This window comes from Streptomyces laurentii (genome assembly GCF_040635425.1).
GTDB classification, from domain to species: Bacteria; Actinomycetota; Actinomycetes; order Streptomycetales; family Streptomycetaceae; genus Streptomyces; species Streptomyces laurentii.
The window spans coordinates 1-115005 of sequence record NZ_JBEYHT010000002.1; the positions used below are offsets into that span (position 1 = coordinate 1).

The 115005-nt window shown below is 72.4% G+C and carries 89 protein-coding genes, 1 tRNA gene and 4 pseudogenes (1 of these 94 only partly in view); 23 read left to right on the top strand and 71 right to left on the bottom strand.

The window, feature by feature from the left end; all coding sequences use genetic code 11:
• Positions 1 to 242: 242 nt before the first annotated feature.
• From dxs to acnA, 9 genes are all read right to left on the bottom strand, one after another.
• Positions 243 to 2162, bottom strand: a complete 1920-nt coding sequence (gene dxs / locus ABZ693_RS01550) for a 1-deoxy-D-xylulose-5-phosphate synthase (RefSeq protein WP_359872143.1) — start codon at positions 2160 to 2162, stop codon at positions 243 to 245.
• 255 nt (positions 2163 to 2417) lie between these two features.
• Positions 2418 to 3779 (bottom strand): sugar ABC transporter permease, encoded by a 1362-nt coding sequence (locus ABZ693_RS01555; RefSeq protein ID WP_359872145.1) that lies wholly within the window; start codon positions 3777 to 3779, stop codon positions 2418 to 2420.
• On the bottom strand, positions 3776 to 4576 hold the full coding sequence (locus ABZ693_RS01560) for an ATP-binding cassette domain-containing protein (protein WP_359872147.1): 801 nt from the start codon (positions 4574 to 4576) through the stop codon (positions 3776 to 3778). Before ABZ693_RS01560 ends, ABZ693_RS01555 begins: the two co-directional genes overlap by 4 nt.
• A 254-nt stretch (positions 4577 to 4830) precedes the next feature.
• Positions 4831 to 5928 (bottom strand): sugar ABC transporter substrate-binding protein, encoded by a 1098-nt coding sequence (locus ABZ693_RS01565; protein ID WP_359872149.1) that lies wholly within the window; start codon positions 5926 to 5928, stop codon positions 4831 to 4833.
• 118 nt (positions 5929 to 6046) lie between these two features.
• Positions 6047 to 7270 carry an ROK family transcriptional regulator gene (locus ABZ693_RS01570; RefSeq protein WP_359872151.1) on the bottom strand — a complete coding sequence of 408 codons (1224 nt, stop codon included), beginning with the start codon at positions 7268 to 7270 and terminating at the stop codon, positions 6047 to 6049.
• Between the two features lie 214 nt (positions 7271 to 7484).
• Complete coding sequence (locus ABZ693_RS01575) at positions 7485 to 8450, bottom strand: carbohydrate ABC transporter permease (protein WP_435842319.1); 966 nt, start codon at positions 8448 to 8450, stop codon at positions 7485 to 7487.
• A 15-nt stretch (positions 8451 to 8465) separates the two neighbouring features.
• A complete protein-coding gene (locus ABZ693_RS01580; RefSeq protein WP_359872153.1) occupies positions 8466 to 9401 on the bottom strand; it encodes a carbohydrate ABC transporter permease in 936 nt (311 codons plus the stop codon).
• A 45-nt stretch (positions 9402 to 9446) separates the two neighbouring features.
• On the bottom strand, positions 9447 to 10898 hold the full coding sequence (ngcE, locus tag ABZ693_RS01585; RefSeq protein WP_359872155.1) for an N-acetylglucosamine/diacetylchitobiose ABC transporter substrate-binding protein: 1452 nt from the start codon (positions 10896 to 10898) through the stop codon (positions 9447 to 9449).
• Between the two features lie 452 nt (positions 10899 to 11350).
• Complete coding sequence (gene acnA, locus ABZ693_RS01590) at positions 11351 to 14065, bottom strand: aconitate hydratase AcnA (RefSeq protein WP_359872157.1); 2715 nt, start codon at positions 14063 to 14065, stop codon at positions 11351 to 11353.
• Positions 14066 to 14393: 328 nt separating this feature from the next.
• On the opposite strand from acnA, the gene ABZ693_RS01595 reads away from it, so the two are divergent.
• Positions 14394 to 15656 (top strand): WD40 repeat domain-containing protein, encoded by a 1263-nt coding sequence (locus tag ABZ693_RS01595; RefSeq protein WP_359872159.1) that lies wholly within the window; start codon positions 14394 to 14396, stop codon positions 15654 to 15656.
• Positions 15657 to 15915: 259 nt separating this feature from the next.
• Here ABZ693_RS01595 and ABZ693_RS01600 read toward each other — a convergent pair whose 3' ends face one another.
• On the bottom strand, positions 15916 to 16590 hold the full coding sequence (locus ABZ693_RS01600; protein ID WP_494485943.1) for a lytic polysaccharide monooxygenase auxiliary activity family 9 protein: 675 nt from the start codon (positions 16588 to 16590) through the stop codon (positions 15916 to 15918).
• Positions 16591 to 16743: 153 nt separating this feature from the next.
• The gene (locus tag ABZ693_RS01605; RefSeq protein ID WP_359872161.1) at positions 16744 to 17241 is read right to left on the bottom strand and encodes a rhodanese-like domain-containing protein; all 498 of its coding nucleotides are present in this window, start codon (positions 17239 to 17241) and stop codon (positions 16744 to 16746) included.
• Positions 17242 to 17410: 169 nt separating this feature from the next.
• Here ABZ693_RS01605 and ABZ693_RS01610 point away from each other — a divergent pair, with 169 nt between their 5' ends.
• Positions 17411 to 17857, top strand: coding sequence for an Lrp/AsnC family transcriptional regulator (locus tag ABZ693_RS01610; RefSeq protein ID WP_359872163.1), 447 nt, complete (start codon positions 17411 to 17413; stop codon positions 17855 to 17857).
• Here the strand turns inward: ABZ693_RS01610 and arr are convergent.
• The 7 genes and pseudogenes from arr to ABZ693_RS01640 form a co-directional block, all read right to left on the bottom strand.
• Entirely contained in the window at positions 17847 to 18275 is a 429-nt protein-coding gene (gene arr / locus ABZ693_RS01615) for an NAD(+)--rifampin ADP-ribosyltransferase (protein WP_359872165.1), read from the bottom strand. The genes ABZ693_RS01610 and arr overlap by 11 nt on opposite strands.
• 241 nt (positions 18276 to 18516) lie before the next feature.
• Positions 18517 to 18798, bottom strand: coding sequence for a DUF7507 domain-containing protein (locus ABZ693_RS01620; RefSeq protein ID WP_359872167.1), 282 nt, complete (start codon positions 18796 to 18798; stop codon positions 18517 to 18519).
• A gap of 66 nt (positions 18799 to 18864) precedes the next feature.
• Positions 18865 to 18954: pseudogene (locus ABZ693_RS36255) on the bottom strand (hypothetical protein); the annotation flags it as partial.
• The gene (locus tag ABZ693_RS01625; protein ID WP_359872169.1) at positions 18951 to 19091 is read right to left on the bottom strand and encodes a hypothetical protein; all 141 of its coding nucleotides are present in this window, start codon (positions 19089 to 19091) and stop codon (positions 18951 to 18953) included. The gene ABZ693_RS01625 and the pseudogene ABZ693_RS36255, both read right to left, overlap by 4 nt.
• Positions 19088 to 20680, bottom strand: a complete 1593-nt coding sequence (locus tag ABZ693_RS01630; protein ID WP_359872171.1) for a DUF6923 family protein — start codon at positions 20678 to 20680, stop codon at positions 19088 to 19090. Before ABZ693_RS01630 ends, ABZ693_RS01625 begins: the two co-directional genes overlap by 4 nt.
• Before the next feature lie 238 nt (positions 20681 to 20918).
• Positions 20919 to 22046 carry a hypothetical protein gene (locus ABZ693_RS01635; protein ID WP_359872173.1) on the bottom strand — a complete coding sequence of 376 codons (1128 nt, stop codon included), beginning with the start codon at positions 22044 to 22046 and terminating at the stop codon, positions 20919 to 20921.
• Positions 22047 to 22120: 74 nt separating this feature from the next.
• Positions 22121 to 23017, bottom strand: coding sequence for an alpha/beta fold hydrolase (locus ABZ693_RS01640; RefSeq protein WP_359872492.1), 897 nt, complete (start codon positions 23015 to 23017; stop codon positions 22121 to 22123).
• Positions 23018 to 23082: 65 nt separating this feature from the next.
• On the opposite strand from ABZ693_RS01640, the gene ABZ693_RS01645 reads away from it, so the two are divergent.
• The 3 genes from ABZ693_RS01645 to ABZ693_RS01655 all read left to right on the top strand — a co-directional run bounded on the left by ABZ693_RS01645 (position 23083) and on the right by ABZ693_RS01655 (position 25880).
• On the top strand, positions 23083 to 23829 hold the full coding sequence (locus tag ABZ693_RS01645) for a sigma-70 family RNA polymerase sigma factor (RefSeq protein ID WP_359872175.1): 747 nt from the start codon (positions 23083 to 23085) through the stop codon (positions 23827 to 23829).
• Positions 23830 to 23943: 114 nt separating this feature from the next.
• On the top strand, positions 23944 to 24300 hold the full coding sequence (locus ABZ693_RS01650) for a VOC family protein (RefSeq protein WP_359872177.1): 357 nt from the start codon (positions 23944 to 23946) through the stop codon (positions 24298 to 24300).
• Positions 24301 to 24350: 50 nt separating this feature from the next.
• Positions 24351 to 25880 (top strand): helix-turn-helix domain-containing protein, encoded by a 1530-nt coding sequence (locus tag ABZ693_RS01655; RefSeq protein ID WP_359872179.1) that lies wholly within the window; start codon positions 24351 to 24353, stop codon positions 25878 to 25880.
• Between the two features lie 113 nt (positions 25881 to 25993).
• Here ABZ693_RS01655 and ABZ693_RS01660 read toward each other — a convergent pair whose 3' ends face one another.
• The 6 genes from ABZ693_RS01660 to ABZ693_RS01685 all read right to left on the bottom strand — a co-directional run bounded on the left by ABZ693_RS01660 (position 25994) and on the right by ABZ693_RS01685 (position 31727).
• Positions 25994 to 26656 carry a deoxynucleoside kinase gene (locus ABZ693_RS01660; RefSeq protein WP_359872181.1) on the bottom strand — a complete coding sequence of 221 codons (663 nt, stop codon included), beginning with the start codon at positions 26654 to 26656 and terminating at the stop codon, positions 25994 to 25996.
• A 406-nt stretch (positions 26657 to 27062) separates the two neighbouring features.
• The gene (locus ABZ693_RS01665) at positions 27063 to 27737 is read right to left on the bottom strand and encodes a response regulator (protein WP_359872183.1); all 675 of its coding nucleotides are present in this window, start codon (positions 27735 to 27737) and stop codon (positions 27063 to 27065) included.
• A 106-nt stretch (positions 27738 to 27843) separates the two neighbouring features.
• The gene (locus tag ABZ693_RS01670) at positions 27844 to 28596 is read right to left on the bottom strand and encodes an ABC-2 transporter permease (RefSeq protein WP_359872185.1); all 753 of its coding nucleotides are present in this window, start codon (positions 28594 to 28596) and stop codon (positions 27844 to 27846) included.
• Positions 28589 to 29491 carry an ABC transporter ATP-binding protein gene (locus ABZ693_RS01675; protein WP_359872186.1) on the bottom strand — a complete coding sequence of 301 codons (903 nt, stop codon included), beginning with the start codon at positions 29489 to 29491 and terminating at the stop codon, positions 28589 to 28591. Before ABZ693_RS01675 ends, ABZ693_RS01670 begins: the two co-directional genes overlap by 8 nt.
• A 102-nt stretch (positions 29492 to 29593) precedes the next feature.
• The gene (locus ABZ693_RS01680; protein WP_359872188.1) at positions 29594 to 30727 is read right to left on the bottom strand and encodes a sensor histidine kinase; all 1134 of its coding nucleotides are present in this window, start codon (positions 30725 to 30727) and stop codon (positions 29594 to 29596) included.
• Positions 30720 to 31727 (bottom strand): helix-turn-helix domain-containing protein, encoded by a 1008-nt coding sequence (locus ABZ693_RS01685; RefSeq protein ID WP_359872190.1) that lies wholly within the window; start codon positions 31725 to 31727, stop codon positions 30720 to 30722. Before ABZ693_RS01685 ends, ABZ693_RS01680 begins: the two co-directional genes overlap by 8 nt.
• A gap of 137 nt (positions 31728 to 31864) precedes the next feature.
• On the opposite strand from ABZ693_RS01685, the gene ABZ693_RS01690 reads away from it, so the two are divergent.
• Positions 31865 to 32905 carry a saccharopine dehydrogenase family protein gene (locus ABZ693_RS01690; protein ID WP_359872192.1) on the top strand — a complete coding sequence of 347 codons (1041 nt, stop codon included), beginning with the start codon at positions 31865 to 31867 and terminating at the stop codon, positions 32903 to 32905.
• Positions 32906 to 32976: 71 nt separating this feature from the next.
• Here ABZ693_RS01690 and ABZ693_RS01695 read toward each other — a convergent pair whose 3' ends face one another.
• Together ABZ693_RS01695 and ABZ693_RS01700 are read right to left on the bottom strand one after the other, a co-directional pair.
• Positions 32977 to 33723 (bottom strand): SAM-dependent methyltransferase, encoded by a 747-nt coding sequence (locus ABZ693_RS01695; protein WP_359872194.1) that lies wholly within the window; start codon positions 33721 to 33723, stop codon positions 32977 to 32979.
• A 198-nt stretch (positions 33724 to 33921) separates the two neighbouring features.
• The gene (locus tag ABZ693_RS01700) at positions 33922 to 34503 is read right to left on the bottom strand and encodes a helix-turn-helix domain-containing protein (RefSeq protein WP_359872197.1); all 582 of its coding nucleotides are present in this window, start codon (positions 34501 to 34503) and stop codon (positions 33922 to 33924) included.
• A 264-nt stretch (positions 34504 to 34767) separates the two neighbouring features.
• Here ABZ693_RS01700 and ABZ693_RS01705 point away from each other — a divergent pair, with 264 nt between their 5' ends.
• Complete coding sequence (locus ABZ693_RS01705; RefSeq protein WP_359872199.1) at positions 34768 to 35565, top strand: aldolase; 798 nt, start codon at positions 34768 to 34770, stop codon at positions 35563 to 35565.
• Positions 35565 to 36482 carry a dihydrodipicolinate synthase family protein gene (locus tag ABZ693_RS01710; protein ID WP_359872201.1) on the top strand — a complete coding sequence of 306 codons (918 nt, stop codon included), beginning with the start codon at positions 35565 to 35567 and terminating at the stop codon, positions 36480 to 36482. Before ABZ693_RS01705 ends, ABZ693_RS01710 begins: the two co-directional genes overlap by 1 nt.
• Before the next feature lie 47 nt (positions 36483 to 36529).
• Here the strand turns inward: ABZ693_RS01710 and ABZ693_RS01715 are convergent, their stop codons facing one another.
• The 4 genes from ABZ693_RS01715 to ABZ693_RS01730 all read right to left on the bottom strand — a co-directional run bounded on the left by ABZ693_RS01715 (position 36530) and on the right by ABZ693_RS01730 (position 40800).
• The gene (locus tag ABZ693_RS01715) at positions 36530 to 38104 is read right to left on the bottom strand and encodes an MFS transporter (RefSeq protein ID WP_359872203.1); all 1575 of its coding nucleotides are present in this window, start codon (positions 38102 to 38104) and stop codon (positions 36530 to 36532) included.
• Positions 38105 to 38228: 124 nt separating this feature from the next.
• Positions 38229 to 39059, bottom strand: a complete 831-nt coding sequence (locus ABZ693_RS01720) for an alpha/beta fold hydrolase (RefSeq protein WP_359872205.1) — start codon at positions 39057 to 39059, stop codon at positions 38229 to 38231.
• Between the two features lie 26 nt (positions 39060 to 39085).
• Positions 39086 to 39487, bottom strand: a complete 402-nt coding sequence (locus tag ABZ693_RS01725; protein ID WP_359872207.1) for a RidA family protein — start codon at positions 39485 to 39487, stop codon at positions 39086 to 39088.
• Complete coding sequence (locus tag ABZ693_RS01730) at positions 39484 to 40800, bottom strand: acyl-CoA dehydrogenase family protein (protein ID WP_359872209.1); 1317 nt, start codon at positions 40798 to 40800, stop codon at positions 39484 to 39486. Before ABZ693_RS01730 ends, ABZ693_RS01725 begins: the two co-directional genes overlap by 4 nt.
• A gap of 384 nt (positions 40801 to 41184) precedes the next feature.
• Here ABZ693_RS01730 and ABZ693_RS01735 point away from each other — a divergent pair, with 384 nt between their 5' ends.
• Positions 41185 to 42987, top strand: coding sequence for an AMP-binding protein (locus ABZ693_RS01735; protein ID WP_359872211.1), 1803 nt, complete (start codon positions 41185 to 41187; stop codon positions 42985 to 42987).
• A gap of 9 nt (positions 42988 to 42996) precedes the next feature.
• Positions 42997 to 43803, top strand: a complete 807-nt coding sequence (locus tag ABZ693_RS01740) for a PaaX family transcriptional regulator (RefSeq protein ID WP_359872213.1) — start codon at positions 42997 to 42999, stop codon at positions 43801 to 43803.
• A 7-nt stretch (positions 43804 to 43810) separates the two neighbouring features.
• Here ABZ693_RS01740 and ABZ693_RS01745 read toward each other — a convergent pair whose 3' ends face one another.
• From ABZ693_RS01745 to ABZ693_RS01760, 4 genes are all read right to left on the bottom strand, one after another.
• Complete coding sequence (locus tag ABZ693_RS01745) at positions 43811 to 44386, bottom strand: GNAT family N-acetyltransferase (RefSeq protein WP_359872215.1); 576 nt, start codon at positions 44384 to 44386, stop codon at positions 43811 to 43813.
• 53 nt (positions 44387 to 44439) lie between these two features.
• Positions 44440 to 44829 (bottom strand): VOC family protein, encoded by a 390-nt coding sequence (locus ABZ693_RS01750; RefSeq protein ID WP_359872218.1) that lies wholly within the window; start codon positions 44827 to 44829, stop codon positions 44440 to 44442.
• Positions 44830 to 44968: 139 nt separating this feature from the next.
• On the bottom strand, positions 44969 to 47497 hold the full coding sequence (locus ABZ693_RS01755) for a bifunctional salicylyl-CoA 5-hydroxylase/oxidoreductase (RefSeq protein ID WP_359872220.1): 2529 nt from the start codon (positions 47495 to 47497) through the stop codon (positions 44969 to 44971).
• Positions 47482 to 48309, bottom strand: a complete 828-nt coding sequence (locus ABZ693_RS01760; protein WP_359872222.1) for an enoyl-CoA hydratase family protein — start codon at positions 48307 to 48309, stop codon at positions 47482 to 47484. The genes ABZ693_RS01755 and ABZ693_RS01760 overlap by 16 nt, the downstream gene beginning before the upstream one ends.
• Positions 48310 to 48501: 192 nt before the next feature.
• On the opposite strand from ABZ693_RS01760, the gene ABZ693_RS01765 reads away from it, so the two are divergent.
• Entirely contained in the window at positions 48502 to 49011 is a 510-nt protein-coding gene (locus ABZ693_RS01765) for an ATP-binding protein (protein WP_359872223.1), read from the top strand.
• A 27-nt stretch (positions 49012 to 49038) separates the two neighbouring features.
• Here ABZ693_RS01765 and ABZ693_RS01770 read toward each other — a convergent pair whose 3' ends face one another.
• On the bottom strand, positions 49039 to 50460 hold the full coding sequence (locus tag ABZ693_RS01770; protein WP_359872225.1) for an amino acid permease: 1422 nt from the start codon (positions 50458 to 50460) through the stop codon (positions 49039 to 49041).
• Between the two features lie 782 nt (positions 50461 to 51242).
• On the opposite strand from ABZ693_RS01770, the gene ABZ693_RS01775 reads away from it, so the two are divergent.
• The gene (locus ABZ693_RS01775) at positions 51243 to 51563 is read left to right on the top strand and encodes a hypothetical protein (protein WP_359872227.1); all 321 of its coding nucleotides are present in this window, start codon (positions 51243 to 51245) and stop codon (positions 51561 to 51563) included.
• Positions 51564 to 51638: 75 nt separating this feature from the next.
• Here the strand turns inward: ABZ693_RS01775 and ABZ693_RS01780 are convergent, their stop codons facing one another.
• The 15 genes from ABZ693_RS01780 to ABZ693_RS01850 all read right to left on the bottom strand — a co-directional run bounded on the left by ABZ693_RS01780 (position 51639) and on the right by ABZ693_RS01850 (position 78723).
• The gene (locus tag ABZ693_RS01780) at positions 51639 to 51980 is read right to left on the bottom strand and encodes a hypothetical protein (protein WP_359872229.1); all 342 of its coding nucleotides are present in this window, start codon (positions 51978 to 51980) and stop codon (positions 51639 to 51641) included.
• Positions 51981 to 52201: 221 nt separating this feature from the next.
• Complete coding sequence (gene argF, locus ABZ693_RS01785; protein ID WP_359872231.1) at positions 52202 to 53203, bottom strand: ornithine carbamoyltransferase; 1002 nt, start codon at positions 53201 to 53203, stop codon at positions 52202 to 52204.
• Positions 53204 to 53413: 210 nt separating this feature from the next.
• Positions 53414 to 54646, bottom strand: coding sequence for an arginine deiminase (locus tag ABZ693_RS01790; RefSeq protein ID WP_359872234.1), 1233 nt, complete (start codon positions 54644 to 54646; stop codon positions 53414 to 53416).
• Between the two features lie 79 nt (positions 54647 to 54725).
• Positions 54726 to 57419, bottom strand: a complete 2694-nt coding sequence (locus ABZ693_RS01795) for a hypothetical protein (protein ID WP_359872236.1) — start codon at positions 57417 to 57419, stop codon at positions 54726 to 54728.
• A complete protein-coding gene (locus tag ABZ693_RS01800; RefSeq protein ID WP_359872238.1) occupies positions 57416 to 59545 on the bottom strand; it encodes a hypothetical protein in 2130 nt (709 codons plus the stop codon). Before ABZ693_RS01800 ends, ABZ693_RS01795 begins: the two co-directional genes overlap by 4 nt.
• Positions 59542 to 62124: a hypothetical protein gene (locus ABZ693_RS01805; protein ID WP_359872240.1), complete on the bottom strand. Its 2583-nt coding sequence runs from the start codon at positions 62122 to 62124 to the stop codon at positions 59542 to 59544. The genes ABZ693_RS01800 and ABZ693_RS01805 overlap by 4 nt, the downstream gene beginning before the upstream one ends.
• A complete protein-coding gene (locus ABZ693_RS01810; RefSeq protein WP_359872242.1) occupies positions 62121 to 65477 on the bottom strand; it encodes a tubulin-like doman-containing protein in 3357 nt (1118 codons plus the stop codon). Before ABZ693_RS01810 ends, ABZ693_RS01805 begins: the two co-directional genes overlap by 4 nt.
• Before the next feature lie 106 nt (positions 65478 to 65583).
• Entirely contained in the window at positions 65584 to 68052 is a 2469-nt protein-coding gene (locus ABZ693_RS01815) for a vWA domain-containing protein (RefSeq protein WP_359872244.1), read from the bottom strand.
• Positions 68053 to 68058: 6 nt separating this feature from the next.
• Positions 68059 to 68616 carry a Pycsar system effector family protein gene (locus ABZ693_RS01820; protein ID WP_359872246.1) on the bottom strand — a complete coding sequence of 186 codons (558 nt, stop codon included), beginning with the start codon at positions 68614 to 68616 and terminating at the stop codon, positions 68059 to 68061.
• The gene (locus ABZ693_RS01825) at positions 68613 to 70148 is read right to left on the bottom strand and encodes a hypothetical protein (protein ID WP_359872248.1); all 1536 of its coding nucleotides are present in this window, start codon (positions 70146 to 70148) and stop codon (positions 68613 to 68615) included. The genes ABZ693_RS01820 and ABZ693_RS01825 overlap by 4 nt, the downstream gene beginning before the upstream one ends.
• A complete protein-coding gene (locus ABZ693_RS01830; RefSeq protein WP_359872250.1) occupies positions 70145 to 72508 on the bottom strand; it encodes an nSTAND3 domain-containing NTPase in 2364 nt (787 codons plus the stop codon). The genes ABZ693_RS01825 and ABZ693_RS01830 overlap by 4 nt, the downstream gene beginning before the upstream one ends.
• Positions 72505 to 73443 (bottom strand): hypothetical protein, encoded by a 939-nt coding sequence (locus ABZ693_RS01835; RefSeq protein ID WP_359872252.1) that lies wholly within the window; start codon positions 73441 to 73443, stop codon positions 72505 to 72507. Before ABZ693_RS01835 ends, ABZ693_RS01830 begins: the two co-directional genes overlap by 4 nt.
• 145 nt (positions 73444 to 73588) lie before the next feature.
• Entirely contained in the window at positions 73589 to 74368 is a 780-nt protein-coding gene (locus ABZ693_RS01840) for a Crp/Fnr family transcriptional regulator (protein WP_359872254.1), read from the bottom strand.
• A gap of 234 nt (positions 74369 to 74602) precedes the next feature.
• Positions 74603 to 77197 carry a polynucleotide kinase-phosphatase gene (locus tag ABZ693_RS01845; RefSeq protein WP_359872256.1) on the bottom strand — a complete coding sequence of 865 codons (2595 nt, stop codon included), beginning with the start codon at positions 77195 to 77197 and terminating at the stop codon, positions 74603 to 74605.
• Positions 77194 to 78723, bottom strand: a complete 1530-nt coding sequence (locus ABZ693_RS01850) for a 3' terminal RNA ribose 2'-O-methyltransferase Hen1 (RefSeq protein ID WP_359872258.1) — start codon at positions 78721 to 78723, stop codon at positions 77194 to 77196. The genes ABZ693_RS01845 and ABZ693_RS01850 overlap by 4 nt, the downstream gene beginning before the upstream one ends.
• Before the next feature lie 74 nt (positions 78724 to 78797).
• On the opposite strand from ABZ693_RS01850, the gene ABZ693_RS01855 reads away from it, so the two are divergent.
• Positions 78798 to 78926 carry a hypothetical protein gene (locus tag ABZ693_RS01855; protein ID WP_359872260.1) on the top strand — a complete coding sequence of 43 codons (129 nt, stop codon included), beginning with the start codon at positions 78798 to 78800 and terminating at the stop codon, positions 78924 to 78926.
• 29 nt (positions 78927 to 78955) lie between these two features.
• On the opposite strand, the gene mmuM is transcribed toward ABZ693_RS01855, so the two are convergent.
• Positions 78956 to 79873, bottom strand: a complete 918-nt coding sequence (gene mmuM / locus ABZ693_RS01860) for a homocysteine S-methyltransferase (protein WP_359872262.1) — start codon at positions 79871 to 79873, stop codon at positions 78956 to 78958.
• Between the two features lie 4 nt (positions 79874 to 79877).
• Positions 79878 to 80705: pseudogene (locus tag ABZ693_RS01865) on the bottom strand (LLM class F420-dependent oxidoreductase); the annotation flags it as partial.
• A 1112-nt stretch (positions 80706 to 81817) separates the two neighbouring features.
• Here ABZ693_RS01865 and ABZ693_RS01870 point away from each other — a divergent pair.
• On the top strand, positions 81818 to 81985 hold the full coding sequence (locus tag ABZ693_RS01870; protein ID WP_359872264.1) for a hypothetical protein: 168 nt from the start codon (positions 81818 to 81820) through the stop codon (positions 81983 to 81985).
• A 34-nt stretch (positions 81986 to 82019) separates the two neighbouring features.
• Here ABZ693_RS01870 and ABZ693_RS01875 read toward each other — a convergent pair.
• A tRNA-Pro gene (locus ABZ693_RS01875) sits at positions 82020 to 82092 on the bottom strand.
• A 242-nt stretch (positions 82093 to 82334) separates the two neighbouring features.
• On the opposite strand from ABZ693_RS01875, the gene ABZ693_RS01880 reads away from it, so the two are divergent.
• The gene (locus tag ABZ693_RS01880) at positions 82335 to 82550 is read left to right on the top strand and encodes a hypothetical protein (protein ID WP_359872266.1); all 216 of its coding nucleotides are present in this window, start codon (positions 82335 to 82337) and stop codon (positions 82548 to 82550) included.
• A 655-nt stretch (positions 82551 to 83205) separates the two neighbouring features.
• On the opposite strand, the gene ABZ693_RS01885 is transcribed toward ABZ693_RS01880, so the two are convergent.
• Both ABZ693_RS01885 and ABZ693_RS01890 read right to left on the bottom strand, forming a co-directional pair.
• Complete coding sequence (locus tag ABZ693_RS01885; RefSeq protein WP_359872268.1) at positions 83206 to 84963, bottom strand: recombinase family protein; 1758 nt, start codon at positions 84961 to 84963, stop codon at positions 83206 to 83208.
• Between the two features lie 38 nt (positions 84964 to 85001).
• Positions 85002 to 85109 (bottom strand): annotated as a pseudogene (locus ABZ693_RS01890) (LLM class F420-dependent oxidoreductase); the annotation flags it as partial.
• 244 nt (positions 85110 to 85353) lie between these two features.
• Between ABZ693_RS01890 and ABZ693_RS01895 the strand changes: the two are divergent.
• Positions 85354 to 85644, top strand: a complete 291-nt coding sequence (locus ABZ693_RS01895) for a hypothetical protein (protein WP_359872270.1) — start codon at positions 85354 to 85356, stop codon at positions 85642 to 85644.
• 171 nt (positions 85645 to 85815) lie between these two features.
• On the opposite strand, the gene ABZ693_RS01900 is transcribed toward ABZ693_RS01895, so the two are convergent.
• From ABZ693_RS01900 to ABZ693_RS01920, 5 genes are all read right to left on the bottom strand, one after another.
• The gene (locus ABZ693_RS01900; RefSeq protein ID WP_359872272.1) at positions 85816 to 86301 is read right to left on the bottom strand and encodes a DUF6099 family protein; all 486 of its coding nucleotides are present in this window, start codon (positions 86299 to 86301) and stop codon (positions 85816 to 85818) included.
• A 126-nt stretch (positions 86302 to 86427) separates the two neighbouring features.
• Positions 86428 to 86835, bottom strand: coding sequence for a nucleotide pyrophosphohydrolase (locus ABZ693_RS01905; RefSeq protein WP_359872274.1), 408 nt, complete (start codon positions 86833 to 86835; stop codon positions 86428 to 86430).
• Positions 86832 to 88109, bottom strand: a complete 1278-nt coding sequence (locus ABZ693_RS01910; RefSeq protein ID WP_435842320.1) for an AAA family ATPase — start codon at positions 88107 to 88109, stop codon at positions 86832 to 86834. The genes ABZ693_RS01905 and ABZ693_RS01910 overlap by 4 nt, the downstream gene beginning before the upstream one ends.
• Before the next feature lie 196 nt (positions 88110 to 88305).
• Positions 88306 to 88707: a cell division protein SepF gene (locus tag ABZ693_RS01915; RefSeq protein ID WP_359872276.1), complete on the bottom strand. Its 402-nt coding sequence runs from the start codon at positions 88705 to 88707 to the stop codon at positions 88306 to 88308.
• Between the two features lie 121 nt (positions 88708 to 88828).
• On the bottom strand, positions 88829 to 89773 hold the full coding sequence (locus tag ABZ693_RS01920; protein ID WP_359872278.1) for an SMP-30/gluconolactonase/LRE family protein: 945 nt from the start codon (positions 89771 to 89773) through the stop codon (positions 88829 to 88831).
• A 483-nt stretch (positions 89774 to 90256) separates the two neighbouring features.
• Between ABZ693_RS01920 and ABZ693_RS01925 the strand changes: the two genes are divergently transcribed.
• Positions 90257 to 91867: a glycosyltransferase family 39 protein gene (locus tag ABZ693_RS01925; protein WP_359872280.1), complete on the top strand. Its 1611-nt coding sequence runs from the start codon at positions 90257 to 90259 to the stop codon at positions 91865 to 91867.
• 127 nt (positions 91868 to 91994) lie between these two features.
• On the opposite strand, the gene ABZ693_RS01930 is transcribed toward ABZ693_RS01925, so the two are convergent.
• A complete protein-coding gene (locus ABZ693_RS01930; RefSeq protein ID WP_359872281.1) occupies positions 91995 to 92432 on the bottom strand; it encodes a MarR family winged helix-turn-helix transcriptional regulator in 438 nt (145 codons plus the stop codon).
• A 144-nt stretch (positions 92433 to 92576) separates the two neighbouring features.
• On the opposite strand from ABZ693_RS01930, the gene ABZ693_RS01935 reads away from it, so the two are divergent.
• A complete protein-coding gene (locus ABZ693_RS01935; protein ID WP_359872283.1) occupies positions 92577 to 94028 on the top strand; it encodes an MFS transporter in 1452 nt (483 codons plus the stop codon).
• A 193-nt stretch (positions 94029 to 94221) separates the two neighbouring features.
• On the top strand, positions 94222 to 95061 hold the full coding sequence (locus ABZ693_RS01940) for a PhzF family phenazine biosynthesis isomerase (protein ID WP_359872285.1): 840 nt from the start codon (positions 94222 to 94224) through the stop codon (positions 95059 to 95061).
• Positions 95062 to 95133: 72 nt separating this feature from the next.
• Here the strand turns inward: ABZ693_RS01940 and ABZ693_RS01945 are convergent, their stop codons facing one another.
• Entirely contained in the window at positions 95134 to 95904 is a 771-nt protein-coding gene (locus ABZ693_RS01945) for a methyltransferase domain-containing protein (RefSeq protein WP_359872287.1), read from the bottom strand.
• Positions 95905 to 95932: 28 nt separating this feature from the next.
• Between ABZ693_RS01945 and ABZ693_RS01950 the strand changes: the two genes are divergently transcribed.
• From ABZ693_RS01950 to ABZ693_RS01960, 3 genes are all read left to right on the top strand, one after another.
• On the top strand, positions 95933 to 96439 hold the full coding sequence (locus ABZ693_RS01950) for a MerR family transcriptional regulator (protein ID WP_359872289.1): 507 nt from the start codon (positions 95933 to 95935) through the stop codon (positions 96437 to 96439).
• 261 nt (positions 96440 to 96700) lie between these two features.
• Positions 96701 to 98572 (top strand): DNA/RNA helicase domain-containing protein, encoded by a 1872-nt coding sequence (locus ABZ693_RS01955; RefSeq protein ID WP_359872496.1) that lies wholly within the window; start codon positions 96701 to 96703, stop codon positions 98570 to 98572.
• 196 nt (positions 98573 to 98768) lie between these two features.
• Positions 98769 to 98897 (top strand): DUF6408 family protein, encoded by a 129-nt coding sequence (locus tag ABZ693_RS01960; protein ID WP_359872290.1) that lies wholly within the window; start codon positions 98769 to 98771, stop codon positions 98895 to 98897.
• A gap of 70 nt (positions 98898 to 98967) precedes the next feature.
• On the opposite strand, the gene ABZ693_RS01965 is transcribed toward ABZ693_RS01960, so the two are convergent.
• The 6 genes and pseudogenes from ABZ693_RS01965 to ABZ693_RS01990 all read right to left on the bottom strand — a co-directional run bounded on the left by ABZ693_RS01965 (position 98968) and on the right by ABZ693_RS01990 (position 107440).
• Positions 98968 to 101079, bottom strand: a complete 2112-nt coding sequence (locus ABZ693_RS01965; RefSeq protein WP_359872292.1) for a DUF2075 domain-containing protein — start codon at positions 101077 to 101079, stop codon at positions 98968 to 98970.
• Positions 101080 to 101388: 309 nt separating this feature from the next.
• On the bottom strand, positions 101389 to 102411 hold the full coding sequence (locus tag ABZ693_RS01970; protein ID WP_359872294.1) for an NAD-dependent epimerase/dehydratase family protein: 1023 nt from the start codon (positions 102409 to 102411) through the stop codon (positions 101389 to 101391).
• 75 nt (positions 102412 to 102486) lie between these two features.
• Positions 102487 to 103608, bottom strand: a complete 1122-nt coding sequence (locus ABZ693_RS01975; RefSeq protein WP_359872297.1) for an MFS transporter — start codon at positions 103606 to 103608, stop codon at positions 102487 to 102489.
• An 82-nt stretch (positions 103609 to 103690) separates the two neighbouring features.
• Positions 103691 to 104017: pseudogene (locus ABZ693_RS01980) on the bottom strand (MFS transporter); the annotation flags it as partial.
• 79 nt (positions 104018 to 104096) lie between these two features.
• Positions 104097 to 105593, bottom strand: a complete 1497-nt coding sequence (locus tag ABZ693_RS01985) for a SulP family inorganic anion transporter (protein WP_359872299.1) — start codon at positions 105591 to 105593, stop codon at positions 104097 to 104099.
• An 872-nt stretch (positions 105594 to 106465) separates the two neighbouring features.
• Positions 106466 to 107440 carry an AraC family transcriptional regulator gene (locus ABZ693_RS01990; protein WP_359872301.1) on the bottom strand — a complete coding sequence of 325 codons (975 nt, stop codon included), beginning with the start codon at positions 107438 to 107440 and terminating at the stop codon, positions 106466 to 106468.
• A gap of 322 nt (positions 107441 to 107762) precedes the next feature.
• On the opposite strand from ABZ693_RS01990, the gene ABZ693_RS01995 reads away from it, so the two are divergent.
• On the top strand, positions 107763 to 108680 hold the full coding sequence (locus ABZ693_RS01995) for an SDR family oxidoreductase (RefSeq protein ID WP_359872303.1): 918 nt from the start codon (positions 107763 to 107765) through the stop codon (positions 108678 to 108680).
• Positions 108681 to 108977: 297 nt separating this feature from the next.
• Here the strand turns inward: ABZ693_RS01995 and ABZ693_RS02000 are convergent, their stop codons facing one another.
• From ABZ693_RS02000 to ABZ693_RS02010, 3 genes are all read right to left on the bottom strand, one after another.
• The gene (locus ABZ693_RS02000; protein ID WP_359872305.1) at positions 108978 to 110252 is read right to left on the bottom strand and encodes a TIGR02679 family protein; all 1275 of its coding nucleotides are present in this window, start codon (positions 110250 to 110252) and stop codon (positions 108978 to 108980) included.
• The gene (locus tag ABZ693_RS02005) at positions 110249 to 114307 is read right to left on the bottom strand and encodes a TIGR02680 family protein (RefSeq protein ID WP_359872307.1); all 4059 of its coding nucleotides are present in this window, start codon (positions 114305 to 114307) and stop codon (positions 110249 to 110251) included. Before ABZ693_RS02005 ends, ABZ693_RS02000 begins: the two co-directional genes overlap by 4 nt.
• A gap of 83 nt (positions 114308 to 114390) precedes the next feature.
• On the bottom strand, positions 114391 to 115005 hold the 3' end of the coding sequence (locus ABZ693_RS02010; RefSeq protein WP_359872309.1) for a TIGR02678 family protein. Its footprint extends 633 nt past the window's final position; 615 of the gene's 1248 nt are visible here — the last part of the coding sequence; its start codon lies beyond the right edge, outside the window; its stop codon occupies positions 114391 to 114393.

The window sequence follows — 115005 nt, forward strand, 5'->3', positions numbered from 1 at the left end:
GATGGCGGAGCTCACGATCCGGCCGGAGGAGATCCGGGACGCACTGGAGAACTTCGTCCAGTCGTACCAGCCGGACGCGGCCTCGCGCGAGGAAGGTGACGCGGGGTGGACTCGCCAGGATGGATTCCGGGTCGGAGACCCGGGATCCAGGGCCCGGGGTCTCCGGCCCGGAGCCGGGTCAGGGCCCGGGACTGCAGGAACCGGGGACCGCGGGGGGCCACAGGTCCCGCAGGGGGCGACCGTCAGTCCCGGGCCGGCTCCACCGCCTTGCTGCTCGTCTCGAAACGGCCGTCCAGACGCGAGACCAGGCCGGTGACCTGGCGGGCGATGTCCGGGGCGGTCAGACCGATCTCCGCCATCACCTCACCGCGCGAGGCGTGGTCGAGGAAGCGCGGCGGGATGCCGAAGTCACGCAGCGGGACGTCCACGCCCGCGTCGCGCAGTGCCTGGGCGACGGCCGAGCCGACGCCGCCGACCCTGCTGTTGTCCTCGACGGTGACAACCACCCGGTGCTGCTCGGCGAGCGGCGCGAGGGCCTCGTCGACGGGCTTGACCCAGCGCGGGTCGACCACCGTGGTGGAGATGCCCTGCTGGTCGAGGAGACCGGCGATGTCCAGGCACATCGGGGCGAGCGCGCCGACTGACACGAGCAGCACGTCCGGCCGGTCGGTGCCGGCCTCGCGCAGCACGTCCATGCCGCCGACCCGGCGCAGCGCGGGGACGGCCGGGCCGACCGCGCCCTTGGAGAAGCGGACCACGGTGGGCGCGTCGGTGACCTCGACGGCCTCGCGCAGCTGGGCGCGGACCTGGTCGGCGTCGCGCGGCGCGGCGAGCCGCAGGCCGGGCACGACCTGGAGGATCGACATGTCCCACATGCCGTTGTGGGAGGCGCCGTCCGTACCGGTGACACCGGCCCGGTCCAGGACGAAGGTGACACCGCACTTGTGCAGGGCCACGTCCATCAGGACCTGGTCGAAGGCGCGGTTGAGGAAGGTCGCGTAGACGGCGAAGACCGGGTGCAGTCCGCCGGTGGCGAGGCCGGCCGCGGAGACCGCGGCGTGCTGCTCGGCGATGCCGACATCGAACACGCGCTCGGGGAAGTCCTTGGCGAACTTGTCGAGGCCGACCGGCTGGAGCATGGCCGCCGTGATGGCGACGACATCCTCGCGCTCCTTGCCGAGCGCGACCATCTCCTCGCCGAAGACACTGGTCCAGTCGGCGCCGGAGGAGCTGATCGGCAGACCGGTGTCCGGGTGGATCTTGCCGACGGCGTGGAAGCGGTCGGCCTCGTCCTGGAGCGCGGGCTGGTAGCCGCGGCCCTTCTCGGTGAGGCAGTGCACGATGACCGGGCCGCCGAAGCGCTTGGCGCGGGTCAGCGCCGACTCCAGGGCCTCCATGTCGTGGCCGTCGATCGGGCCGACGTACTTCAGGCCGAGGTCCTCGAACATGCCCTGCGGGGCGATGAAGTCCTTCAGCCCCTTCTTCGCGCCGTGCAGGGTCTCGTAGAGCGGCTTCCCGACGACCGGGGTGCGCTCCAGGAGGTCCTTGCCGCGGGCGAGGAACCGCTCGTAGCCGTCGGTGGTGCGCAGGGTGGCCAGGTGGTTGGCGAGGCCGCCGATGGTGGGCGCGTAGGAACGCTCGTTGTCGTTGACGACGATGACGACCTGGCGGTCCTTGGCGTCGGCGATGTTGTTGAGCGCCTCCCAGGCCATGCCGCCGGTGAGGGCGCCGTCACCGATGACGGCGACGACGTGGTCGTCCTTCTTCAGGATCTTGTTGGCCTTGGCGAGGCCGTCCGCCCAGCCGAGGACCGTCGAGGCGTGCGAGTTCTCGATGACGTCGTGCTCGGACTCCGCCTGCGAGGGGTAGCCGGACAGGCCGCCCCTCATCTTGAGCTTGGAGAAGTCCTGGCGGCCGGTGAGCAGCTTGTGCACATAGCTCTGGTGTCCGGTGTCCCACAGGACGCGGTCCCGGGGCGAGTCGAAGACGCGGTGCAGGGCGATGGTCAGCTCGACCACGCCGAGGTTGGGACCGAGGTGCCCGCCGGTCTTGGAGACGGCGTCCACGAGGAAAGTCCTGATCTCCCCGGCCAGCTGCTCCAGCTGTTCGGAGGAGAGCCGGTCCAGATCTCGCGGTCCCCTGATACGGGTCAGCAGAGCCACCCGTGCCTCCTTGCGTTTGAACTGGTCGAGCTTGCCGATTTGTCGAGTCTAATGTTCCGTCTTGGTCCGCGGGCATCGGGTTGGTGGATCGCCACCACCCGGATGGCCGACAGGACACTGGTCCGGCCGGTCCCCGCACTCATCCGGAGGCAGCAGCGCCCGGCGCCGGTTCGAGCGCCGGGCGCGATGTGGCGAGAGTTACGCCACGAGACTGCACGGATATTGCGGACAGAACCGGGCGGAACGGTACGCGGTCTAGGCGCGGCCGGCGGTCTTCTGGGTCCGCCGGGAGACCGAGTCGATCACGACGGCGGCAAGAAGCACCGCGCCGGTGATCATGTTCTGGATCGAGTTGGACATTCCGATCATGTTCAAGCCTTGCTGAATCGACTGGATCACGATCATGCCGAGCAGCGCGGACCAGACCTTGCCGCGGCCGCCGAAGAGGCTCGTGCCGCCGATCACGGCCGCCGCGATGACCAGCATCAGGGTGTTGCCGCCGCCGAGGCTCTTGGTGGCGCCGCCGGACAGGCTCGCCACGAACAGCCCGCCGAAGGCGGCCAGGGTGCCGGAGACCGCGAAGACGGCGATCCGGACGCCGTCGACGTTGATGCCCGCGCGGCGGGCCGCCTCGGCGTTGCCGCCGACCGCGAAGACCTTGCGTCCGAAGACGGTACGGCGGGCGACGAAGTCCGCGCACACCAGGACGGCCAGGAAGAGGACCAGGGCGAGCGGCAGGCCGCGGGCGCCGGCGGGCTCGTTCATGACGTACGCCACGACCAGCACCAGGACCGCGAAGACGCCGGTGCGCAGCAGGATCTCGCCGACCGGACGGGCGGGCAGCCGGGCGGTGTGGCGGCGGGCGCGCTCGCGCAGCTGGAAGAAGACGTACACGGCGATGGCGGCCAGCGCGAGGCCGTAGGCGGCGATCCTGTCGGCGAAGAAGTAGCTGGTGAGGCTCTCCACCACGCTGCCGGACGGCGTGTTGATGGAGCCCTCGCCGCCCATCAGCCATTCCTGCATGCCCATCCAGCCGAGGAAGCCGGCCAGGGTGACGACGAAGGCCGGCACGCCGATCTTGGCGAAGAAGAAGCCGTGCAGGGCGCCGATGGCGGTGCCGGTGAGCACGGCGGCCAGCAGGGACACCCACTCGTTCACGCCGTTGCTGACCTGGAGGCCGGCCCAGACGGCGGCGCCGACGCCGGCCACCGAGCCCATGGAGAGGTCGATCTCGCCGAGGACGAGGACGAAGACGATGCCGACGGCCATGATGCCGAGGCCGGAGGCGTAGACGGCGATGTTGGCGACGGAGCCGGCGGACAGGAAGTTGTCGTTCTGGAGCTGGAAGACGATCGCGATGACGATCAGGCCGAGGATCACCGGGAGCGAGCCGAGTTCGCCGCCTCGTATCTTGCGGCCGAACTCGGTCCAGTACCCCATGAAGCCTTCCTCGCGGACGAGGAGGCGGGGGTCGACGGCGGGGGTGCGCTGCTCCGGGACGGTCGCGGTCGCCGGTGCGGTCGACCCGGTCGGCGCGGTCTCCGGCGTACCGTCGGCCGGAGTCTCGGGCGCGGTCTCCGGCGTACCGTCGGCGGGGGTCTTGGCGAGGTCGCTCATCGGGCGTCCTCCTTCACGGCCGCGGCCGTACGAGCCTGCCTGCGGGTCACGGCGTTGTCCGTGGCGCCCGTGATGGCGGCGATGATCTCTTCGTGGCTGGTGCCGGCGACCGGGAAGACGCCGTTGTTGCGGCCGAGGCGGAGCACCGCGACCCGGTCCGCGACGGCGCGGACGTCGGCCATGTTGTGGCTGATGAGGATGACGCCGTGGCCGCGCTCGCGCAGCCGCTCGACGAGGTCGAGCACCTGGGCGGTCTGCTCGACGCCGAGGGCGGCGGTCGGCTCGTCCAGGATGACGATCTTCGGGTTGCCGATCAGGGCGCGGGCGATGGCCACGACCTGGCGCTGGCCGCCGGAGAGCGCGGCGACCGGGATGCGTACCGACGGAATGCGGATGGACAGGGTGTCGAGCAGTTCCCGGGCCCGCTGTTCCATGGCGATCTCGTCGAGGACGGGGCCGGTGCCCAGCTCGCTGCCGAGGAAGAGGTTGGCGACGACGTCGAGGTTGTCGCAGAGCGCGAGGTCCTGGTAGACGGTCGCGACGCCGAGGTGCTGGGCGTCGTGGGGTTTGGTGATCTGGACGGGGCGGCCGTCCCATTCGATGGCGCCCTCGTCGATCGGGTGGACGCCCGAGATCGTCTTGACGAGGGTGGACTTTCCGGCGCCGTTGTCGCCCACCAGGGCGACGACCTCTCCGGCGTGGATCTCCAGGTCGACTTCGGTGAGCACCTGTACGGCGCCGAACCGCTTGGAGACCCCGCGCAACGCCAGCACGGGCGCAGCGGACACGTGAATCATCTCCTTCGCCCGCCGGAGGGGCGGGGCGTGGGGGCAGGGAGAGCGAGGGAAGACAGAGGGACAGCGGGGGAACGGCGGAAATGCGCCGCGGCGGGCGGGGGAAGTCCGGCGCCCCGCCCCCGCTTGCGGGGCGTGGATTCGGGGCGGGTGCGCCGGACCGTTCTCGCGCGGCGGCGGCCGGGACCGGCGGGTCCCGGCGGCCGCCCGGCCGCCTGGCCGCCTGGCCGCCTGGCCGCCTGGCCGCCTGGCCGGGGCTACTTGATGCCCGCCGCCTCGCAGGCCGCCTTGTACTCGGCGGTGCAGATGTCGGTCGCCTTGTAGACGTTGTCGGCGATGATCGTGGAGGCGATGTTCTCCTTGGTCACGATCTGCGCGTCGTACAGCTTGGCCGGGATGTCCTTGAACTCGCCGCTGAGGCTGGTGACCTTGAGCGGGGCGACGTCGTCGAACTTCTCACCCTTGAGGATCTTGACCGCGATCTCCGCGGTGGTCTCGGCCTCGGGCTTGATCTGCTTGTAGATGGTGAAGGACTGGTCGCCCTTCAGGATCCGCTGCAGACCGGCGAGTTCGGCGTCCTGGCCGCCGACCGGGACCTTGATGCCCTGCTTGGAGAGGGAGGTGATGGCGCCGCCCGCCATGCCGTCGTTGGCGGAGTAGACGCCCTGGAAGCCGCCCTTGCCCAGGGAGTCGATGGCGGCACCCATCTTCTTGGCCGCCTCGTCCGGGGACCAGTCCGGGATGTCCTGCTCGTAGACGACCTTCTTCACGGCGGTGTCGAGGACGCTGTGGGCGCCCTTCTTGAACAGCGGGGCGTTGGGGTCGAGCGGCGAGCCGTTGATCATGACAACGTTGGCATCCTCGGCCTTGTCGCCCAGCGCCTTCACCAGGCCCTCGCCCTGGAGGCGCCCGATCTTCTCGTTGTCGTACGAGACGTAGGCGGCGATCGGGCCCTCGGTGAGGCGGTCGTACGCGACGACCTTCACGCCCTTCTTCTCGGCGTCCGCGATCCAGGGCTTGGTCGCCTTGTAGTCGACGGCGTCCAGGATGATCACCTTGATGCCCTGGGTGACGAGCGCGTCGAACTGCTTCTTCTGCGTCTGGGTGTCCCCCGCCGCGTTGTTGTACTTGACCGTGCAGTCGGAGCACAGCGACTCGATCTTGGTCTCGATGATCGGCCGGTCGAAGGTCTCGTAGCGCGTGGTCTTGTTCTCCGGCAGGAGCAGACCGATGGTCTTGCCGTCGCCGCCCGCGTCGTCGGAGCCGCTGTCGCCGGCCTTGCCGCAGGCGGCGAGGGAGAGGGCCATGGACAGCGCGGCCGTGCCGATGACGACGCGGCGCGTCATTGCGTTCATGTGGGGTTGCCTCCCTGACGGGGCCGCGACGTCGCGGCCGAGGTGGCTGGCAGTCAACTCGGCCCCAGAGTCGGCGTCAAGGAGTAAATCCTTAACGAGATGACAACGGTGCCATCCGTTATCTAAGTGAAGGCATGACGGAGCTCTCCGGCCCGGCCGGCGGAGCGTCCAGGGCGTTCTCCAGGAGCGTCGAGTCGCCCGTCTCGCTCAGGACGAGCGCGAGCGCGCCGAGCACCTCGGCCCGGCTGCCCAGGGCCCCCGGGGCCAGGACCAGGCGGCGGGCGGCGCTGGGGATGGCGTACCGGGCGACGGAATCCCGGATCGGCGCGAGGACGATCTCGCCGGCCTCCGCGAGATCGCCGCCGAGGATCACCCGGCTCGGGTTCAGCAGATTGCAGAGACTGGCGACGGCGCTGCCGATGTGCCGGCCGACGTCGGCGATCACCCGGCGGCAGCCGGGGTCGCCCTCGCGGGCCAGCTGGACCACCCGCTCCATGGTCAGATCGGCCCCGTGGGTCGGCTGGAGCAGCGGCAGGACGTAGCGGGCGGACGCGAAGGTCTCCAGGCAGCCCCGGTTGCCGCAGCGGCAGACCGGGCCGGACTCGTCGAGGGTGATGTGCCCGATCTCGCCGGCCGTGCCGCCCGGGCCCCGGTAGACCCGGCCGTCGATGACCAGACCGGCGCCCACCCCGCCGGCGACCTTGATGTACGCGAGGTCGCTCACGCCCCGGCCGCTGCCCCAGACCAGCTCGCCGAGCGCGCCCAGGTTGGCGTCGTTGTCGACGTGCACGGGCACGCCGAGCCGGTCGGCGAGCTCGTCGGCGGGGCTGATCCCGCTCCAGCCCGGCAGGATGGACGTCGAGCCCAGGGTTCCCGAGGAGACGTCGATGGGGCCCGGTACGCCGAGGCCGACGCCGACGAGCTTCTCCCGGCGGATGCCGGATTCCTCGATCAGCCGCTTGACCAGCTCTTCCGCCCGGTCGAAGCCCTCCTCGGCGGAGCCGTCCACGTCCAGTGGCTCGGCCGTCTCGGCGAGCACCTGGTGGGCCAGGTTGCCGATCGCGACGCGCAGGTGCGTATGGCCGAAATCGACTCCCACGACCGCGCCCGCGTCACCGCTGAGCGAGACGCTGCGGGCCCGGCGGCCCCCGGCGGAGGTCGGGGTGACCTCGACGGTCCCGCCGTCCTTCAGTTCTCGCACGATGTTGGAGACCGTGGCGGCGGACAGCCCGGTCGCCCGGGCGATCTCCGCCTGGGTGAGCGACCCGGCCGTACGTACGGCCCGGACGACCCGCTCCAGATTGGCCCGGTGCAGCGAGGACTGCGAACCCGGAGTCTCCATCGACTCAACTCCACCCTACGTCGCGTACAAGTTGTGAACTCCAAGCTCCGCCGTCGGGCTTGTCGTCGTCAAGTCCTCGACGGTAGTCGAATCCGGAAGCGAAAGGTCCGGCCCCGGGGCTTCGAGCCCCGGGGCCGGACCGTGTACGCGCTGGTCGCGCCGCCTTCGGGCCGCTGACGGCCGTACGGCGGAGGCGGGTTGCGGACTGCTCGGCCTACTTGAGGGTGGCCGAGGTCAGGCCCGCCTGCACCTGCCGCTGGAAGGAGAGGTAGACCACCAGCATCGGGATCATGGCGATGGTCACACCGGCGAAGAGCACCGGCAGGTCCGTCTCGTAGCCCTGCTGCTGCTGGAGCTGGATGAGTCCCTGCGTGAGCACGTACCGTTCCGGGTCACCGCCCTGCTGCGGCTGCATGAGCACGGTCGGCAGCAGGAACTGGTTCCACTGCCCCAGCGTGTTGAAGATGCCCACGCTGATCAGGCCGGGTTTGGCCATCGGCAGCATCACCTGGAAGAAGGCCCGGGTGTGCGAGGCCCCGTCCAGGATCGCGGCCTCGAAGACGGCCGTCGGCAGCGTCCGGAAGAACGCGTGCATGAAGAAGACGGTGAACGGCAGCGAGTACGCGACGTACACCAGGATCAGGCCCTGGTAGGTGTTGAGCATCCCGAGCATCTTCACCATGAAGAAGAGCGGGACGAGGGCCAGGAACACCGGGAACATCGCGCCGGCGACGAAGAAGTAGTAGATGAGCCGGTTGCCCACGAACCGGTAGCGCGCGAGCACGTACGCGGCCATGGAGCCGAACAGCATCGTCAGCGGCACCGAGAACACCAGGACGATCAGGGTGTTCAGGAAGTAGTCGCCGATGCCCTTGTCCCAGGCGCGGCCGAAGACGTCGAAGGACCAGTTCGACGGCCAGCCGAAGGCCGAGCCGGCGATCTGCGCGTCGGTCTTGAAGGAGCTGAGCACCAGCCAGATCAGCGGCAGCACGATCAGCAGCGCCCACAGGGCGAGGAAGCCGTGCGAGAAGACGTTGAGGACGGTGCCCTCGCGGGCCGGGCCCGTGGCGGGCCCGCTCCCCCGGCCTCCCGCGCGCTGCCGGGGGACGGACGCGCCGCCGCCCGGGGAGCCCGCCGCGGCGGCCGGAATCTGGTCGGTCTTCTGGATGCGGTCGTTCATCGTCGGTTCTCCCGCTCAGAACTCGAGGCGCTCGCGGCGGGTGGCGCGCAGCGTGACGACGGAAAGGATCAGGGTGAGCAGGAGCATGACGACGCCCATGGCGCAGGCGTAGCCGCTCTTGCCGAAGATGAGGAAGTTCCGCATCATCACGGTCGACATGACCTCGCTGTGGTGGTCCGGGCCGCCGCCGAACTCGCCGCCGGGGGCGGTCATCGTCGACACCAGGATGAACATGTCCATCGCGACGATGCCGAGGTAGACCCAGGCGGTCTGGACGGAGTCCCACAGCAGCGGCAGCGTGATGCGGAAGAAGGACTGGGCGCGGCCGGCGCCGTCGATCAGCGCGGCCTCGTAGATGTCCCTCGGGATGGACTGCATGGCGGCGGAGAACAGCACCAGGTAGAAGCCGACGCCGTGCCAGACGACGACGGCGAGCAGCGCCCAGAGCACGTAGTTCGGCTCGTTCAGCCACTCGACGGGCTGGGCCTGGTCGACCAGGCCGATCTTCATGAGCAGGCCGTTGAGCATGCCGCCGGAGTCGCTGCGGTACACGGCGCCGAAGAGCACCGCGAGGATCGCGAGCGAGAGGACCTGCGGGAAGAAGTAGACGATCTTGTAGAACTTCGACCCCGCGACGCCCGCGACCCCGCCGGCCTTGCTACGCCCGCCCGCGTTCAGCATGAACGCGAAGAAGAGCGCGAGCAGGATGGTGACCACCGGGACGAACACCAGGTACAGGATGTTGTGCCAGACCGCTCCCAGGAAGACGTCGTCCTTCGCGAGCGCGACGTAGTTGTCGAGGCCGACGAAGGAGAAGTCCTGTGACTGTCCCTGCCAGTCGGTCAGCGAGTAGCCGAACGTCTGGATGTACGGCCAGATGACGAAGACCAGATAGAGGGCCACGGGGAGGATGAGGAATCCCGTGACGAACGTGTACTGCCCTTTGCGCATGGCGTTCCTGTCCCTGGTGTCCCGAGTGGGGGGGGTGTCCGCGCGTCAGCTGCGGTGGTTCTTCTGGGCCGCCGGGGTCTTGGCGGCCTTGTCGACCGCCGCCTGGGCCCGCTTCAGCCATTCCGCGGGCTGGATGCGCTTGGCCATCAGCTCGTTGGAGGCGTTCTGGATCTCGGTGTCCATCTCGCTGTACCACTCGGTGTACAGGAAGCGGAACGTGTTGGTGCCCGCCTTCTTGGACGCCTCGACGGTGGACTGGGTACCCGGGCGGAGCTTGACGTTCGGGTCCACGCCGTCGGCCAGGATGGTGAGGGAGTTCGCCTCCTTGGCGAAGAGCGACGACCACTCCTTGGAGAGCATCATCCGCATGAACTCCTGCGCCTCGGCCAGGTTCGCGGCCTTGGACGGGATGATGAACGGCTCGCCGGAGCCGGCCCGGATCGCCTCGTACGGCATCGCGCTGCCGGGCAGCAGCGGCATCGGCATGAACTTCATGTCGAAGTCGTCCGGGGTCTGCTTCAGCTGCTCGTTCTCCAGCCAGGAACCGCTGGTGATGAAGGCGGCCTTGTACTGGTTCCAGCGGGTCTGCGACTCGGTGTGGGTCAGGCCGTTGGTGCCGGGCATCAGGTAGCCCTTCTCGACCACCTCGTACACCGCCTCGACGGCCTCCTTGGCGGCGTCGGAGCCGACGAACGCCTTGGGGTCGAGGTTGTCGATCGCCTTCATGGCGTCCAGACCGCCCTTCTTGGCGATCAGGTCCATGATGGCGACGTTGATGTAGTACGGGAACTTGCCCTGGTGGGCGAGGCCGCCGATGCCCTGCTTGGTGGCGTCCTTGCAGATGGCCAGGAACTCGTCCCAGGTCTTCGGCTCGGTCCAGCCCTTGTCCTTGAAGAGCTTGCCGGAGTACCACAGGCCCCACACCGTGTAGATGTAGTTGAGGGCGACGGTCTTGCCCTCCAGGATGCCCGCGTCGAGGGTGCCAGGGATCAGGGTGTCCCGGACCTTCTTGCTCGGGTCGTCGATCGACGGCGCGTCGAAGACCGCGGCGAGGTCGAGCAGCTGGCCGTTCTTGTTCAGGACGTCGATCTTGATCTTCTGGGCGCCGGAGTCGTCGATGATGTCCGGCGGGTTGCCGGCGTTGAAGCGCGGCTGGAGCTTGCCGGTGATCTCCTGGGTGCCGGTGTGGGCGGCGGTGACGCCCCACTTCTTCTCGAAGCTGGCTTCCCACGCCTTGGCGTAGTCGTCGCCGTAGCCGCCCTTGAAGACGACGACGTCGAGCTTGCCGCCCTTGGCGACGCCGAACGGATTGTCCTTCGTCTTCTCGCCCTTGGGCTTGTCCGACTTGTCGTCGTCGCCGCCACCGGAGGCGCACGCGGACAGGAAGCCCATGGCGGGTACGGAGATCAGACCGAGGGCGGCGGACCGCTTGATCAGATTACGGCGGCCGACGCCCCCCTGCTCGGGGGTGCCGTTCTGGGCGGAGGTGGATCCCATGCTCAAGTCCTCGCCTTCATTCAGGACTCAGGCGGTGTACTGGTCGCCCGTACCGAGTTCGCCTCAGGCGAAGGGCCCCGCCACCGCGGTCAATTGCAGCTGGGTCGTGCAGGCGTCGGGCCGTCGCCGACTGCTCGGGACGACGGGCGGGACGCCGACAGGTATAGTCCACTCTCCTTCGCCTGAGCAAGATCGATGCGAGGTTTACCCGGCAGTCTTCTCCGAGTTGAGACCTCCGTTCGCGAACTGCCCGGTATCCGTGGCGAATCCGCCGGAAGATCCGCGTGGCGGGTCGCCAACACCCTTGACATTCCCGGATACTTGCCTGTTTTCCCCTCGCCCGCCCCGCCGCTCCGGACCTTTTCCGGGCATGCGAAAGGGCCCTCTCCCCGGTGGGGAGAGGGCCCTTGGGCTACGGGCCGGTCAGCCGGCCGTCACCGATCCCGGTCGATTCAGCCGCGGATCAGGTTGCGCAGCACGTACTGCATGATGCCGCCGTTGCGGTAGTAGTCCGCCTCGCCGGGGGTGTCGATGCGGACGACCGCGTCGAACTCGACACCGGTGTCGGTGGTGACCTTGACCGTGCTCGGCGTGGAGCCGTCGTTGAGCGCGGTGACGCCGGTGATGGAGAAGGTCTCCTCGCCGGTCAGGCCGAGCGAGTCGGCCGACTGGCCGGCCGGGAACTGCAGCGGCAGGACGCCCATGCCGATGAGGTTCGAGCGGTGGATGCGCTCGTACGACTCGGTGATGACGGCCTTGACGCCGAGGAGGGCCGTGCCCTTGGCCGCCCAGTCACGGGACGAACCGGAGCCGTACTCCTTGCCGCCCAGGATGACCAGCGGGGTGCCGGCGGCCTGGTAGTTCTGCGAGGCGTCGTAGATGAACGACACCGGGGCGCCGTCCTTCGTGAAGTCGCGGGTGAAGCCGCCCTCGGTGCCCGGCGCGATCTGGTTGCGCAGGCGGATGTTGGCGAACGTACCGCGGATCATGACCTCGTGGTTGCCTCGGCGCGAGCCGTAGGAGTTGAAGTCACGACGCTCCACACCGTGCTCGGTGAGGTACTGGCCGGCCGGGGTGTCGGCCTTGATGGCACCGGCCGGGGAGATGTGGTCGGTGGTGACCGAGTCGCCCAGCTTGGCCAGGACGCGGGCACCGGCGATGTCGGTGACCGGGGTGGTCTCCATCGTCATGCCCTCGAAGTACGGGGGCTTGCGGACGTAGGTCGACTCGGCGTCCCACTCGAAGGTGTTGCCGGTCGGGATGGAGAGCGCCTGCCACTGGGCGTCGCCCGCGAACACGTCCTGGTAGGACTTGTTGAACATGTCCTCGCCGATGGCGTTGGCGACGACGTCGTTGACCTCGGCCTCGGTCGGCCAGATGTCGGTCAGGTAGACCGGCTTGCCGTCCTGGTCGACGCCCAGGGCGTCCTTGGTGATGTCCACCCTCATGGAACCCGCGAGGGCGTACGCGACGACCAGCGGCGGGGACGCCAGGTAGTTCATCTTGACGTCGGGGTTGATCCGGCCCTCGAAGTTGCGGTTGCCGGAGAGGACCGAGGTGACCGCGAGGTCGTGGTCGTTGACGGCCTTGGAGACCTCCTCCGGCAGCGGGCCGGAGTTGCCGATGCAGGTGGTGCAGCCGTAGCCGACGAGGTTGAAGCCGACCTTGTCGAGGTACGGGGTCAAGCCCGCCTTGTCGAAGTAGTCGGTGACGACCTTCGAGCCCGGGGCGAGGGTGGTCTTGACCCACGGCTTGCGGGTCAGGCCCTTCTCCACGGCCTTCTTCGCGACGAGGGCCGCGGCGACCATGACGTACGGGTTCGAGGTGTTGGTGCACGAGGTGATCGCGGCGACGGTGACGGCGCCGTGGTCGATCGTGTACGTGGTGCCGTCGGGGGCGGTCACGGTGACCGGGTTCGACGGGACGCCGTTGGAGGCGGCCGGGGCGTCGGAGGCCGGGAAGGACTCCTCGCCGGCCTCGTCGGCGGTCGAGACGTAGTTCAGGACGTCGGTCTTGAACTGCTCGGAGGCGTTGGCGAGGACGATACGGTCCTGCGGACGCTTCGGGCCGGCGATCGACGGGACGACCGTGGAGAGGTCGAGCTCGAGCTTCTCGGAGAAGTCCGGCTCGGCCTTCGGGTCCAGCCAGAGGCCCTGCGCCTTGGCGTATGCCTCGACCAGCGCGACCTGCTGGGCGCTGCGGCCCGTCAGGCGCAGGTAGTTCAGGGTCTCGTCGTCGATCGGGAAGATCGCGGCGGTGGAACCGAACTCCGGCGACATGTTGCCGATGGTGGCGCGGTTGGCGAGGCTCGTGGCCGCCACACCCTCGCCGTAGAACTCGACGAACTTGCCGACGACGCCGTGCTTGCGCAGCATCTCGGTGATGGTGAGCACCAGGTCGGTGGCGGTGGTGCCCGGCTTGAGCTGACCGGTCAGCTTGAAGCCGACGACGCGCGGGATCAGCATGGAGACCGGCTGGCCGAGCATGGCGGCCTCGGCCTCGATGCCGCCGACGCCCCAGCCCAGCACACCGAGGCCGTTGACCATGGTGGTGTGCGAGTCGGTGCCGACCAGGGTGTCGGGGTAGGCCTTGCCGTCACGGACCATGACGACGCGGGCCAGCTTCTCGATGTTGACCTGGTGGACGATGCCGGTGCCCGGGGGGACGACCTTGAACTCGTCGAACGCGGTCTGGCCCCAGCGCAGGAACTGGTAGCGCTCCTTGTTGCGGCCGTACTCCAGCTCGACGTTCTGCTGGAACGCGTCGTTGGTGCCGAACTTGTCCGCGATGACGGAGTGGTCGATGACCAGCTCGGCCGGGGCGAGCGGGTTGATCTTCGCCGGGTCGCCGCCGAGCGCCTTGACGGCCTCGCGCATGGTGGCGAGGTCGACGACGCAGGGGACGCCGGTGAAGTCCTGCATGATCACGCGCGCCGGCGTGAACTGGATCTCCTGGCTCGGCTGGGCCTGGGAGTCCCAGTTCCCGAGGGCCCGGATGTGGTCGGCGGTGATGTTCGCGCCGTCCTCGGTGCGGAGCAGGTTCTCCAGGAGAACCTTCAGGCTGTAGGGAAGGCGCTCGGAGCCCTCCACCTTGTCCAGCCGGAAGATCTCGTACGACTCGTCGCCCACGCTCAGCGTGCTGCGGGCGTCGAAGCTGTTCGCCGACACGACAGTCTCCTTCATATATGTGCGCGTTCCACCGCATCCTGCCGCCACGTACACGTCGTCGATCCGCTGAGGTAAGGCTAAGTGAGGTAGCCCTTACCGGGGTGGCGGCAGCGGTGCGCCTCGGCAGATATCTCGATGTCGAGATAACTCTAGTACATCACCGCCGCTCGGTCATGCCCGGCAGGACGCGACCCGCCCCGGCGGAACCGGGGCGGTCCCAGTCTTTCCGAGGCATCGGGTCCCCGCCTCCGGGGGGGGCGGGATGGGGCTCCCGTACCGGAAGCCCGAAGATAGCCCGCCCCTGATCACCGGGAACTACGGTGTCCCGATGACTGGTATCGAGGTTGTGGCCCGCACGCGGGTCAGTGGTGGGCATCCCGTCGGGCGACTGGTCTGCCATCCGCGGCTTCCCCTGATCGCCGGCCTGGACGCGGAACGTGGTCTCGTCCACATCTGGTCCTGTGAAGCGGGGCGGCTGCGCGCCCTCGGTTCTGTCGGCGACGGGCGCGGTGTACCTGATTCGGCGTGGCATCGCCCCCGCCACCCGGGGGTGGCCTGGCATCCCCACCAGCCGCTGCTCGCCGTCGCCGGCGAGAGTGGAGTGGTGCGCTGGACTCCCTCCGGGCCGTCCGACCCGGCAGGCCCGCCCTTCACCGCCCGTTACCGCCATCTGGCGTTCAGCCCGGACGGCCGGACGTTGTGGGCCTCACCGTCGTCGGACGGCGCGGACGCCGCGTGGGAACGTTCCGACGCCCTCGATCTCGATGCACGCGTCATCAGCGCCGGCACCGGGCGCCCTTGGGACACCGGCGTCGCGGAGCATCCCGGCGGCGGCCTGATCGCCACGCTCGCGAGCGATCAGGGCGCGACGCTAGGTCTCTTCGCACGCGTCGACCCGGGCGACACTCCCGCGAGGATGCGCGTCCAGGACCACGCGCTGGTCCTGGATTGCGACGGCTACACGACACCGGTCTTCAGCCGGGACGGACGTCATCTCGCGGTCCGAGGCAACGCGTACGGGAACACGCTGGACGTCTTCACGTTCCCCGGACTCCGCCAGGTCCTGGCGACCACGCTCGGCACGCCCACGCCGGACTACCCGTACCCGCAGGAATGGCTCGACGAGATGCGCGCCTGGTCGAGCCACAACATCGCGTTCGGAGCCCGCCCCGGGGTGCTCTGGATCGGCACCCCCACCGGGGCCCTCGTCGAACTCGACATCGAGGCCGAGCAGGCCGCCGGACACGAGCTGTTCGCCGGCACACCGGTGTCCGCGTTGGGCCGCACGCCGACCGGCGATCTCGTCGTCGCGAGCGGCGAAGGCGAGCTCGCGCTCGTGTCCGTGAACGCCGACCCCGCCCAGGCCGAGGCCCTCGGTGACGACACGGCGCGGGCCGCGGTCGCCGCGTTCCTGGAGTCGTCGTCCGAGGTTCCGGACGACGGTGACCTGTGGGCCCATGTCGTCATGACCGACGGGGACCGCAGCTGGGACGCGGACGACACGACGACGGTCACCACGGCATCCGCGACGGATCCGACCTGGCTGCGGCTTCAGGCAGCGGTCAACACCGCCCGCGACCAGGACATATAGGGGACGCCGTCCGGAGGGTGCCGCCGTCGGCGCGGGCCAGGAGCCGCAGGCGCCCACGGCCGGGGCCGCCGAGGGGTCGGCGGCACGCTGCCCCGTACCCAGGCTCTCGCCTCCCGTACGTGAACTCGTCCAGGAACGCGGGAAGCCCCGTCGGGCCAGGGTGACTCGTCGAGTCCCCTGCCCCGACGGAGCCTGGCCGGCCGGGCGGCGGGTCACCGGCGCCCGGCCGAGGCCGGTGCCGGGTACGGCGCTCCCCGGCTCAGCCGAAGTTCACGTCGCTGCACCACATGTAAGCCTGGTCGAGGTGCGAGGCCTGCCAGATCACGAACAGGATGTGGTGTCCGCTGTAGCCGGACGTCTGGACGGGGAACGTGATGTCCCCCGCGGGGGCGTAGCGGCCGGTCTGTGTGATGAAGTCGAGGTTGCCCCAGCCCAGCGTCTGCGTCTTGGGGTCGTAGCCCTGCTTGCTCACATAGACCTTGAAGTAGTCGGCACCGTGGGACGCCTGGTCGCGCAGGTGGACCGAGAAGTTGTTGCCGATGGTGGTGGTCTTCCACTGCCCGGGCTTGTCCAGGCCGGCATTCCTCGACAGGTTGTTGCTGCAGAGCGTCCCGTCGGGGGTCTTCGCCTGGAACTGGCCGCCGAGGCCGTCGCGGAGCGCGCTCATCCAGTTCCACATGGTGTCGGGGTTGGCCTGGAACGCCTGCCAGCACATGGGGTCCTGGGTCTGCATGGCCGGGTTCGTGTGGTCGTTGCCCCACGTCTTCCAGCACTGGTACGCGCGGGAGGCGGGTTTGACGATGGTGCCGTGCGCCTGGGCGGGGGCCGACCAGGTCAGTGCGCCGGCGACCACGGCGAGCAGCACGACGAGCACCTGGAGAGGCCGGCGGAGGGGCGACCGCGTACGCCCGCTTAACGGACTCTGTTGACGCATGGGGGAACTCCTTCCAGTTGTTGACTGTGGGAGCGCTCCCAACGCTAGGACTTCTGCATGAAATGTCAATGAAACAAACGCAGTTGCTCACAGAGACGGGGTGCTTCCGCCGGCCCGGCGACGGCAGGGAGTCCCGTCCGGTTCGATGTCGGATCAGCAGCCGCAGGTGCCCGCTATCGGGGCGGTCAGGGGGTCGGCGGCGCGCTGCTCCGTGCCCTCCCAGGTCTCGTACGCGAAGCCCTCCCGCGCCCAGTACTCGAATCCGCCGAGCATCTCCTTGACCCGGTAGCCGAGCTCGGCCAGGGCGAGGGCCGCGCGGGTGGCGCCGTCGCAGCCGGGTCCCCAGCAGTAGGTGACGACGGGCACCGCCGGGTCGAGCAGGGCGGCGGCTCGCTCCGGAATGAGCGCGGTGGGCAGGTGGACCGCGCCGGGGACGTGCCCCTGGTCCCAGGACTCGGTGGAACGGGAGTCGAGCAGGACGAATCCCGGGTCACCGCCGGCCGCGAGCGCGGCGGCGACGGCCGACACGTCGGCGTACAGGGCCAGCGAGGCGCGGAAGTGGGCGGCGGCCTCGGCGGGCGACGCGGGGGCGACCCGCAGGACGGGGTTGGCGGCGGGGGACGAGACGGGGCTCGGGGCGGTCGTGGTCATGGGTCAGGGCCTTTCGTGGTGACGGGGTGTGCGGACCCACCCGGTGAGCGGCTTGAGCTGCTTGAGCCGCTTTCGACACCTCGAAACTACGGGGCGTGACCGGCGCACTGAAGGTGTCATCCACGGTCTCCGGCTGTTCCGGCAGGGGAATCCGTGTTACTTCTCGGCCATGACCGTGTTTTCCCCTGACGCCCTCGACTGGCGCATCCTCGACATCCTCCAGCACGACGGCCGGGCCAGCTTCGCCGACCTCGCGCGCACCGTCTCCATGTCGGCGAGCGCGGTCACCGAGCGCGTACGCCGGCTGGAGGAGGCGGGGATCATCAGCGGTTACGCGGCGGTCGTCGACCCGGAGAAGGTCGGGCTGACGATCATGGCGTTCGTCCGGCTGCGCTACCCGAACAGCAACTACAAGCCCTTCCACGACCTGGTCAAGCCGATGCCGGAGATCCTCGAAGCCCATCATGTGACCGGCGACGACTGCTTCGTCATCAAGGTCGCCGCCCGCTCCATGCGCCACCTGGAGGAGATCACGGGCCGGATCGGCGGCCTCGGCTCCGTCACGACCAGCGTCGTCTACTCCTCCCCGCTCCCCCGGCGCCCGGTCAGTCGTTGATGGCCTCGACGCCCTCGGCCTTGAGCTTCGCGAGATTGTCCCGCATGTTCTGAAGGACCTCGGGCGGGTGTCCCTGCCACTTCCGGACCTCCGCGACGACGCGCAGGGGCAGGCGCGTGCGGTAGGACCGGGTCGGGTTGCCGGGGAACCGCGTGTCCGTCAGGTTCGGGTCGTCCTCGAAGAAGCCGGTGGGTTCGACGAGGTAGATCCGCTGGTCCTCGTCCACTCCGACGGCCAGCTCGGCTCCCCAGACGGCGGCGTCCAGGGTGGCGGTCATGTAGACGAAGTTCGCCTTGTAGCCCTTGCCGAAGTTGGAGCCGAAGCCCGGCTCCAGGAGGGCGCCGACGGCGAGGTCGGCCTTCGTGCCGTGGAAGAAGGGGCCGGGATCGTCGCTGCCCCACCGGACCGGTTCGTTCACCCTGCGCTTCCTGGGAGAGTCGAATGGATCCGGGCCACGCTATCGGAGGGGCCCGCCCGGGGCGGGGTATCCGGCGAACGCGGGCCGGCAACCCCGTACGACGCACCGCGCCCCCACCCCGTAGAGGGGCGAGGGCGCGGCTGCTGTGCGGGTGTCAGGCCTTCGCTGGGGCGGGCCTTGGGGATGTCAGGCGTGGTGGGAGCCGGTCGTGGCCTTGGCGCGGTCGTAGCCGCCGCCGTAGTCAGGGCACTCGCCGTACTCCTTGCACGGCGGGGTGGGCTTGCCCTTCATGATCACGGTGATGGTGGCGCGGGCCGGGCGCGAGGGTGGTCTCGTCACAGGTGACCTGGGAGACCAGGTCGTCGGCGACGGTGATGTCGGTCAGGGTGGTGGTGCCGGTGTTGGTGTTGGTGACCGTGTAGACGTACGTGACCTGGTCGCCGACCTCGAACGGCCCCTGCGTCTCCGCCCGCTTCGCCAGCGACAGCGACGACTCGGCCGGCGGGACGACGGTGACGGGCACGTCGGTGGTGCAGGTGCCGGTGGTGGCACAGGTGCCGCTGGTCCCCGGGGTGACGGCGTTGCGCAGGTGCCGGTCGCCGGTGTCCGGGTCGTTGACGGTGACGCTGTACGTGAGGGTGACCGTGGCCCCGACAGCGAGCGGACCCGACCAGCTCAGCGTGTCCCCGTGACGGTCGCACCGCCCGTGGCGTCGTTGCTGTACGTCGCGTCGTCCAGCACACCCGACAAGTCGTCCGTGAACGAGGCCGGATCGGCAGCGGTGAACGCGGTGGTGCCCGTGCTCGTGACGGTCACCGTGTAGGTGACCTTGCCGCCCAGGCGGCGACGGGGATCGTGGTGATGCAGGCGTCGGCCGTGGTGCAGGTGCCGGTGGGGCCGGGGACGACGTCGTTGCGCAGGACGTGGTTGCCCTGGTCGGGGCCGTTGACGACGACCGTGTACGTGACCGTGTGGGTCGCGCCGGCGGCCAGCGGGCCGGACCAGGAGACGCCGCCGTCGAGCAGCTGGGCGCCGCCCGTCAGGGAGGCCGGGTCCACCTTGGCGTCGTCGGTGACATCGCTCAGGTCGTCCGTGAAGGTCGCCGGATTGTCGACGGTGTAGTCCACGGTGCCGTTGTTGGTGACGGTGACCGTGTACGTGACGCTGTCACCGGAGCCCACGAAGCCGTCGGGTCCGACGGACGCGGTCTTGGAGACGGTGAAGGACGGCTCGACCTGCCCCGCCGGGCAGGCCGTGGAGTGGGCCGTGTCGTTGCCCTGGTCGGGGTCGTCCTCGTTGCCGACCACCTGCGCCGTGTTGTCGATCCCGTCGGCGACGCAGTCGGTGCCGGGCGTGGCCGGGGCGGTGCCGGTGATGGTGATCTCCGGGGCGTCGGCCCCGTCGGCGAGCGCGGCGCCGGTGCACTGCACGAGGTTCCGGCCGCCCTGGGTGACGATGGCGCAGCCGGGCGTCGTGGTCTGGGGGTTGCTCAGGTTGTCCGGCAGAGTGTCCGTGACGATGTAGCCGGAGGAGTTGCCAGGGCCGTTGTTGTGGATCCGCAGGGTGTACGTGATCGTGTCGCCCGGCGCCCAGGTCGACGGCCCTTCCTTGGTGATCGCGAGGTCGGCGGGCTCGCCGGGGACGGACGCTCCGTCGTTCTGTGTGTTCGCCGGGCCCCTGGTCGAGGAGAGGATGGTGGCCGTGGGGGTGGCGGACGTCGGGTTGTTGATGCGGAGCTGGTAGACGGTGCCGGTGACGTTGTTCGAGATGCCGATGTTGCCGTTGCCGTAGACCCACTGGGCCCCGTACGGGTTCGCGGGGAGCCCGGGCAGGGCGACCACGAGGACGGTGCCGGTGGCGGGGTCGATGCGGTAGAGCTGGTGGCCCTCTCCGTACACGCCCCAGATGTAGCCGTCCTTCCAGACGATGTCGGACAGGTTCGGGACGTTGGAGGAGAGCGCGATCCGGTGCGAGGTGTGGGTGGGGACGTCGACGGCGTACAGGCTGTTGTCGGTCGTGGACTGGCGGACGTAGAGCGTGTCCGCGGTGGGTCCGTCGCCGAAGGTGCCCTGGTTGTAGCTGAAGGTGCCGCTGGAGGGCAGGCCGACCTGGCCGGTGTTGGTGGCGACGCCGCCCTGGCCGATACGGGCGAGGCCGTCGTTGTTGTTGATGGCGTGGAGGTACCGGTCCGCGGCGCGGAAGCCCATGGCGTTGTGGCCGAAGGTGGCGGTGCCCTCCCGGACGAAGGTGACCTGGCCCGTGCCCTGGACGGCCTCGTAGAGGGTGGTCGGTTCACCGGGCGCCGGTCCCTGGGCCACGAAGACCAGGCCGGGCCCCCCGGGGAAGGGGTCACCGGCCGCGGCATACGCCTGTTGCTGTCCTGGCAGCATCAGGCACGCGGTCATCAGCCCCGCGACCCCCCGCTAGACCCCACAAACGGCGCAACACCCCGTTTCGCTCCTTTGATTGGCGGCGTCCCTGACGACGATCACGGGATGTCAATGCCATAAAAGCGGCAAAACGACCACCGCTGCCCGGTCACGCTTCCTTGACACGCCCGGGAGTGGCTCGCTGTCAGCCATATGCCCGATCACCTGGAGGTGGGCGCGTCCCACGGGGCCGCCGGGGCTCGCCGAAGGCGCGTCAGCGGGACCAGACGTGGAGGGCGTTGTCGGCCCGGGACGTCGTGTACCAGGTGCCGTCGCCCAGGGCCGTGGGCGGGACCTCCACCGGGAAGGGGTAGCCGATCCGCTCGACGCGCGCCATCCGGGCCGTGTCGACGAGCCAGTGCCGGAGGTCGCCGTGCTCGTCGTCGCTCTCGACCGATCCGAAGACGGCGGTGTCCTCGTCGACGAAGCCTCCCGCGTAGTCGAAGTACGCCGGGTCCGCTTCCTCCTCGTCCTGCTCGTCCTCCCCCTCCTCCTCGTCCCTGGACTCGGGGGCTCGTGGCGGGATGGCGGACGCGTCGAGTGCCGCCGTCACCGCTCCATCGGCGAGCCGGCGGACGGCGAGTGTGTCCTGATCGTGGGTCACGGTGAGCAGGCGGTCGCCGCCGGGGCCGACGGCCAGCAGGACGAGGTCGTCGTCGCCGAGACGGTCGACGGTGAGGGCGCGCCCGTCGAAGCGCCCCCACCGCAGCGGGGAGCCGTCCTGGCCCTCGCCGATAGTCAGCCCCATGCGCGAGGGATCCGGGTGCGGTACATGGAACGAGCCGGCCGCCGCGGTGCCCGTCTCGGCGCGCGCGAGAACCGAGCCGTCCGCCGCGTCCAGGACGAGCCATTCCTCCTCGCCCGAGCCCGGTCCCTGGACGGGCGCGTCGCCCGCGAGGGGGCCGCGGACGTGCGCCCAGACGAGCGTGCCGTCGGCCGAGAAGCACGTGGAGCCGCTGGGCGCGTACCGGTGCGCGTGATCGTCCGCCGCGTACGAGGTGACCGCCCCGCCCTCCGGGCAAGGCGCCCAGCAGGCGTGGCCGAGTTCCCAGCGCACGGCCCCGGTCCGGTCGACGGCCCGCAGCCCGTGCGGCCCCGAGAAGACGGCCAGGGTGGCGCCGGGTGAGACGACCGCGTCCCCGCACCGGCGCGGCCAGGGCGCCGGGAAGCGGATCGGCTCGGCCGTGGCCGGTGCCGCCACCTGCCGCACGATCAGTTCCGTCTCCCCGCGCTGGACGAGCAGCCGGGCGGCCGGCCAGGGCGTCAGCCAGGGGGTGTCGTCCGCGCCGGTGAAGGGCAGCGGGGCGGCGAGGGTGGCCACGAGACGGGCGGGGTGCGGCACGGGGTCTCCGGGGAACGGGCGCGAGGCGGAGGGGCGGGCGGGGCGAGATGGGGCGGGGCAAGGCGTCCGGGACGTTACGACACGCCACCGACAGGGCGGGGCGCGGGTGGCGTGGTCTCCAGGAAGTCCGTCAGGGTCGCGGTGAAGCGGGCGGGATCGTCCAGCCACGGGTAGTGGCCCGCGCCGGACTGGACCGTGTGCGCGAGGTGCGAGGCGGCCGTGAACAGGGCGGCGAGCGACGCGACCGCCGACGGCGGGCTGTTGAGGTCATGCTCGCCCGCGAGCACCAGGACCGGGGCGGCAAGGCCGGCGAGGGCGGCGCGGGTGGCGTCCGGAGCGAAGGCGCCCTCGGTGCCGAAGCGGGCGACGGCCTCGGGGTTCGCGGGCCGGGCCGCGGCGTGATGGCGGCGGGCGGCGGCGTCCCAGCGGCCGTACCGGAAGGGGGTGACGGCCTCCCAGTCGGCGTCCGTGCCGGTGCCCGCGTTGACGGCTTCGAGGGCGGCGTACGCGGCGGGGAACCACGGCTCGTGCGCGCGGCGCCGCGCGAGCGCCAGGCGTTCCTCGACGGTGGTGTCGATGCCGACGGCGCGGGTGCCGGGAGTGACGAGGAGGAGCCGGCCGACGCGGTGCGGGTGGCGTGCGGCGTACTGGACGGCGACGTTGGCGCCCGCCGAATGGCCGAGCAGGTCGATCCGTTCGACCCCGAGGTGGGCGCGCAGCGTCTCGATGTCGTCGGCGAGCCGGTCGCAGCGGTACGAGGCGGGGTCGGCGGGCACGGCGGAACATCCGGTGCCGCGCGGGTCGGGCAGCAGCAGGGTGCGGTGGGCGGCGAGACCGCCCAGGTCGCCGAGGTAGCCGCAATCGGTGGGGCCACCGGGGACGCAGAGCAGTGGGGCGCCGGAACCGAGGGCGCGGAAGGCGAGCCGGGTGCCGTCGGGGGCGGTGAGGAAATCCGGGGTTGGTGAGGCCATCGAGGTCATAACCAGGTTGTACAACCTGGTTATGACCTCTGTCGAGCGCGTTGTATAACGGGGTGATGGCAGTGGAGGAGGGCAGCAGCGTGACGAGCACGCCGACGACACCGACGGGGGCGGCCGGGGCGGGGGCGCCCGGAGCGGGCACGACCGGAGCGGGCACGACCAAGGCGGGGGCGACCAAGGCGGGGGCGGCCGGGGCGGATCCGACGGAGGAGCAGCTCGCCGTCATGTTCGCCGGGCTGAACGAGGTCATCCGCGCGGGCGAGGAGATGCGCCGGCTGCGCGCGGAGATGATCCGGGTCCTGGCCGGCGCCGGCTGGACCCAGGACCGGCTCGCCCGGCTCGCCGGGATGAGCCAGCCGGCCGTCTCCAAGCAGGTGACGGGATCCCACGGCGCGGCGGACACGGGCGGGCTGGCGCTCGACCAGGAGGACGCGCCCTGGCTCGAAGGGCGCCTGTGGGGCCTCGCGGAGGCGATCGCCGAGGAGGTCGCCGAGTCCGGCGAGTCCACCGGATCCGCGGGCGGCGGCACGGCCCGGTCCGCGCGCCTGACCCAGGCCCTGGCGCGCGGCCGCAAACGCTTCACCGAACGGAACGTGGACGCGCTGCGCCGCCTCGTCGAGGAGGACCTCCGCACCCACCGGGCCGCCCTGGGCCCCCGTCACCAGGAGGCGCGGGAGGCGTACGACCGGATCGCCCGCGCCCTCGACACGGGCGGGGCGGCCGGCCCGTACACCGAGGGCACCGCACCCGCCCGCCGGACCCTCGCCCGCCAGGTCCAGCGGATGCGGCTGCGGCAGGCGTGACCGCGGCGCGCGCGGCGGGGCCCTGACGCGGAGCCGCACCCCACCGCCCGCCCCCCTACTCCGTACGGAAGCGGAGCGATTGCCGCCGACCGCCCCGAAGGCGACCATCGAGGCATGTTCAGCGGCGCGCATATGGTCATCTACACCCGGGACGCGGAGGCGGACCGCGACTTCCTCAAGGACGTCGTCGGCTTCGACCATGTCGACGCGGGGCGCGGCTGGCTCATCTTCCGGTTGCCGCCGGCCGAGATCGCGGTCCACCCCACCGACGGTGAACCGTGGCACGAGATCTACCTGATGTGCGAGGACATCGCGCAGACCCTCGGCACCCTGGAGGACCGGGGCGCGGAGATCTCACGGCCTGTCACCGACCAGCGCTGGGGCCTCGTCGCGGCCGTGCGGCTGCCGAGTGGTACCGAACTGCCCCTCTATGAACCCCGTCACCCCATTGCCCACACTCCGTCACCCTGACAGATCACCCCACCGCGCGCACCATCTCATATCTGAGATACCGTGACGCCATGACCGACGATTACCTCGAGCGCATCGGCAAGCTCATCCGTGACGCCCGTCAGCACCGCGGCTGGACCCAGACCCAGCTCGCCGAAGCCCTCGGCACCAGTCAGAGCGCCGTGAACCGGATCGAACGCGGCAACCAGAACATCAGCCTTGAGATGATCGCCCGCATCGGCGAGGCCCTCGACAGCGAGATCGTCGCTCTCGGTTACGCCGGCCCGATGCACCTGCGCGTGGTGGGCCGCCGCCGGCTCTCCGGCGCCATCGACGTCAAGACCAGCAAGAACGCCTGTGTCGCGCTGCTGTGCGCCACGCTGCTCAACAAGGGCCGTACGGTGCTGCGCCGGGTCGCGCGCATCGAGGAGGTCTTCCGGCTCCTCGAGGTCCTCAACTCCATCGGCGTCCGCACCCGCTGGATCAACGACGGCGTCGACCTGGAGATCGTGCCGCCCGCCGAGCTCGACATGGAGTCGATCGACGCGGAGGCGGCCATCCGCACCCGTTCCATCATCATGTTCCTCGGTCCGCTGCTGCACCGCATGGACCGCTTCAAGCTGCCGTACGCCGGCGGCTGCGACCTCGGCACGCGCACGATCGAGCCGCACATGATCGCGCTGCGCCGCTTCGGCCTCGACATCACCGCCACCGAGGGCCTGTACCACGCCCAGGTCGAGCCGGGCGTCTCCCCCGACCGCCCGATCGTCCTGACCGAGCGCGGCGACACGGTGACCGAGAACGCCCTGCTCGCGGCCGCCCGCCACGACGGCGTCACGGTCATCCGCAACGCCTCGTCCAACTACATGGTCCAGGACCTGTGCTTCTTCCTGGAGGCGCTGGGCGTACGGATCGACGGCCTCGGCACCACCACCCTCACCGTCCACGGCGTCCCGCAGATCGACGTCGACGTCGACTACTCCCCCTCCGAGGACCCGGTCGAGGCGATGAGCCTGCTGGCCGCGGCCGTCGTCACCGAGTCGGAGCTGACGATCCGCCGGGTGCCGATCGAGTTCATGGAGATCGAGCTCGCGGTCCTGGAGGAGATGGGCCTCGACCACGACCGCTCCGCCGAGTACGCCGCCGACAACGGCCGCACCCGGCTGGTCGACCTGACGGTCCGCCCCTCCAAGCTGGAGGCGCCGATCGACAAGATCCACCCGATGCCGTTCCCCGGCCTCAACATCGACAACGTGCCCTTCTTCGCGGCCATCGCGGCCACGGCGCAGGGCAAGACCCTCATCCACGACTGGGTCTACGACAACCGCGCCATCTACCTCACCGACCTCAACCGCCTCGGCGGCCGCCTCCAGCTCCTGGACCCGCACCGCGTCCTGGTCGAGGGCCCCACCCGCTGGCGCGCCGCCGAGATGATGTGCCCGCCGGCCCTGCGCCCGGCCGTGGTCGTCCTGCTCGCGATGATGGCCGCCGAGGGCACCTCGGTGCTGCGCAACGTCTACGTCATCAACCGGGGCTACGAGGACCTCGCGGAGCGCCTCAACTCGGTGGGCGCGCAGATCGAGATCTTCCGCGACATCTAGCCCGTGTAGCCCGTGCGGGCCCTCCCCCTCACCCCCTCATGCACCGACCCCCTCCCGGGGCCGCGCGAAGCGGCTCCGGAAGGGGGCCGAGGGGGCTGGTGTGCCGGGCGGGGTCAGACCTGGCAGCCGCCGGCCGCCAGGGCCTCCTTGACCTCCTGGGCCACGCGGATCGCGTCCTCGGGGTTGTTCACGACGTCGGTGCAGTTCATGTCGATGACCAGGACCTCGCTGGCCGAGTAGTGCTTGTGCACCCAGTCGTCGTAGCCGGACCACAGCGTCCGGTAGTACTCGACCAGGCTCTCGTCCTGCTCGAAGTCGCGGCCCCGCAGACCGATCCGGTGCATCACCGTCTCGAAGTCCGCCTTGAGGTAGACCATCAGGTCGGGCGCCTTGCGGTACGGCAGGCCGTCGATCTCGCGCATCATCTCGTCGAGCAGCCCCTCGTACACCTGCATCTCGAGGGTGCTGATCCGCCCCAGGTCGTGGTTGACCTTGGCGAAGTACCAGTCCTCGTAGATGGACCGGTCGAGGACGTTGTTGCCCTCCTTGTACGCGTCCTTGATCGCGGCGAACCGCGTCTGCAGGAAGTAGAGCTGGAGGAGGAAGGGGTAGCGCTTGGCCTGGATCTCCTCGGGGCTCGCCGTGTAGAAGAGCGGAAGGATCGGGTTGTCTTCGACGCTCTCGTAGAAGACCTCGCTGCCCAACGACTCGGCCAGCAGTTCGGCCACGCTCGTCTTGCCGATTCCGATCATGCCACCGACGCAGATCACTGGCATACCTCACTTCTCCCTGGGGTCTTCTGAATCACGGGCGGGTGGACCGGGTTCCCCGCTCCGCTGGAAGACGTGCCGGCGCGACGTGCCGGTATGACGTCGGTTCCCCCGGGATCTGCATGATCAGCGGCGTACGGTCCCCTCCGGACCAAGGCCCCGACGCGCGCGCTCCTCGACCGGCAGGACCCCCCGCCGGTTCCGCGGTTGCCACGCAAGCGACGAGCCACTGCCTCGTGGCCGCCTTGAAGCATAAATCACGATCCGCTTTGCTCTGGCCAGGGCCTCGGGGCCACGGGCCGCTGTGCGCGCGGCTCGTGGCTTCCCGGTGCTCGGCCCGTGGCTCTTCGGGACTCGGCCCGGCATGACGGCGCTCGGACCGGTGTTCCGTGCTCGGACCGGTGTTCCGCGCTCAGCCCGGCATTCCGCGCTCGGCCAGGCCGCTCTCGTACGCGATGACGACCAGCTGTGCGCGGTCGCGGGCGGTCAGTTTGGCGAGCAGGCTGCTCACGTGGGTCTTGACCGTCGGCAGGCTGATCACCAGCCGGGCGGAGATCTCGGCGTTCGACAGTCCGTTCGCGATCAGGACGAGCACCTCCTGCTCCCGCTTGGTGAGGCCGATCAGGCGGGGTGCGGGACGGTTCGTCTCGCCGCCGTGGGAGAGGTCCGCCAGGAGGCGGCGCGTGACCGTCGGCGCCAGCACACCGTCACCGTCGGCGACGATCCGGATGCCCGCCACCAGCTCCGCCGGCGAGGCGTCCTTCAGGAGGAAGCCGCTCGCGCCCGCCCGCAGGGCCGGGTAGACGTAGTCGTCCATGTCGAACATGGTGAGGGCGAGGACCCGCACACCGGACATGGTCGCGTCCGAGCGGATGTGCCGGGTGGCGGCCACGCCGTCCATGCCGGGCATGCGCAGGTCCATCAGGACGACGTCCGGCTTCAGCTCCCTGGCCAGCTCCACCGCCGCCGCGCCGTCGCCCGCCTCGCCGACCGTCCGCATTCCCGGCGTCGCGTCGACGAGGAGCCGGAAGCTCCCGCGCAGCAGGGCCTGATCGTCCGCGATCAGTACCCGGACCGTCTCGGCCATTCCGGTTTCCTCGCGTATCGGTCGTCGGGCCACCGGGTCGCCGGTGTCCGCTCATTCAACCCCACCGGCCTTGCCGGTCAGGAGTGTTCAGGCCGCCCGCAGTCCGTCACGCGTCCCAGCGGCGGTGCCGCAGCCAGCCCGCGAGCAGCGCGGCCGCGGTCCAGGCGAGGAGTACGAGGAAGCCGGTGTACGCCTCGTCCGAGCCGACGGCCACCATCCGGGCGCCGGCCCGGTCCGGGAAGTACCGCGCCATCTCCTTGGTCGCTCCGATGACGGAGAGGATCTGAGAGCCGGCGAGCACGGTCGGGAGCAGCACCGCCAGGGGGACGACGGCGCTGCGGCTCGCCGCGGCCACACCCGCCGCGAACAGGCTCATCAACGTCAGATAGAGCACGGCACCGGCCAACGCGCGCGGGACACCGCTCGCGTCGATCGGGGCGCCGTGGCGTCCGAGGGCGAACTGGGTGACCAGGTAGCAGGCGACGGCGACGGGGACCGCGAGGGCCGCGGCGGCTCCGGCGATGACGGCGGTCTTCGCCCCGTAGAGCCGTCCGCGCCGGGGTACGGCGGTCAGCGAGACCCGCATCATGCCCGAGGTGTACTCGCCGGCGAACACCAGCACGCCGAACACGATGAGCGCGAGCTGGCCGTAGAGGAGGCCGTCCAGACCGGCCTGTTCGGGGGTGAAGTCGGGGCGGAGGCCGGGGTGGTCGGATTCGATCGCGCCCTTCGCCGACCAGCCGTTGAGGGCCGAGACGAGAATGCTGAAGGGGACGAAGAACAGCAGCGCGGTACGGGTGCCGCGGATGCCGCGTACTTTGGTGAACTCGGCCCGGATGGCCGCGACGGTCTCAGACATGGCCGTTCTCCCTTTCCTCGCCGACGAGTTCGAGGAAGGTGTCCTCAAGTGAGGCCGTGTGGGTGCTCAGTTCGTCGAGCAGGACGCCGTGGGCGGCGGCGAGCCGGCTGATCTCGGCCGCCAGGAGGCCGACGACCTCCAAGCCGCCGTCGGGGGTGGATATCGGCGAGGCTCCCCCGCGTTCCAGCTCGCGCGCGAGCAGTCCGGGGTCGGAGGGCCGCACGCGGACGCGGGTCCGGCCGTGGCGCCGGATGAAGTCCGCCATGCCGGTGTCCGCGAGCAGCCGTCCGCGGTGGATGACCAGCACATGGTCGGCCACCAGGGACATCTCGGTCATGAGATGGCTGGAGACCAGGACGGTCCGGCCGTCGGCGGCCATCCGTCCCAGCAGGTCGCGCAGCCACCGGATGCCTTCCGGGTCGAGACCGTTGACCGGCTCGTCGAGCACCAGCACGGCCGGGTCGCCGAGCAGCGCGGCGGCCAGGCCGAGCCGCTGGGCCATCCCGAGGGAGTAGGTGCCGATCCGCCGGCGGGCCGCGTCCGTCAGACCGACGGTCTCCAGCACCTCGCCGACCCGCTTCCGGGCGACGCGGTTGCTCCGCGCGATCCACAGCAGGTGGTCGGCGCCGGTCAGGCCGCGGTGCGGGGCCGAGGTCTCCAGGAGGGCGCCGACCCGCCGGGCCGGGTACCGCAGATCACGGTAGGCACGGCCGTCGATGCTCACGGATCCGGCGTCCGGCCGGGTGAGGCCGAGCATCAGGCGCATCGTGGTCGACTTGCCGGCTCCGTTGGGGCCCAGGAATCCGGTGACGGCTCCCGGCCGCACCGTGAAGGTGAGATCGTCCACGACGGCTCGCCGCCGGTACCGCTTGGTCAGGTTCACGACGTTGATCACACGGCGATTCTTGCCGGGCGTGCACGGCGGCCACATCGGTCCCGCGTCGGGATCGCCACGCGAACTCCGCGCCTCGAAGCCCTACTTGCGGATGAGTCCGGCTCAGTACGGCAGCGTCGCCAGGACCCGGAAGCCGCCGCCCGGCCGCGGTCCCGCGCTGAGGGTGCCGCCGTGGGCCGCGACCCGTTCCCGCATCCCGACCAGGCCCATTCCGCCGCCGGACACGACCGGGCGGGGGCCCGGTCCGGGACCGTCGTCGGTGATGTCGATCGTGAGCCTGCCGCCCTCGGCGGTGATCGACACGTGGCAACGGGCCGGCCCGGCATGCTTGATGACGTTGGTCAGCGCCTCCTGGACGATCCGGTACGCGGACAGCGCGACCCCGTCGGGCGGCTCCTCCGCGCACCGGGACCGCAGCTCGACGCGCGCGCCCGCGGTCTCGGCCGTACGGACGAGAACGGGCAGGTCCGCCAGGCCGGGCACCGGCCGGAGGTCCCGGTCTTCGCCCGCCTGCTCCTGGCGCAGGGCGGTGAGGGTGGCCCGCATGTCGCGCAGAGCCCGGCGGCTGACGTCCTCGATCGTCCTCAGGGCTTCCCGTGCCTCCTCGGGGCGGGTGTCGACCACATGGTTGGCGACACCGGCCTTGACCGCGATCAGGCCCACGCTGTGGGTGACGACGTCGTGGATGTCCCGGGCGATACGCAGGCGTTCCTCCGTCTTCGCCTGTTCGGCCGCCCGTGATAGGGCGTGCCGGAACCGCTCCCGCCGCTCGCCGACGGCCGCACCCGCCGCCCAGGTGGCGCCGAGGACGAGCAGCCCGACCAGGATCTGCACGGCCCGGGTCCCGCCCGGGTAGCCCCGCCCGCCCGTCAGCGTGAGGAGGGCGGCACCCGCCGCGCACAGCCCGGCCAGGAGCATCGACGACAGCTCCGGCCTCCGGGTCCGCGTCGTCGCCACCGTGTACACGGCGTAGGCGGCGGCGAGCAGCGGAGCCGGTCCGGCGCCGACGGCGAGGGCCGCACCCGCGGCGGCCAGGACGAACCCGAAGACCGGTACGGGCCACCGGCGCCGGACGGCCAGGGGCAGCGCGGCGCACAGTGCGAGCAGCCAGACGACACCGTCACCCGGTCCGCCGGCGGCGGCCGGCCGCAGGACGGAGACCTGCGGCAACAGCGTGAACCCCGCGGCCGCCAGCGCGTCGAGGGCGATCAGACGACGGTGCGGCGCATCAATCATCCCTGGAACGTAGGCGCTTGGCGCGCGGGGCGTCCAACGGGTCACCGCCCGGGCCGGGGCGGGTGCGCAGGCGGAAGGTGCGGCGGTAGGTGTCGGGCGGGACACCGACCGTACGGTTGAAGTGGCGGCGCAGTGTGGTGGCGGTGCCCATGCCGGTGGCCGCCGCGATGGTGTCGACGCTGTCGTCGGTGGCCTCCAGCAACTCCTGGGCGTAGCGGATCCGTTGGGTGAGCAGCCATTGCAACGGGGTGGTGCCGGTGACCGACTTGAAGTGGCGGCCCAGATGGCGGGAGCTCATCCGCGCCCGCCGGGCCAGGTCCTCCACGGTCAGCGGCTGGTCGAGCCGTTCCCTCACCCAGGGGAACAGGTCGGCGAGCGGATGCCGGTCCGGGGCGGGTACCGGGGTGGTGACGAACTGGGCCTGGCCGCCGTCGCGATGGGGCGGCACGACCAGCCGGCGGGCGACGGCGTTGGCGACCGACGCGCCGTGGTCCAGGCGGACGAGATGCAGGCACAGGTCCATGGCGGCGGCCTTGCCGGCGGAGGTGAGAACGCTGCCGTTGTCGACGTAGAGGACGTCCGGGTCCACCGTCACCCGGGGGTAGCGGTCGGCGAGGACCCGCGTGTGCGCCCAGTGCGTGGTCGCCCGCAGCCCGTCCAGCAGGCCGGCGGCGGCCAGCACGAACACGCCGGTGCACAGGGAGGCCACCCGTGCGCCCGCCTCGTGGGCCGCGCGCACCGCGTCCACCAGTTCGGCGGGCGGGTCCGCGTCGACGTCGGCCCAGCCCGGGACGATCACCGTGTCGGCGTACGGAAGCCGGTCGAGCCCGGCGTCGGGCTCCAGCCGGAAGCGGCCGGCCCGCACGCCGCCCGGGCCGCAGACGGCGAGGTCGTACCAGGGGCCCGGCACGGCGTCCGGGGCGGCGGCGAAGACCTCGTAGGCGAGGGACAGTTCGAAGTGCAGCATCCCGTCGGTGACGGCCAGCGCGACAGTGGTCACGTCCGGAATTGTACGGGTCATGTCGTTCCGGACACTCGTGCGGGCCGCCCGCGCCCGACAGGATTCCCGTGTCGAAGCACGACGGCACGACGGCACGACCGGGCATACGGCACACGAGAACGGGATGCGGGAGAATCATGGGATCGGGACGCAAGGTGGCGGTGTTCGGCGCGTACGGGCACACGGGGCGGTTCGTGGTGGCGGAGCTGCTGGACCGCGGGTTCGTCCCGGTGCTGTCCGGGCGCGACGCCGACAAGTTGAAGACGCTGGCGGAGTCCTCGGAGTCCCTTGCCGGGCCGGCCACCCGTCCGGCGTCGGCCGACGACCCGGCCGCGCTCGACCGCGCGCTGGCCGGCACGGCGGCCGTGGTCAACTGCGCCGGCCCCTTCGCCACGACGGCCGCCCCCGTGATCGAGGCGGCGCTGCGCGCCGGGATCCCGTACGTGGACGTGGCGGCCGAGATCGAGGCCAACGCCGACACGTTCGCGCGCTTCGCGGACCGCGCCCGGGCCTCGGGAGCGGTGATCGTCCCCGCGATGGCCTTCTACGGCGGCCTCGGCGATCTGCTGGCCACCGCGGCGATGGGGGACTGGACGACGGCCGACGAGGCCCACATCGCGTACGGGCTGAGCGGCTGGCACCCCACCGCCGGAACGCGGGCCGCGGGCGCGGTCTCCCATCAGCGGCGCGACGGCGGCCGGGTCCGCTACCGGAACGGACGGCTGGAGCACCACCGGGACGAACTGCCCACCCTGGACTGGCCGTTCCCCGATCCGATGGGCTCCCGGCCGGTCGTCGGGGAGTTCACGATGGCCGATGTCGTCACCCTGCCCAGCCATTTGGCCGTCCCCGACGTACGCACCTACATGTCGGTCGAGGCGGCCCGGGACCTGGCGGCCCCGGGCACACCCGAGCCCACCGCCGTGGACGCGCGCGGACGGTCCGCGCAGACCTTCCTCGTCGATGTCGTCGTACGGTCCGGCGGCGGCGAACGGCGGGCGACGGCGAGCGGCCAGGACATCTACGCCGTCACCGCGCCGCTCGTCGTGGAGGCGGTCGACCGCATCCTCGGCGGACGCACCAGGACGGTCGGCGTCGCCTCCGCCGGCGCGCTCTTCGACGCGCCCGACTTCCTCCGTGCCCTGTCGCCGCACATCACGCTGGAACCGCGCCTGTAGCGGGCGCGGCGCCCAGCACACCGTCTCCGCGGGACGGGCAGCGCACCGCCCGGCCCGCGCGGATCCCGCGATCAGCGCTTCATCAGGGCGAAGACTCCCCAGCCGAGGTATTCGCGCAGGTAGCGCGTGTAGCGGGCGGGCTCGGTGGTGAGCTCGGCCCGCACCTCGGGCGCCAGTTCGTCGTCCGGGTTCCGGTCGAGCCAGCGGCGGAGGTTCAGCCACTGGGCCGCGCGGTACCGGTCCCAGCTGTCCTGGTCGGCCAGCGTCATCTCGACGACGTCGTACCCGAGGCCGCCGAACCGCTCGATCAGTTCGGGCAGCGGCAGGAAGTCGGCCACGCGGGTGGCGTGGCAGGCCTCGGCGGTCTCCTGGTCCGGCGGGGTACGGCGCCAGTAGGGCTCGCCGATCAGCATCAGCCCGCCGGGGCGGAGGCTGCGGCCGAGCAGCTCGGCCGTCCCGGCGACGCCGTCGCCGATCCACGTCGCGCCGACGCAGGCGGCGAGATCGACCGGCCCGTCCGCGACATGGCCGGCGGCGTCGCCGTGGACGAACTCCACCCGGTCGGCGACGCCGAGTTCGACGGAGCGGGCCCGGGCCTGCTCGGTGAAGACCGTACTGATGTCCACGCCCGTGCCGGTGAAGCCCAGGTCGCGTGCCCAGGTGCACAGCATCTCGCCCGAGCCGCTGGCCAGGTCGAGAACCCGCGTACCGGGTTCCAGGTGGAGCGACCGGCCGAGGGCGGCGAGCTTGTCGGGAGTCAGCGGATTGTGGATGCGGTGGCTGCTCTCGCGGATGGTGAAGACGCGGGGAAGGTCCATGGTGGCTTCCTATCGGTCAGGCTCGGCGCATGCCGGAAGGAATGAGGGGCGCGTCGCGGACGCGCGAGGGCGCCGCGGGGCCGTGCCTCGTTCCACAACCTCGGCCGGCGCGCGGCACCCATGCCCTCCCATGCCCGCGATCCGGGTCACGCGCCGGACCGGCGGGGAAGTCCCTCCCGGAGACATCGGCGGCGCGGGTCAGGGCAGGCGGGAGTGCGGGGGCCGGGGGTCGTCGGCGGTGTCGTGGTCGCTGGAGACCAGCAGGAGGACGGTGGCGCGTCCGGTCCCCAGGGAGCGGAGCTTGTGGGGCGTGGTGGCCTTGAAGTAGACGCAGTCGCCGGGGTCCAGCGTGATGGTGCGGGACGGCAGGATCAGTTCGGCACGCCCCTCGTGGACGAAGACGAACTCCTCGCCGGGGTGGTCCCGGAAGGGGACGGGGCCCGCGTCGAGCGGCGGGTAGAGCATGAACGGGGTCATGCCCTTGGCCCCGGCGTCGAGCGCCATGCCCTCGTAGCGGGTGCCGGGCTCGTCCGGGGCGGTCAGGGCCCGGCGTTCCGCGGCCCGGGTGACGGTGACCTCGTCCAGGTCGTCGGCGTCGGCGAAGAGGCTGTCCAGGGAGACGTCGAGGGCCTTCGCGAGCTTGGCGCACACGGCGATCGAGGGCACGCTCTGGCCGCGTTCGACCTTCGACAGATAGCTCTTGGTGATGCCGGACCGTTCGGCCAGCGCCTCCAGGGTCAGCAGCCGTTCCTTGCGCAGCCGGCGTACCCGGTTGATCACGGGCGTCTCCCTCTTCCTGGCCTCTCGGCCGACGGGGTGCGCGGTACGGCGCGGAGCACCCGCCCCTCGATGACACCTCGTGTCCTCTGGTGCGCCATGCTACGGCGCGACATCGGCGGCACCGCCCGCGGGGCGCCGCCGAGTGGGCCGTACGACACTCTTGCGGTAGGAAACCTTGTGTCCTAACGTGAACACAGTTTCCTCAGGGGCCACGGCCCCGCACGGCAGGCCTCGCCCCTCGGGCGGGCCGGAACGGAGTGGCAGATGGCGAAGACCCTGCACGACGCGAAAAGCGTGCTCGTCGACCGTGCCGAACGGCAGATGGACCGGCACTTCGGCGACTCGGCCCTGACCACGCGCCAGAAACTGGCGCTCACCTGCCGGATCGCCTACGACGGCGGCCACGACTCGGGGCTCGCCGGGCAGATCAGCTCCCGCGGGCAGGAGCCGGGCACCTACTACACCCAGCGCCTGGGACTGGGCTTCGACGAGATCACCGAGGACAACCTCCTGCTGGTGAACGAGGACCTGGAGGTCCTGGAGGGGGACGGCATGCCCAACCCCGCCAACCGCTTCCACTCCTGGATCTACCGGGAGCGCCCCGATGTGAACTGCATCATCCACACGCACCCGCTGCACGCGGCCGCGCTCGCCATGCTCGAAGTACCGCTGATGGTCTCGCACATGGACACCACGCCGCTGTATGACGACTGCGCCTTCCTCAAGGAGTGGCCGGGCGTGCCCGTGGGCAACGAGGAAGGCGAGATCATCTCCGCCGCCCTCGGCGACAAGCGGGCCATCCTGCTGGCCCACCACGGCCAGCTGGTCACGGGCGCCACGGTCGAGGAGGCGTGCACCCTGGCGCTCCTCATCGAGCGGGCCGCCCGGCTGCAGCTGCTCGCGATGGCGGCGGGCACCATCCAGCCCCTGGACCCGAAGCTCGCCCGCGAGGCCCACGACTGGACCTCCACCGACCGGCGCAGCAAGGCCAACTTCGCGTACTACGCCCGCAAGGCGCTGCGCGGCCACCCCGACTGTGTGAACGGGAAGGTGGAGCTCTGATGGCCGGCCCCGTGCTCGCGGGCGTCATCGCCTACCCGGTCACTCCCTTCGACGCCCACACCGGCGCGGTCGACCTGCCCGCGCTGCGCGCGCTCACCGGCGATCTGGTCGCCGCCGGCAGCCACGCCGTCGCGCCGCTGGGCAGCACCGGCGAGAGCGCCTATCTGACCGACCCGGAGTGGGACGCGGTCTGCGAGACCACCCTGGACACGGTGGCCGGACGGGTGCCGACGCTGGTCGGCGTCTCCCACTGGAGCACCGAGGGGACGGTTCGCCGCGCCCGCGTGGCCGCCCGCCACGGCGCCACCGCGCTCATGGTGCTGCCCCAGGTGTACTGGAAGCTGACCGAGGCCGAACTCGTCCGGCACTACACCGAGGTGGCCCGCGCCACCGACCTGCCGATGATGCTTTACAACAACCCCGGCACCAGCGGCGTCGACCTGCCGCCGGAGACGGTGGTCGCGCTCGCCCGCAAGGTGCCGAGCCTCACCATGGTCAAGGAGAGTTCGGGCGAGCCGGCCCGCTTCCGCGCGATCCGCGAGCTGTCCGACGGCGCGCTGTCGGTCTACAACGGCAGCAACCCGCTCGCCCTGGAGGCCTTCCGCGCCGGGGCCGCGGGCTGGTGCACGGCCGCCCCCTGTCTCGTACCGCGGCGGGTGCTGGAGCTCCACGCCGCGGTCGCCGGCGGCCACGACGACCGCGCGGACGCGCTCCTTGGCGAGCTGCTGCCGTTCCTGCGGTTCCTCGTCCGCCACGGCCTCCCCCGGACGGTCAAGGCGGGCCTGGAGATCCAGAACCGCCCGGCCGGACCCCCGCGGCCGCCCCTGCTGCCGCTGCCCGACGACGAGACACGGCAGCTCGAAAAGCTGCTCACCCGGCTCCTGGACGACGGGGTCGCGCCGCCCGCCGCCGTCTGACCGGGCGCGCCCGGAACCGTCACCCGGATACCGGATACCGGCCGGGGTCAGCCCGGGCGCTTCCCGTCGCCCTTCAGGCGTTCGAGGTCCGAGGGGCGGACCCGGATGACGAGGAGCGCGATGGTCAGGGCGACGAGGGCGAAGGCCGCGGCCACCATGAAGCCGGCGGTGACGCCGCTGGTGAGGACCTCGTCGCTCCAGGGCTTGGGGAGCATGCGGGTCCGCGCGAACTCGGTCTTCGCCAGGACCCCCGCGTGCTGCAGGAAGGCGGGTACCTGCTTCTCCGCCTCCGTACGGCTGACCGCGCCGAAGACCGTGACGAGGATGGACAGGCCGAGCGAACCGCCCACCTGCTGCGTCGTGTTGAGCAGTCCGGACGCGGCGCCCGCCTCCTGTGGGGCGACGTTCGACAGGGCCGTCAGGGTCAGCGAGACGAACATCATGCCCATGCCCGAGCCCAGGACCAGCATCGGCCCGAAGATGCTGCCCAGATAGGTGGAGTGGACCTCGACCCGCGTCAGCCAGGACAGTCCGATCGCCAGGCAGATCGAGCCGAGCACCATGAACAGCTTCGGCCCGAAGCGGGGCAGCAGCCGGGAGGTGACCCCGGCCAGGATCGCGATCACCACGCTCACCGGCAGGAACGCGAGGCCGGCGCGCAGCGGGCTGAACTCCAGGACGTCCTGCACGAAGAGGGTCAGGAAGAAGAACATGCCGAAGATGGACGCCGACAGGCACAGCATGATGCCGTAGGTGCCGGACCGGTTGCGGTCGGCGAACATGTGCAGCGGGGTGATCGGCTGCCGGGACCGCCGTTCGATGAGGACGAACGACGTCAGCAGGACGACGGCGACGACGAACGAGCCGATGGTGTACGGATCCCGCCAGCCCTCCCGCGCGGCGCGGATGAACCCGTACACCAGCGCCACCATGCCGAGGGTCGCGGTGAACGCGCCCGCGAGGTCGAAGTGGCCGGGGTGGCGGGCGGATTCCCTGACGTGGCGCGGGGTCAGGAAGGCGATCATCAGCGCGATCGGCACGTTCACGAAGAACACCCAGCGCCAGTCGAGCCATTCGACGAGGATGCCGCCGGCGAGCAGGCCGATCGCACCGCCGGCCGCCGAGACGCCCGCGAACACGCCGAAGGCCCGGTTGCGTTCGGGCCCTTCGTCGAAGGTGGTGGTGACCAGGGACAGCGCGGTCGGCGAGGCGATCGCCCCGCCGACGCCCTGGAGCGAGCGGGCGGCGAGCAACTGCCAGGATTCCTGGGCCAGTCCGCCGAGCAGCGAGGCGAGTCCGAAGAGCAGGACGCCGAAGATGAAGACCCGGCGGCGGCCCAGGATGTCACCGGTGCGGCCGCCGAGCAGCAGCAGACCGCCGAAGGTCAGCGTGTAGGCGTTGACCACCCAGGAGAGGTTGGTGGTGGAGAAGCCCAGGGCGCTCTGGATGTGCGGGAGAGCGATGTTCACGATGGTGATGTCGAGGACGACCATCAACTGGCAGGAGGCGATCACGAACAGGGCGATGCCCTTGCCGTGGCCGCCGCCACGGCCCCGCGCCACGCCGGCGGTCCGCCGCGAGGCCGGTGGCTGTGACGGCTGGGGTGGCCGGGGGGAAGTCATGCCGCGTCGCGCCCTCACCTACGAAGACCCGTGGGCCGGTCAGTCCACTCATCGACCCTAAGCCCGGCCCTGGAGCCCCACCAGTCGATCTCTCCCCGGCCCGGCCCCTCCCCCGCGGCGGTGGTCAGTTCTCGGCGACGAACGCGCGCAGTTCGTCCGCCAGTCGCTCCGGCTGGTCCTCGGCGATCAGCGTGCGGCTGTCGGCGATCTCGACGTACCGCCCCCTCGGCAGCAGCGCGGCGAGCCGGCGTCCGTGCGCGCGCGGCATCATCAGGTCGTCGGCGGCCCAGACGACGAGCGCGGGCCGGTCGAAGGAGCGCAGTCCGTCCGCGGCCTTCAGCAGTTCGTCCTCGCGGACGGCGAGGTTGTAGCGGCGGAAGTCGGCGCGGACCGCCGGGTCGGTGCGCAGCGGGCGCAGCCAGCCGTCGACGATCGCGTCCGGCACCGGCCGCCGGGTGAGCGCGCCGATGCCGACGGGTAGCCGGCGCAGTGCCTTCAGGCCGAGGACCTTGGCCATGAGGGTGACGCCGCCGGGTGCCCGGCAGGCCAGCGCGATCATCTTGCCGGGCGCGCCCGGCGGGTAGTTGTCGAAGGCCTCGCAGGAGATCAGCACCAGCCGGGCCAGCCGCCCGGGGTGCCGGACGGCGACGGTCTGCGCGCGGCCGCAGTCGCTCTCGACGAGCGTGACCTCGCGCAGGTCGAGGCGGTCGAGGAGTTCGGCGATCAGGTCGATGACGGTGTCGGGCGAGAGCGGTACGCCGGGGCGCATCGCGGTGCGGTGGGAGCCGTACGGGAGGGTGGGCGCGATCACCCGGTGATCCGGGGCGAGCCGCGTGGTGACCGCGCGCCAGACCGTCGCGTCGTGGACGAGGCCGTGCAGCAGGACGACGACCGGTCCGGGGCCTCCGGTGTCCTCGTACGCGATCGTCCCGGCGCTCAGTTCGATCTCGGGCATGACGACCCGGCCCCCTGTCGGTTGACCTATCCGTCCACGACGGCGAAGCCGTCGAGTTCGACCTGCGCGGCATCGTCCCACAGCCGTACGACGCCGATCACGGCCATCGCCGGGTAGTCGCGGCCCGCCAGCCTCCGCCATATGCGGCCCAGTTCGGAAGCGTGCCGGCGGTAGTCGGCGACGTCGGTGGCGTAGACGGTGACCCGGGCCAGGTCGGCGGGCGAGCCGCCGGCGTGGCGGAGCGCGGTGAGGAGGTTGACCAAAGCGGCCTCGAACTGCTCGGGCAGGGTCTCGCCGGTGATCTTGCCGTCGCGGTCGAGACTGGTCTGACCGGCCAGGAAGACCAGCCGGTTGCCGGTGGCGGTGACGGCGTGGCTGAAGCCGGCCGGCGGGGAGAGGTCGGCGGGGTTGTGGCGGTGCAGGGTCATGCGGCACCTCCGGGCGCGGTGGCGGGCTCGGGTTCCGGGACCTGGCGGCCCACGGGCCGCGCGGGGCCGGTCCGGTCCGGGCGGGCGGCCGCGCGGGAGCCGTGCCGCCGGTAGAGCTCCTTGGCGATGATGGTGCGCTGGACCTCGGTGGCGCCTTCGTAGATACGCGGTGCCCGCACCTCCCGGTAGAGGTGTTCCAGCGGGTGGCCGCGTTGCAGGGCGCGGGCGCCGTGCAGCTGCACGGCGGCGTCGACGACGTACTGGGCGGTCTCGGTGGCGAGCAGTTTCGCCATGGCGGCGCGGCGCGGGACGTCCGGGTCGCCGCGGTCGTAGGCCTCGGCCGCCGCGTACACGAGCAGCCGGGCGGCCTCCGTACGGGTCGCCATCTCGGCGACCTGGTGGGCGACGGCCTGCAGGTCGGCGAGGACGCCGCCGAAGGCGGGGCGGGCGGCCGTGTGGGCGAGGGTCGCGTCGAGGGCGGCCTGCGCCATGCCGACGGCGAAGGCGCCGACGCTCGGCCGGAAGAGATTGAGCGTGTGCATCGCGACCCGGAAGCCCTCCCCCGGGGTTCCGAGCACGTCGTCGGGGCCGACCGGCACCCCGTCGAAGACGAAGGTGCCGAGCGCGTGCGGGGCCAGCATGTCCAGGGCCTCGCCGCCGAGCCCGGCCCGGTCGCCGGGGACGAGGAAGGCGGTGACGCCCCGGGGGCCGGTGCCGCGCCCCGGACGCGCGCCGGGCGCCCCTCCCGCCTCTGGCTCCCCGCCCGCGCCGGGCTCTCCGTCTGTTCGGACGCCCCCGTCCGGCTCCGTGTCGCCCGTTCGGGCGAAGACGGTGATCAGATCGGCCTCGGGCGCGTTCGAGATCCAGCACTTCTCCCCGTACAGCCGCCAGCCCCCGCTCTCCGGGTCCGGTACGGCCTCCAGGGCCAGCGCGGCGGCGTCGGAGCCGGCGCCCGGCTCGGACAGGGCGAACGCGGCGACCGCCCGCCCGGCGACGACCTCGGGCAGCCAGCGGTCCCGCTGCTCCGGCGTCCCGAAGGCGGCGACGGGGTGCGCGCCGAGCCCTTGGAGGGCGAGCGCGGTCTCGGCCTCCGTGCAGGCGTGGGCCAGGGATTCGCGCATCAGGCACAGGTCGAACGCGCCGGAGTCGAACAGTCTCGCGAGCAGGCCCAGCTCCCCCAAGGCGGCGACGAGGGGGCGGTTGACCCGCCCCGGTTCCCCCTTGTCGGCGAGCGGACGCAGCTGTTCCGACGCGAGCCGGCGCAGTTCCGCGCACCAGGTGGTCTGTTCCGGATCGAGCGAGAATGCGGCCATGGGCGCCCTTTCCCTGGCTGTATCGCGAACCGTTGACTGTCGTCACCATCACGATACGCTCTCAGGGCGGCGGTCGACCCCACCACGACGGCCGAACCCGCCCCGCGCACGGTCGTCCGCACCGGAGGCGGGCACGACGAGCGGTCCCGCCGCGCCGACCGGACGGGACGCGGAAGAACCGGGCACGGGCACCGGGGCGAGCGCGCCCGCGGCGCCCCGGCCGGGCACGCAAGCTGCGACGACGGCACGACCGGCGGCCCCCGCCCCCGACCCGTACGGGCCGGTCGGCCCTCCCGCCGGAACGGCCCCGGCACGGCCGCCACCCGCGGCCGTCACCCGCACGCCCACGACGATCCCACCGACTCACCAGGGGGAACGGACGTAATGGAGCTGACGCCCTCGGCCCACCTCGACACCTTCGCCCGCGATCATCTGCCGCCCGCCGGGCAGTGGCCGCGCCTCCTCTTCGACCTGCCCGCCCTCGCGTACCCGGACCGGCTCAACTGCGGGGCCGAACTCCTCGACCGCACGATCGAACGCCTCGGCGGCGCACGGCCGGCGTTCCGCGACGGCGAGGGCACCGTCTGGACCTACGACGACCTGCGCGGACACGTCGACCGGATCGCCCATGTCCTCACCTCCGACCTGGGCGTCCGCCCCGGCAACCGGGTCCTGCTGCGCGGCCCCACCACCCCCTGGCTCGCCGCCTGCTGGCTCGCCGTGATGAAGGCGGGCGCGGTCGCCGTCACGGTCCTCGCCCAGCACCGGTCCCGCGAACTGGCCGTGATGTGCGAGATCGCCCGCTGCGCGCACGCCCTGTGCGATGTCCGCTTCCTCGACGAGCTGGCCGCGGCCGAGGTGCCGGGGCTGCGGATCACCCCGTTCGGCGGCGACGGGCCGGACGATCTGCTCACCCTCGCCGACGGCAAGCCGGGGCGGTACGAGGCGGTGCCGACCGCCGCCGACGACGTGGCGCTGATCGCCTTCACCTCGGGCAGCACCGGGCGGCCGAAGGGCTGCCTGCACTTCCACCGCGACGTGCTCGCCGTCGCCGACACCTTCTCCGCGCAGGTCCTGCGCCCGGAGCCGGACGACGTCTTCGCCGGCTCCCCGCCCCTCGGCTTCACCTTCGGCCTCGGCGGGCTCGTCGTCTTCCCGCTGCGGGTGGGCGCGAGCGCGGTCCTGCTCGAACAGGCGGGCCCACAACAGTTGCTCGCCGCGATCGCCCGGCACCGGGTGACCGTCCTGTTCACCGCGCCGACCGCGTACCGCGTGATGCTGTCCGAGCTGACCGCACCGGGCCACCGCCAGACCGACGACGAGACGTCCGCCCCGGCCTCCGACCCGGTCCACGTCCCCGAACACGTCCCCGAGCACGTCCACGAGCACGATCTCGGCTCGCTGCGCCGCTGCGTCTCGGCCGGCGAGAACCTGCCCGCGTCGACCTGGCACGCCTGGCACGAGCACACCGGACTGAAACTGATCGACGGCATCGGCGCGACCGAGCTGATGCACATCTTCCTCTCCGCCGCCGACGACGACATACGCCCCGGCACCACCGGCCGCCCGGTCCCCGGCTGGCAGGCCCGGATCGTCGGGCGCGACGGCCGGGAGCTGCCGGACGGCGAGCCGGGGCTGCTCGCGGTGCGCGGTCCGGTCGGCTGCCGCTATCTCGCCGACCCCCGGCAGACGCAGTACGTCCGCGGGGGCTGGAACGTCACGGGCGACACGTATGTCCGCGATGCCGACGGCTACTTCCGCTACGTCGCCCGCGCCGACGACATGATCATCTCGGCCGGGTACAACATCCCCGGCCCGCAGGTCGAAGAGGCACTGCTCGCCCACCCCGACGTCGTCGAGGCGGCGGTGGTCGGCCGGCCCGACCCGCTGCGCGGCCAGATCGCGGTCGCGTACACGGTGCTGCGGGACGGGGTGCCGCGCGACGGCGGCACGGCGACGGCGCTGCGCGCCTTCGTGCGCGCCCGGCTCGTCCCGTACAAGACGCCACGCGAGTTCGTCTTCCTGGACACGCTGCCGCGCACGGCCACCGGCAAGCTCCAGCGCTTCCGGCTGCGGGCGGAGGACGGCGGTTCGGGAGGGGGCGGGAGCGTGGGCGCGGGCCGGGGCGCGGAACGCGGGATCGGCGCAGGTGACGGCGGGGAGAAGCCCGTACGGGACACCCCCTAGAGTGATCACGTGGCCGAGCAGCACACCCCCCGCTCCCTGATCGTCTCCCTCTATGGCGCGTACGGGCGTTCGCCGGACGGCGCGCCCCTCGCGGTGGCCGAGCTGATCAGGCTCCTCGGCGTCCTCGGCGTGGACGCGCCGTCCGTGCGCTCGTCGGTGTCGCGGCTGAAGCGGCGCGGGCTGCTGCTGCCCCGCCGGACGGCGGGCGGCGCCGCCGGGTACGCCCTGTCGGACGACGCCCGGATGCTGCTCGTCGACGGCGACCGCCGGATCTACGCCACCGACGAGCCGCGGCTGTCCGACGGCTGGGTGCTCGCCGTGTTCTCGGTGCCGGAGGCGGAGCGCCACAAGCGGCATCTGCTGCGTTCGCGGCTGGCCCGGCTGGGCTTCGGCACGGCCGCGCCGGGCGTGTGGATCGCGCCGGCCCGGCTGTACGAGGAGACCCGGCACACGCTGGAACGGCTGGAACTGTCCGGCTACGTCGACCTGTTCCGGGGCGATCACCTCGGCTACGCGCCGACCGCCGAGGCGGCGGCCCGCTGGTGGGACCTGCCGTCGATCGCGGCGCTGCACGAGGAGTTCCTGGCCGCCCACGAACCGGTGCCGCGGGCCTGGGCGGACGCGCCGGGTACCGCGGAGGACGCGTACCGCGCGTATCTCCTCGCCCTCGACTCCTGGCGCCGGCTCCCCTACGCCGACCCGGTCCTCCCCCTCGCGCTGCTTCCGGAGGACTGGCCGGGCACCCGCTCGGCACAGGTCTTCGCGCGGCTGCACGAGCTCCTGTACGCGCGCGGGGAGGAGTTCGTACGGGGCTGACGCCGGGTTACTTCGGGACGGCGGCGGGCCAGGTGTACTCGAACTCGGGGAGCGCGAAGCCCTCGTCGAAGTGGCATATGCGGGAGTCGGTGCGGCGGCCGCCCTGGCGTTCGTAGAACGCGACGGCGCGGGTGTTGCCCTGCAGCACCTCCAGATAGACGTCCTTGCCGGGATGCGTGGTCGCGGACCAGGCCAGCGCGTGCGCGAGCAGCCGGCCGCCGAGGCCGCGCCCCGTCTCGCCGGGCCGGGCGTGCAGGTTGTCGATCAGGATCCGGCCGTCCGGCCGCGGTTCCAGATAGACGAAGCCGAGCAGCGTGCCCGCTTCCCGGGCCAGGAAGAGAGCCGCGCCGGGAACGGGGTCGGCCAGCCGGCCCCGCCACACCGCGCGGCGTTCTTCGAGCAGCGGACCGTTCAGGTAGTGCGCGGGGAACAGGTCCGCATATGCCGTGCGCCAACTGGCCGTGTGCAGCTCGGCTACGGCATCGGCATCGGCAGGGGGGTGAACGCGGGCCCCGGCATCGGGGGCGGTGCCGGTGTCGGCTTCGGTGTCGGCGCCGTTCGCGACGGCGTGAGTGATCTCCACGGCCGCATTCTCGCGACCGCGGCGGCCGGCGTCCACGCGCCCCCGGACCGGGGTCAGTTCTTCGTCTCGGCGATCTGGATCAGGTTGCCGCAGGTGTCGTCGAGGATGGCGATGACGGCCGAACCCACGTCCATCGGCTTCCGGGTGAAGCGGACGCCGAGGGCGCGCAGCCGCTGGTGCTCGGCGCGGACGTCGGCCACCGCGAAGGAGTTGACCGGGATGCCGTCGGCGGTCAGGGCCTGCTGGTAGGCCTTGGCGGCGGGGTGCTGGTTGGGTTCCAGGACCAGTTCGGTGCCGTCGGGGTCCTCGGGCGAGACGACCGTCAGCCAGTCGTGCCCGCCCAGCGGGATCCGGTGTTTCTGCACGAAGCCGAGCACGTCGGTGTAGAAGCGCAGGGCCTTGTCCTGGTCGTCGACGAAGACGCTGGCCAGGTTGATCCTCATGGGTGCTCTCCGGGGTGTCGGGGCCGGGCCGGGGCCCTGTCCGGGCCGGGCCGCCGGGACGCCACGATAGGCGGGCACCGGCCGGTCCTCGACCCGGACTGCGCCACCCGGGTCAGCCCCGGGCGGAGGCACCGGGCTCTCAGGGGTCCTTGCGGCCGGTCGGCGGGCGCCGGTTGCCGGCCCGGTACGGGGCGGGCCAGGGGGCGGCAGGGCCCTCGTAGCCCTGCTCGACGGCGGCGTGCAGGGTCCACTGCGGGTCGTAGAGGTGGGGGCGGGCCAGGGCGCAGAGATCGGCGCGGCCGGCCAGCAGGAGGGAGTTCACGTCGTCCCAGGAGGAGATCGCGCCGACCGCGATCACGGGCACGCCGAGGACGGCGCGGATCCGGTCGGCGTACGGGGTCTGGTACGAGCGGCCGAACTCGGGGCGCTCGTCGGGGACGACCTGACCGGTGGAGACGTCGATGGCGTCGGCGCCGTGCGCGACGAGGGCGCGCGCGATCTCCACGGCGTCGTCGGCGGTGGTGCCGCCCTCGGCCCAGTCGGTGGCGGAGATGCGGACGGTCAGCGGCCGGTCGTCCGGCCACACCTCCCGTACGGCGTCGAGGACTTCGAGCGGGTAGCGGAGCCGTCCGGCCAGGTCGCCGCCGTACGCGTCGGTGCGGTGGTTGGTGAGCGGGGAGAGGAAGCCGGAGAGCAAGTAGCCGTGGGCGCAGTGGAGTTCGAGCAGATCGAAGTCGGCTCGGGCGGCCCGGCGGGCGGCGGCGGTGAACTCCTCACGGACGGCGGCGAGTCCGGCCCGGTCCAGCGCGTGCGGGATCTGGTTGACGCCGGGGCGGTACGGCAGCGGGGAGGCGGCCACGAGGGGCCAGTTGCCGTCCGGGAGGGGCTGGTCGATGCCGTCCCACATCCGGCGGGTGGAGCCCTTGCGGCCGGCGTGGCCGAGCTGGACGCCGATCGCCGCGCCTGGCGCCCGCGTGTGCACGAAGCCGGTGATCCGGGCCCAGGCGTCGCCCTGCTCGTCGGTCCACAGGCCGGTGCAGCCGGGGGTGATCCGACCCTGTGCGCTCACGCAGACCATCTCGGTCATGACGAGTCCGGCGCCGCCGAGGGCGCGGGCGCCGAGGTGCACGAGGTGGAAGTCGCCGGGGACGCCGTGCTCGGCGACGTACTGGTCCATGGGCGAGACGACGACACGGTTGCGCAGGGTCAGTCCGCCGAGCCGGAACGGGGTGAACATCGGCGGAGTGCCGGGCGGGCAGCCGAACTCCTCCTCGACGGCGGCCGTGAAGGCGGGGTCGCGCAGCCGCAGGTTGTCGTGGGTGACGCGGCGGCTGCGGGTGAGCAGGTTGAAGGCGAACTGACGAGGCGGACGGTCGAGTTGGCCGGCCAGCTCCTCGAACCAGCGCAGACTCGCGGCGGCGGCCCGCTGGGTGGACTCGACGACCGGGCGGCGTTCGGCCTCGTACGCGGCGAGCGCGCCGGCGAGGGTGGGCTCGCGGTCGACGTGGGCGGCGAGGGCGACGGCGTCCTCGACGGCCAGTTTGGTGCCGGAGCCGATGGAGAAGTGCGCGGTGTGGGCGGCGTCGCCGAGGAGGACGGTGGCGCCGTGCGACCAGCGGGCGTTGACGACCGTACGGAAGGCGGTCCAGGCCGAGTTGTTGGAGCGCAGCGGCCGGCCCTGGAGCACGTCGGCGAAGATCTTGGCGCAGCGGGCGACCGAGTCCTCCTCGCCGAGTTCGTCGAAACCGGCGGCCCGCCAGACCTCCTCGCGCATCTCGACGATGACGGTGGAGGCGGGCTCGGACCCGAGGGCGTACGGGTAGGCGTGCAGCTGCATCACGCCGTACTCGGTCTCGGCGATCTCGAAGCGGAAGGCGTCGAGGGCGAAGTCGGCGGCGAGCCAGATGTAGCGGCAGCGGTGGGTGGTGAGGGTGGGCCGGAAGACGTCGGCGTGCTCCTCGCGGGTGCGGCTGTGCACGCCGTCGGCGGCGACGACGAGGTCGTACCCGGCGGCGATGAGCGTGTCGGCGGGCGGGGCCTCGGTGCGGAAGAGGAGCCGTACCCCGAGCTCGGTGCAGCGGGCGCGCAGCAGCTCCAGGAGCCGGCGGCGGCCGAGGGCGGCGAAGCCGTGGCCGGTGGAGGTGAGGTGGTGGCCGCGGTGGACGATCTCGACGTCGTCCCAGTGCACGAGTGCGCGGCGGAGGGCGGCGTACACGACCGGGTCGGCGCTCTCGATGCCGCCGAGGGTCTCGTCGGACAGGACGACGCCGAAGCCGAAGGTGTCGGTGGGCGCGTTGCGTTCCCAGACGGTGACCTCGCGGCGCGGGTCGCCGCGCTTGAGCAGGGCGGCGGCGTACAGGCCGCCGGGGCCGCCGCCGATGACGGCGACCCGGAGGGGGTGGGTGGTGAGGGCGTCGGGGGTGGGGCCGTCGGACGGGCGGGCTTCAGGGACCTCAAGGGTTCCAGGCGACTCGGCGGCCTCGGAGGCCTCGGGAGTCTCGGGGCGCGCAGGAGCCTCGGAAGCCTCGTGCCCGAAGGCCCGCCGTATCGCGCCGGTGCCGCCCGGCGCGGTACGGCGGTCGGGGGGCGCCTCGGCGCCGGGAGCGGGGGCGGGGGCGGCCGGGTCGGGGACCTGGTCACCCGGGCCCGGGGTCATCGGCCCTGCCATTTCGCGGGGCGCTTCTCGGTGAAGGCCGCGTGGAACTCCGCGTAGTCCTCCCCGTGCATGAGCAGGGCCTGGGTGGACGCGTCCAGCTCGACGGAGGCGGCGAGCGGCATGTCCAGCTCGGCCGTGAGGAGCGCCTTGGTCTGGGCGTACGCGAGCGCCGGCCCCTCGGCGAGCCGGCGGGCGAGGGCCGCGGCACGGATGCCGGCGTCGCCGGCCTCGGTGAGTTCGCTGATCAGGCCGATCCGCTCGGCCTCGGCGGCGCCGACCGGATCGCCCAGCATCAGCAGCCGGGTCGCGTGACCGAGGCCGACCACCCGGGGCAGCAGATAGGCCGCGCCCATGTCGCCGCCGGAGAGCCCGACGCGGGTGAAGAGGAAGGCGAAGCGGGCGGTGGGGTCGGCGACCCGGAAGTCCGCGGCGAGGGCGAGGACCGCCCCGGCGCCGGCGGCCACCCCGTGCACGGCGGCGATCACCGGGAACGGGCACTCGCGCAGCGCCCGTACCGTCTGCCCGGTCATCCGGTTGAAGTCGAGGAGCTGGGCGGTGTCCATCGCGAGGGTGGCGCCGATGATCTCGTCGACGTCGCCGCCGGAGCAGAAGCCGCGCCCCTCGCCGCCGAGCACGAGGGCGCGCACGGACCGCTCCCGGGAGAGTTCGGCGAGCAGGTCGCGCAGGTCGGCGTAGGCGCCGAAGGTGAGCGCGTTCAGCTTGTCGGGACGGTCGAGGGTGATCGTGGCGACCCCGTCGTCGACGGTGAGGCGCAGGTGCCGCCAGCGTTCGGTACGGATCGCGGAGCCGGTGAAGGGGCTCATTTCGGGAGGACCTCCCTGATTGCGTGCACGTGCGGGGCATCGTCGACACGACATCTGAAGAGTATCACTCGTATGTGACTGTCGTCACGAGTGCGCGATACACCGAGGCCTCCACGCCCCGGATCCGACGAGCCGGACACAGCGGCCCGCCCCACTGTCCGGATTTATGAGTCCGTAAGGTGGCAACCCAGGATGTCGCCTGCCCTCGCATCCGCACCCGACCCCCGAACGGGAGCCGCCGCCGTGTTCGAAGTCTCCGGCCCTCCGGCCTGGCGCACCGAGCTGCCGCACACCACGGCCGCCGTACCGATCGCCCGCGCCCTCGTCCGTACCGCCCTCACCGAGATCGAGGGCCCGGAGCAGGCCGCCGCGGACTGCGACACCGCCGAACTCCTCACCGCCGAACTGGTCGCCAACGCCGTCCAGCACACCCCCGGCGACAGCCCGATCGAGCTGGTCGTCGAACTGCTCCCGGCGCCCGGCGGCTGCCAGATCGAGGTCCACGACGACCGCCCGGCGGGCCCGGACGACATGCCCTGTCCCGACCCGGCGGTCCCGGTGGACCCGTGGCAGGAACACGGCCGCGGGATGCTCCTGATCCGCGCGCTGAGCAGCGACTGCGGACACCGCCCCACCGCGCACGGCAAGGCGGTCTGGTTCACGCTCCCGGCCGTGCCGCTGCCGGCCGGGCCCCGGCGCTGACCGCCCGGGGACTCCGCGGCGGGCCGGTCAGTCCACCGGCTGCCCCGCGTACTCCGGGTCGGTGACGAGGCGCGAGTGACGGCGCCCGTATCCCGCGTAGACGAGCAGGCCGACGACGAGGAAGCCGGCGAACTCCAGCCAGGTCACCCAGCCGGTCCCCCACATGAGGTACACGCAGAACGCGACCCCGAGGATCGGGCTGAGCGGGTAGAGCGGGACGCGGAAGGAACGCGCCAGCTCGGGATTGCGGCGGCGCAGGGTGATCACAGCGATGTTCACCACGGCCATGGTGGCGAGGGTGCCGATGGTGGTGAGGTTGACGACCATGCCGAGCGTCGCGAACGCCGCGAGGACCGCGAAGACGAGCGCCACGATCCAGGTGTTGGCCACCGGCGTACGGGTCTTCGGCGAGACGTGCTCGAAGATCCGGGGCACCAGCCCGTCGCGGGACATCGACATGAGGATCCGGGTCTGCCCGTACATCACGGCGAGGACGACGGACGCGATGGCGACGACCGCGCCGAAGGCGATGATCCCGCCGCCTATCGTCGAGTCGGTCACCTTGTCGACGACGACCGAGAGCGCGGCCGGCTGGTCGGCGACGGCGTCCGGGCCGAGCGCCCCGATCGCGGCGAGCGCGACGGCGCAGTAGAGGACGGTGACGGCGCCGATGCAGATGAGGATCGCGAGCGGGATGTTGCGCCGCGGGTTCTTCACCTCCTCGCCGGCGGTGGTGATGGCGTCGAAGCCGATGAAGGAGAAGAAGGCGAGGGACGCGCCGGCGGTGATCCCGCTGAAGCCGCTGCCCGCGAACGGCGAGAGGTGACCGTTCTGGTAGGCGGTGAACCCGATCGCGCAGAAGACCACCAGGATGACGATCTTGAGGATGGCCATCGCGGCGGTCGCCCGGGCGCTCTCCCGTACCCCGCGCACGAGGAGCAGGGCGGCGAGCAGGATGACGATCACGGCGGGCAGGTTGACCACACCGCCGTCGCCGGGCCCGGCTGACAGCGCGGCGGGCAGCTGCCAGCCGATGACGCTGTCGAGCAGCTCGTTCAGGTACTGGCTCCAGCCGACCGCGACCGCGGAGACCGAGACGCCGTACTCCAGCAGCAGGCACCAGCCGGTGAGGAAGGCGACGCGCTCGCCGAGACTCGCGTAGGCGAAGGAGTAGGAGGAGCCGGACACCGGGATCGCACTGCCCAGCTCGGCGAACGAGAAGGCGGTGAAGACGCAGGTGACGGCCGCGAGAACGAACGAGATCACGACGGCGGGCCCGGCCGCGGAGACGCTGTCGGACAGTCCGACGAAGATGCCGGTGCCGACGATGGCGCCGATGCCGAAGCTCACGAGCTGGAACAGCCCCATGGTGCGCCTGAGGCCGTGACCTTCGAGGTCGGCGCCGGATTCGGCGATCAGCCGGCTCGGGGACTTGATCCGCGAGGTCATGCGGTCGTTCTCATCTCTGATTCGGGCACTCGGACGCACGGGAACGCGGTCGTACGAGCGTGAGCGGGCGTGCGCGGGTGGGGGCCGCGCACCCGAAGGAGGGGTCCGGGCATATCTGCCCGAACCCCCCTCGATGAGGTGATGGTAGCCCGTGTCCCGCATATTCACCCAACCGGACGTATCTCTATGCCCCCGCGGGTCAGGGTCCCCCGGCACCCCGGGACACGCCTTCGGGGCGGGCGGATCGGGATGCCGGGTCGGCGTCACCGCGCCCGCGCGGTCGGCGGGCGGGCGATCTCCGCCGGTGATACGAAAACACCAGATGACAGACATGCGGAGCGAGCGCACACGGCGCGCGCTCGCGGGTGTGAACCACTTCGCGAGGAAGAGGAAGGTGCTCAGTGAGCCCGAGAACGACCCGCCAGCGCACGCCTGAGATTCCACCACGGTGGTCTCGGCGGGCGTCCTTGCCGTGGCCTTGAACGTCGTCCCGGGCGCGGTGGCCGTCGCCGACGCGATCCACCGGTCATCGGGCACCGCCGGCAGCGTGGCCCCTCCCGGTCCGAACGGGGCCCTGAGCGTGCCGCGGCGAGGGCAAGGCCGCGACCGCGGTGACGGCCGACTACGGCGACCGGGGAGGCGGCGACGGCGATTACGGCAGCGGGACCGAGGGCTCCCAGGGTCCCCAGGGCGAGCCGGGCCCGCAGGGTCCCCAGGGCGACACGGGCGTCCCGGGCGGCACCGGACCACAGGGCCCGCAAGGTTTCCGGGGATTCCAGGGCGTGACCAGAACGCAGGGCGCGCAGGGCGGAGCCGGGGCGCAGGGCCTGCAAGGCGCGCAGGGTGTCCAGGGCACGCAGGGCTTCCAGGGGGTCCAGGGCACACAGGGGTCCGGGCTCGGCGTCCCCCACGTCGTCCTCGGCCCCCAGGGAACGACGTCGCTCGCCAGCTGCCCCGCGGGCGAGGTCGTCCTCGGCGGCGGGTTCGGCGGAGCACTCACCGACACCGTCTTCGAGAGCCGTCCGAACGGCGAGGGGTGGCAGGCGACGGGCAATCTGATCAGCGGCGTCCAGGCGTACGCGATCTGCGCGGCGCAGACCTGACCCGGCGCCCCACCGCTTCACGGCAGCGTCCCGAGGTCTCGTCCTCGGGGCGCTGTCCCTCGGTTACTCGCGGGGTCAGACCACCAGGAGTCCGCCGCAGCGCTCGGCGCCGTCCTTCATGGCGATGAGGTTGGCGGCCACGTACGAGATGTCGTTGCGGGCGTGCCACTCGGTGGGGAAGTACGTCACCAGCCGCGACGACTGGAACCGGGCCTCGATCTCGGGCACGAACGCCCGGTACTGGTCGTCCGTGTAGTACCAGAAGGCCTCGATGTACTTGTCGTACAGGGCGACCGTCTCGCTCTGGATGTGCGCGTTGATCTGCGGATCGCACTGGGTGTTCGCCCCGTGGATGCGCTGGAGGTACAGCGGGCGGGGTACGTGGTGGAAGTCGCCGAGGTGGAACAGTCGGCACATCAGGTCCTGGTCGTCCAGGACGGCGCGGGTGGCGTCGTAGCCACCGGCCTTCTCGTAACTCCCCGCGCGAAACGCCCGTACGTGGTTGGAGGCCTACCAGATGCAGGAGGGACGGGTGGGGCGGTGTACGACGGTGCCGGTAGCCGCCACCCTCGTGGCTGCCACCGGCATAGGCCCGGACCGAACCGAACTGGACCGAACCCGGCCGGCTACCCGGCCGGTCAGCCGGCCAGCGTCGCGACCATCACGGCCTTGATCGTGTGCAGCCGGTTCTCGGACTCGTCGAAGACGACCGAGTGCGCCGACTCGAAGACCTCGTCGGAGACCTCCAGCTCGGTCAGCCCGTGCCGGGCGTGGATCTCGCGGCCGACGCCGGTGCCGAGGTCGTGGAAGGCGGGCAGGCAGTGCAGGAACTTCACGTCCGGGTTGCCGGTGGCGCGCAGGACGTCCATGGTCACGGAGTACGGGGCGAGGGCGGCGATCCGCTCGTCCCAGACCTCGGTGGGCTCGCCCATCGAGACCCACACGTCGGTGGCGACGAAGTCGGCGCCCCGGACGCCTTCGACGACGTCCTCGGTGAGCGTGATCGACGCGCCGCTCGTCTCGGCGAGCCGGTGCGCGGCGGTGACGAAGTCCTCGGCCGGCCAGTACTCCTGCGGGGCCACGATCCGCACGTCCATGCCGAGCAGGGCGCCGGTGATCAGGTAGGAGTTGCCCATGTTGAAGCGGGCGTCGCCGAGGTACGCGAAGGCGATCTCGTCGAGCGGCTTGTCGGTGTGCTCGGTCATGGTGAGGATGTCGGCGAGCATCTGGGTGGGGTGCCAGTCGTCGGTGAGCCCGTTGTAGACGGGGACGCCGGAGTGGGCGGCCAGCTCCTCGACGGCGTCCTGACTGTCGCCGCGGTACTCGATGGCGTCGAACATCCGGCCGAGCACGCGGGCGGTGTCCTTGACCGACTCCTTGTGGCCGATCTGCGACGCCGCAGGGTCCAGGTACGTGGTGGAGGCGCCCTGGTCGGCGGCGGCGACCTCGAAGGCGCAGCGGGTGCGGGTGGAGGTCTTCTCGAAGATCAGGGCGATGTTGCGACCCCGCAGCCGCGGCACCTCGGCACCGGCCTTCTTGGCCGCCTTGAGCTCGGCGGCGAGCGCGATCAGGCCGCGGAACTCCTCGGCGGTGAAGTCCAGCTCCTTGAGGAAGTGGCGGCCGATGAGGTCGGTGGCCATGGTGCGCTCCTGGGGTACGTTCGGGACGTCGAGGGACGAGGACCTTGGAAGTGTATACGTAATCTAGAATTCTTATACAGTCCGGGGTGTGGCCGGAAACCACCCCCGGAGCCCGTCCCCGGCCCCGTCCGCGCCGAGCGCACCACGGCCCTCTCCCTTCCCCTGTTCTCTCCTCTTCTTCTCCCTGTCTCCTCCCCCGCCTCCCGCGCCTTAGACCGCGTCCCGCTCCACCGGACAGCTCATACAGCGCGGGCCGCCCCTCCCCCGGCCCAGCTCGCTGCCCGGAATCTCGATCACCTCGATGCCCTCCTTGCGGAGATGGGTGTTGGTGGTGACGTTGCGCTCGTACGCGACCACGACCCCCGGCTCGACGGCCAGCACGTTGCACCCGTCGTCCCACTGCTCGCGCTCCGCCGCGTGCACGTCCTGGGTGGCCGTCAGCACCCGGATGTCCTGGAGGCCGAGGGCGGCGGCGATCGCGCTGTGCATCTGCTCCGGCGGATGGTCGGTCACCCGTAGCGACCGGCCCTCGTCGCCCGGCTCGATCGTGTACGAGCGGAGGTCGCCGAGGCCCGCGTACTGCGTGAACGTGTCCTGGTCCACCATCGTCATCACCGTGTCCAGGTGCATGAACGCCCGCCGTTTCGGCATGTCGAGCGCGATGATCGTGCGCGCCGACCCGGCCGCGAACAGGCCCCGGGCCAGCATCTCCACGGCCTGCGGAGTGGTGCGCTCGCTCATCCCGATGAGGACGGCGCCGTTGCCGAGGACCAGGACGTCGCCGCCCTCGATGGTCGACGGATAGTCGGACTGCCCCTCCGACCAGTGGTGGAAGTCGCCGGCCTGCGGGCCGGTGAACAGCGGGTGGTGGCGGTAGATCGCCTCGAAGTGGACGGTCTCGCGCTGCCGGGCGGGCCAGCGCATCGCGTTGATCGACACCCCGTCGTAGATCCAGGCGGAGGTGTCCCGGGTAAAGAGGTGGTTGGGCAGCGGGCCGAGCACGAACTCGTCCAGATCCAGGGCGTGGAAGCGGACCGACGTCGGCTCCCGGTGCTCCGCCAGGAACTCCCGCTTCGTCACGCCCCCGACCAGCGCCTCCACCAGACCCGCCGAGTCCAGCGAGTCGAAGGCGGCGCGCAGGTGGTCGGTGGCGAGGGGACCGTACTCCTTCTCGTCGAAGACACGGTCGAGCACGAGCGTGCGCGCCTCGGGCACCTCCAGGGTCTCGCGCAGCAGGTCGCCGAACAGATGGACCTCGACGCCCCGGTCGCGCAGGACGTCCGCGAACCCGTCGTGCTCTTGGCGGGCCCGGCGTACCCACAGCACGTCGTCGAAGAGGAGGGCGTCCTTGTTGGTCGGGGTGAGCCGCTTCAGCTCCAGATCGGGGCGGTGCAGGATGACGCGGCGCAGCCGCCCGGTCTCGGAATCGACATGGAATCCCATGCGTCCATCCTGACCGAGCGGGGCGGTCGCGCGTAGTACGCGGGACGTCATACGGACGTCGAGCGGCGGACCGGCCGGCCTACACGAGGATCGCCACCAGCACCGTGATCAGCAACGCGGCCACGCCGAGGAGCACGATCACCGCGAGCTGCCCGTGCTTGGCGTGCTCCACGGGCGGCGCGTCGGGCGGCTGCGGTGGGGACGGGTGAGGTGCGGATTCCCTCGTTTCGGAGAGCCGCGCTTCAGACGACCGTGTTTCGGACGGCCGCGGTTCCGGCGGCCGTGTTTGGGACGGCCGCGGTGGCTCGGGGGCGGGACGCGGGACCGGGGCGCCGGTGTCGTCGCGACGAGGGGCCGGGAGGCTTGCGGGCGCCGGAGGGACGGCGCGTGGGGGCGCGGCACGCTGCGGGGCCACCGGCGGGGGTGGGGACGTGGAGGTCACGGGCCTCGGCGGTACGGGCCGGAGGGACAGCGTGTCCGCGGGCGCCGCCGGTTGCGCGGGGACGGAGCGCGGAACCGGCGGCGGATCGGCGGGAGCCGGAGGGGCCGGGGGCGGAGAGACCGGGGGCAGGGAGGGCGGAGCCGGCGAGGCCGTGGGCTGGGCCGGGACCCGAGGGGCGGGTGCGGCGCGCGGGGCCGCCGGGCGCGGGAGGTCCAGGACCAGGGCGCGCAGGACGGACTCGGGCAGCCCGGGGCGTTCGACGATCCCTCGGAACACGCCCTGGGCCGCCGGTTCCGGGCTCGCCCAGAGCCGGGCGAGCACCCCGGCGATCCGGTCGGCCGGCACCGCGCCGGCGTTCCGGCCGCCGAGCAACGGGCGCACGGCCCAGTCGTGCAGGGCCGCCGCGTCGGCGGCCCGCTCGGCCGGACCGACCAGGTCGCGGGGGTGGGAGCGGGCGACGAAGTACTCCTCCGCGATGACGAGTTCCAGCAGCTCGCCCCGGAGTCCCGCACCCCACGACGGGTACCGCCCGGCGATCTCCTGGACGAGCGCGGTCATGACGGCGTACGGGAACGTCCGGTCGCGGAGCGCGGCGAGGAGTTCCGAATCCGCCGCCTCGCGGGCCGCGTCCCGCGCCTCCTCGGCCGTCCGCGCGCGCGACAGCCACACCCCCGAACCGCTCGACTGCCGCGCGGACCGCCGCCGTTTCGCCCGGAACCCGCGCCGGGCGTCCCCGGGCCCGGCCCACGCCGGCCGGTCCGGCGGCTCGGGAGCGGCGTCCCGGCGCGGGGCCGGCGGCTCGGACGGTACGGGCCCCCAGGGCGGGGCCGCGGGCGGCGCGGCGGGCGCGGGGTCCGGCGGAGGCGGAGACGGCGGTACGGGACCGGGCCGGGCGGCGTCCTCGGGCGCCGGCGCGGCGGCACCGGGCGGCTCGCCCCACGCGAGCCCCTCCCGGTTCCGTGCCGAGTCCGGGCGTACGGGCCGCTCCGACGTCTGCGGCGCCTCCGGCCCTGCCGGCGGCAGCGGCGGGGACGGCGGTCGCGCGGGCGACTGCGCGTGCGACTGCGGCTTCGGTTGCGGTTGCGGTTGCGGTTGCGGTTGCGGTTGCGGCCGAGTCGGGGGTACGGGCCGCTCCGGCTCCTCCTGCCGCGACTTCGTCTCCGGCGGGTCGGACCACTCCAGCCCCTCCGACCACACCGGCCGCCCGGACCGCCGGGACGCCTCGCCCTGATCCGGCTTCTCCGGCTTCTCCGGCTGCTCCCGCTTCTCCGGCCTCTCCGGCTGCTCTTGCTTCTCCGGTCGCTCCGGCCTGCCCGGCTGTCCGTACGTCCCGGACGTCCCGGACGTCCCGGACGTCCCGGACGACCCTGACGGCCGGGCTCCCTGAGGCGGCGGCGCGGGCCGCTCCGGTGGGAAGCGGCGGTCGAGTCGGGCCAGGGCCGCCCGGACCGTGTCACGGAGCGGGGCTCCGGGCCCGGCCAGAGAATGCCCCAGTTCGGCGCCCACCACCCCCTTCCGGTCCCCGCCGGCGCCCATGAACCGCAGATGGTGCGCGACCAGGCGGCCCGCCAGCGACTCCGCTTCGTCACCGGACCGTTCGGACGGATCGGCCCGGTGCCGGTCGGTGTTGCGGCTGGCCGCGCCCGCCCAACGGCCGACGAACACATAACGGATGGCGGGCAGTTCGGCCGTGTCGTGGGTGGCGAAACTCCACCGGCGGTCGGTGAGCCGGCCGAACAGGCTGTACAGCCCCCACAGCACCGGCAGCGCCGTGTCGCCCCGCCGGTCCAGGAACGTGAAGTTTCCCTGCGGCCGGCGCAGCAACTCCGCCACCGCGCCCGCCAGTTCCCGCTCGGCGCCCGCCAACCGGGCGTCGAGCGTGCGCAGGCCCCGCTCCGCTGCCGGGAACAGCGCCTGCTTCCGTACCACCGACAGCTCGCCCCGTACCCGGGCGAGCGGCAGGTCCGCGCCGTCCCAGGTCCAGGTGTGCAGGCCGAGACAGCGCGCCGGGTCCAGGAGGTCGCGGGAGCCGATGAGGGCATGGCAGAGCGTGGAGGATCCACCGCCGGGATCGGTCCACGGGGTGCGGCGGATCAGGACGACCTCGCCCCGGCCTTCGAGCCGGACCAGGGCGGGACGGACCTCCTCCCCGCTCGCCCGCAGCACCGCCCCGGCGCTCTGGAACAGCGCCTCCGCCTCCTCCTGGTCGCCCGACCAGGCCACCGGCCCGAACCCGGTGTTCCCGGAGGCGTTGTCGCCGTCCCAGCGGAAGACGATCTGGTCGGCCTCGTCCTGGGCCCGCGCTCGCCCTCGCGCGTGTTCTCGCGTCATCGGTCACTCCCTTCCAGCAGCCCGCACGCGGCGAAAATGGACACCAGCGGTCCGAGCACCCGGCGGGGCCGGGCCCCGTGCGGGAAACGGTCGTCACGAGCCTGCCCACCGGTCGCGGCGACGAAGTGCAGGGAACAGCGCGCGCAGTCGTCGAAGGGCTTCAGCCACGCGGGGCTCGCGTGGTGGGCCAGGAAGGCGTACGCGTCGCGGCTCTCCGCCGTCTCGGCCGCCGGGTCGTGGCGCGCGGGCAGCGCCCGGCCCAGCCAGTCGTCCACCACGGGCTCGAAGCGGAGCAGGTCGCTCTTGTTCACGGCGAGCGCGGCCGGCGCCGCGACGAATCCGTGCGGGCGGTCCAGCCGGTTGAGGACGGTGGCGAACGCCTCGTCACCGAGATCGCGGCGCGGCAGCCCGTACCGCTCGCGCACCGGGTCGAGCGACGGCATCCGCAGCGCGCGCAGCGGGTCGACGACGAACACGAAGGCGTCCACGCCGAGCAGGAAGCTCGTCACCGCGCCGTCCTGGACGAGGTCCTCGCCGGCCAGGTCGAAGAAGACGACCGGGCGCGGGACGCGGCCGGGCGCGGACACGAGCAGACCGTCGGCGAACCGGGCGAAGGTCTGCTGTCCGGTGCGGCCGAGCTGCCGGCCCTGCTGGAGGCGCTGCACCCGTTCGCGCAGATAGGTGCGGTGGGCCTCGGGGTTCAGCGGCAGGCACTTGAGCCCGTACGGCTCCAGGCCGCCGAGCTCGACCTCGCCGAGCATGGCGGCCATCAGATGCGTCTTGCCGACGGCGGAGCTGCCGACGAACGCGATCGAGAGCGGGCGGCCGTTGGTGAGGTACGGGACGGGCAGCTCGTGCGCCTCGTCGCCGTCGCCACCGTCCGGACACAGCTGGTACGCGGTCCGCAGCAGGTCCTGCCGGCGGCCGGGCCGGTTCTCGGCGGACAGGTCGAGCCGGATGCGGTTGCCCTTGGCGTCGATGGTGACGAGGAGACTCTCGTCGTACGCGACGGGCAGCAGGCAGTGCGGGCACATCCGCGTGCCGTCCTCGGCCTGTTCGACGGACGGGGGCCCGGAATCCGTCGGCCGGTCGGGCGAGCCGGGGCGGCCGGGCCGGTCCGGCGGGTCGCCGAAGAGCAGCGCGCGCAGACCGCCGCGGCGGGGCGGGGGTGACGGGGGTTCGTGCGTCGGCTCCTCCGCGTCCTCGCGCGCCGCGCGCAAGACGGCCTGTTTACGGGCGAGTTCGGTGGTGTAGCGCTGCCGGCCGGCGTCGAGCGGGTCGGCGGCACCGGCGGTGTGGGCGAGCGGGTCGGGCAGCCGGAGCAGCCGCAGGAGCGCGGCGGGCGAGGGGCGGGCGGCGGCCTCGGCGGCGAACAGGCCGCTCTGCGCGAGGACGGCGAGCCGCCGGTAGTCGCCGAGGTCGTCCGGTGGCCCGTCGGCCCGGTCGGTACGCCCGGGCGGTCCGGGGTGCCCGGAGTGCAGCAGATAGGCGATGCGGGCGACCGACCAGAGGTCGTCGCGGGAGTCGGCGGCGCCGCTCCCGGCCCGTTGCTCGGGCGAGGCCCAGGGCGCGGCGCCGAACGGTTCGCGGGCCTCCCCGGCGCGCAGCACCGCGTACGGCTCGCTCAGCCGCACATGGCTGCCGTCCCACCGCACGGTGTCGGGCGCGAGGGCCCGGTGGACCAGGCCGACGTCGTCCAGCAGCCTTACGGCGAAGGCGAGTTGGCCCACGATGTGCCGGTGCTGCTCCGCGCCGAGGTCCGGCAGGGCCTCGCTCAGCGGCGCCCCGGCCGACTGGTGGTAGAGCACGAACGGCTCGGCGCAGTCGAGGTCGTAGCCGACGATCCGGGTGAACACGGCGGCGAACTTCTCGGCTCCGTAACGTCGTTCGAGCGCGACGGCGGCGGTCACCTCCCGTTCGAGCAGGGTGTACGCGCGGGGGTCGCCCTGCGCGGAGGCGGGCAGCCGGACCTGGGTGACGGACCAGCCGGCGCCCAGGGTGAGAGGCCGGGTCCACCGGTGCGGCGGCCCGGGCGGCCGGGTGTCCTCCCCGTAGCGGACGGCGAACCGGACCGGATCTCCCTGGGGGGTGTGGAATTCCAGTTCCTCGGGTGGGTGTGCGCTCATGGTGCCGCGTCCTCCTCCGCCCTGATCGTGCGGACGACGTCGGCGCGGAGCGGGACGAGCCGGAGCACGCCCGCGTGCCGGCCGGCGTCGGTCCACACCACGTCCTCGGTGCCGTGGCGCCAGATGTCGTCGCCGGTGGTGCCGCGCCGCATGGTCTCCGGCACGAACCGCACCCGCCGTACGGCTCCCGGGTCCTGCGACAGCAGCCGCAGGTGCTCGGGGCCGCACAACGGGACCGTCGCGTCCCGGTCGTCGTCGGCCGCGAGCAGGCGTGTCACGCCGTCGGGGGCGACTCCGGTGAGGCGGGCCGCGTCGGGCCGCCCCCGGTCCTCCCGGCCGGCGGGCGGGGACGCGGCGGCGTCCCACTCCAGCCGGGTGCGGGTCTCGTCGAGCAGAGCGGTCATCGGGCCGTCGAGCCGCAGCCGGCCGGCGTTGCCGGGGTCGCGTTCGATGCCCGCCCAGCAGCCGTCGAGGATCGCGGTGACCCCCTCGACCAGGTCCTCGGCCAGGGTGTCGACCAACTCCGGTCCCCCGTCCCCGTACCGCCGCTCCAGCCACGCCGGCTCGGGCCGGCCGGGGGCGACCCCGGGATCCGGTGGGTCCGCCCCGGGTCCGCCGAACGCGTCCTCGCGGGGCGGGTCGCCGATGAGCGCACCGCCGTCGGGCGGAACGTCGGCGAACCGGTCGCCGGCAGCCGGAGTGCCGGCGAGCGGGGCGTCCGCGAGCGGGGCGTCGCCGAACCATCCGTCCGACGACGGCACCGCGCCGGGAGCGGTGTCGTCCGACCAGTCGTCCCAGTCCCAGCCCGACTCCGCCGGCGGTTCGTCGACCGGGCCCGTCTGGTGCGGGACGGTCGCGGCAGGCGCGCCGGCACGCGACCCCGTACCGCCGCCACTCCCCCCGCCCCCGCCCTCGTCCGGGCCCGGATGGGTGTCGGCCGTCGCCGCCAGGCCGCGCAGCAGCCGGGCGACCGCGCCCGCCCCGTCCGAGCAGTGGTGCCGGACCTCGGCGAACAGCCAGTCGTGGACGGCGGTCGTGACGACGAGGGCCCGGATCTCCTGGAGCGCGCGGCCCGCGTCCTGTGCGTCCACGCGGTCCCACCAGTCGTCGACGGCGCGGGTCCAGTCGCGCAGCGCGAGCAGGACCACGCAACCGACCGCCACGGGCAGGGTGAGCGCGCCCACCCACAGGGGCGGCGCGAGGAGATGGCCGAGCACCGCACCGGCCAGGCCGCCCGCGAGCCCGCCGGCCAGGCGCGGGGCGACACCCGCGCTGCCGCCGCCGTCGAGCCGGCCGTCTGGCGAACGGTTGGGCCGGTGGCGCAGCGTCCGGTAGGCGAGGGCGGCGGCGAGCAGGCCGACGGCCGGGCCGAGGACCCAGCCGAGGACCGGCCACAGCCCCGCGAGCAGCGCGAGCAGCGCGGTGACCGCCGCGGCGGCGGGCCGGGAACCGCCCGCGAGAAACGGGTGTTGCGCGCTGAGCCGGTCCAGGCGGGCCGGTCCGCAGATCCGGTCGAGTGTGGTGAGCCGGGCGGCGCTGCCGGCCGGGGCGGTCCGGGCCGCGAGGGCCGTGAGGCGGGCGGCGACCGAACGCAGCGGCAGCCGGCGGGCGATCAGCTCCCGGGTGTGGTCGCGCAGCGCGGGCACGGTGCCGGTCCGCGTGACCTCCCGGGGCAGCTCGGGGAGCCGGACGCCCCGGTCGGCGAGCAGTCCGCGTTCCTCGACGCTCGGCCGGGGGCCGCCCGCGACGGCGAGGACGTCGGCGACGCCGTCGCGGACGCCGCGCAGGGCGGTGCCGAGCCGTTCCACGGCGCCGGGCAGATCGGTGTCCGCGGCCCGCCGGGTGAGCAGTCCGGCCGGTCCGCGGACGCGCGCGTGGCCGTCGGCGGCCTCGTCGAGGGCGTCCGCGCAGGCCCGCAGCCGGGCTCCGATACGGCCCTGGGCGGGCAGCCAGTCGTGTCCGGCCAGCGAGCCCGGCACCGACTCGTCGAGCAGGGGGGCGAGTTCGCCGGGGACGGTGCCGACGGAGCCCGCGGCGGGCACGTCGGGGCCGGTCAGCGCCGCGACGGCCTGCCGCCAGGCACGGGCCCGGGCCTCGTCGCTCAGGTCGTGCTCCAGGATCCGTACCGACGGCACGGCGACCCCGTCGGCGACCCGGCACAGGGCGTCCAGCACGGCGTCGAACACCTCGGGGGTGGCGAGCACGTCCACGAGCGGCCGCAGCGCGGCGGTGTCGGGGCCGTGGAAGCCGTCGAGCAGCCACAGCACCCCGGCGGCCGGGGGCCGCAGGGTGAGGGTGCGGCGCAGGGTCCGCTCCTCCGGCGCGCCGACGGCGAGGCAGACGACGCGCGCGGGGCCGTACGAGGAGAGCCGTTCGTGCAGGAGCTGGTGGCCGACGAGCCGGTCGGCGTCGTCGACGACGAGGAAGCGGCGTTCGCCCGCGGGCTGCGGCGCCGCCAGCGCCCGCCGGACGGCCGCGTCGGGGCCGTACCGGTCCTCGGGGTCGTATGCCTCGGCCCTCAGGTCCAGGCAGACGGCGTGACCGGGCACGGGCCGGTCGGGGACGACGTCCCGGCTCATACGTCCTCACCGTCCAGGTCCCACGGATAGCGGCCGCCCTCGGGCTCGGACTCGGGCCGCTGCGGGGAGCCACCCCCGGAGCCGGACTTCGGCGCGGACTCGGACGCGGAAGCGGGCGCGGGCGCGGAAGCGGGCGCGGGCTCCGGCTCGGGGCCGCCCTCGCCCCATCCCGGCTCCGGGTCCCGGTCCGCGCCCGGCCGCCTCGCGCCGGCCGCCGGCCCCGCGCCGCCCGGCGCGTGCCGCTCGAACAGGGCCCGCAGCGTGGGCCGGACGGGGTGGCCGGCGCCCGCGAACCGCAGGTCGAGCGCGGCCGGGTAGGTGACCTCCCAGAAGTCGCGCAACGGCGCCAGCCATTCGGTGTACTCCTCCCCGTGCTCCGCGGCCAGCTGGTCGAGGAGCGCCCGCTGCCGCGGGGCGACCTTCTCGACGAAGTGGACGAAGAGCGGGGACGGGGCCGCGGGCGTCGTGGTGAGGCCCTTGGGTACGGCCTGCATCAGCCGGCCGCAGAACTCCTCGATGATCTGCCCCTCGTCGAGCAGCGCCCACCGTTCGTACGCGCGCAGCAGCCCGGCCCAGCTCGACAGGGCGCCGTCGAACTCCTCCAGACGCAGCGTCATCGTGGCGGACTCGCCCTCCTGGAGCCGGATGCGGACCTGGTGCGGGGAGTCCGCCGGGCCGCCGATCCGGATGTGGCCGTTCCACATCGCGCACAGCAGCCGGTGCAGGATCCGCCGCCGGTCCTCCGCGGTGGCGACCAGCCAGTCGTCCTGGTGGCCGAGCCGCTGCCGCCAGTGCAGGAAGTCCTCCTGGCCGCCCGAATCGCGGGCGTCGGCCCAGAGGCTGAGCACGGAACGGACCTCGGAGACGTCGGTGAGGTTCATGCCGCTGCGGAAGAGGACGACGGTGAGGGAGTCGGTGTCGACGGCCCGGTATTCCTGGGTGGCGCGCGGCGGCAGGTTGAGTTCCTGGCGCAGGTAGTCCGCGGCCCGGCCGTCGGCCTGGCTTGCCGGGTGCACGATGAGGATCTTCAGCGGGCCGCCGCCGTCCGGGCTGAAGCCGACCGGCAGGAGTCCGGCGAGCGCGGCGCGGAACTGTTCCAGCCAGCGCGGGTCGACCTTGGACTCGGCAGCCTCGTCGCCGGCCGCGGCGCGCAGCAGCAGTTCCATGGACGGCAGCAGCGGCCGGGCGAACCGGTCGTCGTCGGCCTCGCCGAACAGCTTCTTCACCCGCCGCTCGACAACCTGCTTGATCTCCTTGACGGCGGCGCCCGGCGAGCGGACCACGGCGTCGAGGGCGCCGCGCCACTCGTCGGGGCCGATGAGCCGTTCGAGCAGTCCGGCGGCGTCGGTCGACTCGGGCAGGCCCTCGCTCTGCACGAGCCGGTCGAGGACGTCGTCGTAGAAGGCGCGCAGGTTGTTCTGCGGGGGCAGCAGATAGGAGATGCCGGTGCGGTCGTCGCGGTACAGCTCGCGGCGCCGGTCGGTGAAGAGCTTGCCCTCGCTCTGCTCGTGGGCGCGCAGCGCCTTGGCGAACTCGCCCAGCTGGTGCTGGACCCGGCGCAACGGGGGCCGCCACTGCGCCTCGCCGGCCTGCCACGCGCGGTGCCACAGGGTCCTGGCCCGCCACTGGTACCAGGCTTCCTGGCGGGCGAGCGCGTCCTGGACGTCGGGGTCGCTCCACCGGGCCGGTACGAGGCCGCCGGCGCCGCGCTTGACGTGCGGGATGACGGGGGCGGAGGTCTGTACGTCGCCTGGCCGTTCGGGGTCGTTGCGCCGGTTCTCCAGCATGCCGGTGAAGCCGGCCGCCGCGACCCGGTCGGCGTGGCCCGGCATGCCGTTCAGGATGCCTTCGATACGGAACGGGCTGAGCGCGCCGAGGAGTTCGCGGACGGCCGTGCCGGGCTTGAAGTCGGCGGTGATCCGGGGCACTTCGCGCGCGAGGTCGGCCTCCAGGCGGCGCAGCGCGTGCTCCATGTCGCCGAGCCGGTTGCGCAGCTCCTGGGTGATGGCCTTGCCGCCCTTGGGCAGTTGGCCGGGCGCGGGCACGTCGCGGGCGTCGCGGCTCCACAGCCGGCCGATGCCGGAGCGGTTGAACAGTTCCTGGACCAGCCGGCCGTCCTCCGGGGTGGTGCGGCGGGCCTTGTCGCCGAGGCCGCGGACGGCCTGGGCGAGCAGCCGGGCGGCGACGATCTCGGCGAGGTCGTCCACGGGCACGGTGAGGGAGGCGGCCAGGCTGGTGGACATGCCGCGGTAGCCGATACCGGTCCGGGCGGGGGTGGAGCGTTCGACGCTCTTGTTGACGAAACTGGCGGCGAAGGACTGGTAGTCGTCGTCGGCCCGGCCGCCCGCGCCGTTGTCCTCGCCGAGTTCGGTGCCGATGAGCGACATCACCATGGCCGTGATGGAACGGCGCAGGTCCTCGGTGCCGATGACGGCGGGCTTGGAGAAGAGGAACGCGGTCTGCACGGTGGAGGGGCGCAGCGCGACCACGCCCTCGCCGGGGTAGTGGACGCTGATCCGGCCGCGCTGTTCGACATCGCCGACCTCGTCGAGCGCGTCGGGCACGTTCTGGTCGTCGACGAGCCGGGAAAGGTCCACGAGCGAGCGAGCGGCGTTCAGTTCGGCCTCGCGGCCGCCGCCCGCCTCGGGCGGGAACGCGGAGGGCATGACGACGAGCGGGTAGATCTTCACGCCGGGGACCCGCGACTTGCGGAACTCGTCGCCGATGAGGTGGATGAAGTCGTAGAAGATACCCGCGCCGGTGCCGCCGGCGACGGAGAAGGCGACGAACACGTCGCAGCCGCGGATCCGGCCCCCGCCGACCCGCTGGAGGTCGCCGGCCGAGCCGCCGATGGCGCCGATCGCCTCGCGCAGCTGGCGCACCACGGGCGCGAGACCCGAGCGCATGGTGGCGAACAGGGCGGCCCGGCCCACGGTGGGCAGCTGCCCGGCGCCGGAGCTGAGCGGGGCGACGCGCGGCTGGCGGGCCTGCGGCGGCAGCCAGTGCCGGGTCTCCTCGTGCAAGGCGATCCGCAGCATGCGGGTGACCTCGGGCGAGGAGTCGCAGTCGGTGGGCAGCAGGTCGCGGACCATGCGGGAGGTGCGGGCGTAGGCGGCGCTCTCGGCTCCCCTGGCCCGGAACTGCGGCTGGCCGAGCAGTTCGGCCTCGCTGAAGTCGGCGTACACGAACTGCAGGCAGTCGGGCAGCTGGAAGGGCAGCCGCCGGCCGCCGTCGACGAGGTCGGTGCCGTCGGGGCCGCACAGTTCGCGGCGCAGGCCGCGTTCCAGTTCGCTGCCGATGCGTCCGCCGGTGCCGCCGAGGCCCACGAACAGCATGGGCTGGTAGATCTTCATATCGTCTCCCCTTCAGGCCCGAAGGAGCGCGGGGTCGCGCGTCCGGACGGGGACCTGGCCGTGGATCGTCGTGGGTCGGGCGTGCCGGCGCGGGCACGCGGGCGGGTCAGAAGTCGGGGTGCGGTTCGGGGGCGGGAGGGGCGGACGGCGCGGCGGCGGTGCCGTCGGCGCCCGGGGCGGTCGCGGGGTCCGGGCGCCGTGGCGGGCGGCCCGGCCGCGCCCCGCGCGGGGTGCGGACCGGCCCGGTCCGGCCGCGGAAGCCGCCGGGGGTACGGATGACGAGTTCGGCGTCCGCCACCTCGACCGGGACCGCGGTGTGCACCGGTGTCTCGGGCCCCGTCTCGGGGCGCAGCAGGAGCGCGCCGGACCCGGTCCTGCGCAGCCGGTGGGCGGCTCCGGCACCGTGCGCGTGGTGCAGGGTGGGGGCGGGGCCGGCCGGTTCCTCGATGGTGAAGCGGAACTCCCCGCCGGGGCTCTGGCCCGCGCGTACCTCCAGGGTGTCCAGGACCCAGCCCCCCTTGCGCAGTTCGATCCGGACACCGGTCAGGTCCAGGCGGCGGCGCCGGGCCAGAAGCTGGACGGCGATGAGGGCGGCCAGCAGGACCAGGACGACCGCGCCCCCGATGACGTACGGCCACCAGCGCTCCCACCAGGTGGGCGGCGCCTCCACGTGGACGTCGAGGAAGGCGGTGTCGAGCGTCTCTCCGGCCCGAGCGGTGTCGGTGACGGCGAGGCGGGAGCCCAGTTCGCCGAGGGGCGTGCCCGCGCCGAGGGTGACGGTGAACCTCGCGTCGACGGACCCGCCGGGCGGGACGACGACCGTCTCCGGGCTGATCCGGGGCGCGGCGCTCCCTGCCTTCGGACCGCTGCCGCCGGTGCCGGTCCCGGTGCCGGTCCCGGTGCCGGTGTCCGGGGTGTCCGGCGCGTCGTCGGCGAGGGCGATGCGCAGGGTGTGCGGGACGGTGTCGTGGTTGGCCACTTGGAGGACGCCCGGCACGGCGTCGCCCGGGTGGGCGGTGACCCGTTCCAGGGAGAGCTGGGCCACCACCGGCGGGGTGCCCTCGGCGATCCGGGTGTGGAAGGGGCGCCGGTCGGAGGTGATGCCCGGCGCGGCCATGCTCGTGGTGAGTTCCAGGTCCCCGGTGGCGGTGGCGGGGACGGTGACCGTTCCGGTGAAGCGGACGTCTCCGGCCGTACGGTCCGGGGCCCGGCCGTCGTCGGCGAGCCGGAACGCCACCGGGGCGAAGCCGTCGCCCGCGAGGTGGGCCGTGACGGTGACCCCTTCCAGCTGGCGCGGGTCGGCGACGACGACACCGCGCCGGGTCTGCAGCCGTACCTCGACGACGGTGCGCTGACCGGGCCGGGGCGAGGCGGGGTCGAGGACGACGGCGGACCGCAGCCGGCCCTGCCAGAGGGCGCGGACGGCGACCTCCTGGCCGCGGTGGCCCTCGGGGGCCTCGACCCGCACCCGCCAGCGGCCGGGCAGCGGGTTGGTGACGCGCAGTGCCTCCACCGGCCCGTCCTCGCCGCTGACCTCGAACGACGAGCCGTCGAAGGACCCGTGGAGCGGGACCTTGCGGCCCTCGGGGTCGTAGTAGGTGACGCGGACCTTCGGGTCGTGCTTGCCGACGGTGAGGGAACCGTCGGTGGCGATCGGCGGGATCGTGACGTACAGGTCGGCGGGCGGCCGGGCCACGTCGCCCGTGACGATCCGGGCGCAGCGGGCGGCGGCGAAGGTCTCCTGGAGCGCCCGGTCGATGCCGGCCGAACCGGACACGACCCGCATCCGGGGAACCGATCCGGGCACGTCGGAACAGGCGCCGCGGAAGCCTCCCTCGGCCATCGCGGTGAGCGCGTCGCGATCGATCCCGCCGCCGAAGCCGAGCGGCCAGATCTGCACGCCGGCGGCCCGGGCGCGGGCCAGTTCGTCGGCGAGGCGCTTGGCCCCGTTGGCCTGGCGGCTGCCGGGGTCGGCGCCGTACTCGGGACTGTCGCGGACGTCGAGGCGGCCGTCGGTGAGGAGGAAGAGGACCCGGGGGGTCTTCGGCGCCTGGGCGCCGCCCGTGCCGGAGTCCTCGGTGAGGCGGGCGACTGCCTGCCGGATGGCGGCCGGGAAGTCGGTTCCCGGGCCGGTACGCACGCTGTCGCGGTGGGCGAGCCGGGTCACGCAGTCGCTGAGGCGCTGGCGGCCCGCGCCGTCGACGACGGTGGGCGGGCACACCTCGCGCACGGGCGACTGGCCGGACTTCTCCGAGCTGCCGAAGCCGATCACGGTCGCCCGGGAACGCTCGGAGATCTCGCCCTGGCTGAGCAGCGCGGCCGCCTCGGTCTCCCGGACGAGGTCCCGATCGCTGAGACTCTTCGACTGGTCGACGACGACGGCGAAGTCGATCGGGTCAGGGCCTTCGGAGGCCGGCGCCGCCGCTGCCCGGGCGGGCGCCGCACCGGCCGCGCCGGCCACGGCGCTCGCGGACGGCACGCCGAACGGGCCGGCGAGGGCGAGCAGGGCCGCGGCGAGGAGCAGGAAGCCGCGCGGGCGGCCGCGTCGGGTGGTCGTCGGATCGGTCGAGGACATGGCGGGTCACCACAGTTCGCTGAGGAGGGCCAGGAGGACGCCGAGCGCGAGGGCCGCGACCCCGCGCCGCAGCCACCGGTACTTGGCGGCGAGGACGATCCCGTGGACGCTCGCCTGTTCGAGGAACCAGCCGGTGGCGTCGGCGGAGGAGGCCTCCAGCCGGGCGCGCAGGTCGGCGGTCGGGGTGCCGGCGGTGAGGTCGCGCAGCAGGGTGCGGGAGGCGCCGGGGCGGGTGCGCGGCAGGACGACGGAGACCAGCATCAGCACGCCCGCGGTCCACAGCAGCCCGGCCACGACCAGCACGGCGAGCGCGCCGCCGGCGGGCAGCGGGTTCTGGTCGCGGGAGAAGACGACGGCGAGGAAGGCGAGGGCACCCGACAGCAGGATCGCGGCCTTGGTGTCGGCGCGTCCGATGTCCTCGCGGACGGTGGTCATCAGCTGCTCGGCCATGCCGCGCAGTTCGGCGGGCTCGGGCGAGGGCGCGGGCGGCGGCGGTACGGCACCGGGCGCGGTATCGGGTGACGTGTCGGGCGTGGTGGCGTCGGGCGTGGGTGTGGTGGTCATGCGTCGTCCCAGTCGTCGAAGTCGGCGCTCGGCCGGGCCCGCCGGCCGCCCCGGTCGCTCTCGGCGTCGTCGCGCTCGAAGGACGCCTGGACGCGGGTCGGTTCGTACACCCGGCGGTCCGTCGAAGCGTCCGGTTCGGGCTCGAATCCCGGCTCCGGCTCCGGATCGAACTCCGGATCGAACTCGGACGCGGGTTCACGCTCGGGTTCCGGCTCGTCGTCCCAGAGGGGCGCGGCGGGTTCGGGAACGGCGCGCTCCAGGGCGGGCCGGCCCGCCCTGCGGCTGGTGTCGAGAACCCGCTCGGCGACCCCGCCGAGGACGGCGCCGGCGCTGCCGCGCAGATGCTGGAGGATCTGGTACGCCTGTTCGTCGACCTCGTGGCGCTCCAGGACCCCGGAGTCGAGCATCCGGTTGAACACGGCCAGCAGGTCGGCCTGTCCCTCGCGCTTCTCCTGCAGGAGCTGGGCGCGGATCTCCATCTCCTTGTCGGGGTTGCGCGCCATGTGGTGGGCGAGCTGGGCGAGGTCGCCGCGCCGGAACATCTCCTCGAGGGCGGCGGCCTCGGCCGCCACCCGCCGCCGCTCCCATTCCTCCCGGTGCAGGGCCGCCTGGGCCTCCCGGACGTCGGCCGTGAGCGTCACGTCGACCCGGTCGGCCCGGGCGACCTCTTCCTGCACCTTCTCGTCGAGGTCGACGAACACGTAGACCTGGGCGCGCAGTCCGATGTCGCGGCCGACGACCAGCCGGCCGGTGGCCAGGGTCTCCCGTACCGCCTCCTCGGCGCGCTGCGCCTCGGTGAGCCGGAAGCGGCGCGACAGCGAGCGCAGCCCGTCGAACAGCTCGTCGTGCAGCAACTCGGCCACGTCCCGCACCTGTTCGCGGACGACGAGATACGGGTCCTCCACCGTCCACCGCACCCGGACCCGCGCGTCGAAGAAGGCGCCGTCCCCGGCGGCGGGCAGCCTGAGGGCGAACCCGGTGACGTTCCGGCCCAGGCGCACCTCGAAGACGGTGTACGGGGAGCCAAGGAAGGGCTTGCCGCTGTCCTCCGTGCGGTCGGGCCACACGACCCGGTGACCGCCGTTGCGGTAGAGGAGGACCGCCGCGATCTCGCCGCTGCGGCGCCGGTACGGCGGGCTGATCTCGCGCAGCAGCGGCCGGCCTGAGCTCTGGGCGGACGACTCCTGACGGGAGATCTCCCCGTCCGCCCTGTCACGCCCGGCCACCTCACGGCCCGGGGCATCCCGGCCCGCCGTGTCCCGGCCCGGTACGTCGCGGTCGGGCGTCTCCCGGCGGTACCGCTCCTCGCCCGACGGCTCCCGCCGGGGCGTGTCCTGGCCGGCGTACGCGCGACGCGGCGCGCCCCGACCGGACCCGTCCCGTCGGTATCCGTCCCGCCCGGGCCTGTCGCGGTCGTATCCGTCCCCGTCGTACCTGTCCCGACCCGACCCGTCCCGTTCGTACGCGTCCTGGTCGTACGCCTCCCGGCCGGAAGGTTCCCGGCCGCGCTCGTTCTCGTAGGCCCCGGTCATCGGTGCGCTCCTTCCGCGACGGCGTCCCACATCCGGCGCGCCGCGCGCTTGTCCAGGGGCCGGTCCCGGTCCCGTACGAGCTGGTCGAGAAGTCCGCGGAGGCGGTCGCGGTCCCGGCGTCCCGCCGAGAGCAGGGGCAGCAGTCCGCAGACGAGGTCGAGGGCCGTGGCGTCCCGCGCCGCCCGGCGCAGCAGCTTGGCCAGCGCGTCCAGCGCCGTGGCACTGGAGCGCGCGGTGGTCAGGGCGCGCCCCACCAGGGCGCCGAGCGCCGGGGCGAGGTCGGGCCGGGTGGCGAGCAGGGCGAGGAGCAGCGGGCGGGCGGCGTGTTCGTCGAGTTCGGGGACGTCCCGGAGCCCCCACAGATGCGTGGTCCTGGTGGTCATGCCGCCGATCACGGTGAGGAGCGCGACGTTGCCCAGGTTGTGCCGGCCGTCGGCCAGCCAGCGTTCCAGGCGCCCCAGCACCGGTTCGGGATCACCCGCCGCCAGCAGCCGGTTGACGCTGAAGGAGGCCACCACGAGCATGTCGACGTCGCCGGCCTCGTGGGTGCGCACCACGCGCGCGATGGCGTCGAGCGAGCCGGCGAGCCCGCCCGCGGCCAGCACGTATCCGTGAGTGAGCAACGCCGTCTCCCACAGACGGGAGTCCTCCGAGGCCGCCCACTCCTTGAGGACGGCGGCGACGGCGGGGCGCACCTCGGGGTCGCGGGCGGCCTCGGCGAGGGCGGTCGCCGCGGCCATCCGCGCCGTCGGGTCGTCCGTGACGGCGAGCGGGGCGACGAGTTCGCGGAAGCCGTGGATCCAGTCCCAGGAGCAGAGCACCCCGGCGGCGAGGGAGGCGCGCACCCACACCTCGGAGCGGCCGTCGTCGCACAGGGCCCGCAGCCAGCGGGCCACCGGGCCGCGGACGTTGTGGTAGCCGTGCCAGACCTCGGCGAGCACGGCGGTGGCGAGCGCGTCGCCCTGGAAGCGGACGGTCCGCGCGGGCACCTTGGCCGGGCCGAGGTCCAGTTCGGTGTCCTCCAGGACGGAGCGGGCGAGGACCGGGCGGTGCTCGGCATGGGTGCCGAACAGGCGTCGGCCCGCCGGGTGTTCGGGGTCGAGGGTGACAGCCAGTTCCCAGGCGAGGAGTTCGGCGGCCTCGGAGGCGATGCTGTAGGCGGAGCCGTTGAACACGGCCACGGAGATCCGCAGGGCGGCGGCGCCGAGCCGCGGCAGCGCCTCGGGCAGCGAGCCGGGCCGGTCGGAGCCCGCGAACCAGGCGCGTGCCTGGGCCTGCACGAAGGTGCCGCACTCCTCCAGGAGCCGCGCGTCGGTCAGTTCGCCCCGCCGGTGGCCGGCGAGATGGGCGGCGAGCCGGGCGGCCTCGCGCGGCTGGAGCTCTTCGAGGCCGAGGGCGGCGACCACGTCGGGGCGCCGGGCGAGCGCCCGCGCCTCGGCCAGGGCCTCCTCGGGCGCGTCGCGCAGCAGCAGCCGCAGATGGCGGTGAAGGACCTGGCCGGCGGGCGGCGGCGCGCAGTACGTCCCGTACCGTCCGCGCAGCAGCCGGTCGGCGAGGTCGCCGCTGTCGACGACGACCACCGCGTACCCGCCGACGCCGTCGAGCAGGTCGGCGAACCGGTCGAGGTGCAGTTCGGAGAGGCGGGCCGGAGCCGTCGGCGGGCGGTCGGCGCGCTCCCGCCCGGCGTGCCGCGGCCCGTGTTCGGGACGGACGTCCTCCGTAGGGTGTTCGAGGAGGTGTCCCGCGTTCTCGTGGAGGGCGTCCGCGGTGATCTCGTCGACTCCGTGGCGCGGGTCGAGCCGGAACACCCGGCGTCCCGGAGCCGCCTCGTCCTCCGCGCCGGTCGTGGCACTGCCGACCACCTCGGCGAGCAGGGCGAGCGCGGTGGTCCTGCGTCCGCTGCCCGGCTCCCCGCACAGCACGAGGACGCGGTGGCTGCGCAGCCGCTCCTTCATCCGCTGGTAGCCGGCGGTCTCGCAGTAGACCTCGTCGAGGTGGTCCAGGGTCTCGGCGGGGACGGCGCCCTGGACGAAGTGGGGGCGGTCGCCGAGGTAGTAGCTGAAACGGTCGCCGTGCTGGACGAAGGCGTCGCGGCCGGCCGCCGTGTGGTGGTCGCCCGGCCGCGCGGAGCCGCCGCGCAGGGACCTGCGCGCGGAACGCGCCGTGCCGGCGCTGCCGGTCCGGCCCGCGTCGCCGGGACTCCGGTCCACGCGCGCGAAGGGGCTGGGCTCGGGGGCCGCTTCGGGAGTGCCTTCGCCGCCGCTCCGGGCGCCGTCGTGCGCGTCGCCGCCGTCCTTGGCGGGCTCGGGCGCCGGGTCGGGGGGCGCTTCCGCGCCGTGCTCCAGGTCGTCGTCGCTCATGCCCGCCGCTCCCTGCCGCCGTGCCCGTCCTCGTCGCGACGCGCGGCGGCACGGGCGTTGTCGCGGGAGTCGCCGCGGGAGTCGTCGTCACGGCCGCCGCCGTCGTTACGGATGCCGGTGAACCCCCCGTGGAACGTGTTGCCTTCGACGATCTGCATGTCGCGGCCCGCCGTGTACGTCCGGCTGCCCGGCGCCTGAGCGGGTGCGGGCGGTGGGCCATCCCCCCGCGACGGCCCACCGCCGGTCCTGTGTCCGCCGTCCCGCGGGTCACGCGCGGCCTCGCGGCCGCCGTCCCGCTCGCGGTCCCGGCGGTCCTGGGGCGGCGCGAGGAGTCCGGGCACGAGGAACCAGGCGTCCTCCGCGGTCTCCTTGGCGACCACGGCCTCCCGGCGGTAGTGGTCCGGCTCGATGTACCGCCCGCCCTCGGCCACCACCGTGCGGTAGAGCCAGTCCGAGACCACGATCAGCAGGTCGGAGTCCGGGACGTCCGCCATGATCCGCCGCGCCGGCGCGCTGTCGCAGAGCCGGCAGGCGAGGTCCACGGCGCGGCCGACGAGTCCGCGCCCGTCGTCGAGGACCAGCCCCGCGTTCATGCCGACCCGCAGCCGCAGCCGTACCCGGCCGCGCGCGTTGTGCTCGCGCAGGCTCCGGTGGAGGGTGTCGATCCAGCGGCCGGCCATCAGGTCCGGCGGAACGTCCGGGCGGAGCGCCGCGAGGATGCCGTCACCACGGTCCTCCTGGTGCACGGTGCCCGGCTCGATGCCCACGGACGCGTACGCCTCGCCGAACGCCTCGTACAGGGCGGCGCGGACCAGCCGCTTGTCCCCCATGCCCAGGCGTCCGGAGCCGACCACGTCCCCGAAGACGACGAACCGGTGCAGGGCCCCGGTGCTCGCGCTCACCCGCGCGCCGGCCCCGGCCCCCGTGCCCGTCAACGCGCCCGTCCTCGTACTCGTATCCGAACCCGATTCCGCGCTCGCTCCCGTACTGCTCACTCGGACTCCTCTGAGATGCTTCAGGTGGTTCCGTGGTGGTGACGCGTCCAGACTGGCGGCTGCGGCTCGCGGGCGATGTAGCGTTTTACACAGGCGGGGGTTGTTCGTCCGACGAATGCGCGCCGGGATGCGCGCGCCCCGGGCGTTCTTGCCTCCCCGGGCGCCCCGGACGCGTCTCGCGCGCCGGGCGGCCCTGTGCGAGCAGCACGAGCACAGGCATGTCGATCACGATCACGGTGCGCTGGGCGGTGCGGACGACCCCTTGTTCGCGCAGCAGCCGCAGCGCCTTGGCCACGGCTTCGCGGGTCGCCCCGATGGCCGCCGCCAAGTCGTGCTGGGGCAGCGGAAGTTCCAGTACGGTGCCGGACTCGGCGCGCCGGCCGGCGCGTTCGGCGAGTTCGACGAGGCGGGCGGCGAGCCGCTGGAGGACGGTCTCCGAGGCGAGCGAGCGCCGTTCGACGTCGGCGCTGCGCAGCCGGGTGGCGAGCTGCCGCATGATGAGGGCGGTGGCGTGCGGCCGGGCGGCGAGGAAGCGCCGGAACCGGTCGCCGGAGATGGCGACGGCCTCGACCTGGCCGAGCGCGGTGACGGTGGCGCTGCGCGGCCCCCGGTCGACGGCCGCGAGATCGCCGACCACCTCGCCCGCCCCGCGCAGCGCCAGGATGAGCCGGGCGCCGCGTTCGGTGCCGACCGAGACCACGGACCAGCCGGAGAGCAGGGCGAGGACGTACGCGGAGGTGTCGCGCTCGCGGATCATGACCTCACCGGGCGCGTAGCGGCGCGGGGCCCCCTCGGCGAGCAGCGCGCGACGGTCTGCGGCGGGAAGGGCGTGCAGGAAGGACCGGTCCTGGCCGAAGAGACTCATTTCCCGATTCCACCCCCGACCGCCGCCCGGCGCGCACCGGATCGGTGAAACCCGGCCAACGCGTCTCCGGAATCACAGTATTGACACTCCGTCACTCCGTGGAGTGACGAACCTAGGGCCGCCATGCCATCCCGTCAACGCGGGCGAGTGAGCACACCGGGGCGCAAGGAAGCGCATTGCACGCCCTCTTGCGCCCCCACGCCCCGTGGGCCGTGCCCGGCGGCGCCGGGACCGTCAGAGCCGGGGGTCGACCGGCTCCGACTCCAGCGCGAGGACCGCGAAGACGGCCTCGTGCACCCGCCACAGCGGCTCGCCGGCCGCCAGCCGGTCGAGCGCCTCAAGCCCCAGCGCGTACTCCCGCAGCGCCAGCGACCGCTTGTGCCCGAGGAACCGTTCACGCAGCCGCGCCAGGTTGTCCGGACGGGTGTACTCGGGACCGTAGATGATCCGCAGGTACTCCCGGCCGCGCACCTTCACGCCCGGCTGCACCGGCCGCCCGCCGCGGCCGGTGGCGACGGCCGCGAGCGGCTTGACGACCATGCCCTCGCCGCCCGCCGCGGTCAGCTCCCGCCACCAGTCGGTCCCGGCGCGTACGGACGCCTCGTCGGCCGGGTCGACCACCAGCCGCCGGGTGGTCTTCAGCAACCCCGTCGGGTCGTGCTCCACCAGCCGGTCCAGCCAGGCCAGTTGTTCGTCGTGCGGGACGGCGGTCAGGGACCTGCCGCGCGCGGCGAGCACCTGGAAGGGGGCGAACCGTACGCCCTCCAGACCCTCGGTCGGCCAGCAGTAGCGACGGTACGCGTCGGTGAACGCCTCGGCGTCCACCGCCCGTTCGCGCTGCCGGCCCAGCAGGGCGTCGATCCCCTCCACTCCGCGCGCGACGGCCTGTTCGAGCGCGGCGACCGCGTCCGGGAGGACCGCGCGCGAGGCCGCGCCGACCGCCGCGTACTGCGTGCGCAACAGCCCCACCGACTTCAGCGACCACGGCATCAGCTCGCCGTCGAACAGCAGCCAGTCCGTGTCGAGTTCGCCCCACAGCCCGGCCGCGCCGACCGCGGCCCGCAGCCGCTGGAGGACCTCCTCGGTGGTGTCCGGGTCGCCGAAGAACGGCCGGCCGGTACGGGTGTACAGCGCACCGGTCACACCGCGCCCGTCACCCGGGCCGTCGTCCTCGCCCGCGCCGTCGACGCCGAACCGTTCCGCGGCCGCCGCGTTCCGGCAGACGAGGGCGACGGCCCGCGAACCCATGTGCTTCTCCTCGCACACGACCCGCCCGACCCCGTCGGCCGCGTACTGCGCGAACGCCTCGGCCGGGTGCTCCAGGTATCCCTCCTCCTTCGAGGTCGCGGTCGGCGCCATCGTCGGCGGCAGATAGGCGAGCAGCCGCGGGTCGACGGCGAACCGGCTCATCACCTCCAGGGCGGCGGCCGCGTTCTCCTCGCGGACCGCGACCCGGCCCATCAGCCGGGTCTCCACACCCCGGCGGCCGTGCACGTCGGCGAGGTCCAGCGGCCGGCCCTGGTGGGCGCCGGGCGCCGCGGCCGCGAGCGGCTTGACCGGCTCGTACCAGACCCGCTCGGCCGGTACGTCGACCAACTCGCGCTCCGGCCAGCGCAGCGCGGTCATCCGGCCGCCGAACACCGCGCCGGTGTCGAGGCACAGGGTGTTGTTGATCCACGACGTGTCCGGCACGGGCGTGTGCCCGTAGACGACCGCCGCCCGGCCGCGGTAGTCCTCCGCCCACGGATAGCGCACCGGCAGCCCGAACTCGTCGGTCTCGCCGGTCGTCTCCCCGTACAGCGCGTGCGCGCGCACCCGTCCCGAGGTGCGGCCGTGGTACTTCTCCGGCAGACCGGCGTGACAGACCACCAGCCGGCCCTCGTCGAGGACGTAGTGACTGACCAGTCCGTCGATGAAGGACGCCACCTCGGACCGGAACTCCTCGGGCTCGCGCTCCAGTTGCTCGATGGTCTCGGCGAGGCCGTGCGTCGGCTGCACCTGGCGGCCGCGCAGCCAGCGTCCCAGCTTGTTCTCGTGGTTGCCCGGCACGCACAGCGCGTCCCCGGCGGCCACCATGCCCATGACGCGGCGCAGTACGCCGGGGCTGTCCGGGCCGCGGTCGACGAGGTCGCCGACGAAGACGGCGGTGCGGCCCTCCGGGTGGTGCCCGTCGACGTAGCCCAGCCGCGTGAGCAGGCTCTCCAGTTCGGAGCGGCAGCCGTGGACGTCGCCGATGATGTCGAACGGGCCGGTGAGGTGACGCAGGTCGTTGTACCGCTTCTCGCGCTCGATCCGGGCCGCCGCCACCTCCTCCTCGCCGCGCAGCACGTGCACCTTGCGGAAGCCCTCGCGCTCCAGACCGCGCAGCGAACGCCGCAGTTCGCGGCGGTGGCGCTGGACGACGTGGCGCGGCAGGTGGGCCCGGTCGGGGCGGGCCGCGTTGCGCGCGGCGCACACCTCCTCGGGCAGGTCGAGGACGATCGCGATCGGCAGCACGTCGTACTCGCGGGCGAGCCGGACGAGCTGCTGCCGCGCCTCGCGCTGCACATTGGTGGCGTCGACGACGGTCAGCCGGCCCGCGGCCAGCCGCTTGCCCGCGATGTAGTGCAGGACGTCGAAGGCGTCCCCGCTGGCGCTCTGGTCGTTCTCGTCGTCCGCGACGAGGCCGCGGCAGAAGTCCGAGGAGACGATCTCGGTCGGCTTGAAGTGCCGTCGCGCGAAGGTCGACTTGCCGGAACCGGTCGCGCCGATCAGGACGACGAGGGAGAGGTCGGTAACGGGCAGCGTGCGGGGCGCCGGGGCGCCGTGCTCGGTGGTCTCGTCGCTCATGCCGCGTCCTCCTTCGTGGTGTCCGGGCCGTTCCCGGTGCCGGTCCCTGTGTCCGTGTCGCTGTTGGTACGGGTGCCGGCGTCGCCGCCGGTACGGGTGAAGACGGCCATCTGGGTGGGCGGCCCGACCTCGGGGTCGTCCGGGCCGACCGGCGCGAAGACAGCCGCGTAGCCGTAGCGGCCGGCGACCCGGGCGGCCCAGGCGCGGAACTCCTCCCGCGTCCACTCGAACCGGTGGTCGGAGTGCCGGACGTGCCCCGCGGGCAGCGACTCCCAGCGCACGTTGTACTCGACGTTCGGGGTGGTCACGACGACCGTACGCGGCCGGGCCGAGCCGAACACCGCGTACTCCAGCGCGGGCAGCCGCGGCGGGTCCACGTGCTCGACGACCTCGCTGAGCACGGCCGCGTCATAACCGGCCAGCCGCTTGTCGGTGTACGTGAGCGCGCCCTGGAGCAGCGTCACGCGGGCGGCCTGCCGCTCGCCCATCCGGTCCAGACGCAGCCGGCGGGCGGCGACGGACAGCGCCCGCGCCGACACGTCCACGCCGACGACCTCGGTGAACCGCTTGTCCTTGAGCAGGGCCTGCACCAACTGCCCCTGCCCGCAGCCGAGGTCGAGCACCCGGGCCGCGCCGGCGGTGCCCAGCGCACCGAGGATCGCCGTACGGCGCCGCTCGGCGAGCGGCACCGGCCGTTCCTCGGTGTCGGTCGCCTCGTCGACCGCGTTGTCGACGTCCTCGACCTCCAGGCCGTCGGCCTCGGCGAGCCGTACGAGGGCGAGCCGCTCGGTGGCCTGGCGGGTGAGACTCCGGCGCCGCGCGAGATAGCGGCTGGTGATCAGCTCCCGCTCGGGGTGGCCGGCGAGCCAGCCGTCACCGGCGCGCAGCAGCTTGTCCACCTCGTCGGGCGCGACCCAGTAGTGCTTGGCGTCGTCGAGCACCGGCAGCAGGACATAGAGCTGGTTGAGCGCGTCGGCGAGGCGCAACTCGCCCTCCAGGACCAGCCGTACGTAGCGGGAGTCGCCCCACTCGGGGAACTCCGGGTCGAGCGCGACCGGCTCCGCCGTGACGCTCGTCCAGCCGAGCGGCTCGAACAGCCGCGTCACGAGACCCGGTCCGCCGCGCGCCGGCAGCGCCGGGATCTCGATCCGCAGCGGCAGCGGCGCGGCGGCCCGTTCGGGCAGCGCGGCGCAGGTGCCGTGCAGGGCGGTCGTGAAGACCTTGGCGAGCGCGACCGCCAGCAGCGACGACGCGGCGTACGGCCGGTCGTTCACGTACTGCGCGAGCGCCGCGTCGGGCGCCCCGCCCCGGCCCTTTCCCCGCCCCTTGCGCACCAGCGCCACGGGGTCGACCTCCAGCAGCAGGGCGGCGGTGCACCGCTCCACGTCCGCCTCGGGGTACAGGACGTGCGCGGTGCCGTGCGCGGTCGTGAAGGACTGCGCCTTCCCGGGATGCTTGTGCAGCAGGAAGCCGAGGTCGGTCGCGGGTCGCTGAGGCGTACCAGTGGTACGGATGGTGAGGAACACCCGTCCGAGTATGACCAGGCACCCCTCCGTCGACCAGGCATTTTCCGCGCCCGGCGGGGTGGCGCGCGGCGGGCTTGCGCCACCTGGACGACGCGGCGGAGCGGGGCCGGCGGACGCGGACGGGCGACCACCCGCACCTCGGCATCGACCGGCCCGGCGAGCCGGCCGGCGCGGCCTCCGCCTCCTCCTTCAACGGGAACTGACACCCCGCCGCCCGCGCCCCGGTACCGCCTCACCCGCCCCGTGTCCCCGGCTCCAGTCCGGCGGCCAGGGCGGCGATCGCGGCGGGGCCGACGCGACAGCAGCCGCCGATCAGCCGGGCACCCGCGGCACGCCAACGCGTCGCCCCGGCCGGGTCGAAGGTGGCCGGGCCCCGCCAGTCCCCCGCGCCCGGGTCCCAGTCCTCGCCGCTGTTCGGGTAGACGACCACCGGCTTGCCGGTCACCGCGGCGGCGATCTCCACGGCGGGCCCGGCGTCCTTCGGGGCGCAGCAGTTCACCCCGACCGCGACGACCTGGTCCCGGCCCGCCGCCAGGGCGAACGCCTCCGCCAGATCCTGTCCGGCGCGGGTGCGCGTGCCGTCGACGGTGTACGAGAGCCAGACCGGCACCCCGCACCCCTCGGCGGCCCGCAGCAGCGCCTCGGCCTCGTCGGTGTCGGGCACCGTCTCCAGGGCCAGGACATCGGGCCCGGCCTCGGCCAGGACCTCGATCCGGGGCCGGTGGAACCGCGTGAGCGCGCCGACCGACAGCCCGTACCGGCCCCGGTACTCGCTGCCGTCGGCGAGCATCGCCCCGTACGGCCCGACGGAGGCCGCCACCCAGGTCTCCCGCTCGGCGGGCCCGGCCGCCGCCCGGGCGAGCGTCACGCCGCGGGCGAGCAACCGTGCCGTCTCCGTCCGGCCGGTCCCACGCCGGGCGAAGCCCTCGAAGGTGGCCTGGTAGCTCGCGGTGGTGAGGACCTGGGCGCCGGCCGCCACGTACGCCGAGTGCGCCGCCTCGATCCGCTCCGGACCGTCGGCGAGCAGCCGGGCGGACCAGAGCGCGTCGGAGAGGTCGCAGCCCTGGGCCTCCAGCTGGTTGGAGAGCCCGCCGTCCAGCACGAGCACCCCGTCGGCGAGGGCGGCGCCCAGGGTGCGGCCGGGCCTCACCGGATCACCCCAGCTGCGACTGGACCTGACCGGAGATCAGCTCCAGATGGTCCAGATCGTCCAGGTCGAGGATCTGGAGATAGATCCGGCGGGCGCCGAGGGCCCCGTAGCGGCCGATCTTGTCCACGACCTCGGCGGGCGAGCCCGCGAGGCCGTTGGCCTTGAGTTCGTCCACGTCCCGGCCGATGGCGGCGGCCCGGCGGGCCACCTCCGCGTCGTCCCGGCCGACGCATACCACCAGCGCGTTCGAGTACACGAGCGCGTCGGCGGGCCGCCCCGCCTCCTCGACCGCCGCCCGCACCCGCCCGAACTGCCGCTCGGTCTCCTCCAGCGAGGCGAACGGGATGTTGAACTCGTCCGCGAACCGTGCCGCCAGACGCGGCGTGCGGCGCGCGCCGTGCCCGCCGACCAGCACCGGGATCCGCTCCTGGGCCGGCTTGGGCAGCGCGGGCGAGTCGGTCAGCTGGTAGTGCTCCCCCTCGTACGAGAACGTCTTGCCGGCCGCGGTGCCCCACAGCCCGGTGACGATCTCCAGCTGCTCCTCCAGACGTCCGAACTTCTCCTTCGGGAACGGGATCCCGTACGCCCGGTGTTCCTCCTCGAACCAGCCCGCGCCCAGGCCGAGTTCGATCCGGCCGCCGGACATCCGGTCGACCTGGGCGACCTGGATGGCGAGGACGCCGGGGAGCCGGAAGGTGGCGGCGGTCATGAGCGTGCCGAGTCGGATCCGCCGGGTCTCCCGGGCGAGACCGGCCAGGGTGATCCAGGCGTCCGTCGGGCCGGGCAGCCCGTCGCCGGACCCCATGCGCAGATAGTGGTCCGAGCGGAAGAAGGGTGCATCTTGCTACCTCGCTTCACTATGGCCTCTGACCAGTCATTCTTCTCCCGGTCCCGGCACAGCGCAAAGCCCCGGCCACCCTCCACGGGGGAAGAGGGCGACCGGGGCCGCTCACGGGGTCAGGAAGGGTCTGCCGTTCCGCCCCATGCGAACTTCATGTTCGGGTGTCGCCTTCGAACCTCCGCCATGAAGGAGTACGCGCCTGGCCCTCGCGCGCTCTCCGGCATCTGCGCTCCGCGCTCCTCCGCAACGTCCAGGGCCAGCCTGTAGAGCGCCGCCAGCGTCTCGTCAGGGGTAAGCCCCCGCTCCTCGCCTACCACTGGTTCCCACAGTCCATGCAGACGTTCTTCTGGCCGTTGTGGTCGTACGACGCGCTGCCACAACTCGGGCAGATGCAAAGCTTTGCGAGCCGCTGAATGACCTTCCGCACTGGAACGAACATCTGCCTACCTCTCGGGTGGGTATTCCTGCCAGTGCTCGTGTTCATCAACCCACCAGGCAACCGAACAGTCGAGACACCGATACCGCCAACGGGGAAGCCCCGTAAGCGTGTCCGCCGGCCTGGAGAGGACGACTCCCGTTTTGCTGCACTTGACGCAGCGAGCTGGGGCCTCTTCTTGCTCTCTGACATGCCGACAGGCTGTCGGCGGCATGGAGCCCCAACTCTCCGGTGGGGCGAAGAGCCGGGGCCGACCCGGTCCGACGGTAGACCTCGAAGAAGACCACCGGGCCGGGGCGTGGGTGTCCCGCTCTCTCTCCCCGACTCGACCGACGCCAGAAGAGGGCGGGATGGGCCGACTTGGCGGGGGCTCCATTCCCGCCGAGTCGGGGTCTACTGCCGGTTCATCGAGCACAAGATCACAACTGCCCCGCAGAGCGAAGCGACCATGACGGCCCACGACGACTACGGTGGTTCGCGGATGACGGTGAACCCGCATGGCCTTCGTCGTGCGCTTCGGCCGGGGTGCGTGGAGGCGCCGGCACCGGGCGAGCAGCCTGTCCCACTGAACCCCGAAGCTCCGAGCATGCGTGCCACACGGCCTCCTCACCGCCCGTCCGGGCTTCTTGGACGTGCGCCTCGTCGCCTCATGGCGCACCGTGGCGTCATGAGCTCCGAACCGCCGATAGTCGTCTACCCGCCCGACGAGGACGGAGGCCGTCGCGTGCGCATTGACGGCACCATCGTCGGCCGCGCGTTCGCGATGAAGGACGTCGTGGAGTTCCTCCGCTGTGCAGGGCATCCCGACGTCGAGGACTGGCCCGCCATCGACTAGCGCGGCGGGGGTCCTGAAGAGTGGGGTCGCTGAGTCGGGACGGCGCGATTCGAACGCGCGACTTCCCGGCCCCAAACCGGGCGCTGTGACCCCTGAACTACGTCCCGCAGGACGGCAGTTGGCGCTGCTATAGTGACGAGGTACGTCTCCCCATTTCTCCCTGGGCGGGACGAGTGCACCAAGCCCCGCTCCGTGGGGTTCGCGACCTTCAAACCAAGCCCCGCATTGGCGGGGATCGTCGCAAGGGCGATCGCAGGGTCCCTGAATCCTGCGCGAGTGCGGCTCATCAGGTGCATGACGTCATGCCAAAACCTGGTGCGTTCGCAGTCAACTTGGGAGGAATTTCGTCATGGCGACCAATCAGGCAACGCCCCCTGCTTGCTCTCACAGGGGCCGTGACCTGGCCATCGTGGGTCTCACGTCTGCGCTCGTCGGCGCAGTCGCGTTCACCACGGCCGTCCTGATGCACGAAATGCCGTTTACCGCGCTGGCAGCCGGCGGGGCTTCCACCGGAACCACGGCTGGCATCGGGGTAGCGGTCCTCGCGCTCCTGAAGCGCGGCTAGCCGGAAGGGGGCGGTCTCATCGCGAGGCCGCCCTCTTCGGCATGACGTCGGCCGGCTGCGCTGGATACGTCCGGGTGGCGACCGTCCGCCCTTCCGGACCGTGAGGCCCGGGTGATGGAAGCCGCGCCTCGGCGGCGTTCCCCGTCCGCGTCAACCTGCCGACCCTCAATGAGATCCGGCGCAGGCTCCATGACGGACGGAAGTCTTGGGGCGACCGGGGCCGCTCGACCGCGCTCAGTCCGGAGGAGAGTACGGGGAGCGCAGGAGCGGCGCCGGCCGTCGCATGGGGACCGGGAGCCGCGCCATTCGCCAGCGTCGCCCCCTCCCCTACATTAGTGATGGGGCGCACGTTACGCGGGGATGATCTTGCTCCGCCGCCTCCAGGAGCGCGGGGCCCAAACTGCCAAACTAACCCCCTTTTTTCATTCCTCCTAACGCGTGATAGATAAAATGAATTAGGGGTTCAGTTGGGCACTTTGGAACCATTGGTCACTCTCAGTTAACCAGGCTGACCAATCCGTCACCCTGCGCAGTCCAGCATGTGGGGAGGAGGATGCTCACCTGACGCCGGGGACAGGTCGACTGCGCCAGCGACGCACCGGTGAGCGCTGCGCAACCTCCTTGCCCAGCGCTGCACCCATTATCAACTTGTCACCTACTCCGCGTCGCCGGTCGGTGCAGCGGGCTTCGCCCACACGATCTCCGTGCGTTCGTCGCTCCGATCGCGCAGCGTCCCGCGAGAGGTTCCCGCAGGGCCGACAATGATTCGGTCCACAAACAGCGCGAGGAACGCTCGCTGCTCGTCGACATCCCAGCGTTGCCATGTGCTTTCAGGCGCGAACGGGTCACCGTCCGTGTGCTCGGTCCACTCATCGAGCGGGATCCGCGTCGACGAGGCGGTTTGAGCCGCCAGTTCAGCGATCCGTTCCGTGCACCGTTCCTCGTGCGCTGCATACTTCGCCATGGTGGCGCGGAACGCTTGCCGGGCAGTGGGGCCGACGTAGCTGTCCCGGTCGGCCGCGAGCCCCCGGATACTCTCCTGTACGTGTTCGAGCTGCGCCTCCTGTTCCGCCAGTTCGTTTGCAGCCGCAGGATCCGCACCTTGCTTGGCAAAGCGCTCCGATGCCGCGATGAGGAGTTCCAGATCATCAGGGTCCGCGGGGTCGAGCCCACTGACGCGTGCCCACACTCGCTCTGTGACGATGTCATTCAGTGGAGCTTGCCTGACACGTAGCGTGTGCTTCGGGACGTCACCTACCGTGCGCCGTAGGTTGCATGTGTACGACTCGTCAGAACTGGCGATGGTCAGTCCGGCGTCACACAACCCGCAGCGGGCGATGCCCCATGAACCGAGAAGCGTTCGATGTCCAGTGCGATCCCGTCGAGGAGCCGGGGCACGCCCGTCTAGCGTTTTCTGAATGGCCGTCCATGCCGCGGGACTTCGGAACCCTTCATGTGGACGTACAGGCTGCCCCTCCTCATCGCGAAGGATCTCCCGGCGCTTCGTCCGCTGATTCACCGCACCGATGGCGTAGCCCGCCATCCTGGGGTCTCTGAGGATGCGCAGGACGACAGTGGCTGACCACTCGTAATCCGCGGTGTCCTTCCCCTGGTTCTTCCGCCGCTTCTGCGCGGCCTCACGACGTGCCTTCGACTTCTCCTCGTCCAGCGAGTCGAGCGGAGTCTTGATGCGCTTCGCTGTTAGCAGCGTGGCGATAGCGCTTGGGTTCACACCGTCCTCCGCCTTCTGGAGGATGTGCTCCACAGTGTCCGCAGGCGTGCAGTCCGGGCCCGGGTCGAGAAGCCCCCTTGTCGTCGGGCCCGGCTTCAGTACGCGGATCGTCAGGCCGTCCACCTTAACTTCATCAGCCTCGAACCCGAACGGCACAGGGCCTGTCGAGTGCGATCCTTTTGCTTTCAGCCGCGACAGCGTGTCTCGAATGAACTTCGATTTGTTCTTCGATTCCTGGTGCGCCAGCCCTGCGATAAGGGAGAAGAACGCAACGCCAAACGGATTGTCGTCCGACGTGTTGATGAATGGCTCTTGGGTCGAGACGAGCGCCACGCCGCACTTCGCCAACTCCTGTTGAATGCGAAGCGCCTCCGCAGCACCCTGCCGAGTGAGCCGAGACAGCATGTAAATCACGAGGACATCGAACTCGCCGTTTCGAGCATCCTCTAGCATCCGCTCGAAGTCTGGACGGACTACGTTGGGGTCGTAACCGCTGATTCCTACGTCTTCATAGTGCCGCGTGTGCACCCAGTTCGCTTGCGAGTTGATAAACGCTACGCCCGTCTCCAGCTGCATCTTGGGAGACGCCTGGCTGTCCGTCTCGCTCTTATGGCTCTGCCGGCCGTAGGTGCGTGCTCTGACCATGTCCTGATCCCTGCGCTCCAGGGTGACAAGCTCCATACGTGAAGCCTAGGCGCCACCAAGGTAGTTGTGCGACCACTTCTGAAGAACGCGCCGAAGCCCAGGTCCTCGGTGGCCTTGGCGACCGTGAGCAGGGTGTCGTAGGACGCCCCTTGCTGGGGTTCCGTGAAGATTCGGAGATCCATGCCTCCATCCTGCACCCGGGTGCGTCAACCGATTCGTCACCCGGTGATCAACACGGCCTCGGCCGGGTGAATAACCGTCCCCGGTCGAGGGGCGTTGGGCCAGGCCAGTGACCTGGGCCGCGGACATGTCGTTGGCTCGGGCGTAGCCGGACCGCCCGGCCCCACGTGTCGGCCGACCTGCCGGGACGTCCCTTTGTGTGGTGGTCCTTCCCGTACGGGAGGGCCCCTGGCCGAGGAGGCCGCCATGTCCAAGGAAGCCGCGCCACAGCACGCCGCCGTGTCCGAGCAGCCCCTCACACCGCCGATGCCCGCGGTGTCCTCCGTATCGTCCGTACCCGCGCAGCCGCAGCGGGGAGACGCCCCCGCCGGCCTGCTGCGTCAGATGGAGGCGATGATGGCGGCGCTCACCGCCGACCTCTCGCAGCTCGACGCCGACCTCCAGTCCTCGGCGGACCGTCAGGCGGCCGCCGACGGCGCCGACGACCCGGGTCCGGCCGGACCCGGCCCCACGAGACCGGACGCCGCGTCCCGCTGACCGGGCAGCGGGGCGGGCCCACGGCCCGGCCTCCCCCGACCCTCCCCGACCGCCGCCGGCTCCTTCCCCGCGTCCCGGCCCGGCCGGCTCGGCCCGCACCCCGGCCCCGGGCCCCGCCACTCCGCCCGCCGTACGGCCACACACCGGCCATCGCCTCGGCGCCCCAGGCCCCTACCCGGGGCCCGCGCGGCCCCGGGCCGGGTCGGGCGGACGGTCCCGCTCGCGCACCGCGAGCCGGTGCAGCATGGCGCGAACACGGTCGCCCGCCTCGTCGGCGGCGTCGATCGCCTCGATGGACTGCCAGTACAGCCCGTCCTCACCCGTCGCGCAGGCCACGCCCACCAAGGCGATGCCCACGTCGCCGAGCAGCACGCCAAGCGCGGTCAGCGCCGCGCGCGTGTCCCCGACGGAGGTGAGCTGCGCGGCCCTCGGCACTCCGGCGCGCAGCGCGGGGTGATCGAACCCCACGCGTCCGCCGCCGGTCTCGCTCAGCCCCCGCGCCTCGCTCCGCAACTCCAGCGGCCCCTCGGCCGCGAGGTGACCTCCTATCACCTGAGCGAGAGCCTGAGCCTCCCAGGCCTCCCGCATGATGTCCCACGCCGTGTGGGCTTCCGCCAGCGCGTATCGCCCGTTCGCGATCAAACGCTCCGCGTCCATCAACGACGCCCCCGTTCTGACGACTTACCGCTCACTCATTCCATTACCCAGCGTGAGGCCGACCGAGCCTGAACACCAGAGGAATTCGGAAATCTGTGGACAGGAAGCTCGTTGAGGATAACTCGATCACTCCGTAGAGTGACGATCACGGTCGTCTCCCGCCTCTCGGGGCTCGCCGCCGGGGCCGGACGACGTGTCGTCGCCCCGGCGTCCCCGGGCCGGGAAGCGGATCTCGTTGCGGTCGATCTTGGCCGCGAGAGCCGTCAGCGGATCGACGCCGAGCACGCCGCAGAACTGCAGCAGATAGGCGAGGACGTCCGCGACCTCGTCGCGGACCCGGTGCGCCGTGTCCGGGTCCGCCATCACCCGGTCCGCCTCCTCGGGCGTCAGCCACTGGAAGATCTCGAGGAGTTCGGCCGCCTCCACGCTCAGCGCCGCCGCCAGATTCTTGGGCGTATGGAAGGGCTGCCAGTCGCGGGCCGCGGCGAAGTCGGCGAGCCTGCGCTGCAGGCCCGCCACATCAAGTTCAGTCACGCACCCAGGTCTACCATCGTCACACCGGGCACGTCCGTCACACCCGTAACCCCCTCCCCCACGGCCGCGACCAGCCGGACGTGTCCGCTCGCGCAGATCTCGCCGGCCAGGCCGAACAGAGCGGCCAGTTGCCGGGCATCGAGCGCGTGATCGAGCCCGTCGGCGAGCACGGTGAGCGTCTGCATGGCCTGCGGCACCTCGGCGACCGGGTCCATCGCGAGCACCCCGGGGCCGGTCAGCAGGACGAGCCCGAGGGCGAGATAGCGCAGTTCGCCGTCGCCGAGCCGGCCCAGTGCCATGTCCGGCAGGCCGGCCCGCTCCAGGACGGCCTCGACCGTGCCGCCCGTCTCCGATTCCCGTAACCCGAGCCCCGCGACCGTACCGGCACATCCCGCCGTCGCGAGGGCCGCCAGGCGGGCGTGGCGGCGCGGGCACTCGGTGGCGGTGCGGTGCAGCACGGCGGCCAGGTTGTGACAGTCGCGCCGCAGCCGGCCCTCGCCGACCGGCACGGGCTGCCGCATCCGGTGCGGCAGGGGGTGACAGGGGAAGGCCGCACGCAGTCCGACGACCACCTGTTCCGCGGCGGCCAGGACGTCCCGCTGCCCCTGCGTCTTCCCGGCGACCCGCAGCGGCAGGAGTGCCGTGCCGAGCACGTCGTCCGGGAACGGGGCGCGGGTCACCGGGGTGTTGCCGGCGGTGTGCCACTCGGCCTGGACGGTGCTGCGCCCCGGGTCCCGCAGCGCGGTGGTGAACAGGGTGCGGTCCGGCGAGGTGAGCCGTTCCCCGACGATCCGCAGGGTCGGTTCGGCCTGCACGGCGAGGTCGAGGTGGACCGGTCCCACCGGGCCGTCGACCGTGCAGCCGATCCGGAAGCCGCGCCGGCCTTGCGCGTCGGCCCGCGACCGCTCCGGTACGCGGTCGGCGGCGTCCGGCAGCACCTCCTCGAGCTCCGCGCCCGCCCCGAGCCGCGCGAGCGCCTCGTACGCGCGCAGGGCGGTGGTCTTCCCGCTGCCGCTCGCCCCGCGCAGCAGTGTCACGGGGCCGAGCGGCAGGACGGTCCCGCGGTGCACCCCGAAGGCCGAAAGCCGCAGTTCGGTGACGGTGGGCCGGAGCAGCGCCCCGCCAGTGGTCCGCTCGACGGGCACCGGCGCCGCCTCGTCGACCCGTACGGGCGAAAGCGCGGCCGCGAGCGCGAGGGCGGCCTCCGCGGTGGGGGCGGGGAGCGGGCGGGCGCGGAAGGGCACCTGGCCCGGGCGCCGTCCCTGCGCGGGCACGCGCCCGTCCGCGGAAGCGGGCGGCGGCTGCGGCCAGGGCGGAAGAGGCGGTGGGGAATGGTGAGATGGGTGGGGTGGACGGGGCGGACGGTCGGGGGCGCTGCCACCGGTGTTGGTCATGACCGGAAGGTACGCAGCCCTCCGCACGCCGAACCGTTACGTCTGAACGACCTTCCTACGAACGAGGGAGCGCGCCTCAGGCGTTGCCCGCCTCGCTCTCGTCCTCGGCGCCCTCGACCTCGGTGCCGGCCGGCGCCAGCAGGAAGACGTTGCGGTCGACCCGGTGCATCCCGCTGCCGAGGCCGAAGACGACGCCGCTGCTGAAGTCGAGGATGCGCTTGGCGACCTCGGTGTCCGCGCTCGTCAGGTCGAGCAGCACGGGGATCTGGGCGATGAGGTACTCCGCGACCTCGCGCGCGTCCGCGAAGACCTGGACGCGCAGGACGATCATCCGGCGCTGTTCGGCCGCCTCTTGCTGCTCGGGGATCGCACGGTGATCGATCCTGGACGGCCATTCATCCCTGCCGCGCAGCGGGACGACCTGGGCCAGGCCCTCCCACTGCTCGTCGGTGACGTCGTACCTCTCGTACCTACTCATAAGGCCATCCTCCCGTCCCTCACTCGTTCGGCCCAACAGCGACACGGGTCGAGCCACATCTTCTCCGGGAACGGGAGGCGCGGAGGTCCCGGAACGGGAGGCACGGAGGCGGGGCGGGTGATCAGCTCCGGCGGGCGGGTCCCGGCGCCGGATGGGTGCCCGTGACGGAGGTGACGACCGAGTAGAGACTGCTCTCGGCGGCGAGGAAGAGACGGTTGCGTTTGGCGCCGCCCCAGGCGATGTTGGCCACCGCCTCGGGGACGTCGAGCCGGCCGATCAGGGTGCCGTCGGGGTCGTAGCAGTGCACGCCGTCGTCCATCGCGGCGACCCACAACCGGCCGTCGGCGTCGAAGCGCAGATTGTCGAAGCGGGCGTCCGGGCGGGCGGAGGCGTCGGCGAAGACCGTGCCGTCGGAGAGGGTGCCGTCGTCGCGTACGTCGAAGACGCGCACGTACCCGGCCCGGGTGTCGGAGACGAAGAGCCGGCTCTCGTCCGCCGAGAAGACCAGGCCGTTGGGCGCCCCGAAGCCGTCGGCGACCAGCCGGACCTCGCCCGTGGCGGGGTCGATCCGGTAGACGTTGCCGGCACCGATCTCGCTCGCGCCCCGATGCCCCTCGTAGTCGGTGATGATGCCGAAGTCCGGGTCGGAGAACCAGACGGAGCCGTCCGACTTCACCGTCGCGTCGTTGGGGCTGTTGAGCCGTTTGCCCTGCCAGCGGTCGGCGAGCACGGTGAGCGTGCCGTCGTGCTCCGTCCGCGTCACCCGGCGGTTGCCCTGTTCGCAGCTGATCAGCCGGCCCTCGCGGTCCAGGGTGTTGCCGTTCGGGTGGCCGGCGTCGCGGCGGAACACGCCGACGGCGCCGGTCTCCTCGTCCCAGCGGAGCATCCGGTCGTTGGGGATGTCGCTCCAGATCACCTGCCGCCAGGCGGGCAGATAGACCGGGCCCTCGGCCCAGCGGCATCCGTCGTACAGGACCTCCAGGCGTGCGTCGCCGGACGTGCACCGGCCCGTGCGGAACCGCTCGTCGAACACCTCGTACAACTCGGGCCGCCCGCGCTCTGCCATGCCTCACCCTTCCTCATGACGTTCCGTCTTCGCGTTCCACGGTCCGCTGTCCACGCGCCGCGGTTCGCGTCCACGGTTCCCGTTCCACCCACGCACACCTACCGAACCGGCGCATGTCGTCGCGGGCAGCGCGCCGGTGCCGGTGAAGGTGCGGACGACGATCACGGGGCGGCTCCGGTTCGAGCGTCCGGTGCCGACGGGTGCGGAGCGGCGGGGGCCAAAAGCGGCCAAGTGAACGTGGGACACGAGATGATCGAACTCATGTGTCAAAGGCGGGTTTTCACTCAACCTTTCGACTCTCCTGGCCACCACGGTGAAGGGAGGGGAACGCGCCCCCCTCACCTGGCCGAAAACGCCCCTTCCGGCGTCCCGTTCCCCCTCGGCCGGTTCGGACCACGAACACCGCGCCTCTCCTGCGACCGCGGTTATCGTGCGCTGCCCACAGCACGCTTCCGCGCCACCCGAGGACGAAGACGGACGCTCATGCCCTCCCCTTGCCCACCGGCCCTGCCGACGCCCCGCCACCGCGACCGTCTCCGGGCCGTCTGGACCGTCCGGGCTGTCTGGACCGTCCGGGCTGTCTGGGCCGTCTGGGCCGTCCGGGCCGTCCCGGGGGTATGGACGCTCGCGCTCGGCCTGTGGGGGCTGTCCCGACAGAACAGCGTATGGCGGGACGAGGCGGCGACCTGGCAGGTGGCGCGGCGGTCCACCGGCGACATCCTGCGTCTGCTGGAGAACGTCGACGCCGTCCACGGGCTCTACTACCTGCTGATGCACGGGCTCTTCAGCTGCTTCGGGCCCGGAACCACGGTTCTGCGGCTGCCCTCCGTGCTGGCCATGACGGTGGCCGCGGTCTGTGTGGCATCCCTCGGGAACCGGCTCGCGGGACCGTGGGCGGGGCTGGGCGGCGGACTCGGGTTCGGGCTGCTGCCCGCCGTCCAGTTCCATCTGCAGGAGGGACGTCCGTACGCGCTCGTCGCCGCCGGCGCGGGAATCTCGACCCTGCTGCTCGTGACCGCCCTCCAGGACCGGGCCGGGCGGGACCGGGCCGGGCGGGACCAGGCCGCACTGGGCCGGGGACGGCGGTCGGCCCTCTGGGTCGCCTACGGCGGCACGATCCTCGTCTGCGGACTGCTCAACTGGCTCTCGCTGATGATCCTGCCCGCTCACCTCGCCACCCTCATCCGGGCGCGGGCCGCGCGCCCGGTCCGGGTGCGCTGGGCGATGGCCGCGACGGGCGCCGTGGCGGGGGTCCTGCCGCTCATCCTGTTCACCCGGACCCAGTCCGATCAGGTGTCATGGATACCGCCGCTGACCTGGCACATGCTGATCGGCCCGGCGATCCTGCTGGCGATCGGCGCGCTCGGCGCCCTGCTCGACCGGCCGCGGGCGGGCCGGCTGTCGGCGGCCTCGGTCGGGCTCCCGCTCCTCGCGCTTCCCCAACTCGGCCTGGTGGGGCTCTCCTTGATCCAGCCGTTGTTCCTGGACCGGTACGTGCTGTTCAGCCTGGTCGGCCTGGCGCTGCTGATCGGGGCCGCGATCGGCGCGGCGGTCCGGGCGGCCCGGCCGCGCTTTCCGAGGGCCTCACGGATGATCCTCCCCGTGGTGATGGCCGTGGCGACGGCGGCTCTGACACCGCAGTTCCTGGCCAAGCGGTCCCCGGACAGCCGCGTGGACGACGTCCTGGCGGTCGCGGACGACATACGGGAGCTGGCGCGGGACGGTGACGCGGTGCTCTACATACCGGCGGCGCGCCGCGACACCCGCCTGGTCTCCCCTGGAGCGTTCACCGGACTGCGCGACATCGCCCTCGCCCAAGGCCCGGTGGAATCAGGGACATTGAAGGGGGTGGAGAAGAGCCCCCAGCGGATAGGGGCGGCGATGCTGACACAGGACCGCATCCTGTTGGTCACGGACGCGGGAGAGGTCGCGCCACCCCTGTCGACCGAGCGGGACCGCGTGAAGACGTGTGTCCTGCGCGAGCACTTCACCCCGACGGCGGACCGCCAGATACGAGGGCGCAGGGTGACGGTGTACGAGCGGGTCCACGCGACGCCGCACGACGAGCCCGCGCGGGCGGCCAAGGACTGCTGACACCCGCACCCCGCACCCCGCGCCGGGAATCAGCTCCCGCCCCGACCTCCGCGGGAACGGGATCGCCACTCGTACGGCGGCACCGCCGTCGCGAAGACCGCTCCAGCGCTGCCGCGCACCCGGGCCCTCAGGACTGCTTCGCGTCGACGTTGCGGGCCAACGTCGTGAGCAGAGCGGGCAGTTCGGCCACTGCGCGGTCCGCGATCCCGGCCACGGTCTCCTCGGCCAGCACACACCACACCTCCTTGACCTGCCCCGCCAGCTTCTCGCCGCTCTCGGTCAACTCGACGATGGTGGCCCGCCTGTCGTTCGGGGCGGGGGTGCGGCGGAGGTGTCCCTGCGCTTCGAGCTTGCGGGTCATGAGCGTGACGCTGGGCGGCTCCACCCCGAGCGCGCCGCTGAGTTGGGCCTGGATCATCGGGCCCGTACGGGCGAGTTCGAGCAGCAGCGCCTCCTGGCCGGGATGCAGGCCGAGCGGAGTCAACAGCGTTGCCACGCGGGCGCGGTGACGCAGGCTCAGCAGGCGGATGGCCTGGTTCACGGCGTCGGCCTGGGCGAAGTCCATGAATCCTCCTTGACAGTTCTCTTATCCGGATAATTATTATCCAGATAACGTTATGCGCCTAAGCAACTCCGCGCAAGCGGGGCTGCCCTTCCCGTGCCCCACCCCGCGCGCCGATCGCCCACCCCACCCTCCGAGGAGACTCTCGTGTCATCCAGGACGACCACGACCTCGCTGCCCCCGCGCAGCTCGACAAGCGCCGCCGGCGGCGGCCCCGGCTGGAAGATCCTGGCCCTGGCCTGCGCCGTCCAGTTCATGGTGATCCTCGACGCGTCCATCGTGAACGTCGCCCTGCCCTCCGTGGACCGGGACCTCGGCTTCACCTCCACCGGGCTCGCCTGGGTGGTCAACGGCTACCTGCTCACCTTCGCCGGCTTCATGCTCCTCGGCGGCCGCACCGCCGACCTCTTCGGACCGCGGCGCATGCTGACCGCCGGACTGACGCTGTTCGCGGCGTCGAGTCTCGCCGGCGGGCTGGCCGGCTCCCCCGAGGTATTGGTCGCGGCGCGTGTCCTCCAGGGAGCGGGGGCCGCCCTGATGGCCCCGACGGCCCTGGTCGTCGTCCACACCCACTTCACCGAAGCGGCGGCACGGGCCCGCGCGTTCGGCGCCTGGTCCGCCGCGGGCGGAGTGGGCGGCATGGCCGGCGCGGTCGCCGGCGGTGCCATCACCACCGGCCTGTCGTGGCGCTGGGTCTTCCTCATCAACGTGCCGATCGGCGCCGCGCTCATCGCCGCCACCCTCGTGTTACTCGGCCGTCCGACCACGGAGCGGCGGGAATCGCTCGACCTCGCCGGCGCGCTCACGGGCACGGCCGGACTGGCCGCGCTGATCTACGGGGTCATGCAGAGCGGCGACCATGGCTGGACCTCCGCCATGACCGCCGGACCGCTGGCCGCCGGTGTGGCACTGCTCGCCGTCTTCGCCGTGGTCGAGGCGCGCACCACCGCTCAACCCCTCATGCCACTGCGGCTGTTCCGCCTCCGGGGTGTCGCCGTCGGCAGCGTCCTGCTCGCGGTGTTCGGTGCGATCGGCATCGCCATGTGGTACTTCACCTCACTCTTCCTGCAGGACGTGCTCGGCTACAGCGCCCTGTGGGCCGGACTCGGCCAGACCCCGGCCGCGGTGACCTTCATGCTCGTCGCACGCTGGGCGGCCGGGCTGCTGCCCCGCCTCGGGGCGCGGGCCCTGATCCTGATCGGCGGTGCCGCGTTCCTGGCCGGGTTCGGCTGGCTCTCCCAGGCCGGCGTCGACAGCGGTTACGCCACCCATGTCCTCGGCCCCACGCTGCTGATCGCGATCGGCATCGGGCTGGTGTTTCCCACGCTGATGGCCGCCTCGACCGCGGACGCCCCCGCCGAGGACGCGGGGATCGTGGGCGGTGTCGCCTCCACGGCGAACCAGGTGGGCGGATCGATCGGCCTCGCGATCCTCGCGACGGCCGCCGGCGCCGCGACCGCGGCGGAGACCGGCCGCCCGGCGGCGGCAGCCCTGGCCGCCGGATACGACCGGGTGTTCCTGATCGCCGCCGGGCTGGCGCTCGCACTCGCGGCAATCGGCCTGCTACTGCCGAAGCGCCCGTCCTCGCCGGCTTCCTGACGTACGACACATGCACCCGTGCGCCCGTACGGCCCCGCACGCCTCGCACGCCCCGGCCCGCGACACCCGAACGATCCCCGGCCGCCCCCGGCCAGGGACCTTCGATCCAGCCCCCGGCATGCCCGCCGAACCCCTGAACGACCACCGCTCCAAGGTCTTTGACGGGCCAAGGAGCGGCGGCTACGTTCGGACGATGGACATCCTGCGCTACGTGGCCTTCAGCACCGATCCGCACGGCGGGAACCCGGCGGGCGTGGTCCTGGACGCCGCGGGCCTCGACGAGGCGACGATGGCCGCGACCGCGGCGGAGGTCGGCTACTCGGAGACGGCGTTCGTCGTGCCCCGGCCCGACGGGACGCTCGACGTCCGCTACTTCAGCCCGCTCGCCGAGGTGCCCTTCTGCGGCCACGCCACCATCGCCACGGCCGTCGCCCACGCGCAGCGGCACGGTGTCGGCGACCTGCTCCTGCACACCCAGGCCGGGCCGGTCCCGGTGACCGCCTCGAAGCGGCCGGACGGCGCCGTCGTCGCCACCCTGGTGAGCGTCACACCGCGCACGGTGGAGATCGACGAGGCCGACCTGGCCGAGTTGCTGGCCGCGCTCCGCTGGGACGCCGCCGACCTCGACCCCGCCCTGCCGCCGCGCGTGGCCTACGGCGGGGCCTGGCACCCGGTGATCGCGGCCGCCGAGCGGAGCCGTCTGGCGAACCTCGACTACGACATGACAGCGCTCGGCGACCTGATGGCGCGCCGGGGCTGGACCACCATCGCCCTGGTCCACCGCGCGTCCGACACCGTCTTCCACGCACGCAACCCCTTCCCGCCCGGCGGGGTCGTCGAGGACCCGGCCACGGGCGCGGCGGCCGCGGCGTTCGGCGGGTATCTGCGCGAACTGCGACATGTCGAGCTTCCCGCCGTCCTGACGATTCACCAGGGCGCGGACATGGGCCGCCCGAGTCTGCTCACCGTGGGGATTCCGGCGGATCCGTCGAGCGGCATCGAGGTGACGGGTACGGCGGTACGCATCGGCTGACCGCACCGCACCCTTCGCGTCCCCGCACCCTCCGCCTCCCCGCACCTCGGACCCCGCACGCGGGAGCGCGCGTCAGCGGGGTGCCGTCCCCGCCGCGATGAAGAGGGGCAGCGCGAGGAAGAGACGGTCCCGCGTGGCCCGGGAGCGCTGGTCGGCGATCCAGCGGTCCGTCTCCTCGCGCGTCAACGCACCGGCGGAACAAGCGCCTTCGGCCAGTCCGGTCAGCAGCGGCAGGACCGCCGGGCCGGTGAGGACGCCGGTGCGTACCTCGACGGTCACGTCCCCGAAGCCGGCGTCGAGGAGCAGGTTGCGGTAACGGCGCGCGGTCCGCGGGCCGGCGGTGAGGTCGGCGCGGGCGTGGACCAGGGCGCGGGTGAGGGCCGGATGGTCGGAGTCGATGACGAAGGTGTCCCAGTCCTGGCCGATGAGCACGATCCGCCCGCCGGGGGCGAGGACCCGCAGCGCCTCGGCCAACGCCCGCTCTGGGTCGGCCAGTTCGTGGAACACCTTGTCGGCGCGGTAGCCGTGTACGGAAGAGTCCGCCAGGGGCAGTTCGTACGCCCCCGCGATCCGGAAGTCGGCCTCGGGCCACCGCGAGCGGGCGAGGGCGATCATATGCGCGTCGGGATCCACGCCGACGGCCGCTGCCCCTCGTTCGTCGAGTTCCGCCACGGCCCGGCCCGCGCCGCAGCCCATGTCCACGACGGACCGCCCCGGAGCGGCGCCGAGTACGTCGTACGAGAAGGAACGCGGTTCGGCGGCTCCCGGCATGTGGTCGGCGGCGTCGAGAAGGGCGACGAGGGCGTCCGTGGAGCGGCCGGAACCGGCTGTTTCCGTGGTCATGCGTGCCAGGCTGCGACTTAATGTCGGCATGAAGTCAAGCGAGCGGCACCAGGGGCCCCTGAGCGTCGGCGCCGCCGCCGCGCGCTTCGGGCTGGCCCCGCACGTCCTGCGCCACTGGGAGGCGGTGGGCCTGCTCGCCCCCGCCCGGGACCCGGCCGGCCGTCGCCGTTACGGGGCGGCCGACCTCGTCCGTATCGCGGTCGTCCTGCGCGCCAAGGAGGCCGGGCTGCCGCTGGACACGATCCGCCTCCTGACCGCCACCGCCGATCCGGCCCGGCGCCGGGAGGCCATCCGCGACGAGGCGGCGGCGCTGCGCGCCCGTATCGTCGCCGCCCGGGGCACGCTGGGCGCCGACGAGCGCGAGGCCCTGGTGGAACGTATCCGCGCCTACCAGCAGTCCGCCGCCGAACAGGTCGGAAAGCTTCGCGTCCAGCTCTCCCGCGCGGAGGACTTCGAAGCCACCCTGCGCGCCCGCGTCACCCCACCGCCCACCCCGTCCCCCGCTCCCGCGACCTCCCCCACGCGGCGGGACTGACGCCGAGGCCTCGAAGCCGCGAGTCACCCCGGTACACCATCACGCGAAGCGCTCGGACGGCCGTGATCGGTACGCAGGCCGAGCATTCCCGCTCCGCCCGGCCCGACCGGGACATCCTCAGGATCATGCCTTGTCCTAGGATGAGGCGACCATCTCAGCGGCCCGACGGACTTCCTCGCCACGCAGCCGGACGGCTGCGTGAACACCGACAGGACATGCCCCCACCCGCACGAGTCAGTTCGTGCTGCCTGGGGGCAAGTCTTGCTGTTCCGCGAATCCGTGGCGTCCGTGGCCGCCCGCTTCTTCGGCGGCTCGATCGCGGAAGGGGCTCTCGCGCTGATACTGGCCGAGAACTTCCTGCACGCACGCGGCCATCGCCCCTCCCCCTCGGAGATCCGGTCCTGGGAGCGCAGCCTCCCCATACTGGCGAACACGCTGATCGAAGCCGGACTTGGCGACGTTGAGATGCTGATCGAGTACGCCCTCCCCCTCACCAGCAAGCGCGCCGATGTCGTACTCGCGGGCGTGCACCCGGTCACCGGAGAGCCCTCGTACGTGGTCGTGGAACTCAAGCAGTGGAGCAAGGCGTACCCGCACGGGGAAGATCCCCGGCTCTGCCTCATCGACTATCAGAGCCAGCCGGTGCTGAACCCGATAGAGCAGGTGCGCGGCTACTGCGACTACCTCACGTCGTTCAACGGGGCACTGGAGCACACACCCGACTCGGTCGCCGGGGTGGCCTTCCTGCACAACGCCAAGGACTCCGAAGTGCGCTGGCTGCGAGAGGCGACCGAGGACGCGCATGGCCGCCTGTTCACTCAGAACCAGCGTGGCGCCTTCCAGAACTACCTGAAGTCCCGGCTCGCCTCGAAGTCCGGCGCCGAGGCCGCCGACGCCCTGCTCCAGGGAGCCGTGCGTCCGTCCAGGCAACTGATGAAGGCCGCTTCCGAGGAGGTTCGCAACCGGGAGCAGTTCGTGCTGCTCGACGAGCAAAAGGTCGCCTACGAACTGGTGATGTCGGCGGTCCGCACGGCCCGGCGGGCCAATCACAAGCAGGTGATCGTCGTGACAGGAGGTCCCGGTTCCGGCAAGAGCGTGATCGCTCTGTCGCTCCTCGGAGAGCTCTACCGAAACGGGGTGCCTGCCCTGCACGCCACCGGGTCCGCTTCCTTCACCAAAACGATGCGAAAGATCGCCGGCGCCCGCAAGACCGAGGTGAAGAAGCTGTTCCAGTACTTCAACAGCTTCATGACGGCCGAACCGAACGATCTGGACGTACTGATCTGCGACGAGGCCCACCGTATCCGTCTGACTTCCGAGAACCGGTACACGCCAGCCCACATGCGTACGGGCCGGCCACAGGTCGCCGAGCTGATCGACGCCGCCCGAGTGCCGGTCTTCCTGCTGGACCAGCACCAAGTGGTGCGCCCTGGTGAGATGGGCACGGTCGAGCAGATCGAACAGGCCGCGAAGGCCCAGGACCTGACGTGCACGGTCGTGGAGTTGGACAGTCAGTTCCGGTGCGGGGGCAGCGACGCGTACCTGCGCTGGGTGACCCATCTGGTCGGGCTGGAGGGCGACGGCCCCATTCCCTGGGAGCCGGACGGCAAGGTCCGGTTGCTAACCGTGGACACGCCTCAGGAGCTGGAGGCCTTCCTCACCGCGCGCAAGGCCGAGGGGTACAGCGCGCGCATGGCGGCCGGGTACTGCTGGAAGTGGAGCAAAATCACCCCGGCTACGACCGGCCTGCCGGCCGACGTGGTGATCGGCGACTGGGCCAGGCCGTGGAACGTGCCCGGGGACCGGTCTCTCTTCGGTGCTCCTCCAGCGCCTCTCTGGGCGACCGAGGAGGCCGGGTTCGGCCAGGTCGGCTGCGTCTACACCGCGCAGGGATTCGAGTACGACTGGTCGGGTGTGATCATCGGGCCGGACCTGGTCTGGCGTAGGGACCGTTGGGTGGTGGACCGGGCCGCGTCCAAGGACCCGATCTTCACCAAGGCGACCGGCGACGCCGACATCGACCGGCTGATCCGCAACACCTACAAGGTGCTACTGACCCGCGGCATGGTCGGCACGGTGGTCTATTCGACGGACCCGGAAACGCGGGAAAGGCTCCGCTCGCTCATTCCCTGAACCCTCACGCCGATCGGCGGATACCATGATCCCGCCGCGCACCTTCCCGGAGGGTACGAGGCCGCGGTTCATGTGCACGTCGAACAGGTCCTGAGTAACGAATGGTTGTGCCCGTCGTGTGGTGACACACGACGTGAGCGTGGCTGCCCGCAGGGTGCCCCCTGCCATTCAGATCTCATCAACCTGAGGGGCCGACATGACCACTGCCGAGTGCAAGCCTGCGCGTCGTGAACGGATTCGCGAGATCCTGACCGACATCGCTGTCGGAGTCGTCTCCAGTCTTCTGGTGACGGCCTTGACCGCGGTGGCGAACCTCCTCTTCTGAGGCAGGTACGTGGCGGGCCCGGAGAGCCCGCCACTCCACTGTCCCGCGTTCGGGCACCAAGGGGCCGGCGTCAGAAGAGCCGGGGATGAACCTCCGACGACTTGCGCTGCTTGCGGCGCCGTTTCCCGTTGGCTCGCGGCAGGTGCGAGGGGCGGGCCTCCTGAGGAAGATTCCGCCACGTCGGCCGAAGCCCGCGGATCTCCACCTGCCCGACGAGCTTCTTGAGGTAGTCGCGCGTCTCCTTGTCCGTGGAGTACAGAACCGTCGCCCGGCTGGCCCGTGTGAACAGCACGTGGTAAGCCTGGCGCACAAGGCGCTCGAAGGCCGCATCGTCCACGCTGGACGCTTTGACCTTCGGGTCGAACGAACCGGGCCGATCGACGCGCTTGATGTCCGAGTCGGGTGATTCCTTGCGCTCCTTGCCCCGACAAAACACCCATGTATCACCGCGGCGCACCATGTCCTCGCCCATGATCACGCCGCACCAGTCCCATTCCAGGCCCTGTGCGGTGTAGACACAGCCGATCTGGCCGAGGCCATTGGCATGGACGGACCAGATGTCCGATGGCGGTACCTGATCCGCGCAATAACTGCCGCTCTTGGCGTTCCAGGGCCGATGCCAGTCGCCGATGCGGACATCGGCTTCCAGCCGCTTCTCGTCGCCGACCGGCTCGCTCCACGGCCAGCAGTACCCCGCGACCATGCGCGCGGACGCGCCGGCCGCGGCTTCCGTCCGGATGATCTGCTCGAGTTCCTCAGGGGTGTCCACGACCTCGACATGCATCAGCCCGTCCGGTCGCCAGAGCTCGGGCACGTCGTCCGTGACGCCAAGGACGGCGCGTACCCAGTGGATGTAGGCACCACTGCCCCCGCACCGGAACTGCTCGCGCAGATCGTACTCACGCAGAACAGCGTCATACCGGTCGGCGGCATCCCTGATCAGATCGGTGGTTCCGACTTCCTTCGGGCGCACGGACTGTCCCTCGTCGAGGAAGAACACCGTCAGGCGGGATGCGTCGAGGAGTTCGTCCACCTGCGGCCCCTTCCCCCATTTCTCCCGCTCCTCCGGTGTCCAGAACTGATTCGTGGAGTGATCACGCAAGCGGTGCGCCTCATCGCAGATCAGGACATCGAGCGGTGGAACCGGGGTGTCGACGAAGCTGCTGAAGTACGCGAACGTCTCCTTGAACGCCTTGTCTCCATAGCCGACGTGCTCCCGGATGGCGGCGTTGAAGGCCCTGCTTCCGCTGGCGTACTTGACGGTCCGCCCCTGGCCTTCGAGTTCCGCCTTGATCTGCAGGCCGATGGCGCTCTTGCCCGTGCCGGCGCCACCGGTCACGAGGAAGATCACGCGCCTCTCGTCGGGGACCAGCGCAGGCCGCTCGGGATCGGGAAGGACCTGGGCCGCAGTGCCCATGATCTGGTCCGCGACCACCTTCTGTCGTCCACGCAGAGTAAAGACGGTGTCATCTCCTCGTGACCAGTTCATGGCGTCGAGGAGCGGGGTGTTGCGCAGGCCCATGGACCGCAGCATCGTCTCGGCCTCGGAGGCTCCGCCCGAGGCGGCGAAGCTCTCCTTCAGATCGTCGAGCAATTGGGCACGCCGGTCGGCCGTGTACACACGGGCATAGGCACCTGTCGGGGCGTCCACACCCAGCAACGGACGCACCGATTCGTCCGTCGCGTTGTGCAGGTACGCGAAACCCCCGCATTCGAATGCCAGATTCTGGAAGGGCCCTCTGTCGCCCGTGAACGCTTCGTAGCACTCGCGCAGCTGAAGCGCCGGATGTTTCTTGTCGCCGAACCCCGGCACGTGGACCAGGTCCGCCGTGGCCTGTTCGATCCTCGTCACGGTCGACCAGCGCTTCAGTTCGACGAGTTGCACGGACGGTCCGCCCACGTGCGGATGACGTCCCACCAGGACGACATCCACGAGTCGGGGATTCGGCCGGTCGAACTCGTCAAGCGTGGCGGCGCACTCGACCACCATCTCGACATTCCCGCGGTCGGCGGCGACCAGATCGTTCGCGAGACTGATCAGGCTCTCCGCCCATGCGGTGCGCTCGGTGAGCGAGGCGTCCGAGCCTCGGAAGTACCACCAGCGCGCGGCGAGATGCGACACCATGCGGCGGCGCGCGTGGAGAGCGAGCAGATCTTCCGCGGAAAGCTTCAGCAAGAGCATGGACACGAGGTGGTCCCCCAGGGCACGAGTAGCTCGTGCGGGTGGGGGCATGTCCTGGTGAGGAAGCCCGTCGGGCCGCAAACGGTACGGGTGATCTTAAGGAAGGCTCCTGCCGGAGGCCTACGTCGGCACGAGTCCCGGCCGGAACACTCATCACCGTGGCCGGATCACGTCCGTCACACCCGGAAGGCCTGTCCCCTGCCGCACGCGAGCGCGGGCAGGGGCTTCCTCCGGCACCAGAGCCGACTCGGGCCACATGCCCGCAGGCCCTGTGCCCACCAGCGGGCGGAGGGGACGGACCACCATCCGTCAGTTCCGCGGGCCCCGCGCGTCCCAGGCCGCGAGGACCGCGTCGCGCTTGTCCTGGGACAGGCCGACCGGGATCTTCCCTTGGAGGTACTTCGGCGGCGGGTACCCGCCGTCCCGGAGCGCCCGCCAGGTGTCCGCGACAGTCTCGGCGACCGGGCGGCAGCGCATCCCGGCGGCCAGGGCCTTGGCCGAGGACGGGGTCCAGGTGCCGGCGAACTCCGGCAGGTCCGGCGCCCACAGCGGCAGCTCGGTCCATGGCGCGACGTCATGCTCCTGCCAGAACCGCTCGTCGGCCCAGACGAACGCGGCGTCCGACCCGGTGGCCTCGGCGCACGCGGCCAGCAGCTCGCCCATGGTGGTGTTCCCTGCTACGCCGGTGGTCAGATAGCGCCCGCTGTCGCCCTCGGCGAGCCGGTCGAGCAGGAAGGCCGCGATGTCCCGGGCGTCGACCAGCTGCATCACCCGGTCCGGGGAGCCCGGGGCCAGCACCCGCCCGCCGCGCGCGACGGTCTCCAGCCACCACGGCAGCCGCCCGACAGGCTCGCCGGGTCCGACGATGATGCCCGGGTTGACGATCAGCGCGTGCCCCGGGAAGCCCTCCTCGACGACCCGCTCGCAGCCCGCCTTGAGCGCGTTGTACGGCACGTCCTCCGGCGCCGCGTCGACGGCACAGGCGTGCCGGGGGAAGGATTCGTCGACGCTCTTGGCCGGCCAGTCGGCGTACGCGTGGAACGACGACACGAAGGCGTACGTCTCCACGTGCCCGGCCAGCGCCCGCACCGAACGCCGCACGATCCGGGGCTCGAACCCGCAGGTGTCGACCACCCAGTCCCAGTGCCGCCCCTCCACGAGCGCGGCCAGCGCCTCCTCGTCCTCGCGGTCCCCTCGTACCGCCTCCACCCCGGCGGGTGTCACTCCCGACTGCCCCCGGTTGAACAACGTCAGCTCATGCCCGCGCCGCAACGCCTCGTCGACGAACGCCCGCCCCAGAAAGACCGTTCCACCCATCACCAGGATCTTCATGTCCGCCAGCCTTTCACCCCGTGAAGTGGCCTCCAAGGGAAGGCAGTTGCCCTCACAGCTGAATCCGCCGCATCGTCAGATCCCGGCGCCTCGCTCGCCGACCGCGCTCCCTCCGGTGGTGGGCCGGGTGGGGACCGTGTGGGAGCCGGCGGCCGCTGCCGTCGCGTAGTGGGCGGCGGTGGGCGGCCCGGTGGGGCGGATTCGGCCGACCAGAAGGGACAGGACGACGCCGAACGCGCAGAAGAGGGCGAGGCCGATGGAGGAGCGGGAGAATCCGGCCGCGAGCGCGTCCGCCACCGCCGTGCTGCCCACGTGCCGGCGGGTATAGACCGCGCTGAACAGGGCCGCGGTGACGGCGGTGAGGACCGCCGACCCCACGTAGCGGCCCATGTTCGAGATACCGGACGCCGCCCCGACCTGGTCGGTGGTGACGCAGGCGGTGGCCACGGACGACGAGGGCCCGTTCGCCAGCCCGAGCCCGAAGGCCAGCACGATCAGCGGCCCGACGAACGCGGCGTACCCCCAGGACGCGTCGACGAAGGCGAACACGGCGAACGCGACCGTCGCGATCCCGAACCCGGAGGCGATGACCCGGCGCGCGCCCAGGCGGTCGACGAACCGGGTGATCAGCGGTGCCGTCACCACGATCCCGGCCGCCGCCGGCAGTGTGGCCAACCCCGCCATCAGCGGCGTCATGCCCAGGCCGTCGGGGTTCTGGAAGTAGAGGCTGCACAGATACAGATACATGACCGCGTTGATACAGCCGGCCACCACAAGGATCGCGACGCTCGCGCCGACGAGCACCTTGTTGCGCAGCAGGGCCACGTCGATGAGGGGCGCGCGGACACGTTTCTCGACGACGACGAACCCGACCACCGACGCGGCCGAGATCACGAAGCAGACGAGGGTCGGCGCGCTGAGCCAGCCCCAGCTCGCGCCCTCGGTCACAGCGAAGACGAACGGTACGAGTACGGCGGCGATCAGCACCGTCCCGGCGAGGTCGACCGACCGGGGGCGCGTCGGGTCAAGCGACTCCGGCACCGTACGCAGGGTCAGCGGCACGCACAGCAGGGCGATCACCGCGTCGATCCAGAACAGCCCCTGCCACCCGGTGACATCGACGAGCGCACCGCCCACCAAGGGCCCGGCGGCCGCACCGGCCGCCGACGCCGCGCCCCACAGCGACACCGCCCGCATCTGCGCGTCCCCCCGAGGAACCCGCGGACAGCAGACTGAGCCCGCAGGCCAGGATCGTCGAGCCGGCCGCGCCCTGCAGGGCCCTGCCGGCGATGCCCATCCCCCCGCTGTCGCTCAGCGCGATCAGCACGCACGACGCCACGAACAGCAGCAGCCCGCCGATGAAGATCCGGCGGCGCCCGAAGATGTCGCCCAGCGCCCCGGAGGTCACGATGACCGCCGCACCCACCAGCGCGTACCCGGTCACCGCCCACTGCAGCGTGGCCAGGGACGCCCCCGTGTCCTCGCTGATGGCGGGGAGCAGGGTGCTGACGGCGGACGTGTCAGCGGCAGAAACGATCACCCGCCGCGGCGCCGTCACACGACCGCACGACATGCCCCGGTCGCCTGAACGGCACGACCGGGCCATGTCGGTACGTCGGTACGTCGGTACGTCACCTGCGTCGAGCGCGCGTCGGGATCGGGGCGGGATCGGGACGGCTACGCGGTCACCCTGAGGCCTTGGCCTGCCGCGCGCGCGAGGTTTCCGGGAGGGCGTGGAGCCGTACGGACTCGGTCCCGGTGGCACTGTGCCGTTCGGCCCAGGCGTGCAGGGCGGCGCGGCACGCGTGGTCGAGGTGGTGGACTCCCGAGAGGTCCAGGACGATCCGGCGGTCGCCGGGCAGGGCCTCCAGGCTGTCGAGGATCTGCGGCAGACGCAGGAAGGTGACGGTCCCGGCGAGCCGCACTCGTACTCCGCCACGACCGTCGTCGCTGTGTTCCACCCGCAGATGGGACGCCTCCCAGGCGGCCTTCGCCACGGACAGCACGAGTCCGATCAGCACGCCTTCGAACATGCCGACCACGACGATCGCCAGCGCCGTCGCGGCGAGCACGAGCACCTCGCCGCGATGCGTGCGCCAGAGCACCGCCATGCCCCGGAACGGGATCAGTTTCCAGCCGGCGTGGACAAGGAGCCCGGCGAGGGCCGCGAGCGGGAGGTACGCGAGGACAGCGGGCAGCAGGACGACGAAGAGCAGCAGCCACACCCCGTGCAGCACGCGGGACGCCTTCGTACGGGCGCCGGCCTCCACATTGGCCGAGCTGCGCACGATGACCGCCGTCAGCGGCAGGGCGCCGAGCAGGCCGCATACGGCGTTGCCCGTGCCCTGGGCGACGAGTTCCTTGTCGTAGTCCGTACGCGGTCCGGTGTGCAGCCGGTCGACGGCCGCCGCGCTGAACAGCGACTCGGCGGAGGCGATCAGCGCGAAGGCCGGCACGGTGGCGAGCAGCGCCAGGTCGGTGAGGCCGGCGAAGGCGTCGGCGCCGGGCAGCCGTACGGCGTCCAGGACGCCGTTCACCCGCACGGTGGCGAGCGGCAGGTCGCCCACCGCGGTGACCAGGGCGGCGAGCACCACCGCCACCAGGGCGCCGGGCACCACCCGCACCCGGCTGGGCAGCCTCCGCCACCCCACGACCACGGCGACGGTCCCGGCGGCGACGGCGAGGGAGGCCAGGGACGCGGAGCCACCCAGGGCCCCTGCCAGCGCGCCGGGCAGGCCCACCAACTTGGCGAGCCCCGAGGAGGGCGCCGTCAGGCCGGCCGCCGCGTACAACTGGCCCGCGATGATCACCAGGCCGATGCCGGCGAGCATGCCCTCGACGACGGACAGGGAGATCGCCCGGAACCAACGCCCCCAGCGCAGGACGCCCATGACGATCTGCAGGAGCCCGGCCAGCAGGACGACCGGACCGAGGGCGGGCAGTCCGAAGGCCCGGACCAGCTCCGCGACGAGCACGGTGAGACCGGCGGCCGGCCCGGACACCTGGAGGGTGCTCCCGCGCATCGCGCCGGTGACGAGGCCGCCGACGATGCCCGAGATCAGGCCGAGTTCGGCGGGCACGCCGGAGGCGATGGCCACCCCGACACAGAGCGGGAGAGCCACGAGGAAGACGACGATCGAGGCGGAGAGGTCCTGCCGTATGCGGTGAAGGAATAAGGGCATGTGTGTCCCCCCAAGGGGTCTCTGCGGAGCGGGCCCGCGAACCCACGGGTCCGCGTTCCCGAACGCCGGAACGGGTGATGCGCGGCCCGCGCCCCGAGGGCACGCCGGGCCGATGGACGGCGGGTGCGTCCCGCCTGCCCGGGTCGCGCACGCGGGTCGGCGCCTTACGTGTCGCGTGAGGGGGTGGTCAGCCGAACGGGCGAGGAACGCCGGAGCCGGCAGCCCTGGTCAGGGTGCGGGACAGCCGGGCTCACACGGATGTACGCGAGCCCGGGACACGCCTCGCCTCACGGCCGGGTTGTCCGTCCTCGGCCGACGGGGTCTTGCTTCGGGTCACCCCGACGAGGGCCTGAACACGGCTCGGTTCAGGCTGGTTCGACGTACGTCCGGCAACGCACTTCGTCCGCACCCGATCGGGGCGCTCAGGACAGCGGCAGCGACGGCGCCTATTCGTCGAGGCGAAGGTGTGCGGACGGCCGACACGATGGGCACATCCCTCCCCCAGGGACGCTCTGCCCTCACATTTCACAAAAGGGAGTTCAAGAGAAGGTCAATGCACAGTAATACGGCAGCGTGCGCCCTCGCCCGGAAACAGTCATCGGAACGGGCGCAACGACCGGATCCGGCTGCAGGATGACGCGATCAGCGGCGAGTTCAGCGCGCGCCACTCACCCGCGCGCCTGTCAATTCACCCCCGCGCGCCGCCAAGCACCCACATGCGCCCCCAGTCCACGTCTCACCAATGAAGCAGCCACCTAAGGAATCTGACGAGCCATCAGACAATCCGACCGCGCCGCCTCTCGCCTCGCCAGGTCGGCGCGACCGGATTCCCGAAAGAATCACGTACCACAGGAACTGCAACACCCCTTCGATTACAGGAAATTCTTCGACGTTTCCCGCGCCGGTTCTCCGACTCGCCCGACTTTCCGCCCGGAGCGATACACACCCGGGGTCATGTCGAATTCCTTGCGGAACGCCAGGTGAAATCCGACCTGACTGCGATATCCCACACGCTGCGCGATTTCCTGCTGCGCCACCGAGGTGTCCGAGAGCAACCGCTTCGCCTCCTGGAGCCGACGCGCCATGAGGTGACGCATCGGTGACTCGCCCACCAGCTCCTTGAACTGCTGGGCGAAGGCCGACCGCGACATGCCCGCTTTCCTCGCCAGCGTCTCCAGCGTCCAGGGCTCGGCATACGAACCGTGGATCGCCATCAGTGCCTTGCTGATGCCCTGGTGCCGCAGGGCCCGCAGCGCCGGCAACTCTTCCGTGAGCCGTTCCAGGGCGACCCTCAGGGCCAGGACGAAGACGGTCTCGAAGGCCCGCAGGGCCACCATCCGCGCGCCCGGGGCGGTCCGGGCGATCTCGGAGGGCAGTGCGGCCAGCGTCGACATCAGCAGCGGTTCGCCCTCCAGCATGGGCCGCCGCAGCACGATGATCCGGGGCAACCCGCCATAGAGTCCCGGGTCCGTCAGCGGGCTGTAGCGCAGGCTGGCGCAGAGCATCCGGGTCTCGTACGGCGCCGTCCCCACCCTGACCAGCCCTGACCGCCCCAGGCTCACGTTCGGCACCAGCGCTGACAGCGGAGTGGTACGCGCCCCGCGCTCGGCGGAGAACGAATGGGCCGTGCCGTGCGGAAAGATCGCGAGGTCCCCCTCCCGCAGGTCCACCGGGTCGGAACCGTCCTCGAAGGTGATCACACAGCCGCCCCGGACCATGTGGTGCACGATCGCGCAGCTGTCCTGGTGCCCCTTCACCCCCCAGGTCCCGCCCGCCTCCCAGACGCTGTGGAAGGTGTCGATCAGCCACAACGGCCGCAGCAGCGCGGTCAGTACGTCGTCCCCCACGGACGCTCCTTAAAGCGGTTCGGATCTCGCTTTATTGATCGTAGCCAGCGATCCGAGAACGATGAGAGGGAAATTCCGGGAGCCTTGGCCGGTCAGCTGGCCGGCAGGAACGGGGTCGCATTTCGTGGGGAACTCGTTCCATGGGCATCGTGATTTGTCGGCGCCGGTATCCGTGGTCCAGCCGCCGAACCGGGCCTCCATTCCACGCGACTTCGCGCCCTCCCCTTCCTGGAGACCGCGCCAGGTCTTCGTCGCAGGCCCCGGCATCCCGGCGTCCTGCCGACCATCCCACCTCACCGCATCGCCTCAGGAAAGGCACGACATGACACAGGAGCACCGCAAGCGCGTCCTCGTGACCGGCGCCAATGGTTTCCAGGGCGGGGCCGTGGCCCGGCTGCTCGCCGCCGACGGGCACCACGTGCGCGGGCTCGTCCGGGACAGGGCGAAGGCCGCGGCCCTGCCGTCCGGGGTCATCCCGTTCCACGGCGACCTGGGCGACCCCGAGGCGCTGCGCGCCGCCTTCGACGGCGTCAGCCACGCCGTCGTCGTGATGCCGCTGGTGTACGACTCCGCGACCGTGGCCGGGTACGCCCACAACATCACCGAGGCCGCCCGGGAGGCCGGGGTGCGCCGCCTCGTCTACAACGTCAACACGCCGGTCCCGGACGAGACCACCCCGTACGCCGGTTTCGAGACCCGTCGGCTGGCCGAGCGGATCCTCCTCGACGGCACGGTCCCCGCCCTGGCCATACGGCCCCCGGTCTATCTGGAGAACCTCTTCAGCCCCTGGAACGGCCCCGCCGTCGTCGACGACGGCGTCCTCGCCTACCCGCTGCCCGCCGACCGGAAGGTCGCCTGGATGTCCCACGCCGACCTCGCCCGCATCGCCGCCCGCGCCCTCGACGAGGACGTACCCACGGGACGCGTGTGGAACGTGGGTGGCGCCGAGGTGCTCACCGGCCCCGAACTCGCCGCCGCCTTCGGGCGCGCGCTCGGCCGTGAGGTCGCCTATCTCCCCCTGGAAGTCGCCGCTTTCGAGGAAGGCCTGGCCCGGGCGATCGGTCCGGAGGCCGCCGCCGGCGTCGCCGGCATCTACCACCACGCCGGCACGGGCCGGGCCGCCGGCCTGCTGGCCCCGTCCCCTGCCGACACCCAGACCGCCTTCGGCGTACGCCTCACCCCCGTCACCGAGTGGGTCGCGGCACAGCCCTGGCAGCACTGGGCCCGCCCCACGGGCTGACCCGCACCACGCACCGTCCCGCCGGCACAGCGCCGACGGGCGGGGTCACCTCACTGCCCGGCGGCCGGTCTCCCCTCGGCCGGTCCGCCGCGGGTCAAAGAATCCCCAGGTCAGGCGTCCTTCTTCACCGGCTCCAGAATCGCCACGCACTCCACATGATGCGTCATCGGGAACACGTACGAATCGAGGTCGGTCAGCGAAGGAGCAGGTCAAAGGCCACATGAATCGCCATTCACGCCCCTCGTGAGGGTCCGTGCGTCAAACGAGCGTCACCAGTCCTGGCGTCGGCCCCGGCCGCTACAGGTCTCGGCACGTCGCATGTCTCACCGGCCGAACGTCCTGTCTAAGGTCTGCCAGCAACGAGTCCAGAACAGCCTCCTCCTCTATACGGACGCCGTGTTCAGCGAGAGCAGCCGCCAGATCCGGATCCCAAGGCGACAGAGCCGCCATCCCGGTCAGAGGCGGGGGAGCAGGGCTGGCAGCGGCTACCGCCGCACGGTATTCGTCGGCCGTGTAGCGCCACGGCTGCCACGGCACGTGCTGGTGCAGCGTCGTGGCGATGCGCATTCCGCCCCAGTCGAAGTCGCCGTGGTAGCGGAGGGCGGCACCGAGCTCGTGGAGGTGTGCCAGGAGGGCCAGGGCGGCAGCCGACGGCTGGCCCTGGAGGCAGACCAGCGGGAGGGCGTCCGGGCCGTAGGTGTCGGCCGCGGCCGACAGGACGGCGGGATTCTCACAGATGTGGACCACCGACGGCGTCGTCCGGGGCGGACGGTGGGCGAGCTGGCGAAGGGTGAGTACGCACGGTTCCCCCATGTCTGCCATCCAGTCCAGAGCGGGGGTCCCACGGAGGTTGAGGGTGAGGACCGTGGAGGAGACGTCGTCACGGAGCAGGCCGGCGGAGGCCCAGGCGGCCCGCCGCCAGGCAGCGCCCGCCCCGTCCGGATGTCCGGTGAGGGCACGGATGCCGGAGAGGCAGATCGTCGCCGGGGGTGTCCCGTCGTCCAGTGCGTGGGCGCTGCCCAGGATGTCCGCGGCGAACACGGACAGGGAGCGCGGCGGCTCGGCCGGCAGCTCCCGCAGGACGCGAGCCACCCGATCGAGCAGCGGTCGGGCGGCCTCGGGCGTACGGGCGAGACGCCGCACAAGGCCGTCTTCGCGTACCCGGCCGGCCCATTCCGCGAGGGACGGAACCTCATCGGCGAGTGCGGTGAGCGGAGCGTAGGCCTCCACCCATGCCTGATCCTCACTCCGGCGGACCTCTTCGAGAGGGACGACGGGCCCGGTGAGCCTCGTCACGGCCGCCGTCAGGCCCTCGGGGCTGACGCCTGATCTGACCAGTACGGCGTCCACGGCGTCGAGCCGGACCGTCAGCGCCCTGCCACCACCCGGGGGCCGGCCCAGCAGCCGCTCGGCCGCGGCCCGTTGGGCCGGGGTCGCCGCGGCCAGGGAGACGGGTCCGGTGAGTGGCTGCCCGCGCTCCAGCCGGCGGCGTACGCGCTCCAGCAGCCAGGCCAGATCGGGCCCGCCAAGGAGGCGGCGCAGGCGGGCTTCGTCGACCGGATTCCTGTTCACGTCCACAGGGGCTCCGGGTCCGGCGTGCGCACCGGGTCCTCGTGACGGGTACGAGCCGTGCCGTCCCATTCCCATCGGGTGACCAGAACGGCGGCCACCTCGTCGACGCGGGACAACTGGGCGATGGCGATGCCCGGTACCTGCGGATAGCAGGCCCATTCCCGTTCGCTGGTCATGACCACATCCAGGTCGAAGGCGTGCAGGAGGCCGAGGCACTTGGCGCGCGAGTCGTCGTCGACGCCGGCGAACGCCTCGTCCAGGGTGACGAGTCGTGGTGCGTACGGGCTGGCCGCGCTCGCGTAGTGCGAGGAGGCCGCGGCGAACAAGGGCACGGAGACCGCCAGGACGCGTTCGCCTCCGGAAGCGGGACCGGTGGCGGGTACCCAGCGACCGTGCTGCTGCCTCTCGACGGCAAACTCGTGCCAGGAGCGGTAGTCGAGCGCCGCTGTGAGGTGTTCCAGCCAGCTGCCGGCCGCGTCCTCGGTCTGCTGGCGGGCGATCTGCGTCTGCAGGAACTCCCCGACCGCGGCCCGTTCCTCGGGAGTCCAGGCGTCGGCGGTCTGGAGCAGTCGGCCACGGGCCTGGGCAAGGCCGGCGGGGGCCTTGCGGGAGGCCCGCCACACCAGGCGCAGGGTCATGCCGGTGGAGGTCGGACGGTCCTCCAGCTCGGCGTTCATGGCGAGTACTTGCCGTTCGGCGGTCGCGATCAGCTCTTGAAGGGTGCCCGCGACCTCGGTGATGAGGTGGGTTTCGAGGATTTCGCGTTCGTTCGCGGAGAGGATGCGGGTGAGTTCGCCGACCTCGACCGCCAGTGCCTCGGCGAGTTCGGGTACGGCGCGCTCGCGGCCCTGGTAGACGATGTCGACGATCATCCCGTCCTCGACCATCCGGGCCGAGGCGGTATGGCCGTGCCGGGACAGCGCGTCCTGCAGGGTTTTGAGCTCTTCGCTCAGACGCCGCTGTACGCGCTCCCAAGCACCGTCCGAGTCGTCCGTCATCGACAGCTCCGCTTCGAGGGAACGGGCGAGGGCGATGGCCGGGGTGGCCGCCCACGGGCCGTCGGCGGTGGCCGGTACGGCGAGTTCGGGAAGTGCGACCGTGATCAGCCCGGTGGCGGTGAAGCGCTGGAGCGCGGCGATGGCCTCGGAGCGCGCGGAGGCAGCCTCGGTGACGGCCTTCTCCAGCTGTACGATCCCGCCTTCGGCCCGGTTGGCCCGCCGGTCCGCCTCCGTGCGACGGTCCTCGGACAACCGCCGATCGGCAGCGCAGCCGCGCAGGGCCTCCGCGGTCTCCGCCAGCCGCCGTTCCAGCTCGGCCACGGCCGCGCCCACGGTCGAGCGCAGCGTGGTGAGCCGCTCGTCCGCGGCTGCCGCCTCGCGGGCGGCCTCCTCTGCGCGCAGAGCGAGTTCGGCGGTGCGCTCCCCTGCCCGGCCGGCTTCCTCACGCTCCTCCTGCGCCTGCCGTGCCGCTTCGGTCCGCTCTCGCAGGGCGGGCCAGAGTGCGGCCAGGACGGCCGCGAGTTCGACGAGGGCCTGCCGTACAACCGCCAGCGCCGGCCGGTCCGGGGGCAGCCCCAGATCGGTGGCGGCCTCCTGGAGCTCGGCGCTCGCCAGCCCCGACCGCTCGGCTGCGGCCAGCGCGTCGGCGGCCCGTCCCTCACGACGGGACCTGGCCCGGCGCGCGGTGTCGGCGGCAGCCGCCGCGCGGGCGTGCGCCCGGGTCAGCGGCCCGTCGTCGGGCACCGCGGCCAGTTCGGCGTCGAGCGTACGGCGCCGGGCCTCCAGAGCCTGCGCGTGCACGGCCTCGGCTGCCTCCTCTCCCAGGAGAAGGGCGAGTTCGGCGCGCAGGGTGGTGATACGGCTGCGCCGCGCGGCTTCCCGGGCGCCCTCACCGATGTACTCGGCCGCAGGTTTGGCCCACCGACCGATGAGGACGCCTGCGCGGTAGCGCCCGTCCGGAGCGGCCCACGTGCCCGCTGTCGGCTCGGTGCCCCCCGGCCCGGCGCCCGCCTCCGCGTTCCCGGCAACCTCGCCCAGGCCGATCGCCGAGAGGAGTCGGCCCACGGTCTCCTCACCCACGTGGGCCGCCTGGGCATCGCCGTGGTCGACGGCCGGGCGCAGCACGTCGGCGAGCGATGACCCGTTGACCGGACCCGTCCGCGCGTCGAGGAGTACGTCGTGACCGTCCGCCGCCAGGGCCGCGCCGTCGGGGCGCACCCACGCGTCCAGCAGCCCGGCCGCCTCCAGGGCCGCCTCCAGGCCGGCGCGCTCCCGGTCCGCGACCTCGTCGCGGAAGTCGACCAGCCGCCACAGTGGGGCGCCGGCCGCCTGATCGCGCAGGCCGGGGTTCCGGGTGTACGGGGCCAGCGGTCCACGGCGGCCGCCTGCCTCCAGCTCGGCAAGCTCCTGCTCCGCGTCTCGGGCACGGTCCGCCAGGGCTGCCCTGCGCTGCGCTGATTGCGCCGCCTGGTCGGCGAGTACCGCTGCCGTGGCGCTGTGTGCGTCCGACCCGTGCCGGCGTGCCGGGTAGGGCCCGTCCTGGTGCCGGGCCCATTCCTGGAGCTCGTCCAACAGTCCGACCGGGTCGGCGTACGCGAGCTCCTCGCACCGGCCCGCGTGCTCGCGTACGGCATCCACCAGGGCCCGGCCCGCGGCCGTCACGGTCTCGTCGGCCGCGCCCTGTTCCTCGGCGGCGTGCGCCAGGTCGGCTTCCGACTCGTCGAGCCGCAGTGCGGCGGCCCGGCGTTCGGCCGCCGCCGCCTCGGCGCGGTCCGCGAGCTCCTCGACGTGCGCGAGGGTGCGGCGACGGCGGTCGGTCGCCTCGGTCACGGCGGCGCGCAGTTCGGCCGCCGTCAGCCCCTCGTCCCCGGGCAGGTCCAGTCGGGCCGCCTCGGCGGTCTCCTGCGCGAGGCGAAGCGTGTCCTCGACCAGGTGCCGGGCGGCCTGAAGCCGGTTCTCCGCCGCCGCGAGGCGCCCGAGCGCCCGTGTGTGCAGCAGCGCGGCCTCCTCCCGGTCGGCGCGTGCGCGTGCGCTGTCCTGCCCGCACCGCTCCAACGCCTTGGCGGCCCGCTCCAGTTCATGAGCGCTGCGCATCTCCGGGCCCTCGCGCAGGGCTGCGTCGACGGCCTCCAGTCGGGCCTGCGTCTCAGTGAGCGCGGCGATCCGCTCATCAGCCGCCGCCCGCTCCTCCTCGGCCGCGGCCTTCTCGGCCTGTGCCTCGGCGAGGTCGCGCAGCAAGTGCTCGTACTTCGAGTGCTCGCTGCGCGGGAGACGTGCGCGCCGGCGGGAGGCGATGCGGGCGTAGCGCCGGTAGTGGTCGAGGAACGCGGAAGCCGCGCGCTCGGCCGCGCCGGCTGCCCGTAGTTCCTCCTTCTCCTCGTCCAGGGAGCGGAAGGCCTCGGCCACATCCGCGATGACGGCCTGGTCCATGGGCGGGAGCGCTTCGGTGAGGGCTCGGGAGAGGGCGGCTTCGTTGGGGCGTTTGGACAGTTGGGGCTGGCGCAGCTGGATGAGCAGGTCCACGAGAGCGCCGTAGCGCTGCTCCCCGAGCCCGAAGAGCGCCTCGTCGACGGCCCGGCGATAGGTCTTGGCCTGGTCGTAGACCATCCCGTGTCCGGCGACCGCCTCGATGAGCCGGTCCCGGGACAACACCGTGCCGGTGGCGTCGAGGAGGCTGAGCGACCCCTCCAACACCGCCTCGGCCGGTGCGTGGTCGATCCGCTGGGCGGTCACCGCCCACCAGTGCCGGGCGATGCCGCGCCCGCTGACGGCCTTGAGCCCGCAGAGGAGCGTACGGAACTGCTCCTCGCCGCTCACCTCTTCGCGACGGCCGAACTCCACCCAGGTGTAGCCGAGCCGTTCGGAGTGGGGGTGCTCTCCGCCGAGCAGCAGATTCCACTCCATCCTCTTTCCGGCGTCCCCGTCGGGCTCAACCCGCCGCGCGCTCAGGTCCCCGTCGAGGAGGAAGGGCAGGGTCAGGGCGAGCACCTTGGACTTGCCGGTGCCGTTGTTCCCCCGGAGAAGCAGCCGCCCGTCGCGGAAGTGGAATTCCTCCACGTCGTAATGGAAAAGATCGACAAGACCGATCCGCAGGGGCTGCCAGCGGGCGCGCGCGGGGGCCGGGAGTACGGCACGGGGGGTCAACGCTGGTGGGCCTTTCGCTGTGCGGGCACCTGAGCGGTGCCGACTGTGCGTGGTTCGAGTACGACGGTCTCGCCGACCGCGTACCGGGCGAGCGCCGGGCGCGGCACCACCCCGTCAGGAGTACGGGCGACCAGGCCCAGGGCTGCGAGCCGGCTGACGGCCTGCTCCACGAGCTCACCCTCGGCTCCCGGCTCGCGGGCCGACTTGGCCCAGAAGCCTCCGTGTTCGGCGGCCAGTCCGGCGACTCGGCGCTCAAGGTCTGCCGTGGAGACGACCGGTCCTTCGGCCCTCGTGAGGTACTCGGCCAGCAACAGGGTGACGTGACCGTGGGTGCCGGATTCCGGCATGCGGAGGTCGGTGAGGTCGTCGTCGGGGTCGACCATGGCGATGCCTTCGGCCCTGACCTCGGCCACCAGGCCCGTCAGTTCGGTGATGCGTGCGGTGAGGAATCCGCGCTGGCGGGTGAGGTAGCCCAGCTCGGCGTCGGTCAGCTCGTCGTAGTAGAGCACGGGGTCGTCCAGCAGTCGGCGGGTCAGCGAGCGGCGCATCGCGCGGAACCGGAGCTCGTCGCTGTCGAGGGCCGTTTCGGCGGTGAGCCCGACGAGCCGCTC

Excerpts from the sequence above, each read along its gene's own strand:
- ABZ693_RS01555 (WP_359872145.1), bottom strand. The coding sequence starts at position 3,779 with ATGAGCGACCTCGCCAAGACCCCCGCCGACGGTACGCCGGAGACCGCG.
- ABZ693_RS01560 (WP_359872147.1), bottom strand. The coding sequence starts at position 4,576 with ATGATTCACGTGTCCGCTGCGCCCGTGCTGGCGTTGCGCGGGGTCTCC.
- ABZ693_RS01565 (WP_359872149.1), bottom strand. The coding sequence starts at position 5,928 with ATGAACGCAATGACGCGCCGCGTCGTCATCGGCACGGCCGCGCTGTCC.
- ABZ693_RS01570 (WP_359872151.1), bottom strand. The coding sequence starts at position 7,270 with ATGGAGACTCCGGGTTCGCAGTCCTCGCTGCACCGGGCCAATCTGGAG.
- ABZ693_RS01575 (WP_435842319.1), bottom strand. The coding sequence starts at position 8,450 with ATGAACGACCGCATCCAGAAGACCGACCAGATTCCGGCCGCCGCGGCG.
- ABZ693_RS01580 (WP_359872153.1), bottom strand. The coding sequence starts at position 9,401 with ATGCGCAAAGGGCAGTACACGTTCGTCACGGGATTCCTCATCCTCCCC.
- ngcE (WP_359872155.1), bottom strand. The coding sequence starts at position 10,898 with ATGGGATCCACCTCCGCCCAGAACGGCACCCCCGAGCAGGGGGGCGTC.
- ABZ693_RS01595 (WP_359872159.1), top strand. The coding sequence starts at position 14,394 with ATGACTGGTATCGAGGTTGTGGCCCGCACGCGGGTCAGTGGTGGGCAT.
- ABZ693_RS01600 (WP_494485943.1), bottom strand. The coding sequence starts at position 16,590 with ATGCGTCAACAGAGTCCGTTAAGCGGGCGTACGCGGTCGCCCCTCCGC.
- ABZ693_RS01605 (WP_359872161.1), bottom strand. The coding sequence starts at position 17,241 with ATGACCACGACCGCCCCGAGCCCCGTCTCGTCCCCCGCCGCCAACCCC.
- ABZ693_RS01610 (WP_359872163.1), top strand. The coding sequence starts at position 17,411 with ATGACCGTGTTTTCCCCTGACGCCCTCGACTGGCGCATCCTCGACATC.
- ABZ693_RS01630 (WP_359872171.1), bottom strand. The coding sequence starts at position 20,680 with ATGACCGCGTGCCTGATGCTGCCAGGACAGCAACAGGCGTATGCCGCG.
- ABZ693_RS01640 (WP_359872492.1), bottom strand. The coding sequence starts at position 23,017 with ATGGCCTCACCAACCCCGGATTTCCTCACCGCCCCCGACGGCACCCGG.
- ABZ693_RS01645 (WP_359872175.1), top strand. The coding sequence starts at position 23,083 with ATGGCAGTGGAGGAGGGCAGCAGCGTGACGAGCACGCCGACGACACCG.
- ABZ693_RS01650 (WP_359872177.1), top strand. The coding sequence starts at position 23,944 with ATGTTCAGCGGCGCGCATATGGTCATCTACACCCGGGACGCGGAGGCG.
- ABZ693_RS01655 (WP_359872179.1), top strand. The coding sequence starts at position 24,351 with ATGACCGACGATTACCTCGAGCGCATCGGCAAGCTCATCCGTGACGCC.
- ABZ693_RS01660 (WP_359872181.1), bottom strand. The coding sequence starts at position 26,656 with ATGCCAGTGATCTGCGTCGGTGGCATGATCGGAATCGGCAAGACGAGC.
- ABZ693_RS01665 (WP_359872183.1), bottom strand. The coding sequence starts at position 27,737 with ATGGCCGAGACGGTCCGGGTACTGATCGCGGACGATCAGGCCCTGCTG.
- ABZ693_RS01670 (WP_359872185.1), bottom strand. The coding sequence starts at position 28,596 with ATGTCTGAGACCGTCGCGGCCATCCGGGCCGAGTTCACCAAAGTACGC.
- ABZ693_RS01680 (WP_359872188.1), bottom strand. The coding sequence starts at position 30,727 with ATGATTGATGCGCCGCACCGTCGTCTGATCGCCCTCGACGCGCTGGCG.
- ABZ693_RS01690 (WP_359872192.1), top strand. The coding sequence starts at position 31,865 with ATGGGATCGGGACGCAAGGTGGCGGTGTTCGGCGCGTACGGGCACACG.
- ABZ693_RS01695 (WP_359872194.1), bottom strand. The coding sequence starts at position 33,723 with ATGGACCTTCCCCGCGTCTTCACCATCCGCGAGAGCAGCCACCGCATC.
- ABZ693_RS01705 (WP_359872199.1), top strand. The coding sequence starts at position 34,768 with ATGGCGAAGACCCTGCACGACGCGAAAAGCGTGCTCGTCGACCGTGCC.
- ABZ693_RS01710 (WP_359872201.1), top strand. The coding sequence starts at position 35,565 with ATGGCCGGCCCCGTGCTCGCGGGCGTCATCGCCTACCCGGTCACTCCC.
- ABZ693_RS01715 (WP_359872203.1), bottom strand. The coding sequence starts at position 38,104 with ATGACTTCCCCCCGGCCACCCCAGCCGTCACAGCCACCGGCCTCGCGG.
- ABZ693_RS01720 (WP_359872205.1), bottom strand. The coding sequence starts at position 39,059 with ATGCCCGAGATCGAACTGAGCGCCGGGACGATCGCGTACGAGGACACC.
- ABZ693_RS01725 (WP_359872207.1), bottom strand. The coding sequence starts at position 39,487 with ATGACCCTGCACCGCCACAACCCCGCCGACCTCTCCCCGCCGGCCGGC.
- ABZ693_RS01730 (WP_359872209.1), bottom strand. The coding sequence starts at position 40,800 with ATGGCCGCATTCTCGCTCGATCCGGAACAGACCACCTGGTGCGCGGAA.
- ABZ693_RS01735 (WP_359872211.1), top strand. The coding sequence starts at position 41,185 with ATGGAGCTGACGCCCTCGGCCCACCTCGACACCTTCGCCCGCGATCAT.
- ABZ693_RS01750 (WP_359872218.1), bottom strand. The coding sequence starts at position 44,829 with ATGAGGATCAACCTGGCCAGCGTCTTCGTCGACGACCAGGACAAGGCC.
- ABZ693_RS01755 (WP_359872220.1), bottom strand. The coding sequence starts at position 47,497 with ATGGCAGGGCCGATGACCCCGGGCCCGGGTGACCAGGTCCCCGACCCG.
- ABZ693_RS01760 (WP_359872222.1), bottom strand. The coding sequence starts at position 48,309 with ATGAGCCCCTTCACCGGCTCCGCGATCCGTACCGAACGCTGGCGGCAC.
- ABZ693_RS01765 (WP_359872223.1), top strand. The coding sequence starts at position 48,502 with ATGTCGCCTGCCCTCGCATCCGCACCCGACCCCCGAACGGGAGCCGCC.
- ABZ693_RS01770 (WP_359872225.1), bottom strand. The coding sequence starts at position 50,460 with ATGACCTCGCGGATCAAGTCCCCGAGCCGGCTGATCGCCGAATCCGGC.
- ABZ693_RS01780 (WP_359872229.1), bottom strand. The coding sequence starts at position 51,980 with ATGTGCCGACTGTTCCACCTCGGCGACTTCCACCACGTACCCCGCCCG.
- argF (WP_359872231.1), bottom strand. The coding sequence starts at position 53,203 with ATGGCCACCGACCTCATCGGCCGCCACTTCCTCAAGGAGCTGGACTTC.
- ABZ693_RS01790 (WP_359872234.1), bottom strand. The coding sequence starts at position 54,646 with ATGGGATTCCATGTCGATTCCGAGACCGGGCGGCTGCGCCGCGTCATC.
- ABZ693_RS01795 (WP_359872236.1), bottom strand. The coding sequence starts at position 57,419 with ATGACGCGAGAACACGCGCGAGGGCGAGCGCGGGCCCAGGACGAGGCC.
- ABZ693_RS01800 (WP_359872238.1), bottom strand. The coding sequence starts at position 59,545 with ATGAGCGCACACCCACCCGAGGAACTGGAATTCCACACCCCCCAGGGA.
- ABZ693_RS01805 (WP_359872240.1), bottom strand. The coding sequence starts at position 62,124 with ATGAGCCGGGACGTCGTCCCCGACCGGCCCGTGCCCGGTCACGCCGTC.
- ABZ693_RS01810 (WP_359872242.1), bottom strand. The coding sequence starts at position 65,477 with ATGAAGATCTACCAGCCCATGCTGTTCGTGGGCCTCGGCGGCACCGGC.
- ABZ693_RS01815 (WP_359872244.1), bottom strand. The coding sequence starts at position 68,052 with ATGTCCTCGACCGATCCGACGACCACCCGACGCGGCCGCCCGCGCGGC.
- ABZ693_RS01820 (WP_359872246.1), bottom strand. The coding sequence starts at position 68,616 with ATGACCACCACACCCACGCCCGACGCCACCACGCCCGACACGTCACCC.
- ABZ693_RS01825 (WP_359872248.1), bottom strand. The coding sequence starts at position 70,148 with ATGACCGGGGCCTACGAGAACGAGCGCGGCCGGGAACCTTCCGGCCGG.
- ABZ693_RS01830 (WP_359872250.1), bottom strand. The coding sequence starts at position 72,508 with ATGAGCGACGACGACCTGGAGCACGGCGCGGAAGCGCCCCCCGACCCG.
- ABZ693_RS01840 (WP_359872254.1), bottom strand. The coding sequence starts at position 74,368 with ATGAGTCTCTTCGGCCAGGACCGGTCCTTCCTGCACGCCCTTCCCGCC.
- ABZ693_RS01845 (WP_359872256.1), bottom strand. The coding sequence starts at position 77,197 with ATGAGCGACGAGACCACCGAGCACGGCGCCCCGGCGCCCCGCACGCTG.
- ABZ693_RS01870 (WP_359872264.1), top strand. The coding sequence starts at position 81,818 with ATGAGCTCCGAACCGCCGATAGTCGTCTACCCGCCCGACGAGGACGGA.
- ABZ693_RS01880 (WP_359872266.1), top strand. The coding sequence starts at position 82,335 with ATGGCGACCAATCAGGCAACGCCCCCTGCTTGCTCTCACAGGGGCCGT.
- ABZ693_RS01885 (WP_359872268.1), bottom strand. The coding sequence starts at position 84,963 with ATGGAGCTTGTCACCCTGGAGCGCAGGGATCAGGACATGGTCAGAGCA.
- ABZ693_RS01895 (WP_359872270.1), top strand. The coding sequence starts at position 85,354 with ATGTCCAAGGAAGCCGCGCCACAGCACGCCGCCGTGTCCGAGCAGCCC.
- ABZ693_RS01900 (WP_359872272.1), bottom strand. The coding sequence starts at position 86,301 with ATGGACGCGGAGCGTTTGATCGCGAACGGGCGATACGCGCTGGCGGAA.
- ABZ693_RS01915 (WP_359872276.1), bottom strand. The coding sequence starts at position 88,707 with ATGAGTAGGTACGAGAGGTACGACGTCACCGACGAGCAGTGGGAGGGC.
- ABZ693_RS01920 (WP_359872278.1), bottom strand. The coding sequence starts at position 89,773 with ATGGCAGAGCGCGGGCGGCCCGAGTTGTACGAGGTGTTCGACGAGCGG.
- ABZ693_RS01925 (WP_359872280.1), top strand. The coding sequence starts at position 90,257 with ATGCCCTCCCCTTGCCCACCGGCCCTGCCGACGCCCCGCCACCGCGAC.
- ABZ693_RS01930 (WP_359872281.1), bottom strand. The coding sequence starts at position 92,432 with ATGGACTTCGCCCAGGCCGACGCCGTGAACCAGGCCATCCGCCTGCTG.
- ABZ693_RS01940 (WP_359872285.1), top strand. The coding sequence starts at position 94,222 with ATGGACATCCTGCGCTACGTGGCCTTCAGCACCGATCCGCACGGCGGG.
- ABZ693_RS01945 (WP_359872287.1), bottom strand. The coding sequence starts at position 95,904 with ATGACCACGGAAACAGCCGGTTCCGGCCGCTCCACGGACGCCCTCGTC.
- ABZ693_RS01950 (WP_359872289.1), top strand. The coding sequence starts at position 95,933 with ATGAAGTCAAGCGAGCGGCACCAGGGGCCCCTGAGCGTCGGCGCCGCC.
- ABZ693_RS01960 (WP_359872290.1), top strand. The coding sequence starts at position 98,769 with ATGACCACTGCCGAGTGCAAGCCTGCGCGTCGTGAACGGATTCGCGAG.
- ABZ693_RS01965 (WP_359872292.1), bottom strand. The coding sequence starts at position 101,079 with ATGCTCTTGCTGAAGCTTTCCGCGGAAGATCTGCTCGCTCTCCACGCG.
- ABZ693_RS01970 (WP_359872294.1), bottom strand. The coding sequence starts at position 102,411 with ATGAAGATCCTGGTGATGGGTGGAACGGTCTTTCTGGGGCGGGCGTTC.
- ABZ693_RS01975 (WP_359872297.1), bottom strand. The coding sequence starts at position 103,608 with ATGCGGGCGGTGTCGCTGTGGGGCGCGGCGTCGGCGGCCGGTGCGGCC.
- ABZ693_RS01985 (WP_359872299.1), bottom strand. The coding sequence starts at position 105,593 with ATGCCCTTATTCCTTCACCGCATACGGCAGGACCTCTCCGCCTCGATC.
- ABZ693_RS01995 (WP_359872303.1), top strand. The coding sequence starts at position 107,763 with ATGACACAGGAGCACCGCAAGCGCGTCCTCGTGACCGGCGCCAATGGT.